General features: G+C 64.4%; 112 protein-coding genes and 3 pseudogenes (2 of these 115 running past the window's edge). 54 read left to right on the top strand and 61 right to left on the bottom strand.

Annotation, left to right across the window (positions count from 1 at the left end; all coding sequences use genetic code 11):
- Positions 1-172, bottom strand: partial view of a hypothetical protein gene (locus tag AB0M22_RS21365; RefSeq protein WP_364729280.1) — the beginning only. Its footprint begins 365 nt before the window's first position; the window shows 172 of its 537 coding nt (coding positions 1-172); its start codon is at positions 170-172; its stop codon lies beyond the left edge, outside the window.
- A gap of 639 nt (positions 173-811) precedes the next feature.
- Here AB0M22_RS21365 and AB0M22_RS21360 point away from each other — a divergent pair.
- Positions 812-1,987, top strand: coding sequence for an alpha/beta hydrolase (locus AB0M22_RS21360; protein ID WP_364729277.1), 1,176 nt, complete (start codon positions 812-814; stop codon positions 1,985-1,987).
- Between the two features lie 273 nt (positions 1,988-2,260).
- Here the strand turns inward: AB0M22_RS21360 and AB0M22_RS21355 are convergent, their stop codons facing one another.
- Complete coding sequence (locus AB0M22_RS21355) at positions 2,261-2,680, bottom strand: hypothetical protein (protein WP_364729274.1); 420 nt, start codon at positions 2,678-2,680, stop codon at positions 2,261-2,263.
- 246 nt (positions 2,681-2,926) lie between these two features.
- On the opposite strand from AB0M22_RS21355, the gene AB0M22_RS21350 reads away from it, so the two are divergent.
- The 3 genes from AB0M22_RS21350 (at position 2,927) to AB0M22_RS21340 (ending at position 6,650) form a co-directional block, all read left to right on the top strand.
- Complete coding sequence (locus AB0M22_RS21350; RefSeq protein WP_364729271.1) at positions 2,927-3,469, top strand: DUF4142 domain-containing protein; 543 nt, start codon at positions 2,927-2,929, stop codon at positions 3,467-3,469.
- Positions 3,470-3,798: 329 nt separating this feature from the next.
- Positions 3,799-4,896 carry a mechanosensitive ion channel domain-containing protein gene (locus AB0M22_RS21345; protein ID WP_364729267.1) on the top strand — a complete coding sequence of 366 codons (1,098 nt, stop codon included), beginning with the start codon at positions 3,799-3,801 and terminating at the stop codon, positions 4,894-4,896.
- Positions 4,897-5,129: 233 nt separating this feature from the next.
- Positions 5,130-6,650 (top strand): SulP family inorganic anion transporter, encoded by a 1,521-nt coding sequence (locus AB0M22_RS21340; RefSeq protein WP_364729264.1) that lies wholly within the window; start codon positions 5,130-5,132, stop codon positions 6,648-6,650.
- Between the two features lie 150 nt (positions 6,651-6,800).
- On the opposite strand, the gene AB0M22_RS21335 is transcribed toward AB0M22_RS21340, so the two are convergent.
- From AB0M22_RS21335 to AB0M22_RS21325, 3 genes are all read right to left on the bottom strand, one after another.
- Positions 6,801-7,325 carry a hypothetical protein gene (locus AB0M22_RS21335; protein WP_364729261.1) on the bottom strand — a complete coding sequence of 175 codons (525 nt, stop codon included), beginning with the start codon at positions 7,323-7,325 and terminating at the stop codon, positions 6,801-6,803.
- Between the two features lie 43 nt (positions 7,326-7,368).
- Entirely contained in the window at positions 7,369-7,737 is a 369-nt protein-coding gene (locus tag AB0M22_RS21330) for a lipopolysaccharide assembly protein LapA domain-containing protein (protein WP_364729258.1), read from the bottom strand.
- 175 nt (positions 7,738-7,912) lie between these two features.
- Complete coding sequence (locus tag AB0M22_RS21325) at positions 7,913-9,373, bottom strand: SulP family inorganic anion transporter (protein WP_364729256.1); 1,461 nt, start codon at positions 9,371-9,373, stop codon at positions 7,913-7,915.
- Positions 9,374-10,413: 1,040 nt separating this feature from the next.
- Between AB0M22_RS21325 and AB0M22_RS21320 the strand changes: the two genes are divergently transcribed.
- The 4 genes and pseudogenes from AB0M22_RS21320 to AB0M22_RS21305 all read left to right on the top strand — a co-directional run bounded on the left by AB0M22_RS21320 (position 10,414) and on the right by AB0M22_RS21305 (position 12,126).
- Positions 10,414-10,644 (top strand): hypothetical protein, encoded by a 231-nt coding sequence (locus AB0M22_RS21320; protein ID WP_364729253.1) that lies wholly within the window; start codon positions 10,414-10,416, stop codon positions 10,642-10,644.
- A complete protein-coding gene (locus tag AB0M22_RS21315) occupies positions 10,641-11,174 on the top strand; it encodes a DNA repair ATPase (protein ID WP_364729250.1) in 534 nt (177 codons plus the stop codon). The genes AB0M22_RS21320 and AB0M22_RS21315 overlap by 4 nt, the downstream gene beginning before the upstream one ends.
- Positions 11,080-11,837, top strand: a pseudogene (locus tag AB0M22_RS21310) (DNA repair ATPase). The gene AB0M22_RS21315 and the pseudogene AB0M22_RS21310 overlap by 95 nt, the downstream one beginning before the upstream one ends.
- A complete protein-coding gene (locus AB0M22_RS21305; RefSeq protein ID WP_364729247.1) occupies positions 11,827-12,126 on the top strand; it encodes a hypothetical protein in 300 nt (99 codons plus the stop codon). Before AB0M22_RS21310 ends, AB0M22_RS21305 begins: the two are co-directional and overlap by 11 nt.
- A 36-nt stretch (positions 12,127-12,162) precedes the next feature.
- Here AB0M22_RS21305 and AB0M22_RS21300 read toward each other — a convergent pair whose 3' ends face one another.
- Positions 12,163-12,417 (bottom strand): hypothetical protein, encoded by a 255-nt coding sequence (locus AB0M22_RS21300; protein WP_364729244.1) that lies wholly within the window; start codon positions 12,415-12,417, stop codon positions 12,163-12,165.
- 472 nt (positions 12,418-12,889) lie between these two features.
- Here AB0M22_RS21300 and AB0M22_RS21295 point away from each other — a divergent pair, with 472 nt between their 5' ends.
- From AB0M22_RS21295 to AB0M22_RS21280, 4 genes are all read left to right on the top strand, one after another.
- Positions 12,890-13,342 (top strand): CBS domain-containing protein, encoded by a 453-nt coding sequence (locus AB0M22_RS21295; RefSeq protein WP_364729241.1) that lies wholly within the window; start codon positions 12,890-12,892, stop codon positions 13,340-13,342.
- Positions 13,343-13,370: 28 nt separating this feature from the next.
- Positions 13,371-14,660, top strand: coding sequence for an ArsB/NhaD family transporter (locus AB0M22_RS21290; protein ID WP_364729238.1), 1,290 nt, complete (start codon positions 13,371-13,373; stop codon positions 14,658-14,660).
- A gap of 53 nt (positions 14,661-14,713) precedes the next feature.
- On the top strand, positions 14,714-16,828 hold the full coding sequence (locus tag AB0M22_RS21285; protein WP_364729235.1) for an acyltransferase family protein: 2,115 nt from the start codon (positions 14,714-14,716) through the stop codon (positions 16,826-16,828).
- Positions 16,829-16,898: 70 nt separating this feature from the next.
- Positions 16,899-17,450, top strand: a complete 552-nt coding sequence (locus AB0M22_RS21280) for a TerD family protein (protein ID WP_364729232.1) — start codon at positions 16,899-16,901, stop codon at positions 17,448-17,450.
- 5 nt (positions 17,451-17,455) lie between these two features.
- Here AB0M22_RS21280 and AB0M22_RS21275 read toward each other — a convergent pair whose 3' ends face one another.
- From AB0M22_RS21275 to AB0M22_RS21240, 8 genes are all read right to left on the bottom strand, one after another.
- On the bottom strand, positions 17,456-18,676 hold the full coding sequence (locus AB0M22_RS21275; RefSeq protein WP_364729229.1) for a cation:proton antiporter: 1,221 nt from the start codon (positions 18,674-18,676) through the stop codon (positions 17,456-17,458).
- Between the two features lie 349 nt (positions 18,677-19,025).
- Positions 19,026-19,694, bottom strand: coding sequence for an MspA family porin (locus AB0M22_RS21270; protein WP_364729226.1), 669 nt, complete (start codon positions 19,692-19,694; stop codon positions 19,026-19,028).
- Between the two features lie 64 nt (positions 19,695-19,758).
- Complete coding sequence (locus tag AB0M22_RS21265) at positions 19,759-20,433, bottom strand: MspA family porin (RefSeq protein WP_364729869.1); 675 nt, start codon at positions 20,431-20,433, stop codon at positions 19,759-19,761.
- 223 nt (positions 20,434-20,656) lie between these two features.
- On the bottom strand, positions 20,657-21,421 hold the full coding sequence (gene ehuA / locus AB0M22_RS21260; protein WP_364729866.1) for an ectoine/hydroxyectoine ABC transporter ATP-binding protein EhuA: 765 nt from the start codon (positions 21,419-21,421) through the stop codon (positions 20,657-20,659).
- Between the two features lie 43 nt (positions 21,422-21,464).
- Positions 21,465-22,142 carry an ectoine/hydroxyectoine ABC transporter permease subunit EhuD gene (gene ehuD, locus AB0M22_RS21255; RefSeq protein WP_364729223.1) on the bottom strand — a complete coding sequence of 226 codons (678 nt, stop codon included), beginning with the start codon at positions 22,140-22,142 and terminating at the stop codon, positions 21,465-21,467.
- Positions 22,142-22,861, bottom strand: coding sequence for an amino acid ABC transporter permease (locus AB0M22_RS21250; protein ID WP_364729220.1), 720 nt, complete (start codon positions 22,859-22,861; stop codon positions 22,142-22,144). Before AB0M22_RS21250 ends, ehuD begins: the two co-directional genes overlap by 1 nt.
- A 3-nt stretch (positions 22,862-22,864) precedes the next feature.
- On the bottom strand, positions 22,865-23,752 hold the full coding sequence (ehuB, locus tag AB0M22_RS21245) for an ectoine/hydroxyectoine ABC transporter substrate-binding protein EhuB (protein ID WP_364729217.1): 888 nt from the start codon (positions 23,750-23,752) through the stop codon (positions 22,865-22,867).
- 37 nt (positions 23,753-23,789) lie between these two features.
- Entirely contained in the window at positions 23,790-24,647 is an 858-nt protein-coding gene (locus AB0M22_RS21240; RefSeq protein ID WP_364729214.1) for a phytanoyl-CoA dioxygenase family protein, read from the bottom strand.
- 332 nt (positions 24,648-24,979) lie between these two features.
- Here AB0M22_RS21240 and AB0M22_RS21235 point away from each other — a divergent pair, with 332 nt between their 5' ends.
- The 6 genes from AB0M22_RS21235 (at position 24,980) to AB0M22_RS21210 (ending at position 30,954) form a co-directional block, all read left to right on the top strand.
- Positions 24,980-25,690 (top strand): response regulator transcription factor, encoded by a 711-nt coding sequence (locus AB0M22_RS21235; RefSeq protein WP_364729211.1) that lies wholly within the window; start codon positions 24,980-24,982, stop codon positions 25,688-25,690.
- Positions 25,677-27,083 carry a HAMP domain-containing sensor histidine kinase gene (locus AB0M22_RS21230; RefSeq protein WP_364729208.1) on the top strand — a complete coding sequence of 469 codons (1,407 nt, stop codon included), beginning with the start codon at positions 25,677-25,679 and terminating at the stop codon, positions 27,081-27,083. The genes AB0M22_RS21235 and AB0M22_RS21230 overlap by 14 nt, the downstream gene beginning before the upstream one ends.
- A 228-nt stretch (positions 27,084-27,311) precedes the next feature.
- Positions 27,312-27,506 (top strand): hypothetical protein, encoded by a 195-nt coding sequence (locus AB0M22_RS21225; protein WP_364729205.1) that lies wholly within the window; start codon positions 27,312-27,314, stop codon positions 27,504-27,506.
- A complete protein-coding gene (locus tag AB0M22_RS21220; RefSeq protein ID WP_364729202.1) occupies positions 27,503-28,063 on the top strand; it encodes a hypothetical protein in 561 nt (186 codons plus the stop codon). The genes AB0M22_RS21225 and AB0M22_RS21220 overlap by 4 nt, the downstream gene beginning before the upstream one ends.
- A gap of 73 nt (positions 28,064-28,136) precedes the next feature.
- Entirely contained in the window at positions 28,137-28,544 is a 408-nt protein-coding gene (locus AB0M22_RS21215) for a hypothetical protein (RefSeq protein WP_364729199.1), read from the top strand.
- Positions 28,545-28,710: 166 nt separating this feature from the next.
- Positions 28,711-30,954, top strand: coding sequence for a hypothetical protein (locus AB0M22_RS21210; protein ID WP_364729196.1), 2,244 nt, complete (start codon positions 28,711-28,713; stop codon positions 30,952-30,954).
- A 10-nt stretch (positions 30,955-30,964) separates the two neighbouring features.
- On the opposite strand, the gene AB0M22_RS21205 is transcribed toward AB0M22_RS21210, so the two are convergent.
- Positions 30,965-31,456: a MarR family transcriptional regulator gene (locus AB0M22_RS21205; RefSeq protein ID WP_364729193.1), complete on the bottom strand. Its 492-nt coding sequence runs from the start codon at positions 31,454-31,456 to the stop codon at positions 30,965-30,967.
- A gap of 89 nt (positions 31,457-31,545) precedes the next feature.
- On the opposite strand from AB0M22_RS21205, the gene AB0M22_RS21200 reads away from it, so the two are divergent.
- The 7 genes from AB0M22_RS21200 (at position 31,546) to AB0M22_RS21170 (ending at position 39,637) form a co-directional block, all read left to right on the top strand.
- Entirely contained in the window at positions 31,546-33,312 is a 1,767-nt protein-coding gene (locus tag AB0M22_RS21200; protein WP_364729190.1) for a chloride channel protein, read from the top strand.
- 154 nt (positions 33,313-33,466) lie between these two features.
- Complete coding sequence (locus AB0M22_RS21195) at positions 33,467-34,090, top strand: TetR family transcriptional regulator (protein WP_364729187.1); 624 nt, start codon at positions 33,467-33,469, stop codon at positions 34,088-34,090.
- Positions 34,053-34,802 carry an ABC transporter ATP-binding protein gene (locus tag AB0M22_RS21190; protein WP_364729184.1) on the top strand — a complete coding sequence of 250 codons (750 nt, stop codon included), beginning with the start codon at positions 34,053-34,055 and terminating at the stop codon, positions 34,800-34,802. The genes AB0M22_RS21195 and AB0M22_RS21190 overlap by 38 nt, the downstream gene beginning before the upstream one ends.
- The gene (locus AB0M22_RS21185; RefSeq protein ID WP_364729181.1) at positions 34,799-37,165 is read left to right on the top strand and encodes an FtsX-like permease family protein; all 2,367 of its coding nucleotides are present in this window, start codon (positions 34,799-34,801) and stop codon (positions 37,163-37,165) included. Before AB0M22_RS21190 ends, AB0M22_RS21185 begins: the two co-directional genes overlap by 4 nt.
- A gap of 43 nt (positions 37,166-37,208) precedes the next feature.
- Positions 37,209-37,697, top strand: a complete 489-nt coding sequence (locus tag AB0M22_RS21180; protein WP_364729176.1) for a nitroreductase family deazaflavin-dependent oxidoreductase — start codon at positions 37,209-37,211, stop codon at positions 37,695-37,697.
- 96 nt (positions 37,698-37,793) lie between these two features.
- A complete protein-coding gene (locus AB0M22_RS21175; RefSeq protein ID WP_364729173.1) occupies positions 37,794-38,660 on the top strand; it encodes a hypothetical protein in 867 nt (288 codons plus the stop codon).
- Positions 38,661-38,839: 179 nt separating this feature from the next.
- Positions 38,840-39,637 (top strand): SAM-dependent methyltransferase, encoded by a 798-nt coding sequence (locus AB0M22_RS21170; RefSeq protein ID WP_364729170.1) that lies wholly within the window; start codon positions 38,840-38,842, stop codon positions 39,635-39,637.
- Between the two features lie 64 nt (positions 39,638-39,701).
- On the opposite strand, the gene AB0M22_RS21165 is transcribed toward AB0M22_RS21170, so the two are convergent.
- Positions 39,702-40,253, bottom strand: a complete 552-nt coding sequence (locus tag AB0M22_RS21165; RefSeq protein WP_364729167.1) for a MarR family transcriptional regulator — start codon at positions 40,251-40,253, stop codon at positions 39,702-39,704.
- Here AB0M22_RS21165 and AB0M22_RS21160 point away from each other — a divergent pair.
- Together AB0M22_RS21160 and AB0M22_RS21155 are read left to right on the top strand one after the other, a co-directional pair.
- Positions 40,252-41,169 (top strand): ABC transporter ATP-binding protein, encoded by a 918-nt coding sequence (locus AB0M22_RS21160; RefSeq protein ID WP_364729164.1) that lies wholly within the window; start codon positions 40,252-40,254, stop codon positions 41,167-41,169. The two genes, AB0M22_RS21165 and AB0M22_RS21160, sit on opposite strands and share 2 nt — an antisense overlap.
- Positions 41,170-41,212: 43 nt before the next feature.
- Positions 41,213-42,001 carry an ABC transporter permease subunit gene (locus tag AB0M22_RS21155; protein WP_364729161.1) on the top strand — a complete coding sequence of 263 codons (789 nt, stop codon included), beginning with the start codon at positions 41,213-41,215 and terminating at the stop codon, positions 41,999-42,001.
- Positions 42,002-42,226: 225 nt separating this feature from the next.
- Here AB0M22_RS21155 and AB0M22_RS21150 read toward each other — a convergent pair whose 3' ends face one another.
- Positions 42,227-42,847 carry a disulfide bond formation protein DsbA gene (locus AB0M22_RS21150; RefSeq protein ID WP_364729158.1) on the bottom strand — a complete coding sequence of 207 codons (621 nt, stop codon included), beginning with the start codon at positions 42,845-42,847 and terminating at the stop codon, positions 42,227-42,229.
- Between the two features lie 84 nt (positions 42,848-42,931).
- Here AB0M22_RS21150 and AB0M22_RS21145 point away from each other — a divergent pair, with 84 nt between their 5' ends.
- The 5 genes from AB0M22_RS21145 to AB0M22_RS21125 all read left to right on the top strand — a co-directional run bounded on the left by AB0M22_RS21145 (position 42,932) and on the right by AB0M22_RS21125 (position 45,993).
- A complete protein-coding gene (locus tag AB0M22_RS21145; RefSeq protein WP_364729155.1) occupies positions 42,932-43,201 on the top strand; it encodes a metal-sensitive transcriptional regulator in 270 nt (89 codons plus the stop codon).
- 45 nt (positions 43,202-43,246) lie between these two features.
- Positions 43,247-43,654: a DUF302 domain-containing protein gene (locus AB0M22_RS21140; RefSeq protein ID WP_364729152.1), complete on the top strand. Its 408-nt coding sequence runs from the start codon at positions 43,247-43,249 to the stop codon at positions 43,652-43,654.
- Between the two features lie 535 nt (positions 43,655-44,189).
- Complete coding sequence (locus tag AB0M22_RS21135; protein WP_364729149.1) at positions 44,190-44,810, top strand: TetR/AcrR family transcriptional regulator; 621 nt, start codon at positions 44,190-44,192, stop codon at positions 44,808-44,810.
- A 203-nt stretch (positions 44,811-45,013) separates the two neighbouring features.
- Positions 45,014-45,256, top strand: a complete 243-nt coding sequence (locus AB0M22_RS21130) for a hypothetical protein (protein WP_364729146.1) — start codon at positions 45,014-45,016, stop codon at positions 45,254-45,256.
- A gap of 215 nt (positions 45,257-45,471) precedes the next feature.
- Entirely contained in the window at positions 45,472-45,993 is a 522-nt protein-coding gene (locus tag AB0M22_RS21125; RefSeq protein WP_364729143.1) for an acyl-CoA dehydrogenase family protein, read from the top strand.
- Between the two features lie 161 nt (positions 45,994-46,154).
- On the opposite strand, the gene AB0M22_RS21120 is transcribed toward AB0M22_RS21125, so the two are convergent.
- Positions 46,155-46,820 carry a TetR/AcrR family transcriptional regulator gene (locus tag AB0M22_RS21120; RefSeq protein ID WP_364729140.1) on the bottom strand — a complete coding sequence of 222 codons (666 nt, stop codon included), beginning with the start codon at positions 46,818-46,820 and terminating at the stop codon, positions 46,155-46,157.
- Positions 46,821-46,950: 130 nt separating this feature from the next.
- On the opposite strand from AB0M22_RS21120, the gene AB0M22_RS21115 reads away from it, so the two are divergent.
- Positions 46,951-47,820, top strand: a complete 870-nt coding sequence (locus tag AB0M22_RS21115; protein WP_364729137.1) for a 3-hydroxyacyl-CoA dehydrogenase — start codon at positions 46,951-46,953, stop codon at positions 47,818-47,820.
- Positions 47,821-47,824: 4 nt separating this feature from the next.
- Here AB0M22_RS21115 and AB0M22_RS21110 read toward each other — a convergent pair whose 3' ends face one another.
- From AB0M22_RS21110 to AB0M22_RS21070, 9 genes are read right to left on the bottom strand one after another with little or no spacing between them, the layout of a single operon-like run.
- Positions 47,825-48,448 carry a hypothetical protein gene (locus AB0M22_RS21110; protein ID WP_364729134.1) on the bottom strand — a complete coding sequence of 208 codons (624 nt, stop codon included), beginning with the start codon at positions 48,446-48,448 and terminating at the stop codon, positions 47,825-47,827.
- 41 nt (positions 48,449-48,489) lie between these two features.
- Complete coding sequence (locus tag AB0M22_RS21105) at positions 48,490-49,455, bottom strand: MlaD family protein (protein WP_364729131.1); 966 nt, start codon at positions 49,453-49,455, stop codon at positions 48,490-48,492.
- Positions 49,452-50,519 carry an MlaD family protein gene (locus tag AB0M22_RS21100; protein ID WP_364729128.1) on the bottom strand — a complete coding sequence of 356 codons (1,068 nt, stop codon included), beginning with the start codon at positions 50,517-50,519 and terminating at the stop codon, positions 49,452-49,454. Before AB0M22_RS21100 ends, AB0M22_RS21105 begins: the two co-directional genes overlap by 4 nt.
- The gene (locus AB0M22_RS21095) at positions 50,519-51,613 is read right to left on the bottom strand and encodes an MlaD family protein (protein ID WP_364729125.1); all 1,095 of its coding nucleotides are present in this window, start codon (positions 51,611-51,613) and stop codon (positions 50,519-50,521) included. Before AB0M22_RS21095 ends, AB0M22_RS21100 begins: the two co-directional genes overlap by 1 nt.
- Entirely contained in the window at positions 51,613-52,656 is a 1,044-nt protein-coding gene (locus AB0M22_RS21090; RefSeq protein ID WP_364729122.1) for an MlaD family protein, read from the bottom strand. Before AB0M22_RS21090 ends, AB0M22_RS21095 begins: the two co-directional genes overlap by 1 nt.
- Positions 52,641-53,660, bottom strand: a complete 1,020-nt coding sequence (locus tag AB0M22_RS21085) for an MlaD family protein (protein ID WP_364729119.1) — start codon at positions 53,658-53,660, stop codon at positions 52,641-52,643. Before AB0M22_RS21085 ends, AB0M22_RS21090 begins: the two co-directional genes overlap by 16 nt.
- The gene (locus tag AB0M22_RS21080) at positions 53,657-54,721 is read right to left on the bottom strand and encodes an MlaD family protein (RefSeq protein ID WP_364729116.1); all 1,065 of its coding nucleotides are present in this window, start codon (positions 54,719-54,721) and stop codon (positions 53,657-53,659) included. Before AB0M22_RS21080 ends, AB0M22_RS21085 begins: the two co-directional genes overlap by 4 nt.
- A 4-nt stretch (positions 54,722-54,725) precedes the next feature.
- On the bottom strand, positions 54,726-55,592 hold the full coding sequence (locus AB0M22_RS21075) for an ABC transporter permease (RefSeq protein ID WP_364729113.1): 867 nt from the start codon (positions 55,590-55,592) through the stop codon (positions 54,726-54,728).
- Positions 55,589-56,374, bottom strand: a complete 786-nt coding sequence (locus tag AB0M22_RS21070; RefSeq protein ID WP_364729110.1) for an ABC transporter permease — start codon at positions 56,372-56,374, stop codon at positions 55,589-55,591. The genes AB0M22_RS21075 and AB0M22_RS21070 overlap by 4 nt, the downstream gene beginning before the upstream one ends.
- Positions 56,375-56,665: 291 nt before the next feature.
- Between AB0M22_RS21070 and AB0M22_RS21065 the strand changes: the two genes are divergently transcribed.
- Positions 56,666-57,430, top strand: coding sequence for a winged helix-turn-helix domain-containing protein (locus AB0M22_RS21065; RefSeq protein ID WP_364729107.1), 765 nt, complete (start codon positions 56,666-56,668; stop codon positions 57,428-57,430).
- A gap of 126 nt (positions 57,431-57,556) precedes the next feature.
- On the opposite strand, the gene AB0M22_RS21060 is transcribed toward AB0M22_RS21065, so the two are convergent.
- From AB0M22_RS21060 to AB0M22_RS21015, 10 genes and pseudogenes are all read right to left on the bottom strand, one after another.
- Positions 57,557-58,399 (bottom strand): alpha/beta hydrolase, encoded by an 843-nt coding sequence (locus AB0M22_RS21060; RefSeq protein WP_364729104.1) that lies wholly within the window; start codon positions 58,397-58,399, stop codon positions 57,557-57,559.
- The gene (locus AB0M22_RS21055) at positions 58,396-59,310 is read right to left on the bottom strand and encodes an SDR family oxidoreductase (RefSeq protein WP_364729101.1); all 915 of its coding nucleotides are present in this window, start codon (positions 59,308-59,310) and stop codon (positions 58,396-58,398) included. The genes AB0M22_RS21060 and AB0M22_RS21055 overlap by 4 nt, the downstream gene beginning before the upstream one ends.
- A gap of 16 nt (positions 59,311-59,326) precedes the next feature.
- Complete coding sequence (locus AB0M22_RS21050; RefSeq protein ID WP_364729098.1) at positions 59,327-59,647, bottom strand: hypothetical protein; 321 nt, start codon at positions 59,645-59,647, stop codon at positions 59,327-59,329.
- A gap of 35 nt (positions 59,648-59,682) precedes the next feature.
- Positions 59,683-61,026 (bottom strand): AarF/ABC1/UbiB kinase family protein, encoded by a 1,344-nt coding sequence (locus AB0M22_RS21045; protein WP_364729095.1) that lies wholly within the window; start codon positions 61,024-61,026, stop codon positions 59,683-59,685.
- Between the two features lie 71 nt (positions 61,027-61,097).
- Positions 61,098-61,547 (bottom strand): SRPBCC family protein, encoded by a 450-nt coding sequence (locus AB0M22_RS21040; protein WP_364729092.1) that lies wholly within the window; start codon positions 61,545-61,547, stop codon positions 61,098-61,100.
- Positions 61,544-63,124 (bottom strand): NAD(P)/FAD-dependent oxidoreductase, encoded by a 1,581-nt coding sequence (locus AB0M22_RS21035; RefSeq protein WP_364729089.1) that lies wholly within the window; start codon positions 63,122-63,124, stop codon positions 61,544-61,546. Before AB0M22_RS21035 ends, AB0M22_RS21040 begins: the two co-directional genes overlap by 4 nt.
- A gap of 46 nt (positions 63,125-63,170) precedes the next feature.
- Positions 63,171-63,643: pseudogene (locus AB0M22_RS21030) on the bottom strand (hypothetical protein); the annotation flags it as partial.
- Positions 63,644-63,685: 42 nt separating this feature from the next.
- The gene (locus AB0M22_RS21025; protein ID WP_364729086.1) at positions 63,686-65,281 is read right to left on the bottom strand and encodes an NAD(P)/FAD-dependent oxidoreductase; all 1,596 of its coding nucleotides are present in this window, start codon (positions 65,279-65,281) and stop codon (positions 63,686-63,688) included.
- A gap of 17 nt (positions 65,282-65,298) precedes the next feature.
- Entirely contained in the window at positions 65,299-66,300 is a 1,002-nt protein-coding gene (locus AB0M22_RS21020) for an alpha/beta hydrolase (protein WP_364729083.1), read from the bottom strand.
- Complete coding sequence (locus AB0M22_RS21015; RefSeq protein ID WP_364729079.1) at positions 66,297-67,196, bottom strand: SDR family NAD(P)-dependent oxidoreductase; 900 nt, start codon at positions 67,194-67,196, stop codon at positions 66,297-66,299. The genes AB0M22_RS21020 and AB0M22_RS21015 overlap by 4 nt, the downstream gene beginning before the upstream one ends.
- Positions 67,197-67,610: 414 nt before the next feature.
- On the opposite strand from AB0M22_RS21015, the gene AB0M22_RS21010 reads away from it, so the two are divergent.
- From AB0M22_RS21010 to AB0M22_RS20990, 5 genes are all read left to right on the top strand, one after another.
- Positions 67,611-68,372: a methyltransferase domain-containing protein gene (locus tag AB0M22_RS21010; protein ID WP_364729076.1), complete on the top strand. Its 762-nt coding sequence runs from the start codon at positions 67,611-67,613 to the stop codon at positions 68,370-68,372.
- A 34-nt stretch (positions 68,373-68,406) separates the two neighbouring features.
- Positions 68,407-69,297 (top strand): winged helix-turn-helix domain-containing protein, encoded by an 891-nt coding sequence (locus tag AB0M22_RS21005; RefSeq protein WP_364729073.1) that lies wholly within the window; start codon positions 68,407-68,409, stop codon positions 69,295-69,297.
- 19 nt (positions 69,298-69,316) lie between these two features.
- A complete protein-coding gene (locus tag AB0M22_RS21000; RefSeq protein ID WP_364729070.1) occupies positions 69,317-70,300 on the top strand; it encodes an SDR family oxidoreductase in 984 nt (327 codons plus the stop codon).
- 44 nt (positions 70,301-70,344) lie between these two features.
- Complete coding sequence (locus tag AB0M22_RS20995) at positions 70,345-70,887, top strand: hypothetical protein (RefSeq protein ID WP_364729067.1); 543 nt, start codon at positions 70,345-70,347, stop codon at positions 70,885-70,887.
- Between the two features lie 66 nt (positions 70,888-70,953).
- Entirely contained in the window at positions 70,954-72,561 is a 1,608-nt protein-coding gene (locus tag AB0M22_RS20990) for an NAD(P)/FAD-dependent oxidoreductase (protein WP_364729064.1), read from the top strand.
- Between the two features lie 105 nt (positions 72,562-72,666).
- On the opposite strand, the gene AB0M22_RS20985 is transcribed toward AB0M22_RS20990, so the two are convergent.
- Positions 72,667-72,918: a hypothetical protein gene (locus AB0M22_RS20985; RefSeq protein ID WP_364729061.1), complete on the bottom strand. Its 252-nt coding sequence runs from the start codon at positions 72,916-72,918 to the stop codon at positions 72,667-72,669.
- A gap of 443 nt (positions 72,919-73,361) precedes the next feature.
- Here AB0M22_RS20985 and AB0M22_RS20980 point away from each other — a divergent pair, with 443 nt between their 5' ends.
- Positions 73,362-73,892, top strand: coding sequence for a hypothetical protein (locus tag AB0M22_RS20980; protein WP_364729058.1), 531 nt, complete (start codon positions 73,362-73,364; stop codon positions 73,890-73,892).
- A gap of 1,158 nt (positions 73,893-75,050) precedes the next feature.
- Here AB0M22_RS20980 and AB0M22_RS20975 read toward each other — a convergent pair.
- Positions 75,051-75,986: a LysR family transcriptional regulator gene (locus AB0M22_RS20975; protein ID WP_364729055.1), complete on the bottom strand. Its 936-nt coding sequence runs from the start codon at positions 75,984-75,986 to the stop codon at positions 75,051-75,053.
- Positions 75,987-76,819: 833 nt separating this feature from the next.
- On the opposite strand from AB0M22_RS20975, the gene AB0M22_RS20970 reads away from it, so the two are divergent.
- Entirely contained in the window at positions 76,820-77,479 is a 660-nt protein-coding gene (locus tag AB0M22_RS20970; protein WP_364729052.1) for a TetR/AcrR family transcriptional regulator, read from the top strand.
- A 159-nt stretch (positions 77,480-77,638) separates the two neighbouring features.
- Here AB0M22_RS20970 and AB0M22_RS20965 read toward each other — a convergent pair whose 3' ends face one another.
- From AB0M22_RS20965 to AB0M22_RS20905, 13 genes are all read right to left on the bottom strand, one after another.
- On the bottom strand, positions 77,639-78,478 hold the full coding sequence (locus AB0M22_RS20965) for an SDR family NAD(P)-dependent oxidoreductase (protein WP_364729049.1): 840 nt from the start codon (positions 78,476-78,478) through the stop codon (positions 77,639-77,641).
- A gap of 44 nt (positions 78,479-78,522) precedes the next feature.
- Positions 78,523-79,059: a hypothetical protein gene (locus AB0M22_RS20960; RefSeq protein WP_364729046.1), complete on the bottom strand. Its 537-nt coding sequence runs from the start codon at positions 79,057-79,059 to the stop codon at positions 78,523-78,525.
- A gap of 36 nt (positions 79,060-79,095) precedes the next feature.
- On the bottom strand, positions 79,096-80,070 hold the full coding sequence (locus tag AB0M22_RS20955; RefSeq protein ID WP_364729043.1) for an MlaD family protein: 975 nt from the start codon (positions 80,068-80,070) through the stop codon (positions 79,096-79,098).
- Positions 80,067-81,062 (bottom strand): MlaD family protein, encoded by a 996-nt coding sequence (locus tag AB0M22_RS20950; RefSeq protein ID WP_364729863.1) that lies wholly within the window; start codon positions 81,060-81,062, stop codon positions 80,067-80,069. Before AB0M22_RS20950 ends, AB0M22_RS20955 begins: the two co-directional genes overlap by 4 nt.
- Before the next feature lie 32 nt (positions 81,063-81,094).
- Positions 81,095-82,198, bottom strand: a complete 1,104-nt coding sequence (locus AB0M22_RS20945) for an MlaD family protein (RefSeq protein ID WP_364729040.1) — start codon at positions 82,196-82,198, stop codon at positions 81,095-81,097.
- A complete protein-coding gene (locus AB0M22_RS20940; protein WP_364729860.1) occupies positions 82,198-83,115 on the bottom strand; it encodes an MlaD family protein in 918 nt (305 codons plus the stop codon). Before AB0M22_RS20940 ends, AB0M22_RS20945 begins: the two co-directional genes overlap by 1 nt.
- 110 nt (positions 83,116-83,225) lie before the next feature.
- Complete coding sequence (locus AB0M22_RS20935; RefSeq protein WP_364729037.1) at positions 83,226-84,233, bottom strand: MlaD family protein; 1,008 nt, start codon at positions 84,231-84,233, stop codon at positions 83,226-83,228.
- A complete protein-coding gene (locus AB0M22_RS20930; RefSeq protein ID WP_364729034.1) occupies positions 84,230-85,288 on the bottom strand; it encodes an MlaD family protein in 1,059 nt (352 codons plus the stop codon). The genes AB0M22_RS20935 and AB0M22_RS20930 overlap by 4 nt, the downstream gene beginning before the upstream one ends.
- 3 nt (positions 85,289-85,291) lie before the next feature.
- A complete protein-coding gene (locus tag AB0M22_RS20925; RefSeq protein WP_364729031.1) occupies positions 85,292-86,158 on the bottom strand; it encodes an ABC transporter permease in 867 nt (288 codons plus the stop codon).
- Positions 86,158-86,931 (bottom strand): ABC transporter permease, encoded by a 774-nt coding sequence (locus tag AB0M22_RS20920; protein ID WP_364729857.1) that lies wholly within the window; start codon positions 86,929-86,931, stop codon positions 86,158-86,160. The genes AB0M22_RS20925 and AB0M22_RS20920 overlap by 1 nt, the downstream gene beginning before the upstream one ends.
- Before the next feature lie 75 nt (positions 86,932-87,006).
- The gene (locus tag AB0M22_RS20915; protein WP_364729028.1) at positions 87,007-87,531 is read right to left on the bottom strand and encodes an SRPBCC family protein; all 525 of its coding nucleotides are present in this window, start codon (positions 87,529-87,531) and stop codon (positions 87,007-87,009) included.
- 178 nt (positions 87,532-87,709) lie between these two features.
- Positions 87,710-88,351: a helix-turn-helix domain-containing protein gene (locus AB0M22_RS20910; protein WP_364729025.1), complete on the bottom strand. Its 642-nt coding sequence runs from the start codon at positions 88,349-88,351 to the stop codon at positions 87,710-87,712.
- Between the two features lie 119 nt (positions 88,352-88,470).
- Positions 88,471-89,400 carry an oxygenase MpaB family protein gene (locus AB0M22_RS20905; RefSeq protein WP_364729022.1) on the bottom strand — a complete coding sequence of 310 codons (930 nt, stop codon included), beginning with the start codon at positions 89,398-89,400 and terminating at the stop codon, positions 88,471-88,473.
- Positions 89,401-89,528: 128 nt separating this feature from the next.
- Between AB0M22_RS20905 and AB0M22_RS20900 the strand changes: the two genes are divergently transcribed.
- On the top strand, positions 89,529-90,509 hold the full coding sequence (locus AB0M22_RS20900) for an alpha/beta hydrolase (protein ID WP_364729019.1): 981 nt from the start codon (positions 89,529-89,531) through the stop codon (positions 90,507-90,509).
- 70 nt (positions 90,510-90,579) lie between these two features.
- On the top strand, positions 90,580-92,415 hold the full coding sequence (fadD11, locus tag AB0M22_RS20895; RefSeq protein WP_364729016.1) for a fatty acid--CoA ligase FadD11: 1,836 nt from the start codon (positions 90,580-90,582) through the stop codon (positions 92,413-92,415).
- A 212-nt stretch (positions 92,416-92,627) separates the two neighbouring features.
- Here fadD11 and AB0M22_RS20890 read toward each other — a convergent pair whose 3' ends face one another.
- Entirely contained in the window at positions 92,628-93,023 is a 396-nt protein-coding gene (locus AB0M22_RS20890; RefSeq protein WP_364729013.1) for a Rieske 2Fe-2S domain-containing protein, read from the bottom strand.
- Positions 93,024-93,178: 155 nt separating this feature from the next.
- Between AB0M22_RS20890 and AB0M22_RS20885 the strand changes: the two genes are divergently transcribed.
- From AB0M22_RS20885 to AB0M22_RS20875, 3 genes are all read left to right on the top strand, one after another.
- A complete protein-coding gene (locus AB0M22_RS20885; RefSeq protein WP_364729010.1) occupies positions 93,179-94,780 on the top strand; it encodes an NAD(P)/FAD-dependent oxidoreductase in 1,602 nt (533 codons plus the stop codon).
- A 72-nt stretch (positions 94,781-94,852) separates the two neighbouring features.
- The gene (locus tag AB0M22_RS20880) at positions 94,853-96,475 is read left to right on the top strand and encodes a GMC family oxidoreductase N-terminal domain-containing protein (protein WP_364729007.1); all 1,623 of its coding nucleotides are present in this window, start codon (positions 94,853-94,855) and stop codon (positions 96,473-96,475) included.
- A complete protein-coding gene (locus tag AB0M22_RS20875; protein WP_364729004.1) occupies positions 96,475-97,989 on the top strand; it encodes an aldehyde dehydrogenase family protein in 1,515 nt (504 codons plus the stop codon). The genes AB0M22_RS20880 and AB0M22_RS20875 overlap by 1 nt, the downstream gene beginning before the upstream one ends.
- Before the next feature lie 227 nt (positions 97,990-98,216).
- On the opposite strand, the gene AB0M22_RS20870 is transcribed toward AB0M22_RS20875, so the two are convergent.
- The 4 genes from AB0M22_RS20870 to AB0M22_RS20855 form a co-directional block, all read right to left on the bottom strand.
- Positions 98,217-98,738, bottom strand: coding sequence for a hypothetical protein (locus tag AB0M22_RS20870; RefSeq protein ID WP_364729001.1), 522 nt, complete (start codon positions 98,736-98,738; stop codon positions 98,217-98,219).
- 85 nt (positions 98,739-98,823) lie between these two features.
- Complete coding sequence (locus AB0M22_RS20865) at positions 98,824-100,989, bottom strand: CocE/NonD family hydrolase (RefSeq protein WP_364728998.1); 2,166 nt, start codon at positions 100,987-100,989, stop codon at positions 98,824-98,826.
- Positions 100,990-101,532: 543 nt separating this feature from the next.
- Entirely contained in the window at positions 101,533-102,192 is a 660-nt protein-coding gene (locus tag AB0M22_RS20860; RefSeq protein WP_364728995.1) for an SDR family NAD(P)-dependent oxidoreductase, read from the bottom strand.
- On the bottom strand, positions 102,189-103,895 hold the full coding sequence (locus AB0M22_RS20855; protein ID WP_364728992.1) for an FAD-dependent oxidoreductase: 1,707 nt from the start codon (positions 103,893-103,895) through the stop codon (positions 102,189-102,191). The genes AB0M22_RS20860 and AB0M22_RS20855 overlap by 4 nt, the downstream gene beginning before the upstream one ends.
- A gap of 104 nt (positions 103,896-103,999) precedes the next feature.
- Between AB0M22_RS20855 and AB0M22_RS20850 the strand changes: the two genes are divergently transcribed.
- The 6 genes from AB0M22_RS20850 (at position 104,000) to AB0M22_RS20825 (ending at position 109,616) form a co-directional block, all read left to right on the top strand.
- A complete protein-coding gene (locus AB0M22_RS20850; protein ID WP_364728989.1) occupies positions 104,000-104,641 on the top strand; it encodes a TetR family transcriptional regulator in 642 nt (213 codons plus the stop codon).
- Between the two features lie 1,098 nt (positions 104,642-105,739).
- Positions 105,740-105,928 (top strand): Scr1 family TA system antitoxin-like transcriptional regulator, encoded by a 189-nt coding sequence (locus AB0M22_RS20845; RefSeq protein ID WP_364728986.1) that lies wholly within the window; start codon positions 105,740-105,742, stop codon positions 105,926-105,928.
- 32 nt (positions 105,929-105,960) lie between these two features.
- Entirely contained in the window at positions 105,961-107,094 is a 1,134-nt protein-coding gene (locus AB0M22_RS20840; protein ID WP_364728983.1) for a hypothetical protein, read from the top strand.
- 37 nt (positions 107,095-107,131) lie between these two features.
- The gene (locus AB0M22_RS20835) at positions 107,132-107,863 is read left to right on the top strand and encodes a hypothetical protein (protein WP_364728980.1); all 732 of its coding nucleotides are present in this window, start codon (positions 107,132-107,134) and stop codon (positions 107,861-107,863) included.
- 541 nt (positions 107,864-108,404) lie between these two features.
- Positions 108,405-109,007, top strand: a complete 603-nt coding sequence (locus AB0M22_RS20830; RefSeq protein WP_364728977.1) for an RDD family protein — start codon at positions 108,405-108,407, stop codon at positions 109,005-109,007.
- A 222-nt stretch (positions 109,008-109,229) separates the two neighbouring features.
- Positions 109,230-109,616, top strand: coding sequence for a hypothetical protein (locus tag AB0M22_RS20825; RefSeq protein WP_364728974.1), 387 nt, complete (start codon positions 109,230-109,232; stop codon positions 109,614-109,616).
- A gap of 62 nt (positions 109,617-109,678) precedes the next feature.
- On the opposite strand, the gene AB0M22_RS20820 is transcribed toward AB0M22_RS20825, so the two are convergent.
- The 3 genes and pseudogenes from AB0M22_RS20820 to AB0M22_RS20810 form a co-directional block, all read right to left on the bottom strand.
- Positions 109,679-110,917, bottom strand: coding sequence for an MFS transporter (locus AB0M22_RS20820; protein WP_364728971.1), 1,239 nt, complete (start codon positions 110,915-110,917; stop codon positions 109,679-109,681).
- A 149-nt stretch (positions 110,918-111,066) separates the two neighbouring features.
- A pseudogene (locus tag AB0M22_RS20815) lies at positions 111,067-111,180 on the bottom strand (DUF899 family protein); the annotation flags it as partial.
- Between the two features lie 325 nt (positions 111,181-111,505).
- Positions 111,506-112,822, bottom strand: coding sequence for an alkane 1-monooxygenase (locus AB0M22_RS20810; protein ID WP_364729855.1), 1,317 nt, complete (start codon positions 112,820-112,822; stop codon positions 111,506-111,508).
- A gap of 334 nt (positions 112,823-113,156) precedes the next feature.
- Here AB0M22_RS20810 and AB0M22_RS20805 point away from each other — a divergent pair, with 334 nt between their 5' ends.
- The gene (locus AB0M22_RS20805) at positions 113,157-113,924 is read left to right on the top strand and encodes a MerR family transcriptional regulator (protein WP_364728968.1); all 768 of its coding nucleotides are present in this window, start codon (positions 113,157-113,159) and stop codon (positions 113,922-113,924) included.
- A 32-nt stretch (positions 113,925-113,956) separates the two neighbouring features.
- On the top strand, positions 113,957-114,157 hold the full coding sequence (locus tag AB0M22_RS20800; RefSeq protein WP_364728965.1) for a hypothetical protein: 201 nt from the start codon (positions 113,957-113,959) through the stop codon (positions 114,155-114,157).
- 61 nt (positions 114,158-114,218) lie between these two features.
- On the opposite strand, the gene AB0M22_RS20795 is transcribed toward AB0M22_RS20800, so the two are convergent.
- A protein-coding gene (locus AB0M22_RS20795; protein WP_364728962.1) for a TetR/AcrR family transcriptional regulator crosses the window boundary here: on the bottom strand, positions 114,219-114,260 show its 3' end. The gene runs 519 nt beyond the window's last position; the window shows 42 of its 561 coding nt (coding positions 520-561); the start codon falls outside the window, past its right edge; it ends in the stop codon at positions 114,219-114,221.

Genomic DNA, 114,260 nt, shown 5'->3' with positions numbered 1-114,260 from the left:
TCTCGTCGGGACCGTCGGTCCCGACGATCGACTCGCTCTGTTGCTGCACCCCGTTGACGGTGCAATTGGCCGTCGCGGCGTGCGCGGGAGCGGCCACCGCGACGATCACTCCGGCGAGCAGGATCATGACCGCCGCCCACTGTCCGCCGCGAACCCTGACACCAGAAACCATGACCGATCGGTCCTTTCATCAAAGTCATCGACACCACCCCACGGCAGATCAACTGGAATCGGCCTGGCGGCCGAAGGGTGTGTGAGAGAGCAGTTTCCAGCGCGCGGATCTTTCAGTGCTCGACCAGCACAATGCTCACCGGTCGGCGACTCGATGGCCGACTCCTCGTATAGATCACTCTTCGATCGAGAACTTCCCGATCAGCACCCACTTACTGTCGGCCAACCCGATGTAGACATGCGACAAACGCGGGCCCCGCGGCTAGTCCGCTGGTCCGCCGCTGTCGCACGGACGCTCATTCCATGTCCGATCATGTCCTGGAACGCGCATCATTCCGGTGCCGACCTCCGGAATGCCCTGTACCAGAAGCGGTTCCAGACGAGCGTGGTCGCTGAACCGCTCGACATGACGAAGGCTCGAGATCGCGGCGGCGACCGGAGCGGTGACAGCCGGGTCGCGTCCAATCGGCGGCAGTCCGCCACATCCAGAAGGGCGGAGGCGTCGTAGACGTGCTACCACGAAACCGAGAGTTCAATCCAGTGAACCGAAGAAGGAACGTCCCGGCGGCACGACAGTGTTTCTGCGCGACCGATCGCGGGCACTACATAAACAGAGTGTTCTCCCGACGAACGGACCACGGTGCGTCATCCATCCACGGTCGCGGACCATGACGAGCGTCGCCGCACAGCGCGCCTGCGCGAAACACGGCCGGGCCGCCAGTGGAAAACGTTGCGGCGCACCCGACTGCTGCTGCTGCGCCTGGCGCTGATTCCCACGGTCGTCGCGGTACTGTTCGCGCAATACTGGACGCACGACATCGTTCCCGAACAAGTCAGGCTGTCCCGCACCAGGCCAGCAGTGCTGCAGATAGCCGATCCAGCAACTCCGCAGCTCGCCGACACCGCCGTCTTCGACCTCACCGGACTTGGCACGCTCGATGCCAGCGACACCGCGCGGGCCTTACCCGCGCTCACCCACCTGGGCTCGGTCTGGGCGGTGCGCTACGACAACAGCGGTATCGACACCGAGGTGATCAGCGATCTGATCGTCGACGCGAGCACAGCGGCTGACATCGACAACATCGTGCTGGTCGGTCACAGCATGGGCGGTGTGATCGCACTCGAGATCGCCAAGCACATCTACACCGGCAGTCACAAGACACTGCGGGCCGTGATTCTCGATTGCACCCCGCTCGATCTGAACGCGGTCCGCCGCGAAAGCCGCGATCAGGCCGAAGAGTTGCTGCGGTGGGCAGGTTGGCTACCCGGCGCTCGGGAAAGCCGGACGCTGCGGCTGTCCGTCGAAATGTATGCGCGCCGTACCGAATTCATCGACTACAGCAGCGTGCCGCCCGGCATCCGGACCGCTCGCTTCTTCTCGGCGCTGGACTGGGTGCTACGCCGAAAGATCCTCAGCCCCGATGCCGCGAGCAACGATCTGATCGAAGCCCAATTCAAGACCATCGTTGCCGGCGGCGCGGCTTCCGATCTGCGGGCGCTTGCCAAACGTCGCCCCGGCACGACCCGCCCGGCAATCGTATTCATCCGCCCCCACAATCCGGCCCGCGACCCGGTCGTCGACGACACCTACAGCCATGACGTCCTCATCGACCTCGTCGGTGGTATCCACGGCACCCTGCTCGTCGTACTCACCCGCCACACCGGTCACGCCGACCCTCGTCGGCACCCTGCCGAATACAACGCGGTCATCGAGCAGCAGATCGTGCCGTTCATCCGCTTGGTCGGCCGCGAGGAGCGCGCGGAACTGGCCGCCGCAGTCCGGCAGCCGCCCAATGGTCGACCGCCTGCGAAATAGTGAATCACCCGCTGTGCGTGCTGAATCCCCGCCGGACCGCGATGTTTCATCGTCCGCTGCCGGTGGCAGGGCCGAAACTGCAACGGGTCGAGCAGACGGCCGCCAGTGCGGGCGTCGGCCGAGCCTGCGCGCGGGCCTTCGCCGCGCGGTGATCGGGTCGCCCTGTGCGCCCGCGGCGAGCAAGGGCTGCCCCATGCCTGCCGGAAATCACCGAACGCGTGTCCTTCGGGCCATTCGACGAGGTATGGCGGCAGATCCGCCGGACGCGCCGATTCACTTACGGTCTTGGCGGTGTCCGATTTCCTTGCTACGAGCGATGACGTCGGTCACCAGCTGGGGGGTCGGGCTGCAATCGTCGGTCGTGATGCGCTTCGCGCTGCCATCGCTGTAGCCGGCGGTCACGGTGTAAACGTAAGCGTCGGAGCAATCGCCGGGTCCGGTGTAGCTGTCTGCCAACGCCCGGAATGCCTCGCTGCCGACCGTGTCGAACAACTCGCTGCGGCGCTGAGGTTCGACCGTGCCATCGACGACGTACCGCACGTCAGCTCCGGCGAAGCCGCCGGTTTGGTACACCTCGATGCTGGTTGTCCTCGAAATGCCTGTCCCGGAACCGGTCTCGCCGATGTTGCGGCAGGCTGCGGACACGAGAGCCAACGCGCCGAACGCGGCAACGCACAGAACGAGCAGCCGCACGCGACCGAGGAGGTGGAGCCGACATTCGCCCATAGCTGGAGAGTATCGCCGCAAGCGCCAAGGGACAACGCTGCGGGAGCTTCCCCAGTTGATGGCGACGAACAATGAAACACATTGATGTAGAAGATTTTTCGATCTTGACACCGCGACCCCGATGCCGCACGACATCGATCGTCGCCAATTGTGGATAATCGGCCCGGAAGGGGGCATCTCGGCCATAGGTACGCCGAAATGAGGAGTAAGGCAATGCATTCAGTATGTCGAATCGTCTTGATCGCGGTCACCATCACCGCACTGGAGTTCAGCGCCGCGGCGCACGGATCTGCCGAACCGCCGGATCCAGTCGTCTCAGTACAGCCGTCCCCCCAGGACAGCACCTACCTGATCGTGTCGCATCAAGCGAACCTGGCCGAGATCATCTCCGGCACGCAGGCGGCCAGGGAGGGCACTTGCGCGCTGGTGCGTACGCTCGGCGTGCAGCTCGTAGCCGACCATACCCGCCTCGACGCCATGGGCGTCGCGGTCGCGATACCGAATCTCGTGCCACTTCCGTTGCGGCCCAATCCGGACCAGGCTCAGCAAATTTGGGACACCGGCCTCAGGATCGGTCGCGATTTCGATATGACGTGGTTGCGCATGCAGGAGGACTTCCACCGCCAGTCCTTGCAGGCCGGAGCCCGGCAACTCCGATTCGGCACCGTCGAGGCGGTCACCGCGCTCGCGCGTAACGCGGAGCCCACGATCGACCATCATCTGACGCTGGTCCGCGAGGCTCTCGAGCACTGCTGATCTTCCGTAACACACAGACGGCGTGTAAATCGTAACCAGCGACCCCAAGACCGCAGAAGAGCTGGTCCGCAAGAAGAAGCAGAGCCAGACTTCCCCTCACCGACCTGTCGGCGCTAGAAGTCGACCATCCCGATCTCGATCGGCGGCGGCTTGTTCTTGTGCTTCCGTCGCCGGCCGAAGTCTGACCCCTGCCGATCCTGCCGCACATTGTCATGCCTTGCCCGTGGGTGACGGTGCATCCGGCTCAGCACGCCGCCACACGTTCCGTTATCGAAATGTAGCCTGGCGCCAGACATCGAGCGGACCACAACGCGAGGGAGTTCCACACTGTGGAGGATGTACTACGCCCCCTGATCGTCCTCGGCGGTACCGTCGTCGCGACCGTTTTGGCCGGGTTGTTGATCGACCGCATCCTTCGATACAGCTCGGACAGACATCCGGCGACCCGGTTGCCGGGCCTGTTGCGACGGGTCCAACTGCCGCTGCAGGTGCTGCTGGGTTCCGCGGCGTTACACGGGACGTTTCCCTTGGCGGAGTTGGACTTCGAGCAGGATCGGGTGATCCGGAATCTGCTCGCGGCGGTGGCCATCATGTCCGCGGCCTGGCTGGCTATCCGGGCCGCGGACGCGATGGCCGAGAATACGCTGCAGAACTACGCCGACCGGGCCGCGGACATCGCCAGAGTTCGTCAGTTGAATACGCAACTGGCCCTTGTCCGCCGGATCGTGACCGCGATCCTGGCCTTGACCACAACCGCAGTGGCGATCTTGCTGCTCTTCCCTGATCTGCGCACCTTGGGTACGTCGCTGCTTGCCTCGGCCGGCGTCATCGGCGTCATCGCCGGTGTCGCCGCACAATCGACGCTGGGAAATCTGATGGCGGGCTTGCAGATCGCGTTCGGCGACTCGGTGAAGATCGGTGACACGGTTGTGGTCGAGGGCGAATGGGGCACCGTCGAGGAGATCACGCTGGCGTTCCTCACCGTTCGGATCTGGGACGATCGTCGACTGACCATGCCGGTTTCCTACTTCAACAGCAAGCCTTACGAGAACTGGTCCAAGGGCGGACCGCAGATCACCGGCACCGTATTCCTGCATCTCGACCACAGCACGCCGGTCTCGACGCTGCGCGAGCACCTGCGCGACTACCTGCGCGAATGCCCCGAATGGGATCATCGCAATTGGAATCTTCTGGTCACCGACAGCACTCCGACCAACATCGTCGTGCGTGCCTCGATGTCGGCTCGCAACGCCGACGACGTGTGGACCCTGCGCTGTGCGGTACGCGAGGAACTCGTCGATTGGCTCGGCCGCAATCATCCCTACGCGCTACCGAAGATCCCGACGGGCGCAGCACCGGGCGCCGAACTCCTGGTGCCGGCAATGTCCGCAGCGGCGGGCGGATATCGGCGTACCGGCGATACCTGACAGGCCTGTGAGATTTGGAACACCTGCCGATGCTCGCCCTTGCGAATCTACCCGTACGGGAGGGTAGGGTTTCCCTCGCTGAGCGTTAGCTGAAGTTCGTCGCTAGGCAGCGTGGCCGGTGACATCCCAGTGTCCGCTAGCCGCCTTCGACGGCCGCTCAGGTCCCTGAACTCACTCCTTGACGCGCTGTCGTGACTCGACAGCGTGGATAGGACCGATGATTGGAGCCGGCGATGGGCACATCTGCGCCTGTCTCAGCAAGTACCGAAGGGTCGGTACTGTCGGCGCTGCGGAGCCCGAAATTGCTGCGCACCGAGGTGCTCGCTGGTCTGGTGGTGGCGTTGGCGTTGATTCCGGAGGCGATTTCATTCTCCATCATCGCCGGCGTCGATCCACGGGTGGGTTTGTTCGCCTCCTTCACGATGGCGGTGACGATCGCGTTCACCGGTGGCCGCCGGGCGATGATTTCGGCGGCGACCGGAGCGGTCGCGTTGGTCATCGCTCCGCTGGTGCGCGAGCACGGGCTGGACTACTTGATCGCCACGGTCATCCTGGCCGGGGTGATCCAGATCACGCTCAGCCTGATCGGAGTGGCCAAGCTGATGCGGTTCGTGCCGCGCAGCGTGATGGTCGGGTTCGTCAACGCGCTGGCCATTCTGATCTTCAGCGCGCAGGTACCGCATCTGGTGGGCGTGCCGTGGCTGGTCTATCCGATGGTCGCGGTCGCGCTGCTGATCATCGTGCTGCTCCCCAAGCTCACCACCATGGTCCCGGCGCCGCTGGTGGCGATCGTGTTACTCACGGCCGTGACCGCGGCGTTCGTCCTGAAGGTGCCCGACGTCGGTGACGAGGGCGAGTTGCCGTCGAGCCTGCCGACTCTGCTGATCCCGCACGTGCCGTTCACGCTGCACACGCTCGGGATCATCGCTCCGTACGCGCTGGCGATGGCGCTGGTCGGGCTGCTGGAATCGTTGATGACCGCCAAGCTTGTCGACGACATCACCGACAGCCATTCCGACAAGACCCGCGAAGGCTGGGGCCAAGGTGTGGCCAACATTGTGACCGGATTCTTCGGCGGCATGGGTGGCTGCGCGATGATCGGCCAGACCATGATCAACGTCAAAGCCTCCGGCGCACGCACCCGGATCTCGACGTTCCTGGCCGGTGTGTTCCTGCTGATCCTGGTCGTCGGCCTCGGCGACGTGGTCGCCTTGATCCCGATGGCCGCCCTGGTCGCAGTCATGATCATGGTGTCGGTCGGCACCTTCGACTGGCACTCGATCTCGCCGAAGACATTGCGCCGCATGCCGATCGCCGAAACCACCGTCATGCTGGTAACGGTCGCGGTCACTGTCGCCACCCACAATCTCGCCTACGGGGTGATCATCGGCGTACTCACCGCGCTGGTGCTGTTCGCCCACCGAGTCGCCCACCTCACCGAAGTGGACAAAATCGGCGACGCCGATACCGACCGTGACGGCAATATCGACACCCGCGTGTATCAGGTGCGTGGCGAGCTGTTTTTCGCCTCGAGCAACGACCTGATCTACCAGTTCGACTACGCCGGAGATCCGGACACCGTGATCATCGACATGTCCGAGGCCCATATCTGGGATGCATCCACCGTTGCCACGTTGGATGCGATCACCAACAAGTACGCGGCCAAGGGCAAGCGGGTGGAGATTATCGGACTCAACGAAAACTCCGAAGAGCGCCACGGTCGGCTCAGCGGGCACCTCGTCGCTGCGCATTGATGACAAGCGTGCAAGAACCCCTCCGCCGACGGACCGAGCTGTCGATCAGACGATTCGGCATTGTGACGATGCCGGCCTGGACGCCCCCGTCGGCGTCAGCCATCACCGCATCGAGTTCGGTCGCATAGCCTGCTCGGAACGCGCCATTTCTCACCCTCTGGCGTGCTGTGCGATGTCCCAGGTGCGGCGCGCATCGATGTGCCCGAGGGTGGTCACGCCGACGACGGTCAGACCGATAACGATGTCGTTGACGGTGGCGGGGATGGCTTCCTCGGCGGTTCCGTAGTGGAACAGCAGCGGAGACACGACGATCCAAGTGCCGAGCAGCAGGCCGAGCGTGGTAGCGGTGTTTAGCCGGATGGGTCGGCTGAGCCGGACGAGGCCGAGCACTGCGATGGCGCCACCGACGAGAGCTTCGTTCCAACCTGCGGCAAACCAGCCCGCGCCGGCCGGGTGCGACCACAGCAGCGGGGTGATCGCGAGCCAGGTCCCGAAAAGCAGAGTGATCGTGGAGACCAGCCCGGGGATCTGGGGACCGGTGACGCGTTGGTGCCATCGGCTGTTCTGGTCGACGGTCTCGTCGGAGCCCAGTAGCAGGCGTTCGGCGATGCTGCGGTGGCCGCGGGCATCGATACGGGGCAGTTCGCCGGTAGGGTGACTTGCGGTGGTCATCATCGGTTCTCTCCGATTCATCTGCGGCTGGACCATGGCTCGTGGGCTATTCCGTTGCGCGCGTGGACTTTTCGCCCGCGCCCGCGCGCTGATGGCGTAGCTGCCAGATACGGGCGCCGCCCGCCGAGGCCATCACCAATACACCGCCGACGATGGCGAACAGCAACGCCACCCCCAGAGGCATGGTGAAACTCCATGGCAGGAACGCGATCTCGGTTGAGCCGGTGTTCTGCAGGATGAAGATCAGCAACACGATGACCAGGACCGCGCCGACGGCGATCTCCACCCACGCCCGCGCGGTCCATGCTTTCGCGCGCCCACGCCACGCCACCGACGTCTGTTTTGTGTCGAGATGCCCACGCCGGAAGGACTGTTTTCCCGGCGTACTCGATACCGGCGGATGGTCGGCGCTCATAGCGCCCTCCTCGATTGAGCCCCGTAACCAGTCGGCCGAGGCAAATAGCTGACCGACTCCACCCCAGGTGATCGGAGTGGCGAACGCGAATCAGCTCGATACTCGAAGGGTTCCCGCACAGGCCGACCCCAAACAATCGAAGTTCGGCGGGCCAACCGAACAGCCCTGTGGTCCGTTACCGCGATTCCACCGCGGCCACCAACCTGGCTTGCTGCTCCGCACTCGCGAGATCGGACAACCTGTTCTCGATGTGCGGTGGCAGGTCGGTGATGGTGAGCTCGACGCCGTCCCGGTCCGAATGATCAATGAATGTCAGCAGGGCCTTCGCTCCCGACATGTCCAGGTAGCTGACGTTGGCCAAAGACAGTGAAAGTTCAGGCTTGTCCGCACGAAGTGTCGTGAACACAGCGTCGGTGGACAGGAAGGACAGCGGGCCGTGAATCTGATAGGCGGTGTCGTCCTTGACGATCGAGGCCGTCCGGCGGCGGGACTGCACGAGGTGAACTGCAAAGGAGAGCAGCACCCCGACGGCGACCGCGACGGTCAGATCGATGACCACCGTGATGGCCATCGTCGCGAACAACACCACGACATCGCCTTTCGGGGAAACGTGCGCCTTCTTCATCGTGTCCCAGTCGAACATGCCGAACGCGGTGACGATCAGGATGCCCGACAGCACCGCGAGCGGAATGTATTGGACGACGACGCCGAGTCCGGCGACGAAAACCAACAGCACAACACTGTGGGTCGCAGCCGAAAACGCGGTGCGCCCACCGCTTTTGATGTTCACCACTGATCTGACGGTCGCTCCCGCGCTGGCCAGGCCACCGAACAAACCACTGGCGATGTTGCCGATGCCCTGGCCGACGAGTTCCCGGTTGCTGCGGTGTCGCGTTCCGGTGATGTTGTCCATCACGACCGAAGTCAGCAGTGAGTCGATTGAACCGAGCAGCGCGATACTCAACGCGGGCAGCAGCAAACCGAGAATCGACGAACCGCTGAGATCCGGAGTATTGATGGTCGGGACGGCCTCCGGAATCTTGCCGATGTAGTCGACCGCCGTGTTGAGCGGCACCGGGCCTACGGTGACATTCCCGAGCCAGTCCGCGGCGAGCGGCAGCAGCGCGGTGACGGCAACCAGCACGATCAGACTGGCGGGAACGGACCTGATCAGCCTTGTCGATACCAGCATCAGCACGATGGTGACCGCGACCAGCAGGAAGCTTTTCTGCGCTTGATCGAGTTCGCCGAGAATGATGATCAGCGCGATACCGCCCATGAAGCCGGACACCACCGGGTGCGGGATGTAGCGGATGAGCGACCCGAGCCTGCACAGCCCGAACAGGATCTGGAACCCGCCTGCCAGGATGAACGCGACGAACGCGGCTTCGAGTCCGTGCGCGGCGATCACGCCGGTGGCGACGACGGTGATCGGCCCGGTAGGGCCGGTCACCTGCCCCGGCGTACCACCGAACACCGCCGCGAAGAACCCGGCGAAGATGGCGCCGTACAAGCCGACCAACGCCCCCTCGGGCGTGCCGGTCGCCGTGATGCCGAACGCGATGGCCAACGGAAGCGCGACGATCGCCACGGTCAATCCGGACACTGCCTCTGCGGCGAATCGCTGCAGCCCCATTCAAGCACCTCATCCCACTGGCCGATCGAAAACCCGGCCCTGAGCGGGCCATGCTGCCGACCAGACTTCCCGGCGCTCCTCCTGTAAAGATGCCGTAAAGAATCAGCAAAGGCAACCCCATAGATACCCGTTGGGGACACGGGACGACCGCACCCGTCGCCGACTCGTGCGGCCCGGACGCACAGCGACGTTCACGCAAGTCGGTTGCCGCGCAAGCATTATCGGCATTTCGAGTTGCGGTGGACAAACATTTACGGCATCCTTACGAGTAGGAGCGCCGGGAAGTCTGGTCGGCAGCATTCGAGCCAAACGTGGTTCGAGTGTCGGTTTGGCGAGGGGATTCATGATGCTTCTACCGGGGTGTTTTCGCGGCGATGTCCGCAGGATCGAACAAACAGTCAACGCGGCGAACTTCGCACGCGCCCCGATCCCGGGGTGCGGGTAGCGACTTCGCTGCGGCATGGATGAATTCTTTGCCGCGACACTGACTTTTCCCACCGTACTTTTCACTTTCGCACTGCTCGTCGTCATCGGGTATTGGTTGCTCGTGCCCGTCGGCAGTGTCGGTCTTGATCTGCTCGGTGGTGAATTCGACGCCGAATCCGGAGTAATGCCAACGGGTTTCGACACGCTCGGGTTGAGCGGCGTGCCGGTGACCGTGGCCGTAACCGGTGTAGTTTCGTTATCTTGGTTCGCCAGTTCGGCGGGCACAGTGGCGATCGACGCCGCCGGTCTCGGCGGTGTCGCGGTAATTGTCACCGGAATTGCACTGCCGCCGGTCGCTATGATGCTCGCGATAGCTGGAACTCGGGCCGCGATCCGTTCGTTGCGCGCGCTATTTCGCGGTGCCGCGCAGCCGTCGCATTCGAGCTTCATCGGCCATATCTGCGTTATTCGCACCGGACGAGTCGATGCCGAATTCGGCCAGGCCGAACTCACGTCCGCCGACGGTTCGTCGGCGATCATCCAAGTCCGGGAGAGCGCGCAGTACGGCGCGACAACTCCCCTGACACAGGGGGATTCCGCAGAAAGCCAAGGCGATGGCGGCGCGCGACGCCACCCGTCTGCACGAGGAATACCGACTGCGGTTGGCGATGGAAAAGGAGGTGGAACTGGCCAAGATCGATGCACACCGGGCGGTCGCCGGGGCACAGGCGGACGTACTCGCCGCCGGGCTCGCGACGGCGAACATCGACATCGTTGGAGGGGAGTCGATGTTCCTGGACCGCCTGGTGGGCTCGATCGGCCTCGGCAAGGGACTGGCCAAATGACCACCGCGCCACAGCACCACCGGGAAATGACGGCCACCGTGGCCGCGCCCGTCCCGGCCACGGTGGCCGATCTCGACGACAGCACCTACGCGGTATTGCGAGCCCGCCTGCAGGCACGGGCCGACGAATTGGCCCGGCGCGGCGCACAACTCAACGACCGCCGCATCGAGGGGTTCGGCGGGATCGAGATGACGCTGCTCGGCACCGAGTACATCCGCACCGAACACAACTGTGTGCCCCGCGATGTAGTCGCGCTGGCTGATGGTCGAATGGTGTTCGGTTACAACGTGTTCCTCGGTCTCCAGCCGGAGACCGAGGTGGGCGATGTGTTCGCGGTGCAACCGATTCCATGGCACCGGTGCGGAATTCGGCTTCACGCAGGGCAATCCGGCGGGGCTGCTGAACAGCGATCAGTTCCGGCGCGACTTCGCCGAGTTGTATCGGTACTACCGCCGGACCCGGCTGCTGCGATTGCGGCGGGTGGACGGGCTGCTGCTCGCGGTGTTCCAGACTGGTCGGCGCACCGATGACATAAGATGTTGCGCTGGCGGACCGATGCGGAAGGCGGCGCCGGCTACCTGGACAACCGTGGTGAACGCGATCACCCGTTCCCGCCCGCGTACGAATTCGGTTGGACCGAAACGACCCGCGACGACCAGGTGCCCGGTCGTCACCCACACCTGTCCATCCTCGGCGAGGTGTTCGTGGAAACGCTCGCAGGCACGCTCACCATCAAGATCGAGAACAACACCGAAACCGGCGCCGGGATCTACCCGGAACCGGTCGATGAGCCGTTGCAAAGCCTCGCCAATGCCGACGTACACTACGCCCGGCTCGGTGCGCTGATCCTGTTGCGCATCCGCCCTTACAACGAAACCGCATGGCGTCACCCGGTTTTCAACGTCCGAACCAGAACAGTGGCGCGCCTGGACGGTATCGGAGCCGCCTGCCGCCTACTCCCCGACGATCAGGGCATCATCTTTCCCGGCGGGTACTACCTTGCGACCGGCGCACACAAGACCTTCGACACCCCGGTCGCCGATCTGGAGTACGAACGCACCATCCGGGCGGACAACGGCGAGGACGTGCTGTATGTCTTCCACGCCAGGGACCGAACCCCCGTTCCACCTCCAGGGTTCCTACCGCGACATGAACGGGCTGGCCCAGCGCATCGTCCCGGTCATGAACGATGACGAGGTGGCTGCCCTGATCGACGACCACTACATCGCCGATGCCCAAACTCTGGCCGCGGACGCTGAAGCGAACCTGCTCAAACTTGCCGAACTCCGCAACCGACTCACCCCCGCCCAGTCCACCCGCTGGACGGAGATCAAGGCCGCTTATTGCCGTACGCAAGCGCTCGGCGGCGCTGACGACGATCCGCTGACCCACGCGATCGGCGCCATCGGCCTGCTGGCCGACCGGATCGGCGCCATCGAAACCGCCATCCGCGCGGTCGAATCCGAGCCACGCGCGGGCTGACGTGCGACCAGTCCGCCGAGCTGCCCAGCCCGGTGATCACGGACTCGGTCGCGGCACGTTGACGTCGCAGTTGTCGACGGTCGGGTGCAAACCGAGGTAGTTCAGCGGCCCGGCGAAGATGGTCACCGCAATGGTTCCGGTGCTCGCGCAGTTGGTCGGTGCGCTCTCGTAGTAGTGCCGTTGCCAACCAGCTATCGCACCGATGATCAGCCACGCGAACGCCAGCACCATGACAACGCTGGTGAACCTCGAGCGGCCACCGATGCCCTCGATATAGATTCGCCTTCTCATGTCATCCCCATGTCGTCGAATACCGCCCCGCTCGTGGGTGTTTCGGGATGCGGACGTGTTGATTCTCCAAGTAGACGCCGCCCCGCCCACGAAGTAAACACCGCGGCCCGCATCGGATAGCCCGAGCGTTTTCTCGACAGCTGAGGCAACGGTGCGGTCACCATCGAGTGGCTGGTTCGCGCGGGTAGACACTGCGGACAATGGCCGGTCGGGGCCGCGTCGGCGATGAATGCCGACGTCGTTGCGCTGGGCGCGGGGTTTGCCCTGACGGATCTTTTACGGCATCTTTACGGGTGGTGTGCCGGGAAGTCTGGTCGGCAAACCCGGCTCGTGATCGCGGGTCGGGCGGCTGGTCATGGGAGATTTCTGTTGCTTACTTTTACGTGCAGCGCGACCATGTCCCACTTGCCGTCTGCCGATGACAGCAGGCGATCTGGGGTACGCCGCGTCTATCACGTCGTATCGTTCAAAGATGCAGGCAAGTCAGATAGCCGAGGACTACCCGTCGGTGCGGATGGATTCCGATGCGCTGGCCGCGGCGAAGCTGCTGGCCGAGCATCGGCTGCCGGGGATCGTCGTGACCGACGGGGATCAGGTACCTCGGGCCGTGCTGCCTGCCTCGCAGGTGGTGCGTTTCCTGGTACCGGGGTATATCCAAGACGATCCGTCGCTGGCCGGGGTGTTGTCGGAGTCGGTGGCCGACCGGGTCGCGGACGCGTTGCGCGGCAAGACTGTTGGTCAGCTGCTGCCGGACTCGGCAGCGAAACCGGTTGTACCGGTAGTTCGCGCCGACGACACGGTGATCGAGGTCGCCGCGCTGATGGCGCGGTGCCGTTCTCCGCTGGTCGCGGTGGTCGAGGGCAAGCGGATGGTCGGAGTGATCACCGCGTCGAGGTTGTTGCAGGTAACACTCGCCGGCACCTGAACGGCAACGGTCCCGCGGGTGGTCTGCGATGACCGCGATCGCGATCGTCGTGTTCGTGGCGGCGTATTCCCTGATCGCCACCGAACGCATCCATAAAACCAAGGCCGCGCTCGGCGGGGCCGCGATCGTACTCGCCGCGGGTGTGCTCGATTCCGGGGACGCGTTCTTCTCCCACGACACCGGCGTCGATTGGGACGTCATCCTGCTGTTGTTCGGGATGATGGTCATCGTCGGTGTGCTGCGCCAAACCGGCGCGTTCGAGTTCGCCGCGATCTGGGCGGCCAAGCGCGCCAAGGGATCTCCGGTGCGCGTCATGATCCTGCTCACCCTGATCACCGCGATTGCCTCGGCGTTCCTCGACAACGTCACCACCGTGCTGTTGATCGCCCCGGTCACCCTGCTGGTGTGCGACCGGCTCGATATCCGGCCCGCGCCGTTCCTGATCGCGGAGGTGCTAGCTTCCAACATCGGTGGCGCCGCCACCCTGATCGGTGATCCGCCCAACATCATCATCGGCAGCCGAAGCGGGTTGACGTTCAACAGCTTCCTGGTTCACATGGCGCCGATCGTGGTGATCGAGCTGGTCGTATTCACCCTCATCCTGCCGATCCTGTTCCGTGGGTCCTTCAATACCACTCCGGAACGCATCGCGGATGTGATGACCCTCGATGAGCGCGAAGCTATCCGGAATCCACGACTGCTGGCCAAATGCGGTGTCGTGCTGCTGGCGGTGTTCATCGGGTTCGTCGGTCATTCCTGGCTGCATGTCGATCCCGCGATCGTGGCGCTGCTGGGTGCGGGCGTGCTGGTGCTGATCTCGGGGACCGAGCCCGAGGATTACCTCTCCGGTGTCGAGTGGGAGACGTTGCTGTTCTTCGCCGGGTTATTCGTGATGGTCGGTGCGTTGGTGAAAACGGGTGTCGTGGAGACGATGGCGCGCTGGGCCGCCGACGCGACCGGCGGTAACGCTCTGGTAGCGGTCATGTTGATTCTCGGGGTGTCCGCGCTGTTGTCCGGAGTTATCGACAACATTCCGTACGTGGCCACGATGAGTCCCCTGGTCGCCGATCTCGCCGCAGGCATCGATAACCCGGTGCATTCGGACGCGTTGTGGTGGTCGCTGACCATGGGCTCGGACTTCGGCGGCAACCTGACCGCGGTCGGCGCGAGCGCCAACGTGGTCATGCTCGGCATCGCGGCCAAGGCGGGGGCGCCGATCTCGTTCTGGGAGTTCACTCGCAAGGGCGCGGTCGTCACCGCGATCACCATCGTGGTGGCGGCGCCGTATTTGTGGCTGCGTTACTTCGTCTTCGGCTGACCTCCGGAACTACCGCCCGGCCCGAACCTGTTGAATTGTGAGAGGAGCAGTCGGTGCAGATTTCGCCTGACACTGCCGCACTCGACACGGCCGAGGGCTCAGCTCAGCACTCGAGGAGAGCGATCGACCTGACTGCCCGCTCGACGGTGCCGGAATATCGGCACGACCTGGATGGACTGCGCGGCATCGCCATCGCGTTGGTGGTGCTGTTCCACGTGTGGATGGGCCGGGTCTCGGGCGGGGTGGATGTGTTCCTGGTGTTGTCCGGGTTCTTCTTCACCGGCATGCTGCTGCGCCGCGGCGATACGCTCGGCACAATCGGCGTCACGCGGATCATGCGGCGAACCGCACGCCGGCTGCTGCCCGCGTTGACGGTGGTGCTCGCGGCGGTTGTCGTCGCGACGGTGGTGCTGCGGCCGTATACCCAGTGGGGCGACATCGCTGATCAAACGCTGGCCTCGGCGCTGCACTACCAGAACTGGCAGCTCGCGTACGCCGGGCTGGACTACGCCGCACCCGATCCGACGGTGAGTCCGCTGCAACACCTCTGGTCGATGGCGGTACAGGGCCAGTTCTATCTCGTGATGACCGCGGTGCTCGGGATCTGGCTGTGGACGTTTTCGCGCACATCGCCGAACGGGTTGCGCCGCTTCGGTTTACTTGCCCTGTTGGGCGTGGTCGCGGCGATGTCGTTCTGGTACGCGATGAACGGTACAGCGCAGCACCAAGCCTGGACCTACTACGACAGCGCTGCCCGGGCGTGGGAGTTGCTCGCCGGGGCGGCGCTCGCGGTGGCCGCACCGTGGATCGCACTGCCCGGACGCCTGCGCACCGGGCTGGCGATCCTCGGCCTCGCCGGGGTGCTCTCCTGTGGACTGCTGATCGACGGAGGTTCCCGGTTCCCCGGTCCCGCGGCCCTGTTCCCCGTCGCCGCGGCGGCGGCGCTGATCGTGTCCGGCATGAACATCGCGCCCGCTCGGCGACCGCTGGTCAACAAGTTGCTCGGCACCTGGCCGCTCACCGAGCTCGGTAACCTGGGATACGCCCTGTACCTGTGGCATTGGCCGATACTGATCTTCTATCTCGCTGAATACGGCGAGACCGCCCCCGGCATCGGTGGCGGACTGCTGGTGATCGCCGCCTCGCTCGTGCTGGCCTCGGCGACGTACCTGCTGATCGAAACACCACTGCGGGCGCGTGCTACGCCGACGCCCGTCGCGCGGTGGCGTCGCCGCGGTACCGGATCGGTGGTGGCGGCGCTCGGCCTCGGCGTACTGATCGCGGTGTTCGGGTGGCAGGCCGTCCTGAAAGCCAATCCGGCCCGGCCGCCGTCGGCGCTGGATGCCACCGAATACCCCGGGGCAGCGGTACTGGCGGCCGCGAAGGGCAGCACGCCGGAGCGGATGCGGCCCACGGTATTCGAAGGCGCGAAAGACGCACCGCGACCGACCTTCGACGGCTGCATCACCCCGAATCGGGAGGTGCGCAGCTGCGTCTACGGCGACGAGTCCGCGTCCCGCACCATCGCGGTGGTAGGTGGATCCCATTCCGAGCACTGGTTGCCCGCGCTCGAAGTGCTTGCGGGCGAACAACATTTCCGTATCGCGACCTTCTTGAAGGAAGGCTGTCCACTCACCTTCTCCGACGAGCCGTCCTACGCTCGCGCACCGTTTCCCGAATGCCACGAATGGTCCGCGGAAGTGCTGGACCGGCTGGCCGACGAGCGACCGGATTGGGTTTTCGTCACCGCCACCCGCCCGCGTACCGACAGCGGGGACGACGTGCCGCCGGAGTATCTCGACGTCTGGTCGGCCCTGTCGGACCGCGGCCTGAACACCCTCGCCATCCGCGACACACCGTGGCTGCGTCGCGACGGAGTCGCCTACCGCGCCGTCGACTGTCTCGCCCACCGCGGCTCTGCCGACAGCTGCGGCATGGACCGTACCGACGCGCTCGAACCGGACAACCCGGCCGAACAGCTCGCCTCGGCGTACCCGCATATCTATCCGCTCGACCTGAGCGACGATGTCTGCCGAGCGGACCGGTGCCGCGTCGTCGAGGGCAACGTCCTGGTCTACCGCGACGAACACCATCTCACCGCCAGCTACGCCCGCACGCTCGCACCCGAACTCGGCCAGCAGATCGGCGCGGTGACGCAGTGGTGGTGAAGGTCGAGTCCAGCACGGTTCGGCGGGGCGGCAGCAGAGCCGCGGTCGCCAGAAAAGAGGGGGTTAACCCATGTTCATCACACTCCACGACGAGAGCGGCAGCGCGCTCGACTACGTCACCATGGCACTCGGCTGGGATCCGGTCCGCACCCGCCGCTGGTTCGGCGCGCACAGCAAAGACATCGATCTCAACGCCGCCGCACTGCTGTTCGCCGACGATCAGATCGTCGACGTCGTCTACCACGAGCAACTCATCTCCCGCGACGGCGCGATCCGCCACCTCGGCGACAGCACCACCGGACAAGGCAAGGGCGACAACGAGATCATCACCGTCGACCTGACCCGATTGACCCCGCACATCAACGCGGTGGTCTTCATCGTGACCTGTTACACGGGTCAAACCTTCGAACAGATCGAGAATGCGTTCTGCCGCTTGATCGACAGCGTGACCGGTGTCGAGATCGCCCGCTACGACCTCAGCGGCGGCGGATCGCACACCGGCCTGGTGATGGGCAAGGTATTCCGCACCGACGACGTCTGGCAGTTCCAGTCGATCGGCGACGCCATCAACGCACGACATCCCGCCGAAGCGGTAGCCCAGGTACGAGCCATGCTGGTCTGACCGAGTCAGGCAACGGTGTCCGGCGCAGCACCGTGCGCCGGCGCCTTACGTCCGGTCGGCAGATTGTCCGGTGGTTCCACCCGCAGCACCCGCGCAACCGGAACGTCGGTCGAGGAATGCAGCACGATCGACAACGCGATCGTCACGGCGACCAGATCGAACACGAGCTCGCTGTCGGCGATCTCGGATTGCAATGCCAGCAACCCGTAGACCACCGATGCGAAACCCTTGGGGCCGAACCACGCTGCCGCCGCCCGCTCCGGTCCGCTCAACGAGGTCCGCAGCAATGAGATCATCATCGCCGCGGGCCGGACCAGCACGATGGCGAGCACCGCCACCGCCCAGCCGCCGACACCGAGGTGGCCGAGGCGATCCGGCGTGATCAACGCACCGAATACCAGCAGCGCGGCGAATTTCGTGATTTCCGAAAGGAGTTCGCCGAACGGCTCGTAGTGCTCGGCCGCTACCCGATCCAGCGTTGCCAGTGTGGAACCCGCAGCGAACGCCGCCAGGTACGGATTGGCGTGCGTGAGATGGCACAACCCGTACAGGGTGACCGCAATGGCCAACGGCCCCAACGCTTGCAGCCGCGGCTCCGCGGTCAGAATCTTCGACCGCCAAGCGAACGCGACGACCGCGGGCACCGCGATGCCGAGCACCACACCGAGTACCAGCTCCACCGCGATGTGCCCGAGTCCGGACTCGTGATGGGCCGCGGTCGCGAGAAAGATCAACACGAACGGCAACGCCAGACCGTCGTTGAGCCCGGACTCCACATTGAGCAGTCGCCGCAGCCGCACCGGAATATCGCTGCGCCCCACGATCGCCGCGGCGAACACCGGATCGGTGGGCGACAAGATGGCGCCGAGCAGGAACGCGGTCGGCCAGTCCAAACCGGCGAGCCAGTGCGCGGGCAGCGCGATCAGGATCATGGTCAACGGCATCGCCAAGCCGAGCGCACGACCCGACAATCGCCAACCTTCGCGCAGCGCGGGCAGATTCGCCCGTTGGCCGTCGGTGAACAGCACGGTGAACAGCGCGACATCGGCCAGTACGACCACCAGTCCGTCGCGCGGCTCGATCGTGACGAACCCGAATCCACCCTGCCCGATCAGCGCTCCCGCCAGCAGGAAGAGCAGTGCCGTCGACAACACCGTCCTGGCGGCCACTCCGGACAGCGAAACGCTGACCAGCAACACCACTCCGAACGCAAGCACCAGCGCCATCTGTCCCCCTCGAGCCATTGAGCGCTGCCCGTCGTTTCGGGGTCACGCTGCCGACCAGACTTCCCGGCACACCACCTGTAAAGATGCCGTAAAGAGTGCCCGCAGGCAAATGCTGGACGTGGCGGGTCCTGAAGCGCCGAAGCGGGATTCGCAAACTCCTGCCGAACCGGACGCGGTCCGGGTACTCTGCCCACTCGCCCACAGAAGGGAGCCCGCCATGGCCGAAGTCGCCGCAGTAGCGCTTATCGGGCTATTCGTCGGTCTTGCCCTACTCATACGTCGCATGAATCGTTCGCGCGACTGAATGGGCCCGGCGTGTCCGCCGGGCCCATCTTGTCCCCCTACCGGATCAGCCGATGCTGAACGGCTGGCCCCACAGGGTCACGACGGACTTGACGTTCTCGGTCTCGACCTTCACCTTCACGAAGGCCCGAGCCTGCGCGTAACCGGCGCAGCCGTTCACGCCCAACGTCGAATCCGCCCAGGTCACACTGCCATTGGCGCCCTTGAACTTGTTGCGCTTCTGGTGCGACTCGTCGCCGTAGTCGTCGGCTTCCTCGAGATCGAGCAGGTACATCGCCTTGGACTGACCGGGACCGAGTGACAGGCTGCCGCCTGCTTTGCCGCCGACCTCGGGCTTCTTGCCTTCCCAATCGGTCTTGGCATCGACACCGCCGGTCGCGCCACCGCCGGCGATATTCACCTGGCAGCCGACGATGTAGCCGGGGTAGATCTTGCCGCCCTTGGCATTCGGGCCGGCCAGTTCGACCTGCGCGCTGCCCGAGACCCACGTGTTGCGGTGCAGCGGAGTCGAACCCATCGACGGGTTGATGTTGGCCGACTCGCCGACCAGTCGCACCGTCACCACGGTGCCGTCGGACAAGGTCCGAGAAATCTCCCCGCCCGGCAGCGCTACGAAGGTGTCTGCGTTCGCGGCGCCGGTGGAGAACAGGCCGAGCGCCACAGTGGCGGCCGCGCCGATCCCGGCGGCCCGCGCCATCGTCTTTCGGTTGAACATTACTCGATACCCTTCAGGGTTGAATTTGCCGGAGCGAAAAAAGGATTCAGTGAGATGGACCAGGTCAGCCGATGCTGAACGGCATGCCGTACAGGCTGGTCTTGGAGTAGTTGTCGCCGATGATCTCGACCACCGAGTAGGCGCGCGCCTGCGCGTAACCCGCACAGCCCTGGATCTCCATCTCCACGTCCTGATATTCGACCGAGTACGTCCCGGCCTTCTTGATGTCCTTGCCGTCGATCTCGACGAACTTCACCTGGCCGGGGCCGAGTTTCAGACCGAGCGATCCACCGGCGCTGGCGCCACTGAGGCTCACGCCGCCGGAGACACCGGCCGAGATCGCACTGTCGGAAATGCTGACCTGGCAACCGACGATGTATCCGGAACTCAGCCTGGACACACCGTGCGTCGAGGAGTTGTTGGTGCCGGGGGCGCCGGCCGCGCCATTGGTGGGCCCCGCCTTACCTTCCGGGGTGGCGGCGACATCCGCCATGACAGTCCCCGATACCCACACGGTCCGTCCCGCGCCGTTGGCCGACAGCGACGGCGAGATCAACGCGCTTTCGTGGGTGCGCGTGACCTTCACATCAGGTCCCAGCCGCTCGCCGTCCGGCAGCGGCACAAAGGTGTCGGCGTTCGCCGCACCAGTCGAGAACAGGCCCATGGCAACAGCGGCGGCCGCGCCGATACCCAGCGCGCGGGCGGTGCGGCGCGCACCGTTGGAGCGGTTCATGCTCATTCTTTCCCTCATCAGATCCCAGCGATCCGCCTCGGCGTTCGAGGCGGAAATGGCTTCAGCAGCCGAAGGAATCCTTATCGACCATTCGGACAAAAAGGTGAACAAGCGACGCCACACACATTGAACGGGTCGTAACGTACGTGTGTCCGTCATATTTCGACCGCATGACAGCGGTTTTGCGGCCGTGCGACATCCGCGGCCGGAACCGCGATGATCTTTCGTTTCAACGCGCGTCGAGCACGGCCCGTAGAAATTCCTTGGTGCGGTCGTGTTCGGGCGCGGTGAAAATCTGTTCGGGGCCCCCCTCCTCGAGCACCCGCCCCGAATCGAACATCAACACACGATCTGATACCTTGCGAGCGAACCGCATCTCGTGGGTCACACACAGGAACGTGATGTCGGTGCTGTCGGCGATATCGGCGAGCAGATGCAGTACTCCGGTCACCAACTCGGGGTCCAGCGCCGAAGTCACTTCATCGAGCAGCAAGACCGCCGGATCCATTGCCAGCGCACGGGCGATCGCCACCCGCTGCTGCTGGCCGCCGGACAATTGCCCGGGGCGGGCGTCGATCTTGTCGGTGAGCCCGACCAGCTCGAGCAATTCCAGTGCCCGCTGTTCGGCCGTGTCTTTCGACTTGCCGAGACCGCGCACCGGTCCTTCCGTGACGTTGCGCAGCACAGACATGTTCGGAAACAGGTTGAACTGCTGGAACACCATGCCGATCCGCTGGCGCATCCGGCGCAGGTGCGCCTCGTCCGCGGGTACCAGGCGATCGCCTCGGCGCATATGGCTCAGATATTCTCCGGCGACTTCGATAGTGCCCGAGTTTATCCGTTCCAATGTCATGATCAGCCGCAGAATTGTCGTCTTACCGGATCCGGAGGGTCCGATCAATGTGACGAATTCACCGGGCGTAACAGCGAAATTGAGCTGATTCAGGCACACCTTGTCGCCGTAACGCATTTCCACATCGGTGAACCGGATCATGTGCTCCGGCGAGCCTGCGCCGCTTTCCGGGACCAACGGCAACTCAGACCTTTTCGACACGTCTTTCCAACTTTCGTACCAGAATCGAGCTCGGATAGCTCAGCGCAAGGAAGGTCAGACCGACCGCGAACCACGCCTCGGGGCCCGCTCCCCCGGTGTCTGCCGCGTACACCGTCTTGACCTGGTAGACCATGTCGAGAATGACGATCGAGGACAACAGCGGAACTTCCTTGAACATCGCGATGGTGTAATTGCCCAACGCGGGCAGCACGCGCGGAATCGCCTGCGGCAGGATCACGTCGGTCCAGGTACGCAGCCGAGGCAGACTCAGCGCGGTAGCCGCCTCCCACTGGGCCGCGGGCACGGCTTCGATACCCGCCCGGAACACCTCCGAGGTGTAGCAGGCGTAATGCACCCCCAGAGCCGTCACACCGACCACGAGACGTTGGGTATCGATGGGCAACGCGCCGAGCAACTCCGGACGGACTACCCAGTAGAGCACGAAGACCTGCACGAGCAACGGTGTGCTGCGGACGAATTCGATGAAAGCCCACAGCAATTGGTCGACCATCGGGATCCGCATGCGCCGGATGACCGCGAATATCAAGCCGAGGACATAGGCGACGAGCGAACCGAGCACGGTGTACTCGATCGTCACGACCAGACCGTCCCAGATGAACGGGAAAGCGTCGAAGAAGCGGTCCCACCGCCACTTCTGCATCAGATCACCCCTGCGGATTTCGCGGCCCGGCGCGACGCGACCGGCCGGCCTGCCCGCCGAGCGGCCAGGCGTTCCAGGAACCGCATGATCACCGTGATGGCGATCGCGATGAGCAGATACACGACCAGCTGGATCGAATAGATGACGCCGAGCTCACGGGAGAACGCGGGCACAGCGCGCAGTTCATCCGCCTTCTTGAAGATCTCCGGCACCGCGATGAAGCTCAGCAGCGCGGTCGCCTTGACCAACTGGATGAACAGGTTGTTGAACGACGGGATCATCTCCACCACCGCCTGCGGCAGTACGACCCGCCACATCCGTTGCCACGGTGAGAGATTCACCGATATAGCCGCCTCAATTTGCGCGGCGGGCACAGAACGTATTGCGCCCCTGACAATCTCAGCCCCATAAGCACCGTGATTGAGCCCGAGCACGATGATTCCGATGAGCAGCAGTCCCTGCGCGGTCGCCCCGAGGGTGACCCCGAAGAAGATCGGGATCGCGACCGCGAAGAAGAACAACTGCACGACCTCCGACGTACCCCGGAATCCCTCGACGTACAGGCGGCTGACGAATCGGACGGATCGCGACGGTGACAACATCGCGATCCCGGCGAGGAAGGACAGCGCGACGGTCAGCGCGATTCCGCCGACCGTCGCCCAGACCGTGAACGGCAGGCCATCGAGGATGCGCTCCAGGTAGATGGAGAGGTTCGACACCGGTCAGGCCGTGCAGTATTGCTCGGCAGTCGCGGCCGGGTCGGGCTCGTTCGCCGCGGTAAGACCGAACGGCTTCGCCAGTTCGAGCCATTCACCGCTCTCGTGCAACGCGCGCAACTCCCGATTGAAGTCCGCGCGGAACTCGTCGTCGCCGATCCGGAAGTTGAACGTACCGACGTCGGGCCGGGTACCGAATCGGAACGATGGGCCGACCGCCAACTTGGCGTCCGGATTGGCCTTTACCAGCCAGGCGGCGGTGACATCGAGCATCGCGGCGCCGTAGACATCACCGTTGCGCACCGCGCGAAGGATGTCGTCCTGCTTCGCCATCGGCTCGATCAGCTGCCCGGGCACGCCGGCGGACTCGGCGTAACCGTTCTCGACCGCGCCACCGAGGGTGGCGATCCGCACGCCCTCCCTGGTGATGTCCTCGAACCGAGTGATGTTGCGCGGGTTGCCTTCCGGTACCAGAAACGCTGAACCCACCTGGTAATCCGGGACAGCGAAGGCCGAACTCTCGCATCGCTTCGGATTGATGAACATGCCCGCCGCGACGAAAGCGTAGTTCTTCGCCCTGACCCCGTCGATGAGTCCGTCGAAATCGGTGACTACGCCTTCGATCTCGTTGATACCGAGTCGTTTCAGCACTGCGCGCGCCACGGTCGGCGCGTAGCCGGTCAGCTGCCCGTCTGCGCCGAGGAACGACCACGGCGCCTCATTGGCGAAGCCGACCTTGATCTTGCCCGAGGACTTGGCGTCTTCGTAGGTCACCGCGGCCGCGTCGTTTCCGCCGATACCGCAGCCGGACAACACGCCCACGGCTGTGATCGCGACGAATGCGGCCATGCAGCGGCGAAACCGTCCGCGTGGCCGGTTGAATCCGATCTTCATGATCAGACCGTTCCCTTCTCTCTGCAATGCCGGCCGCTCAGCGCGCCGGCCCGAAGACCGAGTCCGCGGAGTCCGAATCGACCGGCCGGTTCTCCTCGCTGTTGAACACGAGGACCAAGCTCGAGCGCGGGAACGGAGTGATGTTGTTCGACGAGCCGTACATCAGGTTCGAGTCGAACAGCAGCGCCGCGCCCGCCCTGCCGGTGAACTGGGTGATCCCGTGCTTGTGCGCCAGTTCCGCGATATCCGCTGCGGCCGGAACGCCGATCTGCTGCTCCCGCAACGATTCCCGGGAATGCTTGGCCGGTGACCCGGGCGGGCACGGCACGAATGTGCGGTGCGAGCCGGGCATCAGCATGGGACTGCCATTGTGCGGAGTGTGATCGGACAGCGCGATGACGAGACTGACCGCGCGCGGTGTCGGCATGCTGTCCTCGGCGTGCCACATCTCGAAATCCGAATGCCAGTAGCAGCCTGAGCCATGGAATCCAGGAAAGAAGTCCGCCCGGCTCTGGTGGAGATAGGCCACCGATCCGAGTATGTGCCCGACGAGTTCGAGGATTCGTGACTCCCGCGCCACCTCGGTGACCAGCGGGCTGAGCCGATGGATGCCGAAGACCGAATGCGCCTCGTCGGAGCCGCTGCCGATCGTCGATCGGCCGTCGTCGTCCCACGCCGGATCGTCGGCCAGCCTGCCGATCTCGGCGCGCAAGTCGACGACCGCGCCCGGATCGAGCAACTCCTCGAAGACGAGGAAACCCTCGGACTCGAACGCGGCCAAGCCATCCGATTCCATCGGTCCCCACACGGCGGGGTCGGTCCGTTCGAACGGTGCTGCCCGAGTGGTCGTTCTGGTCCGGTACCGATCGGTCCCGGCGTTGTCGGGCAACGACATTCAGTTGACTCCTTGACTCTGCACGATCGATTCAGGCTGGCGTACAAACTTTGCGATGGTGCGGTCGAACGCTTTACGCTCAGATGACGAAATAGGCCGAACTCTCGGGTCAGCCGACCCTGGCGAGGTTCGCACCGTTGGCACCCGGCACCAATGCCCCGATACCCGGCGTGCCCGAACCGTGAGCGACGCCTCGCGGATGGTTTGACCTGGCCTCAGCGTGGGTAACCTCCTTCCTGTTCGCCGCGACTGGCACGCCCTCGCCAACATCGACGTTTCCGATGTGATTTCATGGCCCTGCGGATGGCCCACACGTGTGCAAGGGAAGTTCTATGGCTGCCAACCTCCTGATCGTGGAGGACGATGACCGGGTCAGAACCGCGTTGCGGATGGCGATGGAGGATGAGGGATACGATGTCGCCGAAGCCGAACAGGCCGAGATCGCGCTCGACCATGTGCGTGACCACGGCGCTCCGGACGTGATGATCATCGACCTGATGCTCGGCGGGATGGACGGTTTCACCTGTATCCGGGAAGTTCGGCGCGACCACGATGTCCCGATCATCGTCGTCAGCGCCCGGGACGACACTCATGACGTGGTTGCCGCGTTGGAGGCAGGTGCCGACGACTTCGTGACCAAGCCGTTCGAAGTCAAGGAGATCACCGCGCGTATGCGCGCGTTGCGGAGGCGGGCGGGGCTGGTCACCGAGCGCGACATTTCCGACGATGTGGTGCTCGACGCCGACCCGCGCGGACGCCTGGTGCTCTCACCCAGCCGAGGCACCGTGCACAAAGGCGACGAGGAAGTGCACCTCACCCTGACCGAGTTCCGGTTGCTCTGCGAGTTGGCCGAGGCCGTCGGCCGCGTGCTGAGCCGAGCGGTACTACTTGAACGCGTCTGGGACCGCGGCTTTTTCGGCGATGAGCGGATCGTCGACGTGCACATGCGCAGGCTGCGCACCAAGATCGAGCGTGACCCCTCCGATCCGCAGATCGTGGTCACCGTGCGCGGGCTCGGATATCGACTCAATGCCCAACGCTGAACCGCTTCCCCGGCGGAAGTGGCTGGGCGAGATACGCAGCGTGCGCGGGCGCGTCGTGCTGGCCTTCGCCTTGAGCGCCAGCCTGGTCTCACTGGTCCTGGTGATCTCGGTGTTCATCATCGGCCGTGGCTATATGGAGTCCCAGCGCGAACGCACCGTCGAGCGGGTAGCCGGGGCGCACGCGGAACTGCTACACGCCCGTTTGGCCGCCCCGGGTGCCTCCGCATCGGCGGCGCTGGCCACGCTCACTCCACCGCCCGACACCGTCCTGGCGTTGCGGTGGCATTCGGACTGGTTTGTCTCCGACCCGGGTCTCGCCCCGGATCTGCTCGCCGATGTTCGGACATCGGGCACCGATCCGCTTCCGGCACAACGCCTCTCGTTGCGTGGCCATCCATATCTGCGGGCCGGCGCGCAGCTGGACACCACCGGCGCCATCCTGTACGAGTTCGCGCCGCTCACCGAGTTGGAGGCCACGCTGCGTGCGCTGCGCACGTTGCTCATCCTCTGCGCTCTGGTAGCCGCCACCGTCGGTGCGGCGCTCGGCGTCTGGGCGAGCCATCGCGCACTGAAACCGCTGCACCAGGTCGCGGGCGCAGCGGCGCGCATCGCTTCGGGCGAACTCGAACTGCGGCTGCCACACACGCACGATCGTGACCTCGCGACCACGGTCGATGCTTTCAACGCCATGGTGGATTCGTTGCAGCAGCGGATTGATCGGGAGCGACGTCTGGTCGCCGATATCGGCCACGAACTGCGCACCCCGCTGACCACCCTGACCACCAGCGTGGGCGTCATGGCGCGGCATCAGGACGAGCTGCCGGAACGGCCGCGCAAGGCATTCGGCCTGATCAGTGCGGAACTCGAGCATCTGCGTCGGCTGCTCGACGATCTGCTGGCGCTCGCCAGAGCCGAGGCGGGTATTCATCGTTCAGAGCTCGAACCGCTACCGCTGCGCGAATTGGTGACCTACACGCTGGCCGGACGGAAGTTCCCGCCCGAACTGCTCACCGTGGCCGATGCGGTCTCGGTCGACGGGCGCAAGATCGAACTCGAGCGTGCCCTGGCCAACCTGCTCGAGAACGCCGACCGGCACGGCGGCGGGGTTGTCGCGGTGACCGTCGTCCACGACGGCAACGACGCAGTGATCCAGGTCGATGACGCAGGTCCCGGGGTGCCCGCTGCCGACCGCGACCGGATCTTCGAGCGTTTCGTCACCGCCAAAATCGGACGACGGGCCGGCACCGGCACCGGCATCGGGCTTGCCCTCGTGGCCGAAACAGTTGCCGCGCACGGCGGTTCGGTCACGTGCGCAGACCGCCCGGGCGGTGGCGCCCGTTTCGTTGTCCGGTTGCCCATCTCGCGCAGCGGTCGTCATGCGATCGCAAAGTAATCGATCGGGTACCGCAAGATCGATTTGGGAAAATCGACTCGTGAGACGGACCCGATCGATGCATCGCGTCCATGCTCCACGAAACCCGTGGAAATCGGCACGGCCCATCACTACGGCGGGCACCCGGCTCGATTTCGACAACGATGTCACCGTCGAGTCGGTGCCCGAACGATGGACTTACTCGGTGGCCACGATCTCATGCCAGGTGGAAGCGGAGTACTTGCCCGCATGAGCGAATCCTCGAACGAAGTCCGTGTACGGTTGCGCTACCCCGAGGGCGGAGCGGTGCTGGATTACCGCGTTTCGCGGGCGATCGCGGATCGCCTGGTTCGCGAATTGGGCAGGCACGGTGTGCATGTCACGGTGGACGACGACACGCACGACAAGCTGGCCAGCTTTCCCCATATCGAGATGTGGGGATGAGCACCCCGCGCGATCGAGTACTGGCCATGCGCCCCTGGAATCCCAACCCACTGATGCGCCGATCGGATCGAATCGAATCCTGGATCCGGATCGTCGTCGCTGCGGTCTGCCTGGCCACGGCCCCTATCGCAGGGTCGGTCGGCATTGCCGTCTATACCACGGCCGTCCAGCAGATTCGAGTCGCCAATGCGGCCAAGATCGAAGTTGTCGCGACCGTCGTCGACGATCCCGAAGCTTTCGGCCGCACTCGCCCGGCGTTCGCGACGGTGCGGTGGCGACGCGCGGGAGTTTCGGGCACCGCGATCGCGCCGGTGCCCAGCATCGCGAACCGCGGCGATCGGATTCGGATCTGGCTCGACGCCGACGAACGCCCGACTACACCGCCCATCGGGCCGGCCAAGGCAACTACCGCGGCCATCCGCGCTGCCGCGGTGGTGTTGCTCGGCGCGTGCGGTGTGGCAGTGGTGGTCACCGAATCGGCCCGTTGGTGCGCGATTCGCTATCAAAGCTTCCGCTGGGACCAACGGTGGCGCCGCTTCGATCGGCCCGTCGAGTGACGAACCGGCTCGTTCGCGGGCACCACCGACCTCTACGTTCTGACACACCGCGTTTCGCGGGGAAAGGAAAGGCGTGTTGCCAGCGTCCGGAACCGTCAGTAGTACTGACCCGCAGACCTTGATTCCGTCGACTCCGCTCAGGCTCCCGGACGCCGGCAACGCCTCCGGCATCACCCCGGTCTCCACCGGGCTGCGGATAGAGGCCCCCGGCACCTATCGGCTCAGCTACACCGTGAAGATCGTCCCGTCCGACCCGGCTGTTCCGCCGACAGCCAGACTGTTCCTCACGCTGAACACTCCGGACAGTGCGATCAACGGCACCACGGTCAGCGTCCACCACCCGACCGGACAAGTCGAAGTCGCTTCCGAGGTTGCCATGGTTACCCTGGCGCACGGCAACCTGATCCAAATCGTGCCGCTCGAGGTCATCGGGCAACTCTGCGTCGCCGCTGCCACGTTGACCGTCGAGCAGCTGCCCTGAGCTCGCGCGGCCCGGCGAAAACGTCGCCACCCGTCGCGGAACACAATGCACGCCAATGGCATCCGTCTGGCGACGGCGCCAGCGCAGGTCCGGCCCCGCATATCCGGTCGCATTATGCATATGGCAACTGTTGCAGAATGCTGCTATCGGGTAGGGTCTGGCACTCGTGGTGGCAACTGCGACGACGGAATCGCGCAACGAGGCGTATCGGTGGGGAGCGGTCACCGCACTCGGTGTGGTCGTCGGTTACGCGGCAGTACTGCTGGCGAACGCGCGGCATTTCTACACCGATGACACCGAATCCCAGTACGCCGCACTGTGGGTGATGCTGGGGCGGCACCTGCGCGACGGCCATTTTCCGGCGCTGGCGCCGTGGGAGTGGATGTCGGGCAACTATGCGATGGAAGAAGCGGGTTTGTACAACCCGCCGCAGTTGCTCATCGATCTGATCGCGCCGTCGGTGGATGATCTCGCGGTCTACGCGACCGTCGTGAAGCTGGTGTTCTCGATCATCGCCGCGCTCGGCGTGTTCCGGATCTGCGGTGAGTACGGCGCACGGGCGCCCTGGGCCGCGGTGGCCGGGATCGGGTTCACGCTCAGCGGATGGTTCCTGTTCTTCGATGAGGCGAGCTGGGCGACCTCGCTGACCGGTACCGCGTGGCTGGTCCATGCCTGGGCGTCGGGGGTCCGCTACGCGAGGGGACGCAGCGGGCCGATCCCGGCATTCGTGTTCTTGTACCTGGCGATCTCGGTCCAATACATCTTTCCCGCAGTGGAATCGGCGCTGATGATCGCCGCGGTGGCGGTCGGTGAAGTGGTCTATCAGCGCCGCTGGGCGCCATCAGTACGCCTAGTGCTGGCCGCGGGGTGTGCGGGGCTGGCCGGGTTGGAGACCTATCTGCCCGGGATGCTGTCCTCGGCGGCGACCTGGCGCGGTAACGAGCGGGTCCTCAATGATCCGTTTCTGACGGTGCCGTGGTCGGAGTCGCTCAACGCGAGCCTGCCGAGCACGGTGCCCGCGTTCACCGGATGGTGGGGATACGTCCAGCCACTGCCCATGGTGTACATCGCCTGGTTCTTGATTCCGGCGCTGGCGTTCATCGACTGGCGTGCGGCGGCGCGGTCGGCCAGGGAGCTCAGCGGAGTCGGACTGTTCGCGGCGGCGGCGCTGATGTGGACCGCGGGTCCCGGACGGATCGGGCCGTTGCGCTGGCCTGCCAGGGTGTTGCCGATGGTCGCGCTCGCACTGCTGGTGTTGGTGTGCGTATTGCTCAGTCGCCATGGGACTTTCACGCGGACGCGGAGCCGGGGTGTGGCCGCCACAGTGTTGATCGCGCTGTTGTTCGTGCGTTCGTTCTCGGCCGATCCGCATCACTTGATCCGGCATTTCGTCGCGGCCGTAGCCGTTCTCGTACTCGGCACGGTCGCGATGTGGCTCGGTCGCACCCGCGGAACCGCGGCTTTGTGCCTGCTGACCATCGGGGCCATGTTCCCGATTGCCTACCTCCAGGTGTCCACCGCGCCATCGACCCCACTGTCTTACAACTTCCCGGAACGGCGCTCGGAGATGAAGGCCGCGTTCCCCCATTTCGACGGCGTCACACTGCAATTGGCCGACCGTGGCCTGCTGCGGCCCGGCGACATGAACCTCGCGGGCGCCTACAGCTCGCTCGCGTTCGGCAACTACGCCAAGAATCTGGGGCTGGACTATGTCAACGCGTACACCCCCATCGGCCACGCCGCCTTCAGCGCGATGCTGTGTATGGGCTGGGACGGCAGCACCTGCCCGGACGCGTTCCGGCGCGCCTTCGCAACCGAATCATCCACGGGGCGAACGATTGTCGATCTGATGAAGGTCGACCGGGTCGTTCTGCAACGAGCACAGTTCCCCGACGTGCGGAACCAGCCCGCGCCGCCGGGCTGGCGATGGGTCGACTACCCCGGCCACGAACGCTACATCTGGGTGCTCGAACGAGTCGACGGACCGATCTCGACCCGCAACGGCCTGATCGCCGATTCCCCAGGGGTGACAGCGATCTCGACCTCGAGGCAGGACCTCACGAGCAGGGTGCGGGTCAGCTCTACCGAGGGCGGGCGAGTCGTCTTCGCCCGGCTCGCGTGGCCGGGATACCGAGTCAGCCTGCGGGGCAACGACATACCGGTGACCACGGTGGCGGGGACGTTCGTCGCCGTCGACGTACCAGCGGGCACCAACGATGCCGAACTGGTCCTGACCTGGCGGCCGCCCGGCTGGAAGATCGGGATCGGGACAGCACTGGGCGGCCTGGCCGGAATCGCCCTGCTGCAGTGGGCTTATGTTCGATATCGCCGCCGCGACACCGATGCATGCACCGATACCTCGACCTCCGAGCAAGAACCCGAGCGCGCGCTCGCGACTATCGGCTCGTGAAAACTGCCCGCTACAGCGGATAGGCCTGACTGCCTTCGGTCGCTGCGAACTCCCCACCCGCGGCGGTGAAGGCGTTGAGCGCGTCCACCAATCCGTGCCGCTGCGCCGCAGGCATGTTCTGTACCACTTGGGCGATTTCACGCCGGCGGCTCGCGGTGACCTCTGCGACGACCTCGCGCCCGTGGGGTGTCAGATCGATGATCAATTCACGGCGGGTCTGCGGATTCGGCTGCCGGGTGATCAGCTCGGCGGACAGCAATCGCTCGACCATGCGGGTCGCGGTCGAGGGCTGCACGTCCAATTGCTGAGCCAGCGTGGCCAGTTTCACCGGACCCTGCGTCGAAAGGATCACCAGCGTACGGAACTGCGGCAGGGTGATCGTGTCGTCGACGTGCGCGATCGACCGCGCCGAAATCGCGACCAGCAGGCGCGATGCGGTGAGCAACGCATCGGTCACCGCATCGACCGAGTCCCGGGTGACCGAGCGGGCTGGCGGCACCATCGTCCTCCTCAGTGGGTGTGATCCCTCGCATTTTACCGCCCACCAAGAATTGGCTATAACAACTGTTGCATACTGCCACTATGATTGGTGTGGACGCGGACAGACGAAGCTGGGCGGCGATTCCGCTGCCCCGTCGCGAATCAGCGGGGCGGTGGTTGCGGGAAAGCTCTTCGGCCGTAGTGCCGTTGGCCATCTTCGTCGGTATCGTGACCGGATTCGGCGCGGTGGGGTTCCGCTACTTGATCACCGAATTCACCTGGCTGGCGACCGGCCGCGATGAGTACGCGGGACTCGGACGAGTGTCGAGCCTGCATTTTCCGTGGCTCGGTCCATGGTTCCTGCTGCTCGCGCCGGTGCTGGCCGGGGCGATATACGGTCCGATCGTCTACCGGTTCGCGCCCGAAGCGCGCGGCCACGGCGTCCCCGAGGTGATGTATGCCGTGTCCGAGCACGGTGGCCGGATCGCTCCGCGAGTGACGCTGGTCAAGGCCTTCGCGTCGGCGTTGTGCATCGGTGGCGGCGGCTCGGTGGGACGCGAAGGCCCGATCGTTCAGATCGGCTCGGCGGCCGGATCCACACTCGCGCAAGTGTTTCGGTTCGACGCACCACGCATGAGACTCCTGGTCGCCTGCGGTGCGGCCGGCGGTATCGCAGCCACCTTCAACGCCCCGCTCGCGGGCCCGTTCTTCGCGATGGAATTGATTCTGCGGAATTTCGCCGCCGAATCGTTCGGCGCGGTCGTGCTGTCGAGCGTGACCGCCAGCGTCATCGGACGCGCGATGCTCGGCGATGAGCCATTCCTGACACTGCCTCAATTCGCGGTGCGCAGCCCGGTCGAGTACCTGCTGTATTTGGTCTTGGGTATTGTCGCGGGCGTTGTCGGGGTGTGCTTTTCCAAAGTGCTGTACCTGATCCACGATCTGTGTGATCGCGTGTGGCGTGGGCCGGAGTGGGCGCGGCCCGCCGTGGGCGGGCTGGTTCTCGGGGCGCTGCTGCTCGCGCTCCCGCAAATGTACGGCGTGGGATATCCAGTGTTGGAGAACGCTGTCGAAGGCCGCTATCTCATCGGCATGGTGTTGTTGCTGATGGTGGCGAAGATGCTGGCTACGAGCCTGACCATCGGCATCGGCGGATCCGGCGGGGTGTTCGCGCCGACGCTGTTCATCGGCGCGATGGCGGGCGTCGCGTTCGGCGATATCGCCCACCAAGGGCTGCCCGGCCTCACCGAGTCCGCGGGCGCGTACGGGCTGATCGGCATGGGTGCTGCGCTCGGCGGCGCGACTCGGGCGCCGATCACCGCCGTGATCATCCTGTTCGAGCTGACCGGGGAGTACACGATCATCCTGCCGTTGATGGCTGCTGTCGCGATGGCCGATCTGAGCTCCAGGCTGCTGTCGAAGGACACCATCTACACGCGAAAGCTGTTGCGCCGTGGCGTGGATATCGAGCGCCACCAGCCGGCCCGCCCCGAATTGCTGGCCCGTGATGTCGCACGCGAAGTGCCGAGCCCGCTCGACGAGGACACCGACGTGCGCGCCGCCGCGGACGCGCTGGCCCGATCAACGACGACGATGCTGCCGGTTGTCGGCGCGGACGGCTACTACCACGGCTGTGTCACCGCACGCGACATCGCCGAAGCCCTCGATGATCCGGAGGCCGCCGATACCGTGCGCACCTTGCTCACATTGCCACCGACGCTCGCCGTCGATGCCACGCTGCCCGAGATGCTGACCGCGCTCGTCGGTCACGACGGCACCGGCTTACCGGTGGTCGACCGCGCGCGCGGCGAGTTGACCGGGTGGATCGACTACGACGATGTGCTCATCGCGCTGCGTTCCACCGAACGACCGCACTGACCCCGACGGGCGCGTTGCCACGACCTGACCCAGCAGCGTCAGCACCCACGGCCGCCAAGCAAATTGCCTATAGCAACTGTTGCATACTGCCATTACCATGGGATTGGGTGAACGCCCAAGGCGATCGACCAATACCGGTCGGGCAGGAGGATCCGTGGTCACGGCGGCCGAGCAGGGTGAGGAAACGCGTGCCAGGTTGATGGCGGCGGCGGTCGAGTTGATCGCCGAGCACGGCTGGGGTGCGGTGACCACCCGGATGGTCGCCGAGCGCGCAGCCGTCCGCCCGGGACTGGTCCATTACCACTTCTCCTCGGTGACCGACTTGCTCATCGACGCCTCGTTGCAGATGGCTCGCATCGAGTACGACAGTGTGATGGCGGGCGTGCTCGCGCTGTCGGGTCCGGCCGCGATGACCCAGATGCTCACCGCGATCGGCTCCTACACCGGGACCGACACCGCGACGGTGGCGATGAGCGAGATGATGCTGGCCGCCACTCGGCACTCGCGACTGCGAACAGAGCTGGGCCACTTCGTCGCTCGCGCCCGCGCCGCGATGACCGCGTGGTTCCGCGAGCAAGGCGCCGCCGACCCCGAGGCCACCGCGGCGGTGGTGCTCGCGCTCATCGACGGCCTGATCCTGCACCGGATGATCGATCCCGGCTTGGGCGCGGTGGAGGTGACCGGCCCGCTGCTGCGCGCGGCGGGGCTGACCGAAAGTCCCTACAGCGAAGGACATTCCAGTGATCGAACACAGCAAGGCGAACGCTCCGGCGAATGACCGGCCGCGCGGCGGCATCCGCCTGCACGGCGTCGGCAAGACCTATGGCGAGGGCGAGGCCGCGGTGCACGCCCTCACCGGGGTCGACCTCGACATCGCGCCGGGCGAACTGGTCGCGATACTCGGCGCGAGCGGGTCGGGTAAGACCACGCTGCTCAACATCATCGGTGGCATCGAACCCGCCGACACCGGTTCGATAATCGTTGCGGGTCAAGATATCTCGGCCACGAAGCCGACCGCGCTCGGCGCGTTCCGGCGCGACCACGTCGGTTTCGTCTTTCAGTTCTTCAATCTCATACCGAGCCTGACCGCACGGGAAAACGTCGAGGTAATCATAGAATTGACCGGTCGCGGCGACCGGCGGCGAGTGTCCGAGTTGCTGGCTGCGGTCGGCCTGGCCGATCGGGCCGATCACTTCCCCGCCCAGCTGTCGGGCGGGCAACAGCAGCGCGTGTCGATCGCGCGCGCACTGGCGACCGACCCGGATCTGCTGCTTGCCGACGAACCAACCGGCGCACTGGATGTCGCCACCGGCCGCAGTGTGCTGGAGCTACTGCAACGCACCAGCCGGGCCGGGCGCGGCGTGGTGATGGTGACCCACAACGAGGCCGCGGCCGAGATCGCCGACCGTGTCATCCGAATGCGCGACGGCCGCGTCGTCTCCGCGGAGATCAACGCCGATCCCGTCGACGCCGCGACCATCCGGTGGTGATCGCCGTGTTCATGGTGTCGAATCACGTGCTGTCCAAGAAGATTCTGCGCGACCTGCGCAGGCGCACCGCGCAGGTCGCCGCGATCGCCGCAACCGTGCTACTCGGTGTGCTGCTGTTCGTCGCCAGCTATGACTCGTTCCGTAACCTCGAGACCTCCTACCAGCGCACCTACGATCGACTGCACCTGGCCGACTTCGCCGCTACCGGAGGCGATCCCGCGACCATCGCGGCAGCGGTGGGCGGCGCGGACGGCGTCGCGCAGGTAGCCACCCGCACTCAGGCGGACGTCCCGTTCTCGATCGGGGAGACCAAGCTACTCGGACGAGTGGTCGGGTTGCCGCGGCCTGGCACATCGAATGTCAACGAAATCCAGCTGACCGCAGGGCAATTACCGGATCCAGCACATCCGGATCAGGTCGTCGTCGAGCAGCACGCCGCCGACACCTTCCACCTCCAAACCGGTGACCGACTGCAGATCTTCGACGGCACCCGCTGGCACACCGTCACCATCTCCGGTGTCGCCCGATCCGCGGAATACCTGTGGCCCGCTCGCAACCGCCAAGAAGCCCTCGGCGATCCACACGCCTTCGCCGTCGCCTTCGCACCACAACCCGAGGCACTACAACTCACCGGAGCACCGCGGCCCAATCAAACGCTGGTCGAAATGTCGCACACCGCAACGCAAGCCGAGCGCGACAAGGTAGCGGTGTTACTGCGCTCAGCCGGCGCACTGGATATCGCAACGCAGGCCGAGCAGCCCTCGAACGCCATCCTGCACGAAGACCTCAACGGCTTCGCCGAACTCGCGATCGGATTCCCTGCTCTGTTCCTGGCCGCTGCGGCCATCGCCGAATATGTGCTGATCACACGTCTGGTGCAGTCCGAACGCCCGATCATCGGCACCCTGCTGGCGATGGGTGCCCGGCGACGCCGCGTGGTCGGGCACTACGTCAACTATGGCGTCGGCATCGCCGCCGTCGGCGCGATACTCGGGGTCCTCGGCGGTTTCGTCGCCACCTCCGTGATCACCTCCGCCTATACCTCTGCACTCGGCATTCCCGACACCGTCGTCGACCACCGAATCCCCACCGCCCTCATCGGATTCGCACTCGGCCTGCTCACCGGGCTCATCGCCGGTCTGGCGCCGGCCGTTGCTGCGGCCCGGCTCGCACCCGCCGAGGCGATGCGTGGCGACGCCGCCCGCCCTGCCAAGACGGGCCTACTCACCCGCTGGTCCGCACGGTGGCATCGCCTGCCGGTGACAGCGAGAATGGCGTTGCGGTCGCTGACCCGAGGCCGCCGCCGCACGATCGCGACCATGGTCGGCACCGTGCTCTCGCTGACCCTGATCCTCGCCTCGGTCGGCATGCTCAACAGCATGCGCAGCGTTCTCGACATCCAGTTCCATCAGATCGAACGCGAAGACGCCACCGTGTACCTCTCCCCCGGCGCCGAAGATCTGGCCACCCGGCTGCGCGCGCTGCCCGGCGTTACCGCTGTCGAGCAGGCGACCTCGACCCCGGTCACGGTCAGTGCGGGTGATCGGTCCTACTCGACGACGCTCAACGGACTCGTCGCGGACACCACGATGCATGGCTTCCGCACTCCGGACAGCGAGACCCGGGCGCTGCCCGCCGACGGTATTCTCGCCGGTGCGCCGCTGGCCGACCGGCTCGGCATCGCGGTGGGCGACACCGTCACCGTCACCCCGGCGTTCGGCAGCCCGGTTCAGCAGCGAGTGGCCGGCTTCGTCGACGAGCCACTCGGTACCTTCCTTTACGCCACCGACACCACCGTGAACCGCCTCAGCGGGCTGGGGCTGCACGGCGATCTGGTCCGGTTCGCCACCGGCGCCGACCACGACGCCCTGCGCGCGAGCATCACTTCGCTGCCCGGCGTTGTCGCCTACACCGACACTCACGCACTGGAAGATCAGGCAGGCCAATTCCTCGGCCTGTTCTGGGTTTTCATCCTCGTGATGCTGATCCTCGGCGCGACGCTCGCGTTCACCGTCATCTACGTGACGATGACCGTCAATCTCGCCGAACGCACCACCGAACTGGCGACACTGCGCGCGGCGGGCGTGCCGGTTCGCCGGCTCACCGCCGCGCTGGCCATCGAGAACCTCGCCGCGACACTGCTCGCCGTGCCACTCGGACTGGCCGCGGGAATCGCGGCGGCATGGGCGTTTCTCCGCTCGTTCGACAGCGACATGTTCAGCCTTCATCTGTCGCTCGGCGTGGTACCGCCGCTGCTCGCCGTCGCCGCGGTACTGGCGGCCGCCGCACTTTCGCAACTACCGGCGGTGCGCCTCGTCGAACGCATCGATATCGCGCGCGTTGTCCGGGAGCGAGCCCAATGACCGCGCGGGACCGACCCGATCAACCCATTGAAGGAGAGAAGAAATGCCAACAAGAAATTTGACGACCAAGCTCGGTGCCCGTGCATTGCGCACTCGATGGCTGGTTCGCGCGCCGATCTGGTTGTATCGGGCTGGGCTCGGTTTCCTCTTCGGTTCGCGCATGTTGATGCTGCGACACATCGGGCGAAAGTCGGGTAACGCCAGGTATGTGGTGCTCGAGGTGGTCGACCGGCCTACCCCCGACCAGTACGTCATCGTGTCCGGGTTCGGCACGAAAGCCCAGTGGTACCGCAACATTCAAACGAATCCACAAGTCCAGATCTCCACTGGCACGACACGGCACCGGCCCGCGATCGCGACGCCGATGACCGGCGACGAATCCGCGACCGCGCTCGCGCACTACATCCGCGACCATCCGATCGCCTGGGAAAAGTTGCGGGCCACCATCGAGCAAGCGACCGGCAAGCCCGTCGACGCGCTACCGATGGTGCGCTTGCAGGTGCGAGTCCCACATCACAACTCGGCACCCTGACGCTGAAAGTCAGGCGTACACCTGCGAAAATAATCACCCTCCGTGCGTCTTGGCCTTCATCTCGGCGCACAACGACACAGGCAGGGAAGAGTCGCGATGGGCCCGATCGGCCGCACGGTTCGCAATACAGCGGTGGCCGTGCTGCTGATTGTGGCGGCCTGCGGGACCGACGACCATCCCGAACAAACTCCGTCCGCAACGGCGAGCACCGTGCCGCTGACCGTGGTCCCCGCGGCCGACTACACCTTCCCGACGCAGTGGGCCGGCGACTACACCTTCCGCTGGAGTGCCGCGGACGGCCTCGATCTGACCACCCCGGACGCACAGGTGGTCCGGGCCTTCGCCGAAAGCAAGCGCCTGGCGATGTCGGTCGGCAACAGATTGGCCTACCCCGGGTACGCCACAGCGGTGTCCGCGGTCGACTGGTTGACCGCTCCCGACGGTGGCGCCTATCCCCCCGGCGCCGAGCAAGGCACGTGGAATCTGCGGTGGGACGGCACCTTCCTTGCCCGAATCATGCGGCTCCAGACCACCGGCCGTGGATTCACCGCCGCCTACTGCTTGGACTACACCAATGTCGCGGACTCGATCGACGGTGGCACGCACTACCGCTGGAACAGACCCGGCGCCCGGGGCGAGCCGCGGCGTGGCTGGTTGATCGGATTCACCGCGGAAACCCTCCCCGACGGCCGCCACCGGCGATCCGCGACCTTCCCGCTTGCTTCGGGGCAGCCACCGCATCGCGCGCCGCGCTACAACGTGTTCAGCGGCGTGGCCATCACCGAGGTCTGGGGGCCGACGCCACACGATGCCGACACCATGTCCTTGGTCGACGAGTGCACGGCATGGACTCGCGCCAACCCGCAGACGAACCCGGTCGGCATCGACAGCGCCGAGCGTCGGATTCCCGCCGATCCGCCGCCCACCCCGGACGATCCGTTTCCCGGCTGGCCGGAATCGTAAAGGCGAACATAAACGCCTATACAACCCTATCTATATCATGAATTACATTGCGCAACAGCCTATAACAACCGCCGTGGCGCGGTCATCGTCAATCATCGCAATCGTGCGCGAAATACCGACGGCGTGACTACCCTTGCCCCGGAACGATTCCGGCACATAGACCAGGCAGAGGATGAGTAATGACGGGTCCTGATTCCACGGAGATCGATCAGAGCAAGCCGAGCATCTCCCGCGTCTACGACGCCCTGCTCGGCGGACAGGACAACTTTCCTATCGATCGCGATGTCGTGGAACACTTGCGGCAAACCATGCCTCAGGTCGACGATATCGCCAGACTGAACCGCGCAGCGCTCGGTCGCGGCGTGCGCTACCTCGCGGGCGAAGCCGGGCTCCGGCAGTTTCTCGACCTCGGCGCGGGCTTGCCGACCATGGAGAACACCCATCAGGTCGCCCAAGCGCTGCAGCCCGACGCCCGAGTCGTCTACGTCGACAAGGATCCGATGGTCCGCTCGCATGGGCAGGCACTACTGAAGGACCACGACCAGGCTCGAGTGATCACCGCCGACCTGCGAACCCCTGAGGACGTTCTCACTCACCCGGATGTACAGCAGGTGATCGACTTCGGCGAGCCGGTCGCCGTCATGCTCGTCGGCGTACTGCATCACATGCACGACGACGAAGACCCCGAGGGCATCGTCGACGCCTACATGAACGCGGTGCCCGCAGGCAGCTATCTGTTCATCACCCACTTCATCGACACCGGCGCCGAAGCGCGGGAACTCGAGAAGTCGTTCCTGGACTTCCTCGGCACCGGCCGATTCCGGACCCACGACGAAATCCTGCGCCTGTTCCGGGGTTTCGAGCTGATCGAGCCCGGACTGACGCCACTGCCGCAATGGCGACCCGACGGCGCCACACCCAGCGAACTGACACTGATCGAACAACTGATCGTCGGCGCAATCGCCCGCAAACCCTGATCGATGACGGCAACGACATCGCCGCCGGCCTCCGTGACGTAGCTCGGAGGCCGGCGGCGGTCGATCAGCCGAGGTGGTTCACCTTGTATTGCTGCCGCCATTTCTCGATGAGCGGCAACACTTCTCGTTCCATATACCGGTAGAAATCCTGCATCTCGTGCAGGCGGCCGGCGGTGACCGACCCGTCCCGCACCGCATCGAGCCCGTCCTGAGCCGCCGCGCGCATCACCGCGTACATCGTGTTCTGCTGCGACATCAGCGTTGCCCAGGCACCATTCACGAACCGGAAGTGATCACGGCGACTCCCCGGCGCCGGCACTCGCTCGATCAGCCCGTTCTGGATCAGCTGTTTGAGCGCGGTCGAGGCCGCGCCGGTGCTGATAGTCAGCTGCTCGCACAGATCCGCGGCGGTCATCGTTTCCTGCTCGGTATAGAGCAGTGCGGTCATCACCCGGGCGGTTGCCTTCTGCATGCCGCCCTGCGCCAGGATCAAGGCCAGCTTCTCGGCCGCATCGCGGAGTTGCTGCGTGGAGTCCATGTAGCCAGACATTACCCGATGACTTCCAATACTTTGAATCTTCACAAATCTCTGAAACTTCGATAGATTCTGAGTCATGCAGAACGCTATCGAGATCCGCGACCTCACCAAGACCTACGGCACCAGGCGCGGATTGGACGGCCTGGTTCTCGACGTCCGCGCCGGCGAAGTGTTCGGCTATCTGGGCCCCAACGGGGCGGGTAAGTCGACAACCATCCGGCTATTACTGGACCTGATCCGTCCCACCCGCGGTACAGCCAGCGTGCTCGGACTCGAGCCGCGGCACGACGGGACCGAGTTGCGGCGGCGCGTGGGATATCTGGCCGGGGACTTCGTCGTCGATGGACGCCAGCAAGTCCGGGAATGCCTGCGCTACCTGGCCGCACTGCGCGGCGGAGTGCCCTGGCCACGCATCGACGAGCTCACCGACCGGCTCGGACTCGAGCCTAACTCGACCATCAAGAGCCTCTCGAAAGGCAACCGGCAGAAAGTCGGCTTGGTGCAGGCATTCATGCACACCCCCGAGCTGCTGATCCTCGACGAACCCAGCTCCGGGCTCGACCCGCTGCTGCAGCAGACCTTTCTCGACCTGGTGCGCGAGGCCGCCGAGAACGGCCAGACCGTGTTCATGTCCAGCCACATCATGGACGAGGTCGAAGCCGTCGCCGACCGCATCGCCATCCTGCGCGACGGCAGGCTCGTCGCCCTCGACGCCGTCGCCGATCTGCGCGCGTCGGCGGTGCGCCGCATCGAGATCGAGTTCGCCGACCCGGTGACCATCGAACAATTCCGCGCGCTGCCCGGCATCACCGAACCGACCCTGGACGACACTCGAACCATCCTGCGCGCCAAGGTGATCGGCACACCCGACGCGATCATCAAGGCCGCCGCACACCACCGGGTCACCTCGCTGCGGACCCGCGAACCCCACCTCGACGAGATCTTCCACGCGCAATACACCGGAGACGAAGCCCCCGCGCTACCCGTCGCGTGAACCCGCGACCTACCGACCACACCACGACAAGGAATCGATCGAGATGACCCTCACCATCCTGACCAAAACCCTGCGCGACAGCCGCCGCGCACTGATCGGCTGGACCGCGGGAATCACCGTGGCCGCCGTCATGTACGCGAGCTTCTACCCGCAAATGGCGAAAACCGGTGGGCAACAAGTACAGAACGTCCCCGAAGGACTGCGCGAGGCACTGCGCATGGACGATATCGCCTCGGCCCCCGGCTATTTGGGATCGACGGTATTCGGCTTGATCGTGCCGCTGCTCGCCATGTTCTTCGGCGCGGCCACCGGCGCCCGTGCCACCGCCGCAGACGAGGAATCGGGCACCCTGGACTTGCTGATGTCCTACCCGATCACCCGAACTTCCCTGATATTGCAGCGTTTCGGCGCATTGGTCGCCGCCGCCACCGGGATCACCGTATTCCTCTGGCTGGGCATGCTCGCCATCCGCGGCAGCGCCGAACTCACCACGATCAGCCCCGCCGAGTTCGCCGCACAATGCCTCAACGTCGCACTGCTCGCGGTGGTTTTCGGTGCACTCGCCGTCGGGCTGGGCGCGGCGTTCGGCCGCCGCGCCATCGTATTCGCGGCCACCGCGGTCGTCGGCGTACTCGCCTACGCCGCCCACACCTTCGCCGGGCAGCTCGGCCTGGACTGGATCGCCTACTTATCCCCGTTCCACTACTACCTCGACGGCGAACCGCTGCGTTACGGTTTCCAGTCGGTGAATATTGTTGTACTCCTGGTTGTTTCGGCGATTCTCGTCGCCGCGGGAACCTACCGGTTCAACCACCGAGATCTCGGCGCCTGACCGCAGGCCGACGCCTGGCGAGCAGAACTATGCGTGCCACTCCGAACATTGATTGCCGGCATGGTCATTTCTTTCGGGGACGCCACCACGGCGCGCGCGAGTCGGGTGCCGCATGGCCTGGGCACCATTGTCCAGGTGCGACGGTGGCCCGGACGCGGTCGATGTGGGCGCCGCAACCGGACCAGGTGGTTTTGCCGCAGGTGCGGCATCGGACGGGTGCGCACATCAGTGTGCTGCCTCGGTGGTGCGCTCGATGTTCGGGGAACCGTGGTAGGGGCGTTGCAGGGCGGCGAATCCGGGCGTGGTCGCGGCGGTGACGATCGCCTCGAGCAGCGCCGTACCGTGGTGCGCGCCAGGGTTTTCGGTCAGGACAGGGCCATTGAAGCCGTGCCCGTCGACGACGATGATCGGGCTGCCGCCGCTCCCACCTAGAGCATCCTGGCCGGCTCGGTGCGCTGCCGTCACCGCGGCGTCGAGCCCGGCATCGTCCAGACTGTGCGACAGTGCCGGGTCCAGCCCGGCTGCGACGAGTGATGCGGTGAGGGCGTCGGTGTCGAAGCCGCCACGGTGTACGTGCAATCTCGTCCCGACCTCGTCGTACAGGCGATTGAACGCGCCCTGACCGGCGGTGTCCGCGGACGCGGCAAACACTCTGCCGAGTCGGCGTGACCGGTCGATCATCGGCCGGTGGTCGGCGTCGACGTCGCGGCCTTCGTTGAGCACGGCCAGGCTCATCTGCCGCAGCCGTACCTTGTGCGGTCCGCCTTCGGCTGCGGCGAGCAGCCACCGGGAGGTCACCCACGCGAACGGGCAAACCGGATCGAGGTACAGGTCGATTTCGGCCATCAACGGACTCCTTGTCGTAGCGGGGGTTCCCGCCAATAATACCCCGGGGGGTATATTGGGCGGAGATTCGAGAAAGGCACATCGATGATCGGCGACGACGACGCAATCGCCCAGATACTCCACCGGCTGCGACGCGCACAAGGCCAGCTCACCGGAGTCATCTCCATGATCGAGGACGGCCGTGACTGCAAGGACGTCGTCACCCAACTGGCGGCCGTCTCCAAGGCCCTCGACCGCGCCGGATTCAAAATCGTCGCCACCGGGCTGCGCCAATGTCTCACCGACACCCCCGAGGGTGAGCGCGCACCCATGACCATCGACGAACTGGAAAAACTCTTCCTCTCCCTGGCCTGACCCAACACGCCGCCGGACCGTCAACCTCCCGGATCGGAACACACCGTGGACCTAGCCCTGTCGACCACCCTGCACACCACCTTCGACGACGCGATCGAACGCACCCGCACCGCGTTGGCCGACCAAGGATTCGGCATCCTCACCGACATCGACATGCGCGCCACCCTCAAAGCCAAACTCGGCCACGACATGGAGGACTACCGCATCCTTGGCGCCTGCAACCCGCCCTTGGCCCACCGCGCCGTCGACATCAACCGCCAGATCGGACTCCTGCTGCCCTGCAATGTCGTGGTCCGCCGCGACCCCACCGATCCCGACACCATCATCGTCGAAGCTATGAATCCCCAACTCATGGTCCAGGTCACCGACCAACCCGCGCTCAACCCGGTCGCCGACGATGCCGCCGCCCGCCTACGCGCCACCCTGGCCGCACTTGACTCGACCCGAACCTGACCGCGCTACGGGTACTGACCACCCCCAACCACAAGGCGACCACACAACCTGACAACACACCCTATTCGGCAAGATCTCGCATTGAGAAGCGCGGCCAGCCAGCCAATTTGGACACGCGACAAACGTGGGCTACGCGGCAGAGGCGGACGTTGAGCGGGTGGCGAGACCGGCACTGCCGAGAAGGTGACCTACCCGACACCTCCTCGGCAGCTCGTATCCGAACTGGCACACGCCGTGATCGCGGGCACTGCGCGCACCACAACGATATTCGCTACCGGCGGCTGCACGGATGGGTCAGGCTGGCTTGCCGGCTCGACAACCGCCCGAACTCGACCTTCAAGCCGTGCACAGCAGCTGCCGCGCTGTATGTGTCCGTGCAGCTCACGCCGCACAGAGTCACCAACGGCCGCAGCAGAATCTTCCGCATCGACGAATCCACTCCTCTGTGGCGAATCGCACTTTCGGGTCGAGTGACCCGAAACATAGTGACGGAAGTTACAGGTCGACCGACCCGTTTGTCTATAGTCGGGAGATCATGCCGCACTCAGCCACGCCGCGCTGCACCCAACTGCAACGGCGCGAAACCACTCGAAACGCCCTGATCCAAGCCGTGTTCACCGTGATCAAGGACGAGGGGTATGCCGCAGCCAGCACCCGTCGGATAGCCGCCGTCGCGGGGTCGTCGCTGGGCGCGATGAACTACCACTTCTCGACCAGGCACGAACTGATCGCCGAGGCGTTCGATGAGATCTTCGGGCGAGCTACAGCCGAGTTCCAGGAGTCGGTGCGACAGCTCGAGGCCGAGGGAGAAGGCGGAATCGGCGCGATACTCGACTCCTTGTGGGCACTGTGGCGCACCGACATCTTCGCGGTGTGGGCGCACCTGTGGGTCGCCGCGACCGGTGACCCCGAGCTCTACGACGTGCTCACCCCAGTCGAAAGCCGCCTGACAAAATCCATCGGTACCCACCTGGCCACCTTCGCGCCAGCGGGCATCGACCCGAAAATTTGGATTCGCCGGAGCTCGCTGGCGGTCGACGCGATGCGCGGGCTGGCGTTCATCCAGCACTTCGAACCCACCGGCGGCACCCGCCGCCGCGACCGGTGGCCCGACACCCGAGCCGAACTCATCGAACTGCTCAACAGGCCTAACTAACGACACTCCAGACGTGCAGACACGGGTGTCGGGTCATCAAGCATCATTTCCGACGGGCAGGCACTTGCACCAACTGTTGCTGGTCGACCGATCAGGGGAACCGGTGCTGGCGTTTCGCGAGAGGCCAGTTACATCGATTCCCTCTGACCGCTTGTCCAGCAATGCATCTCGGGAGTTGAAAGCCAAACGTACGCACGCGGCCGATGGTGATGCCTTCGAAATCCTTTCCGCTACTCGGCCTGGACTGCAATAATCGTTGCGGGGGAGCCGATCTGATGAGCGAAGGTGTTCCGATGGGTAATGATCCAGCCGACGACGAGAACGAACCGGTCACTGGCGCCGAACCTGAAGAAGATGCTCAGGAACCCGAGCAGCGGACGCCGCCGCCCCGCGTAGGCGCGATTCCCGACTCGGTGGTGTTCGTTCAGCCACCTCCTGTCACCTAGGCCGAACAGAGCCAGGCAGCTCGAGGAACTGAATTTCGCTGTCCGGAATCTTTCCGATACCTCAGTGTCGAGGCCGGGGTTCGCAGATTACCGGGATGGACTGTTGATGTGGGGAACCATCCATGCCATGTGGGGCAACAAAGTGGCGGGTACACCCTCCTGACACGGGCGAACAACCACCCGATAATCGATGAGCCCTTGACGCTTCCAGGCAGGTGTTGTTGCCGAATGGAAGCGCCAAGGGCTCAGTTGAATTACGGCACTTTCAGAAGTCTTCGAGCGATTTGACGCCGACGACGGTTTGGACTCCAAGCGGTGGGATTGTCGCGGCCCGACTTCCGCTGCAGGTGGAGTTGGTGTACACATACAGCTGGCCGGTGCCGAGGTTGGTCACCAAGTCGGAATCGCCCGACCCGATCGACGTGATGCGCAACCAATGCCGCGCGGCGGCAGCCGAATTCGACAGCATCATGACTACCCCCGACCCAGCCGACGCCTTCCTCGAGATCGGCACACTTCGCTCTGCCCTCGCCGCCAAACTCTACTGCGGCCAAGCCGGGTGGCAGACCGCCACCATCGGCTCGGAGAAGTTCGGCGGACTCGGCCACACCCATGACCACCCCATCGGAAAACTCGTACGCGACATACGTTACGTGAACATCGTCGAAGGCGGCGAGGATGTCATCCGCGACCTCATGTACAACCGCTTCGCCGCTCCACCGATGCGACGACGATGAACGATATCGAACGACTGTTCACTCTCGATCTCGTTGCCGATCTCCCGTTTCTGTCGGTGACGTGGGGTCGGGTGCAGAGCAATGAGGCGCACGCACGGCTGGAGTGAACGGCGAGACCGCCCGCTATGTCGAAGCCGAACGCGGGGTCGAAGGCAATAAACTCAACTAGCCGGCAGTTTGTGCCGCAGGCCGTCGAGGAGTAGGTCGAGTCCGAATTCGAATTGGGCTGGACCGCCTGCGGTCGAACGCATTTCGGGCTCCAGCTCGGTCAGGGTGGGATAGCGGGATCGCGGTAGAACGTCGAACATGCTGGGCTGACCGGGATCTGGGTGATGGGCGGCCCACTGGGTTTCCCAACTGGTCGCGCCGAGGACGTGCGTGAGCAGGGTGACGTGGGCGCGGGTGGTGGTTTCCCGATCGAACCCGGCATCGCGCAGCGCGCGCAGGATCAGCTCGGCCGAGTCCGCGGTTTCCCGGCCCGACAGTGGGCGGGTCAGCATCAGCGTGATCAGGAACGGGTGCTGCAGCATTTGCGCACGCAGGCGGTGGGCGATGGCGCGGATCTGGTCTTCCCAACCGCCTGTTGTCGTGGGTGGTGTCAGCTCGAGCAGTTGGTCGCGGACCGCGTCGAACAGCTCGTCTTTGCTGCGGAAGTGGGTGTAGAGCGCCATCGGCCGGACGTCGAGCCGGGCGGCCAGCGACCGCATGCTGAACGCCTCGAGGCCCTGGTCGCTGAGCAGAGCAAGGGTCGCGGTCACGATCACGGCCGGGTTCAGGCTGTTGCGGGAAGCGCGGCGCCGGGGTTCCTCGGCGGGCTGCTGTTGCATTCGCCACTCTCTCCTTCTACATCTATAACGTACACCGTACTGTACGGGTGATCGCCGCATGGCGCTGGATCATCGGCAAGCTTGCCAGGGCGCTACCCGATCAGCACGCCTGGTCGACAAGGAGAAACGCATGACCATCAACATCCGCAAGGTGACCGTGCTCGGCACCGGCGTGCTCGGCTCGCAGATCGCCTACCAAACTGCGTTCAGCGGATTCGACGTGACCGCCTACGACATCACCGAAAGCGCCCTGGCCGCCGCCCGCGACCGTTTCACCGGGCTAGCGACCATCTACCGGGACGAAGCGCCGGGAGCACACGACGGAAAGGCCGAAAAGACCGCGGCGGCAATTACTTTGACGACACATCTGGGCGCGGCCGTGCGCGACGCCGACCTGGTGATCGAGGCCGTACCGGAGATTCTCACGATCAAACAGCACACCTACGAATTGCTGAGTGCGATCGCGCCCGAACGGACCATCTTCGCCACTAATTCCTCCACCCTGCTGCCCAGCGCGATCGCCGGCTTCACCGGGCGGCCGGAGAAGTTCCTCGCGCTGCACTTCGCCAACGAGATCTGGAAGCGCAATATCGCCGAGGTCATGGGCACCACCGACACTGACCCCGCGGTATTCCGGGCGGTCGTCGATTTCGCCGCCACCATCGGAATGGTCCCGGTCGAGATCCACAAGGAAAAGGCGGGCTACATCCTCAACTCGCTGCTCGGGCCCTTTCTGATGGGCGCGATCGAACTCGTCGGCGACGGCTACGCCGACGCGGCGACGGTCGACGCGACCTGGAAGATAGTCACGGATATGCCTGCGGGCCCATGCCAGATGCTCGACATCGTCGGCCTGAACACCCCCTACAACATCCTCGCCAACGGCACCGATCACCAGCGAAACCTCGCGAAGTGGTTGAAAGACAACTACATCGACCAAGGCAAACACGGTGTCGCCACCGGCGAAGGGTTCTACCGGTATCCCGCAAGCGCCGAATAACCGCCTACTTCAACGGCAACGCACCGCCCACGCCGCCGACATCGGTGATCTGCCAACCCGAGTTCTTATCGAGGGTCACGTTGTAGGTCACCGTAGTCTGCGCACCATCTGGGCTCTGCGCGTTCGTGGAGCTCACGTTGACGAACACATTCACCTTGTAGATGCCGTTTTCCGTCGATGCCACCTTGGCTGTGATCGGCGAGGCGGTCGAGGTCCACTTCAGCGATACCAGGATCTGTTGCAGCTTCGGCGCTGTCGCATCGAACTTGGTCGCCAACTGCGGGCTGGTGTCGGCTTTGAGCTTGCCGACCCAGGTGTTGATGTCCTGGTAGTTGACCGTGGCCGCGCCTACCGCGTAGTCCGTGGCGACCTGCTCGGCCTTCGCATCGGCTGCGGCCCTGTCATTGTGGTCGGCGAGATCGCTGCGGGCCGACCAGAGGAATCCGGACAGCACGCAGACGGCCACCACCAGCACCGCGATCGTCACGCCTTGGAGCAGCGCGGCGACGCTGATCGAAACCGCTCCCCCGCCTTTGGTTTCCGGCTGCGTCGCCACTTTCCGTGCGGCCGACTCCGCCGGTGCCTCCTCATCTATTTCGGGAACCGCGACATCGGGTTCTTCGGCCATGTTCACTCCAAGTACGGCGCTGTGCTCAGCGGGATTTCGGGTCATTTCAAGTTGATCTGGAGTCGCAGCGCACCGTCCGGGCTGACCGCATTCAGCGCCTGGCTGATCAGTGCGGAGAGATCGATGCCGCCAAAGCTGTTGCCGCCGCGCGCTATCAGCGGCGCGAGCAGGGGGTACACCTGCTGTAGATCCGGGCCGATCTTGCCCATGTAGTCGATCAATTCGTCCAGGAAGGGAAGCACACCGGTTCCGGTGGTGTACGCCTCCGGCACCGGCCTGGCGTTGAGCAGCGACTCGATCGAGGCGACCACGTCGGTGACCTTGACACCGAACTCTCCCCATTTCGGTCCGGCCTCCGCCATGTCCGCACCGGCTTTGGCCACGTCGGGTCCGGGGACCTGGGCGTTGGCCAGGATGGCACTCAGTTGCGGAGAGCGGCTGAGCAGCGTGGCAGCCAGCAGATCCGAGGCCCTGGCAAGTTCGGGAACCAGGACGTCGGTGCCGTCGAACGTTTTCGAGAAGGTCTGGATCAGCGATCTGACCGCCTGCGGATCGAACTGCTGCAGCAGTGAGGTGACGGTGCGGGCCATCTCCGGGATCGACACCGGCATCTGGGTCACGTCAGCCCGCACCCGCTGACCATCCTGCAGATACGGCCCGCCGACATGCTTCGGCCGGAACTCGAGGTAGGGCTCGCCGAGCGCGGACAGGTGCTCGATGGTGACGGTGCTGTCGACCGGAATCCGATAGTCGCGGTCGATCCGCAGGTCGATCCGCACCCCGTTCGGCGCGTTGGAGACGGCGGTCACCTGCCCCACCCGAATACCGGAGAACAGCACCGGCGACCGCGTCACCAGGTTGGCGGCGTCGGCGACCTCCATCGACACGGTCGTATATTTCTCGAACCAATCCACCTTGGCGACCTGGAACGTCAAATACGTGGTACCGATCAGGAAGATCGCCGCGATCGCGCCGAGCGAAAGTACTGAACTAAGGCGCACTTTCATCGAACCAATCCGATCATCCGCAGGGTTTCGATCATCTTGTCGACCTGCTCGTCAGCGGGAATCGCTGGGCCCGAGGGACCCTCGATCTCCACACCACGCAGATCGATCTTGGGCCCGCGTTCGAAAAACGGAATCAGCTTGTTGTGCAACACATCGACCAGCCGATTCAGGTTGGACGGCGCACTCAGGTTCAGCGGGCGGCCGTTGGCGAGCGCCAAGGGCAAGAAAGCCTGTGCGGCGGCGTCACCCGCACGTGCCAGCGGCGCGATCCAGACCAGGGCGTGTGCGACGCCGCCGAGGCCGCCGACAACACCCACCACACGGATGAGCGACTCCGCGATCCGGGTTATAGCGTCCGCCCCCTCGGGGCTGAGCAATTCGCCGAGTGCAACCTTATTGTCCTGCACGGCACTGACATTCGCCGAGATCGAAGCCAGGAACGCGTCCGCCTGGTCCAGATGCGCCGACACGTCGATCAGGTCATCCTTGAGTACCGACACCACCCGCGCGGTCTCGGCCTGATCCTTCGGCAGCGCGGCATTGACCTGGTCGACGATGTCCTGGGCCGACCGCAACGCACCACCGGAGACGAAGGTCGCCAGCCCGGCGATCACGTCCTCGATCTGCAACGCGGGCTCGGTCTGTCCGACCGGAATCGTCGCGCCGGCCCGGAGAATACTGCCGTCCCCCGCGCCGACGGTGTCCAGTGAGATGTAGATGTCGCCGAGTATCGTGTCCTGCCGTAGCTGGACTTTGGTGTCGGCGGGCAGCGTAATCGCTTGCTGGATAGCGATATCCGCGGTCGCGTAACCCGGCCCGGTGGCCGTCGGATCGCTGATGGTGAGCCGATCGAGCCGACCGACACTGGCGCCGTTGGCGACTACTTTGGCCCGTGACGGCAGATTCAACGCATTGCTGAATTGAATGTGGATCGGATAGGTCGGGCCGGTGACACCCGCTCCCGGCAAGGTCAGCCGGGCCGGGTCCACGGCGCAACCGGCCACCCCTAGCAACGCCGCCTGCCCGATCGCCACCGTCGCGAGCACTAGCCGCCAGCGGTCCATCACATACCCCCCATTGTCAGAACGAACGGCACCAAGTCGACCTTCGCCAGGCCTGCCGCATCCGTGCAACGGCCAGGAGCGACCGCGTTGATCGCGGCGCACACCTGGTCGGCATCCGGTTGTGCGAGTGCCACTTTCGGCGGCGCGTAGCTGACGGCAACCCGCTGCGTCGCCGGATCGGTAACCGTACGGAACAATTCGGCGATCGCCGGGACCATGTCGATGAGCTGCTGCGCGCTGCCCACGTTGGCGCCGATCAATTGGATATAGGGCACCGAGTCATCGAGCAACCGCAAGATGGGGCTGCCGTATTTGGTGGTGACGTCGTTGACCCACGGCACGATCGTCACGATCGCGTTGATGATCTCGACGACCTGACCCCACACGTCGTTCACGGTCTGCAGGATCGGCGCGAAGCCGTCGAGCATCTGCCGCAGCTTGCCCCATCCGTTCGCCACGCTGGCCGACAGCTCGTTGATCTTGTCGATCAGCGAGCCGATATGGCTGATCGCGGCGTCGGGCTGGCGCAGCGCGGCGGCCAGTTCCTGGATGATGTCGTTGAATTTCGGCCCATCGCCCGCGGTCGCCTTGTCGAATTGGGTGACTGCCTGCTTGATCCGGTCTCGCTGGGCGGGATCATCCCCGCCCTGGAGCTCGTCTGCCACCTTGGACAACGCAGTGAAGGTCGCGGTGAGACTCTTCGGCGTGACGGTCTTGGTGACGCACGCGTTCGGATTCCAGTCCGCACCCCCTTTGGTGCCGAGCACGGCCAGATTGCGGTCGGCGACGATGGTGTCGGAGACCGTCGTCGCACTTGCCGTGCCGCGCAACGGATGTGCCGCGTCGACCGCGAAATCGACACGCACACCGAGACCTTCGGGTCGGATGCCGGTCACCGTGCCGACCTTCATGCCGCGCATCGTGACGTCGTTGCCGGTGTAGAGGCCGACGGCGTCCGGCATGATCGCGCAGTAGCCGATGACCTTCTTCATCGGCTCGAGCATGACGAACGCCACCCCTGCGGCGACAACCGCGACGAGTACACCGCCGAGGATCGACACGAACCCACGGGACGCAAGGAACTTTCGCAACATCAGCAACCCCTGCCCGGCACCGGCACACACACCGACTGCATCGAAATCGCCTGCCCGGACTGATCGATGACGAGACCCCCTGGCGAGCCCGCCAAACCCTGTAGGCGCGTGCCGATCTCGTGGATCGAGGACGCCACCGTGCCGAGCCGTTCGCCGAGTCGCTGCAAATCCGGATACGACTCGACGAGCTTGTCCGCCAACGGCTCCAGGTGGGTGCGCCAGGCCGGTTCGATCGCCGCGATCCGTGACAACAACTCGGTGACCACGCGCAGCGCCTCCAGTACTTCATCGCGGCGGCCGAGCACTGTCGTCTCCATCAGACCGATCTTGGTCAGCATCGCCCCGATCACCTGCCGAGACTGCCCGAGCATGCTCAGGTACTCGTCGGCGACGTCCAATGCGCGATTCACATCCCGGTTCTGCCGGTTCACCACATCGACGAACGAGGCAATGCCATCGGTCAGCTGCTCGATCGAGCCGGGGCTCTTCTCCATCGCAGCCGTGAGAGCGGCGAGGTTGCGGCGCAACGTATCTCCGTCGATCGCTGCGAGCGGGCGATCGGAATCCTGCACGGCCTTGGTCAGGCTGTAGGGCAGTCGGACCCGGTCCGCCGGGATCGTCGTGGTGCCGAGGGGTTTTGTGCCCGCGGAGAATACGGCGACATAGTGTCCGCCGATCGCGGTGAGCATCCGGATGTCGAGTGTGCTCTGGTCACCGAGAAAGACACCCTGATCGACGGTGAAGGTCATCCGGACCGAATCGTCGCGCAGTTCCAGCGATCGCACCGATCCCACCGAGATACCGGCGATGCGGACGTCGTCGCCTGCCTTGATCGAACCTGCCTCGGCCAAATCAGCGGTGTAGGTGGACTTTCCGATGGGCAGGACATAGATGATCGCACTCACCGCCAGCAAGAGCGCGACGGCGACCAGGCCGCCGATGCCGAGTATCAGCTGCCTGCGCCGTGCCGCGCCCTCGTGCCGGTCGTTGCCGAGCAGGAGGTCGATCGCCCTGCGCAGCTCGGTTTTCAGCCGTTGTTGCATATCGAGATCCTTTGTCCTCGAATCAGAACGGCTACCGCCGCTGGCACTTCGGCCTGGCCGTGTGTGCAGGTCAGGTCCACGCCGTCGGCTCGAGCCGGGATGAGTGCGGCCAATGCTTGCAGCAGGCCGGGCAGCTTGCCCAACGTGTCGAGCGCGACCTGTGGGTCGGGAAACAGCAGGCGCAGATCGTTGTTCAAGTCCGGGTTGGTGGGATGAGTGAAGCCGAGCGTGGCCAGCAGACCGTTGATCGCGCCGAGCACTGGTGGCGCGACGTCGACGGCATCCATCAGGCCGTCGAACTGCTGCTGCAGGTTTACGAACACCTTCGAGATCCCCTGGATCAGGATGGTGGCTTCCGGTGAGTGGCCGCCGATCTGATCGGCGACCTGCTCGAAGTTGCGCAGCAGCACGGATATGACGGCCTGCCGATCCGTGGCATAGGCGCTCAATGTTCCGATCGCCTGCAGGGTCGCGCCGATTCGGCTGCCGTCGCCTTCGAATACCGCGAGTGCGTTGACCGACAGCTGGTTCACCGCTTCGGGCGAGAACTCCTTCAGTATCGGTTCCATGCCGTTGAACAGGCCGGTGATGTCGAAAGACCCGGTGGTGTGGTCGGTTCCGATGGTTGTGCCCGCCGCGACCAGCTTGCCCGCCCTATCTGGTTGTTTGATGTCGATGTAGCGCTGACCGGTCAGGTTCTGATAGCGGATGGCCAGTCGGCTGGTGTCGTACACCGGCCGGTCACTGTGCACGCTGAACCGGACCCTGGCCTGCTTGCCGTCGAGCGAAATCGCGGTCACCTTGCCGACCGCCACCCCGAACATCCGCACGTCATCACCGGTCTTCAGTCCGCTGGCGTCGGTGAACAGCGAGGTGAAGGTGGTGCTGTCGCCGGCGACCGGTCGCTGGATCGCCTGCACGACACCCACCAGCAGTGCGATCATGGCGGCGCCGAACACCGTTAAGCGCCAAGCGATCCCACGAATAGACGACTTGTCTTTCATCGCGGACCTCCCGCTGGGTCGGTGGTCGGCGTACTCGGCAACGCGTGGCCGCCGAACAGCGGCACCGCCAGGCCCGGCATCCCGCGCAGGGTGACCGCTACCCCGAGTTCAGGCCCCGCCGAGGTGTCCTGGAAGGCCAGGTTCAACCGGTTCAGCAGTTCGGTGATGTCCGCGCTGCTCTGCGCCGGGTTCGGGACCATCTGTGCCATCTGGTTCAGCACGGGGGTGAACGCGTCGGCGTAGCCGCCGAGTTGGTCCTTCGCGGTCCAGCCGAGCTTCGAGATCGACGGGAACAGGTCATCCACCACCAGCCCGACGCCGACATCGAAACGTGCACGGTCATTGCGCAATACGTTGATGTTGTAGATATCGTAGACCAGCCGGACGGTGCCGTCGGCGAACTTGGACACCCCGTTGAAGAACGACGCGTACTGCTCGATCAGGAACGACGGCGGGTAACGCTGGGTATCGGCCACCGCGCGACTGACATTCACCACCGCCTGGATCATCGGCGTGAACGCGACGAGGTCGGCCGAGGCCCGATTGAGCATTTCGGTCAGCTCTGGGGTGAGCACATCGTTGGCGTTGACAGCCAACGAGCGCAACAGGTTTCCCATCGTGACGTCGTTGACCCGGCCTACAGCGGTGAGGTCGACCAGCGCGTTGTTACGCAACGCCGTGCCACCGCCGCGACGCTTCAGGGTGATCTCGCTGATGCCGAACAGGTTCGACGGCGCGTAGTCGACATCGAAGCTGTCGGTGAGCCCGAACAGCTGGGATGGGTTCAGCGACACCACGATCAGCTGCTGACCGCCGGGCTCGGCCGTGATGTCGGTAACGCTGCCCACCTTGATCCCGTTCAGCCGGACCTCCGCGCCGTCTACGACGCCGTCACCGATCCTGTTGGTGCGTAACTGAATTCGTAGGTCTTGCGCTGGGTGCGTGGCACTACCGATGCGCCAGCCGATTCCCGCGACCAGTGCCAGCACCACCACGACCACACCCAAGACTCGGGCGCCACGTCGACTGGTGCTGACACCGGGCATTCCATAGGCAGGCATGGCGCTACCCCGTGAACGTGATCGACGAGTTGATGCCCCACAACACGACGGTCAGCACCATGTCGGCGGTAATGATGGCAATGAAACTCGCGCGCACCGCACGACCGGAGGCGATCCCAACACCTTCAGGTCCGCCGGTCGCGAAAAAGCCTTGATAGCAATGGATCAGGATGACCAGCACGCTGAATACCAGTATCTTGATCACCGCCGCGATCAGGTCCCAGCCGTTGACGAACTGGAAGAAGTAGTGGTTGTACACCCCGATCGACTGGCCATGCAGGATCAAAACCACCGATGAGCAGGACACATAACTCAACAGCAGCGCGACCAGAAAAGTCGGCACCACCGTGACCGCGCCCGCGATGAGCCGGGTGGTGACCACGAACGGCACCGACTTCAACCCGAGCGCCTCGATCGCGTCTATTTCCTCCGCGATGCGCATGGCCCCGATCTCGGCGGTCATCCGGCAACCGGCCTGAGCCGCGAACCCGACCGCAGCGGCGATCGGCGCCAGCTCACGGGTGTTAGCGAAGGCGGAGATGACCCCGGTCATCGGCCCCATACCGACCAGGTTCAGCGCTGCGAACGACTGGATACCGACCCCGGTACCCATGGCCACACCGAGCACCACCAGCACGGGCACGGTGCCACCGCCAACGATCAATGAGCCTCTACCCCAGGTCATGTCGGTGATCTTGCGCATCGTCTCGGCCCGATACCTGCACATCGTCAACGGGATCGACGACACCACCTGCCACACGAAACTCACGATGAAACCGATGGACTCGAACGGCGCGAACGGCAGATTCCGCCGATGAACCAGGCGGCCCGCCCATCGCAATCCCGGCGGCATGTACGGCGCCGCCATCACGCGATCCTGGTCGGCAGGAACATCGTCACCAATTGCGTGATCGCCACATTCACCACGGCGATCGCCAGGATCGACAGCACCACCGCCGCATTCACCCCATCGGCCACTCCGCGCGGCCCACCCTTGGCCTCCAACCCGCGCTGGCACGCCACGATCACCACGATGAACCCGAACAACGCCGACTTGGCCATCGAGATCCAGACATCGGTGACGTTGGCGAACGAACCGAACGTGGCCCAATAACTACCGGGCGTGACGCCTTGTACGCCGGTCGCCACCGCGTAACCCGACAACACGCCCGCGAAAATGATCAGCACGTTGAGCAGCGGTGCGACCAGCAACATCGCGGCCATGCGCGGGATCACCAGCCGATGCAATGGGTTGATGCCCATCGTGTCGAGCGCGTCGATCTCCTCCCGGATCCGCCGGGCACCCAGATCGGCGGCGATCGTCGCGGTGCCCGCACCACCGAGCAGCAGGCCGGTGGCCATCGGCGCGCCCTGCTGGATCACCCCGAGCCCGCCCGCGGCGCCGAGCAGCGAATCGGCACCGACCTGGTGGATCAGATTGCCCACCTGCACCGAGACCACCACGCCGAACGGCACCGCCATCAGCACCGCTGGAATCGCAGTGACGGTGACGAGATACCAAGCCTGGCGCAGCATTTCGTGCCATTGGAAGCGACCGGCGACCACGTCGGCGACCACGCCGACGATGGATTCGATGGCCATCGCGACCACCCGCCCGAACGTGCGCAAGCTGGATAGGACCGTCTCCGACACGTTGTCTCCGACGACCCGCAAAAGTGGGTCCGGCCGCACCGTCGGGGCCGTGGTTTTGTTCAAGATTGTCGCCGTCCTCGGTTCCGATACATACGCAGTCCTACAGGCGTCCCAGACAACCTACCTGTGTTAGACGCCGTGTACAACACCTCTTAACACTGCTGTTAGCCGCTGTGCCGCGCCGTCAGCGATGCGCACCTTGATCAGCCCCGACGACCGGCCAGCGGTGCCTGGTCTCGAACGATGACGACGCGACCTGGAAGAATCGCCCCCGTGGCACAACCGACCGTGGTGGACGACATCACCGAGCAACTCGCTTACCGCATCGCGGCGGGCGTCTATCAGCCCGGCGACCTGCTCCCCTCAGTTCGTCAGGTCGCGACCGACTTCAACACGAGCACACCCACCGCCAACAGCGCGCTCGGCAGGCTGGCCGCGCTCGGTTTCGTCGAAACCCGTCGCGGCCTCGGCTATCTCGTCCGCGACCTCAATCTGTACGGCGGAATCGACACGTGGCGTTACATTTTCCGGTTCGCCCATCGCGTTCCCGATCGCGCCGCCAAACTGTTCAGCGACCTCATCGACATCGAGGTCCAACTGCTCCTGCAAGCCATACACATCTTTGCCGTCGCCCCTCGTCGGTACGACCTGTCGCGCGCGATTCATGCCGCGGACCGTTTCGAGCTGCTGGCAACCAACGAAAAGGCCGACCGCACTGACGTTTTGACCGCTGAGCTGCACGTGCTCCGCTGCTGCTTCGCGGCCCTCGGCAAGCCCGGATTTCTCAGTCTCTTCAACACCGCAGGCGAAATCTTCATCTCCACACCCGAAGTCAGCCGAGCCTTCTATGAACCTCTGGACCCCGAGGGCCACCTGCTGCTCATGCGCAAACTCCAGGAGCTCTCCAAGACCGAAGGCCCCATCGAAATCCTCGACATCGACCTCGTCGAATTGATGATCCGCGAGTACCACAATCAAGTCGTACAAACCTTCGCCGAACTCGTCGGCGCCAAGCCCACAGCTACCGCCGCCGTCCCCGAAGCCAACACCCGCTGAGGTCATCGGCTCCGCCGCCAGAGCGAACGTCACACCTGGTCGATCGGCACCCCGGCCGCAGGCGGCGGCTGAGCATGACCGAGGATCCGACATATCTACTGCCGCAAGATGAAACGGCGTAGGTCCTTATCCCATCGCGAACTGGGTTTCCAGCCAGACGCTTTCGAGGAAGTCGGCCATAGTCGCGGCGAGGGCGGTTGGGTACAGGCGCAACGTGGCAAGTGATGGCGTGCGGCGCAGCGTGGCGCCGGGGATCTCGGCGACTACAGAGCGGGCGTCGGATATTGGATGTACCGGGTCACCTCGCATGCCGATTACCAGGGCCGGTCCGGTAACGGACTTGCGGACCTGGGGTGGTGGGCCGAATCGGCCGAAGGCGACGCCGCGGAGAAGGGCGGTTGTGCGCGCGGGGTCGGCGACCAGTATGTCGCGAACCATGCCGACCAGCGGTCCGGCATCGACCGGTAGCGTCCGTGCGGCCACACCGATCAGCCGAACCAGTGGCCGGCCCACGGTGAACAGGATCAAGCCGGCGCTCAGCAGGTAGCCGACAAACGCGGAACCCTTTTCCAGACAAGATGCTTCGAGGATGAGGCCCACCACCCGATCGGGGTGCTGGGCGGCGGCTTCGAGGCACACGTTGGCGCCGAGCGATGTTCCGGCCAATGTCGCGCGCTCGATGCCGAGCGCATCCAGGACGCCGATCAGCTCGGAGCCCAGCGCATCGCAGCTGTAGCGGCTGATCGGCAGGGGGCGTCCGTCGGCGGTTGTGCCGAGCATGTCGACGGTGATGACGCGGTAGCCGTGGCCGGCGAGTGCGCACCCCCAGTTCTGTTGCATCCGTTGCGACATCAGGAGCGCGGGGGTGATCACGACGACTCGATCACCGCTGCCGTATTCGGTGTAACCGAGCGTATGCCCGTCGACGGTGGCGGTCGCGATCACCGGATCTGCTGTGTGGATGCTCATTTCGCCTCGATGGGCGCGAGGTCCTCGCGATCACCGGCGTCACGCTGCTCCCATCGCTCGGCAATGGAGGGGCGGGCCACCTTCGCGACGCGGGAAAACGCCGTACCGAGCGCCACCAGCGCGGTCGGCGCCAAGCGTTGCAGCCACCACAGTGGCCGCATGTAGCCGGGCAGGAGCACAAATGCCCTGTCGCGCAATGCCGCTCGCAGTACTTTGCGGCCGAGCACTTCCGGACTCGCGATGATGAACTCGGGAATGAGATGCAGGTAGGGCTGGACCCGGTCGTATGCCGTCACCGCGATGTCGGCCTCGGTCGTCGCACCGATGGCGTCTTTGACATTCCGGACGATGTTGGTGTTGACCGGCCCCGGGCACACACAGGTGACCTTGATCCCGTGCGCGGCGGCTTCACCGCGCAGCGACAGCGTGAGCCCGACGACCGCGTGCTTGGCCATGTCGTAGGGCCCCATGAACGCGAACGGCACCAGACCGGCCGAGGACGCCGTGTTGACGATGTGGCCGTAGCCCTGCTCGACCATGATCTTGTAGGCGGGTTGCACGCCGTGCACCACGCCCATGATCATGACCTCGTTTGCCTTGCGCCAGTGCGCGACCGTCAACTCTTCGACGGCGCCGAGGACGCCCATTCCGGCATTGTTGAAGATCATGTCCAATCGGCCGTGCTCGTCTTTGACTCGATGCACCGCAGCGGCTACCGCGTCGACATCGGTGACGTCGACCCGCAAGGCCTCGGCCTTACCCGGGCCCATCGCATTGAGCTCTGCGGCAACATGTTCGGCACCGGGTCCGTTGATATCGGTGACGAGAACGTAGAAGCCCTTTTCGACCAGGGCGAGCGCGTAGCCCCTGCCGATGCCGGATGCCGCACCGGTCACTATTGCTGTTTTCATCTGAGAATCTCCATCATTATCGCTGATGATCGGTCATGACAACACCGTCGACGAGAACACCGGAATGTTCGGTGTGCACTGGTTGTGAATTGGCAGCCAGGATCACCATCGAGTCGGCGATGTCGTCCAGGGTGTTCTCCAACTGCTCGAGACGCTGCGACAGGCCGCGGACCTGGCGGAGGATGCGGTCGACGTTGTCGGCGGTCGGGAGGTTCAGGAAATCGAGCGCCGCGTCCTGCCCGAGCAGCGCGGAATCCCGGGCCTGGGTGGCGAGCGTGATCGCGCTCTTGGTAAGCGGCGAGTTGAGGACCTCGTTGACGATCCGGAAGAGGGACACGGTAATGCTCCTGGTATTCAGTGGAATTCGGGGAATTACCGCGCGGCGACCCGGGTACCGGCGGTGCCGGGGCGCCACCCCGAGGCCGCCTCCGCGCGACCGAGCTCGGTACGCGGCGCTTCGCCGTACTGCCATTCCCGCGCGATGTGGTGCCAGTTGTTGGTGGCCCCGAGCTGACCGAGCACCGCCATGACCATCGCCACCGTGCGAATGGTCACCAGCTGCTCGCGCGGGACAGTCTGGCGCCGAAGCAGATCGAAGTTCTCCCCCGACAGGAACGACTGCATCATCACCTCATTCGTCATTTCAGGGGTGATCCGCAGCACCTCGTCGGTGGTGAGCCAACCGAGCAGGGTGTGCACGATCGGCACCGCCTCATCGCTGGTGACCGCCGCGGGATCGGGCAGGAATCCGGCGTCGGCCAGTGCGCGGAGCAGTCCGGCCGGATCGTCTTCGGCCATCGCGCGCTGAATGGCGAGTTGATGTTCGACATGTTCGGCGCTGATGAGTTTGTAGAGTCCGAAATCCAGGAACGCCACTCGCCCGTCCGGACCGACCAGGAAGTTGCCGGGATGCGGATCACCGGAGAACTGCCGATCGCGCAACATGCCGCTGCCGAAGAAACGGAAGATGATCTCCCCCACCCGATCCCGGGTCGCCTGGTCGGCCTGTTTCACCTCTTCGAAGCCGATGCCGTCGAAGTAATCAGTAACCAGGACATGCTGCCCGGACAGCTCGGTGATCACATTCGGCACGACGATGAACGGATGCCCCCGATAGAGCCGCGCGGCTTTACGCTGGCTCTGGGCCTCCAGCTCATAGTCGAGCTCTTCCTCGACCCGCTCCGTTATCTCGGCGGCAACGGCTTTGATATCCACGGCAGGCGCGAGGCCCTGCATGGCCCGCAGCAACAGCGCCAGGTTCTTCATATCGGCCCGCACCGCTTTGTCGATGCCAGGGTATTGCACCTTCACCACGACAGCGCGACCGTCGTGCAGCCGCGCGCGGTACACCTGACCGATCGACGCGGCTGCGATGGGGATCTGCTCGAACTCGCTGAAATGCAAGCTCAATCGGCCGCCGAGCTCGGATTCGATGACGGCGCGCATTTTGTCGAAGGGCACCGTCGGTGCGGAATCACGCAGCTTGGCCAACCCGCGCTGGAACTCCTGCCGCGACTCGGGCGGCAGTATCCCGAGATCCATGATCGACAATGCCTGCCCGATCTTCATCGCCGCACCGCGCATGGTGCCGAGGCTGGTGACCAGTGCCGTGATCAGGTCGGCCTGGCGGCGATCCAGCATCGCCCGCTTCTTCTCCTCGCTCCGGCCGACCATCGCGACCTTGGTACCGGCGTGCCGCAAGGCCTGGCCTGCCACGACACGTCCTAGAGAGGCCGATCTCGCGGCACGAGAGATCGGCAGCTGCTGCTCCTTCGAGCGATCGCCCATCAGACCGATACCTTCGCCGCGCGAACCGCCTGACGACGGGCACCGGATACCAGCAGCGAAGTAAACAGCCGCAGCCCGAGGACCAGTAGCGGGCGTGGCATCGGCACGCTGGGTGTGGAGTCCATCGTGTAGAGGACTCGGGTGCCGTTCGGGTGATCGGAAAACAGGATGGTGCCGAAGTGATGGTCGACCGGCAGGCCTTTGGTCACCAATTCGTAGTCGATGAGTTCGCCGGCTATCAGATCGGTGATCCGCTCCTTGATGCCGATCGGACCGAGTCTTAGGAAATGGATCGCGCCGATGCCTTGTCGCTCGGTCGATCCTGCCTGTTGCAAACGGGTTTGGATCGGCAGGAATTCACCGTATCGTTCGCGATCGGCGAAAACGCCGTACACGATCTCTCGCGGCGCGGGGATTACGGTGTCGACGGTGTAGCTGCCGGTTGTCATGCACTGACCTCTGTTGCCACGTCGGCTGTCGCCGATCCGTTGGATGTTGCGGGGCCGAGTGTGTCGAAGTGGTAGTCGTTGAGCGGGAAGCGTTGGTTGCCGCGGCGGGCTTCGAAGAAGCCGGAGGGGCGGATGTAGGTGGTGTCGCCTTGGGAGTTGCGGTAGTAGGTCGGCACGTGGCCGTTGAGGTCTGCCAGATAGAACCGCAGCGCGGCGGCCTTGCGGTAGACCTTCGCGTGGTAGGCGTCGGCAGGCTTCTTGCGGATCTCGACGAAGGTGGCGTTGCGGTCGGCGGCGGCCTTGATGGCGCGTACGGCGTGATCCGCGGTCATCTCGACGAAAGCATGCCAGCCGCTGCCGGTCCACGAGTACGGCCCGACCAGGGTCCAGCGGTTGGGCAGCTTGGGCACCGACACGCTCTGGTAGGCCTGCAGGCCCTGCTCGTTGTAGAACGTGCCGAGGTCGAATCCGTCCCGGCCGACCACGGTTCCTTCTCGATAGGTCTCCGGGTCGGAGAACACCTCGTAGCCGGTGGCCAGCACGAGCACGTCGACATTGTGCTGGACGCCGTCGCGGGTCTTGATACCTCTGGCGGTGATCTTCTCGATCGGCTCGGTGATCAGCTCGACATTGTCCCGGTTGAACGTAACCGTGTACCGAGACATAGTGGGCCGCTTGGCGATCGGGCCATAGTTCGGGGTGAGCCTGCGCGCGGTGTCCGGATCCTCGACCACCCACCGCAGATAGCGACCATAGGCCGCGATCGCGGCGCGGTCGAAGGTCCGCAGCACCGGCTTCGCCACCGCGATCGGCGCGGCGATCGCGCCACGCAGCACCAGGTCGACAGCGACCAGTACCGCGCCATGGGCCAACGCCACCAGTCCCGGCACCGCGAGCACCCGCTGGACGAACGGCGCGACGGCGACATCCGGCTTGGGCAGGCACCAGACCGGCGTGCGCTGAAATACTTGCAGCGCACCGACTTTCGCCGCGATGGCCGGGACGATCTGCACCGCGCTGGCACCGGTGCCGATCACCGCGACCGTCTTGCCGGTGAGGTCGTAGTCGTGGTCCCAGGAGGTCGGCCGCTGCACCTTGCCCCGGAAGGACTTGTAGCCCTTGATTCCCGCGTCTTCCTTCGGGCGGACGAACGCGCCTACCGCGCTGATCACGAAACGCGCGGTGACCAGGCCACCGTCCGCCGTATGCAGCTTCCAGAAATGACCGGCCGCATCCCACTCTTCCCGCACGATGTCGGTGTTGAACCGTGCCCGCGGATATAGCCCGAACCGCCGGGCCACCGCGACGTGGTAACGCTTGACCTCGGCACCGAAGGGAAACACGCGGCTCCAGTACGGGTTTCGGGCAAACGAGAACTGGTAGGCCACGGCCGGAATATCAACCGCTATTCCCGGGTAATGGTTCTCGTGCCAGGACCCACCGAAATCATCGGCCCGCTCGAGGATGACGAAGTCGGCGAGACCTGCTTGCGTCAACTTCACCCCGGCGGCGATGCCGCCCGGTCCGGCGCCGATGATCGCGACCTGATAGTCGGGCCGCACAGCCGAATTGGACATTGAGTACTCCTCGATAAGTCTGCTGAATCAACGCCGGACCGAAGACTCACGCACCGGCTTGGGCACGTATCCCGGTGCGCGGCGCGGCGATCGGCTCGAGCTGGGCATAGTCGTAGTCATCCAGAGAGAAGGTCTTGCTCGCCTTGGTTGCCTGATACGCCGTGGTCGGCCGCAGGTCGCCGTGGTGATCGATACGTACGGCCCGAAAACCATGAACGTGTTGGGCAATCCCGGCATGCTGATGCCCTCGTAGCCCTTGACTCGTTCCTTCTCGTAGAAATCGGCCAGATCGAACCCGTCCCGCCCGGTGACGGGACGTTCGCGAAACACCTTGGGGCTCTGCGACATCTCGAATCCCGTCGCCAATACCAGCACGTCGATCTCGCGATGGACACCGGTGCGGTCGACGATGCCGGTGGACGTGATCTCGGCGATCCCGTCGATGATCAACTCGACGTTCGGCCGGGTGAACGTCTTGTAGTAGGCATTCGACACGCTGGGACGTTTGCAGCCGAAGCCGACCGGTTACCTGGTGGCCGTTGATTGTATCCAGTGTTCTCATCACTGTGCCCGCGGCTCGGTGTGCGCAGTTGACATCGTGCGCACCGGCGGTGCCATGTCGATCCGTCGCGCGGCGGTCTCGAACCGGTAAGCGCTGAAGGGGAAGTGCCGATTCTGCCACCACATCGTGGCCTGTGATTCCGGCCGGACCATGGCGACGTCGCCCTGATAGTTGATGTAGTAGGTGTTGGAGCCCGCGCACATGTCGACGTACTCCATCCGGTCGATTCGCGCCCGCATCTTCGCGGTGTAGCGGTCGTGTGCCTCCTGGCGAACCTCGCACACGGTGGCACCGCGGCGGCGGGCCTCCGCGATCGCGCGGGCAGCGTGCGCGGCGGTCGCTTCGACGAAGGAGTGGTAGGAGCTCGGGGCGAATCCGTAAGGGCCGACAATGCAGAAGGCATTGGGGAAATTGGGGACGGAAACGCCCTGAAACGAGGAGTATCGGTTCTCGTGCCAAAACTTCCCGAGTTCCACACCGTTGCGACCGAACACCTGGAACGGCGGTGTGGTGCCCTTACCCATCACCTCGAACCCCGTTGCGCAGACAATCACGTCGAACTCGCGCGCGGTCCCCGCTGCCGTCACGATTCCGGTCTCGGTGCCGCGCGCGATCGGCTCGGTGACCAGTTCTACGTCGGGACGCATGAACGTCTTCAGATAGACGTTCGACAACGACGGCCGCTTGCAGCCGAAAGTGTAGTTCGGGGTCAGCTTCTCGCGTAGCTCCCGATCAGGAACTTGGGTACGCATCCACAGTTTCAACCCGGCTTCCACGACTTTGAGGACAGGGAGGACGGGTTTGCCGACGACGAAGGCCCCGCCGGTGCCCGCCGAGACCGCTACGCCGACCGCGGCGCGCACGGGTGCCCGGAAAAGTGCCCGGTCCAACAGGTATCGGGTGACAGGGCCGGCCTTCCAGTCAGGTTTGGGTGCTATCCAGATCGCCCGGCGCTGAAACACCGTGAGGTGCTCGACGGTATCGGCGATCGTGGGAATCAGTTGCAGCGCTGAGGCTCCGGTGCCGATCACCGCGACACGCTTGCCGCTCAGGTCGTAGTCGTGGTCCCAGTTGGCGGTGTGCATGGTTTTGCCGCCGAAGGCTTCGATACCTTCGATATCGGGCAACTTCGGTATCTCCAGCCCGCCGACTGCGGGAACGACGAACCGGGCCGTGTAGACGGCACCACCTTCGGTCTGGACGCGCCAATAGTGTTGCTGCTCATCCCATTCCGCGCCGGTCACCAGAGTGTTGAGACGCAGCTTGGGCCGCAAACCGTGCCGGTCGACGACACCCTCCGCGTAACGCTGCAAATCCTTGCCCGGCGCGAATACCCGTGACCAGTCCGAGCGCTGGTCGAAGGAGAAGCTGTACACCATCGACGGAATGTCGACCTGCACACCGGGATAGGTGTTGGCATACCAGGTTCCGCCGACGCCGCCCCACTTGTCGAGGATTACGAAGTCGGTCACACCCACCTGCTGCAAGGCCACCGCCGCGGCGATACCGCCGAACCCCGCACCGACGATCAGCACCTCGTGATCCGGCGTCGCGTCGGTGGACGGCGATGCCTCGTTGACAACCGCGTCAGACATGACAACCTCCTGATACTTCATGAAACCTTCTCGGTCGCAGCGGAATCCCGATCGATGAGACCGCGCACGAAGTCGGCGATCCCGGCGATGGCCGCGCGCCCTTCCGGGAGGATGTCGGCACCCGCCTGGAAAACATGCACCTGCCCCGGCCAAATCTGCAGCCGTACCGGTACGCCCGCACCGATGAGTCGCTCGGCCATCAGCACGGCATTGGCGCGCAGTACCTCGGTGGAGCTGACCTGAATCAAAGCCGGTGGCAGCCCGGTCAATTCGCCGTTCACCGGCGACCAGGACGGATCGATCGGGCCCAGTCGCGCCATACCGACCTCTATGATCGTTCGCACCGAGTGCGCACTCAGCAGAGAGTCTGTTCGGTCGTTGGCGTGCCCGAGCAACGCGGTGTAATCCAGATTCAACAGCGGGCTCAGTCCTACCGTCCCGGCGGGCAATGGCAGACCTCGGCGTCGAGCCATCGGAGCGACGGAAAAGGCGAGTAGCCCGCCCGCCGAATCTCCCGCAACCACAATGCCCGCAGGGTCGAAGCCGTGCTCTAGCAAGTACTGATACGCGTCGATGGCATCGGCGATCGAGTCACCGACGGTGTGTCTCGGCAACTGGCGGTAGGCCACATTGAACACCGGGACCTTTGCCGCAGCAGAAATCTGCGCCACCAGCCTGCGGTGTGAGCGGTAGCCGCCCGCCAGGAAACCGCCGCCATGGAAATACAGGATCGCCTTGCCGCCTGCGGCAGGCAGCGGTGCGGTCGCGGCGCTCACCCATTCCGCGCGATGCCCGTCGAGCCGCACAATGTTTCGACGGGTGCCGCGCGGCACGGGTATGACGGCTGCCAGGTAGTCCAGCACGCTGGGCAGGCCGATGTTCCAGGGGCGCGCGATCGACGCAACAATGTCCAGTCCCGGCCTGGCCGTCCACCGCATGGCTCGCGCCACCCACCGCGCCTGCCACGACGGGCCGCCGCGATACTCCGCGTAATCCTCGAACTCGATCGCTCCGCTCACTGCCGCCGCTCCGCTCCCGTGAGCGCCAACCGAGCCCGGTCCACCGTCGACAGGAGCGACTCTCCTAGTTCGAGGCCGCCCAAACCCAGTGCGTACCTGGTCAGTCCGGGCGCGAGGCGCCGGGCGGCGGCGATGAAGTACGCCTCCGGATTCACCGGGACAACGGCCAAGTTGTAGGTGACCGCTCGTTCGACCGCGCGCGCCACGGCCCGTGGTCCGGCGTAGGAGAACCGCTGCTGCGCGGCGGCGAAATTGTCCCGGAACCTGATCGCTTCCTCGTCGCTGACCCCGGCTCTGGTGCCGTGCGCCATCAGGTTCGTCCGAATAACACCCGGGCAGATCGCGGAGACACGAATATTGCTGCGAGACAGGTCGATACGCATCGACTCGCTCAGCATCAACACCGCGGCCTTCGATACCACGTACGACCCGGCCACCCGATTCGGTACCCACGCTCCCGCGGAAGCGATGTTCACGATGTGACCACCTCGGCCGCGCTGCACCATGGCCTCCCCGACGATCCGGCTGCCATAGAAGACGCCGTCGAGGTTCACCGCCATCAGCCGGTCCCAATCCGCGACGGACTGTTCCAAGAACGAACCCGTCACCAAGATCCCGGCATTGTTGACCAGCACATCCGGCACGCCGTGCGTGCCGGCGATCTCGTCGGACAGCTCCTGCCAACCGGTCGCGTCGGTGACGTCCTGCCGGTACCAGGCGCCGCGGCCGCCGACCGCGTTGACCAGCTCGATCGTTTCCTTGGCCGCCGTTTCGTCGATGTCGGTGACCAGCACCATGTCACCGCGCTGAGCGAAGCGCAGCGCGGTTGCCCGGCCGATGCCGCTGCCACCGCCGGTGATCAGCACCAGTCGCGTGGACTGTTCGTCGTTCGTCATGATTTGTTCCTCATCGTTGAAGACCGGCAGGCGGCGCGACGCGCCAGGCGGGATCCCGCGCCGTGCGCTGGGCGGCGAGGTGAGCTCCGCTCGACCGGAAGAGCAGTCATAGCAATATTGTCTGAGACGATATACGCCAGAATGAGTGCCCGACAGACGTCGGGCTGGACGGCCTCGGAAGTCGGGCACACAACAGTGGCATCCTGTCGGTACACGCTACTTGCACAACATGTTTCGTGAATCTATGCGCGGCTGCGCGGCCGCTCGCGCCGGTCACGCCCGTCAGTGAGTTCTCGAACTCCGACATCCGAACCTCAGTTCCATCGAGCACTTCCTCGTGTTAACGTCCCAGACAGATTACACTGTCTAACACAGCGCGTACAACAGCGCAACGTAGCAGCCGAGGAGACACCGATGTCGACCGAGCCGTCAGCCCCGAGTGTGACGACCGAAGATCCGCGCCAGGACAGCCGCATCCGGCATTCATCGCCTGATGCCATCCCCCGAACTGGTGCCGCAGCGTTGCCGCCGAGCGGCGCGGGCACTCGGCGCGGGTTCAATCGCGGTGTCGCGGCATTCTTCGATGTGGCGGCGCGCGCCTACGATCTAGGCAGCCTGCAGCGCGTGGTGTATCAACCGCCACAGGACGAGATGATCGAGTTCCTGCGTGCCAACGGCGCTCGCCGCATCGTCGACATCGGTTGCGGCACCGGCATACTCACCGCTCGCATCGCCCGCGAGCTCCGACCCGATGCCGTGTACGGGATCGACATGTCGCCGGGCATGCTCGCGCAGGCGCACCGACGCAGCACGGACGTGCAGTGGCGCAACGAACCTGCCGAGCAGTTGGGACTGGCTGCCGAATCCGTGGACGCCGTGGTAACCACGACCGCCTTCCACTTCTTCAACCAACCCGTCGCGCTCGCCGAGTTCCATCGCGTGCTGATACCCGGTGGGCTGCTGACCATTTCGGCGCTGAACCTGCGGTCCCGCTGGTCCGCGCCGGTGCAGCGGCTGAGCGGTACCCGGCTCAGCCCGGCCGCGACCCCGTCGCCGCAACAGATGCGGGATCTCATTGCCGCCGCCGGTTTCCAGCTCATCGAGCAGCGTTCGGTCCGCCGGCCTTGGTACAGCCGGACCGTGCCGGACGTGATCACGATGGCCCAACGTCGATGACCCGCGATCCACGATCGATACGCAGGGACCCGGTATGACAGATGCCGCGCTACCCCGACCCGATTCGGGCAGGTCCGCGCGCCTGTACGAGCTGGCCAGTGCCCGGACTACCGAACCTCGAGCCAACGGCTCGGAGAATCCCGTCGAAAAGCAGCACACGGTGGTAGACGACATCACCGAACAGCTCGCCTACCGAATCGCTGCCGGCCTGCACCAGCCCGGTGAGCTGCTGCCGTCGGTGCGTCAAGTCGCGGCCGAATTCGGTACCAGCACACCGACGGCCAACAGCGCGCTGGGCAGGCTGGCCGCGCTCGGTTTCGTCGAACCCCGCCGCGGTCTCGGCTACCTCGTACGCGACATCCAACTCTACGGCGGAATCGACACGTGGCGCTTCCTCTTTCGTTTCGCACGTCAGCTACCCGACCGGGCCGCAATGCTCTTCGCCGACGTCATCGACGTCGATCACATGCTGGTCATGGAGGCGTTCCAGACCTTTATCGCCGACCCGCGACGTTACGACCTGAGCGTCGCCGTACAGGCCTTGGACCGATTCGAGCTGCTGGTCGGCGACGAGAACACCTCCCGCACCGACCTCATGGCCGCCGAATTGCACATGCTGCGCTGCGTTTTCGCCGCCGTCGGCAAGCCAGGAAAGCTGAGCCTGTTCAATACCGTCGGCGAGGTGCTCATCATGATTCCGGAGGTCGGTGAAGCGTTTTACGGTCCGGTCGAACCCGCGGGTCATTTGTTTCTCGGCCGCATGCTCCAACAGATCTGGCAGTCGGACACCGAACTCGATCTTCCTGAGCTCGGCGTGCTCGAGACGATCATGCGCAACTACCACGACCAGGTGGTGGAGACCTTCCGCACACTCATCGGTGCGAATGCCGAGCCGAGCAGCGCCTCGGTTCCCAACCAACCATAAGGCTACAGAGGAGTTTTCGATGAAAACAGCAGTGGTAACGGGTGCCGCGTCCGGTATCGGCATGGGTTACGCGCTCGCGCTGGTGGAGCAGGGCTACCACGTCCTGGTTACCGATATCGACATGGTCGGCGCCGAGCGGGTGACAGCCGAACTGAACGGGATAGGCCCCGGCACGGCGGAGGCTCGTTATCTCGATGTCGCCGATGCCGACGCGGTCGCCACGCTCGTACAGCAGGTCAAAAACGAACACGGCCGATTGGACATGATCTTCAACAATGCCGGACTGGCGATCGGCGGTCCCGTCCACGACTTGACCTTGGCGCACTGGCAAAGGGCGGCCGACGTCAATGTGATGGGTGTCGTGCACGGGGTGGATGCCGCATACAAGATCATGGTCGAACAGGGATACGGACACATCGTCAACACCGCCTCGATCGCCGGTTTGGTGCCAGCTGCTTTTATGGGTCCCTACAACATGTCCAAACACGCAGTCGTCGGACTGACCCTGTCCTTACGCGGCGAAGCGGCCGCCCATGGTGTCAAAGTTGTCTGTGTTTGCCCTATAGCGGTACACACCGATCTCCCCCGCCGCCTCAACGACGGACTCGAGAAACTTCCGGAAACCGAGATCGCCGCATCGCTCTATGACCGGTTCGACTCACTGTTTCGGGCGCTGCCCGAATTTGTCATTGCGAGCCCAGAAGGTCACGGCCGCAAGGTATTACGAGCAGTCGAACGGAACCGCGCGTTCGTGATCGAGCCTTGGTTCGGCCGTCCGGTCTGGTGGCTGCAACGACTGTTCCCCACGCTGCCGGTGACGCTGAGTGTCGCAGCCACACTGGCGTGGAAAGCCGCGCAACCATACCTCGACCGGGTCGCGCAGCGCCTGACCCGCACCGATCCGCCCGCGCTCGCGCCGACCGCACTCGGGACGGCACAACCCGCCGGTTCCCCGCAGACATTTCCAACCGAACCGGCCGATTCGTCTGTCAGCGTCGAATGACTCGGCTCGACCTGTCCGCTTCATCACCAAAGTCAGGAACCACCATGCCATTTCGTCCCGCGGCGGTCGACGCGTCGTCCGACCTCTACACCCGAGCGCCGATCGTGCTGACCGGCCGCGCCGAGTTCGACGTATCAACCGAGACGCTGTGGGGCCCGGTCGAAAGTTTCGACTGGATGCCGCTCGTCAGCGCGACCTGGGACACCGCCGCACCGCACGGCCCGGGTTCACGACGGCGCTTGCTCCTAGGTCCGCTGCTGCTGAGCACGGAATTCATCACCCGCATCGACCCCGGCCGAGAGCTCGCGTTCTACATCGAAGAGGTCCCGCTTCCTGGCATCCGGGCTATCGCAGAGAAGCTCACCCTCACCGACCTCGGCCGCGATCGCAGCGCACTCACCTACACGATCGCGATCGCGCCGAAGCTCTTCCCCAACGTCCATCTGCGCCCGTTGGCCGCACTCGCCCGCCCGATCTTCTCCGCCCTGGTCTCGGTCGGCTGGAACTACGGACTGCGGAAGTTTCCGAAGGGCGAGTCGGCACCCGCGGCGCCTGCACCCGCGTCTCGGATTCGGCACCGTAGCTGACGCGGGTTCGCCCGGCGCGGAAAGCCCTATCCGTCCACGACAGAACGACTGCTCAAAGGAGTCACGGTGACCCGAACGACAACGAACGACGCAAAGAACAAGCAATCCAGAAACGGCAACGTGTCCGCGTTCGGTGGCCGCCCCGAGCACGAAGTCGTGATCATCGGCGCCGGTGCCTGCGGCATCGCCGTCGGTATCAAACTGCGGCAGGCCGGGGTCGAGGACTTCGTGATCCTCGACCGCGCTGAAACACCTGGCGGGACCTGGCGAGATCACCGCTACCCCGGGGTCGGCGTCGACGTGCCCATCCTCATGTACGAGTTCTCCTTCGCCCGCAACAAGGAATGGACTCGGCTTTTCCCCAAGGGGCCCGAGATCAACGCCTACCACAATCGGATCGCCCGCGAGTTCGGCCTCGATCCGCACTTCCGGTTCAAAACTGAAGTCGTACGACAAGTTTGGGACGATGCCAACCATATGTGGCTCGTGCACACCGCAGACGGCAGAGTAATCACCACCCGCTTCCTGATCACTGCGGTAGGTCAGTTCCCGCAAACCAAACTCCCCGACATCCCAGGAGTCACCGACTTCCAAGGCAAGACACAGATGTCGGCACACTGGGACTGGTCCTTCGACCACACCGGGCTGCGGGTAGCCATCATCGGAACCGGGGCGAGCGCGGTCCAGATTGTGCCGACCGTGGCACCGCAGGTCGGCAACCTCGAAGTATTTCAGCGCACGCCCATCTACGTCGGACCGAGGCCGGATTTCCCGATCCCCTCCTGGCTCGGGTCACTGCTGGCCTCACGTGCGGTTGGCCGCGCCACCCATCTCGGGGTGACCGCAGCGGGCGACCTCGCGGTCAGGGCCGTCACCAGTACACCCCCACAGGTAGTCAGGCCGGTGATGCGCGCGTTGGACTACGTTGTCCGCCAAGCCTTCCGGGGATGGATCCGCGTCACCGTCCGCGACCGCGAGGTCCGAGCGGCACTGCTGCCCGGACATGGCGTGGTCGGCAAACGGCCAACGGTCTCCAACAGCTACCTGCAGGCGTTCAACCGGGACAACGTGCGGCTGATCACCACACCGATCGAACGCGTCACCGCGAACGGCATCCTGACCAACGACGGTGTCGAGCACGCGATCGATATGCTCGTCCTGGCAACCGGTCACGAACTGTTCACCGATCCCGAGTACTATCGACCCGGAACTATCCTCGGCCGCAACGGATTCGACCTCGGCGCCTTCTACGCCGAACACGGCGTGCAGGCCTACGAGAGCATGGCCGTGCCGGGGCTGCCGAACCGGTGGATGCTCTCCGGGCCGTACTCGTGGTCGGTCAGCCTGCACTCGATGGCGGAACTCCTCGCGACCACCGTGGTCCGGGTAATCACGGCCGCGCACAAGCGTGGCGACACCCTCGTCGAGGTCGAACCCGCAATCCATCGGGCGTATCACGAGAAGCAGCTCGAGCGGGCGCGAAATGTGGAGTGGTACTTCCACACTCTCAACAAGGGGCTGAAAACCTACTACATCAACTCGCAGGGCCGGATGGCGGCGCTCCGCTACTCCAGCTGGGCCACAACGATGTTGAAGAATCGCCGGTCCCCCTTGGCCGCCTACACCTGCGAACGCCTCGAAGCACAGCGCCCCGCCGGCGCGCGCGTCGGGTAACCAGGCTCGATCCAGGCGGGTTCCTGGTCGCACCCGAAATTCTCGATCGGCGGCCGCGCCGTTCAGCCGCGACCAGTAACCCGGCTCCGAGCAGAACCGCGAACCTCAGCTGCCGACAATCCAGACCTTCTCCGCAGCAACATAACTCAGTTCTCGTTGCCCTCCACTAGCGACATCGGTCGTGCGAACCACGACCTTCGCAGCACTATGTTTGCCGGGCTTGACGGTGTTGACATCGTCGACCCGCAGCCGCTTCCCGTCATCGGTGACAATGACATCCCCGACGCTCAACTCCCCCGCCGAAGTCACGACGGGTGGCTTCTCGGCGTCCGACGATCCGTCCGATACCTCGGTCACGGATCCTCCCTTCCAAACCCAGGTGGTGCCTCGAATCAGCGCTGCATCAAAGGTTACCGGGCGTGCCGATCGGCATGCCGCATCACCTGGATACCGACACGCCAAACGCGACTCGAACCCCAATCCACAACCGCTGATCGATGACGCCATCAGCCTTCGCTACGGCCGGTGAACGCGCAGCCGTCGATCGATGACGGCGGTGGCCAGTTCGCTCCAGCGGATTCGACGATTCAGATGTCGGCCACTCCGGCCAGGTCCAGCCGGTGACAGCGGGGTCGTCTTCGCTGTGCTGACGGGTGTAGGCGCGCCCGATTCGCTAGAACAAATTTCTGCAGGCCGAGCGTGACTCCGTGATCGAATGCGCCTTCATCGTTCGCGCACCGGCGGTGCGGCTGACCGCACCCTGGGCCGTGCGGTCGAGTGCCTCATCCCGGAGGTACAACTTGGCCCACCCCGTCACACCACAACACCAGCACACACCCACAACCGAACCAGAACACCACATTCCACCGCAGCGCCACCACCGCAAGAAGGCGCGCGCCGTACTGATCCCACCAGCCATCCCACCCCTGACACCGATAAACGAACTGATCGAAAGCCTGCGCACCACACCACCACCGGTCCCGGCACCGATCGACCGCAACATCGTCTACGGCATGTGCACCGTCGGTGATGCCGGACGCATCCACGACAAACACCTACTCGCCACATTGCATTGGACCGCCGGCACCCGACTCGACATCAGCTGCTGTCCTGATGGTGCCGTGCTCGTCCACCCCCCCAGCGAGTACGGCGAAACGCAGGTCAGCGCGAACCACCATTTCCGGGTTCCATTCCGGCAACGCCGCATCGCCGACCTCAACGTCGGCGACAAAGTCCTGCTCGTCGCCCACCCCACCGACCAACAACTCGCGATCTACCCACCACCAGCACTACACGCCGTTTTCGTCCAACTGCGGATCCAGGCGTTATAGGAGATGCAGCACTAGCCCTGCGCGGCATGAGGAGGAAAGCCCGGCCCGAGACCCCGGATCCCGCAACGGCGCCAATGCCGACGACAGGGCCCGACCCAGCATCTGTGGACCCGGCACCGCGTCAAAGCCCGCTTCGGGCATCGCGACCGACAGCGCTGGATCTCCGGCTCGATCCCCACCCAACGCCGCTTCTCCAGCGCCACGACATCCCATCGCGATGAACCTGCAGTTTCTGCCGATATCAAGGCAATGACAGCGTCCAGCGTGCCCAGATCCGTCACCGTGATAGCCGAGGACACCGCGGTGCTGGTGACCTACCTCAGCGATTGGGTCCGCATCATCCTGCGCGAGGACATCATGCGGCTGCGTCGGCTGGTCATCGGCGCGGTCGATCGGTTTCGGCGGCTCGCGGAGTTGTGGGGGACGGATCAACGGCGAGATGAACGATTTGCCACTGCTGGCCGCGTTCGCCGAACTCCGATCGCCACGGAGTGCTCACCGTGCCCGGCCCCGTTCTTGCGGCACGTCAGCTCATCGCCATGACGATCGTTGCGCCGCAACAAATCCGAATGTTTCGGCCGAACGAACCGTTGGGTGGCTTGGACGCCATCGTGCGTTCCGGTGTCGGGGTGTTCTGCTCGCACTACGGACGCGGTCGAGTCGCCTCGAGCGCGGTTCGGCGCCCGTTGCGAACGCGACCTCCGGCCGAAGAGTCTGACCAGGGGGAACGCGCCGAGGCGGCCGCCTTGACCAGTCGCTGTGCGAGCTAGGTGCCGGTCATCGTGAGGTGGGTGATTCCGCGCCTATACGTCGGCTGCCCGTGTAAACGGTCGGGTTGGTGGCGGATGCTCCGGTGGAGGTGCTGGTCAAATGCCAAATGCGGCGGATTATGGGGTCGGCCGAGGGCATCCTCGGCGTGGCGGTAAACCGGACTGTGAAGGCGCCGAAACCATCCACATCAACGATCGCTCCCCCACCACGCTGAACCATGAGCGGTGCGAACGCGCCGGTCGATCCCAAGGGCGCGTCTTGGCGGGGGATGTGGTATCAGGTGCTGGCCTCGACTGCGGCGTCGTTGTCCATGTTGACCTGAGCGCGCACCGAGCCGGACACCCAGGATCCGACGGGTACCGGACTGCCCGCCACGCGGAGCGCGACTTATGGTGCGTGCCGCCGGATCTCGGGCATGGTTGCGGCCTCGAACTTTCCGACCGGGTCGGTGTCGGTGAGAACCTCGAGGAACTTCTCGACCTGCACAGACTTGTCTCGTGCCTGCACTGTCAATTCCCGGCGAATCGGATGGGACAGCTCGATGATGGACAGCCGCCGGGCGGGTCCGTGTAGTGCCATCTTCGGCACCAATGCGACACCGATGCCGTATTCGACCAGGCTCAGTGCGGTCACGACGTCGGGTACGCGGACGGTGAAACGGACACGTACACCCGCCCGGCCCGCTTCACGCGACACGATCTCGGTGAGATCAGAATTCGCGCCACTGCGAATCCACGGCGCCTCGGCCAGCTGTGCCCACGAACCGTCGAAGCCGCTGCGCTGACTGGGATGGCAGATAACGACGAGTTCCTCCGTACCCAAGTAGTGCACTACCCGCGAGCTGAACTGGTCGAGTGGTCCGAGGGCGACATCGAGGGCGCCCTCTTCCAAGGTCGCGTTGATCTCGCGGAGATCGGTGAACGCCCTGACCTCGATGCTGTCGATGTGTTGTTCGTGGCGCATCCGGTAGATGAGCGGCGCCAGCAGCTTCTGGGCGATGGTCGGCGTCGTGCCGACTGTCATCACACCCTCGCCGAATGTCTGGCCCAGGGCGATTGCCTGACCGGCGGACTCGACGACCAGCAAGGCCTTGGCGAAGAACTCCCGACCGAACTTGGTCAGCCTCGACCTACGGGAGCGCGGATCGAAGACCTTCTGGCCGAGGGTGGACTCCAACGTGTCGATCTGCTGCGACATCGCCGACGGCGTTATGCCGAACCGCCTCGCGGCCGCCGAAAGCGAACCGAGTTGCACTGCGCTGACGAAGTAATCGAATTGGCGCAGCGTGATCGGGCTGGAACTCGGTAGAAGGCATTCAGACATCTGCAACCTCTGTCTAGAGCCGTCGGCTCATCCGCAGCACATTCGGTCCAGTCATGCGATAGAGCGGCACTGCGCTGGACGCGGTTCAGATCAAGGGCTGGGTGCGTCCGGCGTCGGTTCCCAGGGATGAGCGGCGGTTGGACCTACGAGCTTGTGACACAACCCGTTTCGACGGTGTAAGCGCCACCGCTGAGCTTGCTGGTGTCATCGATGGAGGTAACAGATGCGACGGCGGACAGCGTTACCCGGATGCTGTGGACGGATTTGATAGTGCGGCAGATGTCGTAGCGGGTGGTCTCCTCGGACCCGACCTGGGCCGCACCTTTTCGGCTGCAGGCGTGTCCGGCTGTGAAGATCTGACCGCCGCTGCAGGTCCAGGTGATGTCTGGATCTAGGGCGCGCAGTGAACCCAGCAGCGCGCCTCAGGCCAACCACGAACTCGGTGAGCGCTGAGGCCGGTGAGCGCGACGCCGAACCCCGCACCACCGATGCAGCCCATAGTCCCATCAGCATCAGCGTCGAACCCAGACCAGAGTTACCGAATTCTCGACGCTGAGAGCCCCGAGCCGTCACCGCTGTCACCGAACCTTCCGCGTGGTCTTTGACACTTGTGCCCATCGTTGCGCCTCATGGGCGCGCCAAAGCCTGAGCTCCAGCCCTTGTCTCGCCAGCCCAAGCCAATCTCAGGATTGCGCTGATCACACCGACCAGACGCAACGGAAACATCGTCGTACCTAAACCACGGGCGACTTTAGCGGCCCGCACATCAGGACGCAATAGGAGCCCGGCCACCCGCTACAGTCGACGGCCCGACCTCGGATACGCTGCTTGCGATGACTACGCCCAACGCTGGCTCGGCCACCCGGCTACCCCCGGGACGGCACAAGCTGGCGCGCGACACCGTCACCACATCCCAGATACAACGACTGCACCGCGCCGCGTTCGAGCAGATCGCCGCGCACGGCTACCACGGCACCTCCGTCGCCGCGATCGTCGCCGCCGCAGGCGTGTCGCGGCGCACCTTCTACGAGTTCTTCACCAACAAGCAAGACTGCTTCCGCGCCGCCTGTGACTACTTCGTCGCCGCATTCGACACCGACCTGCGCGAGCGCGCAACCGCACTCGACACCCGCCACTGGCGCACCCTGATCCACGACTCCCTCGAGTTGTACTTGGCCGCACTGGCCGACAACCCGGCCGCCGCCCAGGCACTGCACGTCGAAACACTCGTCGCCGGAAGAGAACTCGCCGAACAACGAACCCAAGTCCAAGCGATCCTCGCCGACCGGATGCACCGAGCACACCGCCTGGCCCGCCAGCAAGACCCCGCACTCCCGCCGCGATCCGAGGAAGTCTTCGACTTCATCATCGGCGGCATCGACGACCGCGTGCGCCACTGCCTGCAAACCCGCGGCCCCACGCAACTGCTGACCCTGCTCCCGCTACTCAACGCGGCCACTCTCGACCTATTCGGCGCCACCGAACACCCGTGAACCCGGTGGATGCCGGTGATCGACTTCGCCGCAGCTCAGCCCGGCCGAGACATCAGACAGGTGACCGCGGTTGGGATCTACACGAACCGCGCTCTGAGGTGATTGTGTGATCCCACTATCAGCTGGGTTCGGACGAGGGTGTGGCCGATCGGAGCTGGTTCAGCGCACGACTCGCTCGACGATCCCGAGAACACGGGTGTAAGGGCCCGGCATGAGGCGCTTGGCCCTCCATACGAGCTTGGCGTCGATCTGGGGCAACACATGCAGCTGTCGGCGGTCGTGTCCATCCAAGGTTGTGCGGGCCACCGTATCCGGTGACATACCAACCCATTTCATCAAAGTGGACGCCAGCTCGGCAGCGCCAGGGTCGATGGCGTCGGTGCTGGCGATGTTCGTTTTGACCAGTGTTGGGCACAGCACGGTGACCGCGATCCCGGTGCCGCTGAGTTCGGCAGCCAGCGTTTCGGACAGCGCGAGCACGCCTGCCTTGCTGACGTTGTATGCCGCCATGCGAGGGCCGGCCGCGAAGCTGGCGGCCGAGGCGACGTTGATGATGCCGCCGCGGCCGTGTTCGCGCAGCCGTGGGACGAAGACTTGGCAGCCGTGGATGACGCCCCACAGATTTACATCGAGGGTGTGATGCCAGTCCTGCAGCGGGGTTTCGCCTATCGGTGTCCCTCCGGTGCCGATGCCGGCGTTGTTGATGATCAGTGTCGCGGGGTTGCCGAACCACTGTTCGGAGGTTTCGGCGAGCACCTCGACTTGGGTGAAGTCGGAAACGTCGCACGCCACGGCAAGGGACCGACCGCCGCTGTCGGCAATCGCCTCGGCGGTTTCTCGTGCCTTCGCGGCGTCGATATCGGCGCATACCACTCGCGATCCACGTTGGGCGAGGTTACGGGCGAACGACCGTCCGATACCGCTTCCCGCACCGGTCACGACCGCGGCGGCGTTGTAGGTTCGGCGGCTGGACCGCGACCGTGATGACAGCAGATTCATCTATTCCTCAACAGGGTTTGGCCGTATTGGCGAGGGCGGCCCGACTATCGAGTGGGAAGCGCACCGTCCATCCCGCCCACGTCGGTTACGTGCCATTGGGAGTTCTTGTCGACGGTGACGTTGTAGACGACCGTTGTCTGCGCGCTCTGCGGTGTCTGGGCGCTGGTGGAGGTGACGGTGAGGAAGACGTTCACCTTGTAGATCCCAGCGGCTTCGGATGCCACGGTGGCGTCGATCGGGGTGCCGTTCGATGTCCATTTGAGCGGCACCAGCAGTTCCTGCAATTTCGGTGCGGTGGCATCGAATTTGGTGCCCAGCTGCGGCGAGGTGTTGGCTTTGAGTTTCGTCAGCCACGGGCTGACGTCTTGGTAGTTGATGTTCGAGGCGCCGACGGCGTAGTCGATAGCGACTTGTCTGGCGCGGGTATCGTCGGCGGCCCGAGCATCACGGGCAGTGCGTTCATTGGTGGACGACCACAGCAAACCACCCAAGATCACCGCGGTCACTGTCAACGCGGTGATGACCGCACCCACGATGGCCGTCGACGTGCGGATCGACACGGTCTTGTCTTGCTTGATCATGATGGCTCCAACCGAGTTGTGCTGTGACAGTGGTGATTACTTGACGCCGATCTGGAGGTGGACCGCACCGTCGGCGGAGGTCGCGTTCAAGGCCTGGGCGACGAGGTCGCTGATATCAATGGCCGGTATCGCCGCTGTCGCGGCCGCGGCCATCGGCTGGATGACCGGCGCCAATTGCTGTATATCCGGCCCGATCTCATTGATGTAGGCGGTGAGCTTCTGCAGGAAGGGGATCACGCCGTTACCGGTGATGTAGTCGTCGGGGACGTTGCCGATGACCGCGAATTTTGCGATGGCGTCGACGACCTCGCTGACCCGGACACCGAACTTTCCCCATAGCGGCCCTGCGGACTCCATCGCTGGCCCGGTCCACGCCATATCGGAGCCGATGGCTTGCAGGTCGATGAGCAGCTGGCGGATCGCGGGTGTGCGGCTCAGGATGGTCGCGGCCAGCAGATTGGTTGATCGGGACAGAGTGGGCACGACGTCTTGTAGGCCGGCTAGTCCGGTGTTGACCGTGTCGATCAGCGATCTGATGGCTTCGGGGTGGAGCTGATCCATCAGATCGGTGACGGTGCGGGCGACATCTGGAATCGACAGCGGCATTTGGACGGTGCGTGTGTCGATCTGTTGTCCATCGCGCAAGAAGGGCCCGTGTGATGTGGTGGGCCGGAAGTGAACATATGGCTCACCGAGCGCGGACAGATTCTCGATCGTCACGGTGCTTGCCGTCGGAATCCGATACGCGGTATCGATGCGCAACCGCACCTCGACGCCGTCGGCGATGTTGGTGATCGAGGTGACCTCACCGACCTCGACTCCGGTGAGTAACACCGGCGAGTGCTCTGCCAAGCCGCCGGAATTGGTCAGCGTCATGGTCGTATGGGTGTAGTCGGTGAACCAATCGACACGCGCCACACCGAAGGTGAGGTATCCGATTCCGACAGCGAGCAGGGCAACGATCGAGGTCACCGACAGAACCGAAATCGGCTTGGGCGCACGCAATCTCATCGGACGGCTCCGATCATCCTCAGGGTGGCGATGATCTGCTCGATCTGGTCGTCTTTGGACGTACCGAGATCGATATCGACCACGTTCACCTTCGGGCCGTATTCGGCGAAGGGAATGATCTTGTCGCGCAGTAGCGCAACCAGTGCGTTGAGATTCGAGGGGGCGTTCAGATCGAGTGGTCGGCTGGTGAACGCGAGTGGCACGAAGGCTTTGGCGGCGGCATCTCCGGCCGACACCAAGGGGGTCAACCACGCTAGTGAGTGTGCGACGTTTCCGAGTGCTCCGAACATGCCCAGGGTCGCGACGAGGGAGTTCGTCGAGTTGATGGCCTGGGTCGTGCCGGCGTCGGTCAGCAGCGCGCTCGAGGCTGGGCCGTTGTCGACCGTGGCATCGGTGACAGCTTCCATCCCGTCGAGAAATGCCTCGACCTGATCCAAGTGCGCGGCTACGTCGGAAAAGTCCGTGCCGAAGACGGTCGAGATACGGGCAGTGTCCTCGGGTTTCTGTGGCAGGCCCGCGTTGACCCGATTGATGATGTCTTGGGCCTGGTTCACCGCACCGCCACCGACGAAGGTGGCGATGCTGGCCATCGTGTCTTCGATCTGTGGCGCCGGCCGTGTCCGTTGTAAAGGAACGGTGTCTTCGGCGGTCATCGCACCAGTGGCTGCCCCTGGCGGGGTGAGCAATGCGATGTAGGTGTCGCCCAAGACCGTCGCTTGGCGTAGTTGCGCGGAAGTGGTGGTGGGAAGCCGAACTGCCTTTTGAATGTCTATATCGGCAATGACATAGGACTCGCGGGTACTGGTCGGCCCGATGAGTTTCAGTGCGTGCAGTGTTCCGACCTGCACCCCGTTGGAGGCCACTTTGGCTCGTGCGGGCAGGTTCAGCACGTTGGCGAACTCGATGTGGATCCGGTAGGTCGGACCCGAGACCGTAGCGCCAGGTAGCTGCACCGCGGACGGATCGAATGCGCACCCGCCAGCGGCCAGCATCACCGCGGTTGCGACCGCTGCGAACGTATATCTCATCGTGCACCTGCGATTCCGAGTACCAGGGGTATGAGCGCGACATCGGTGAGTCCGTTGGCGGCCGTCGCACATCCCCCCGGCAGCACGGCATTCACCGCCGCGCAGGCTGTGTCGGCATCCGGTTGCGAGACCGCCACTTTCGGCGCAGCGTAGGTGACGGCGAGCCTGCCGGTTTCCGGGTCGATGGCGTGCCCGAAGGCACCGACGACCGCGGGCACCAAGTCGATCATCTGCTGCAAGGTGCCGACGTTGGCGGCGATAAGGCGCAGAACCGGCACCGTGGCATCGAGTACCTGCAGGATCGGTTCGCCGAACGTGGTCGTGATGTCATTGACCAGCGGAATGATCACCCGCAGCGAGTCGATGATCTCGGTGATCGGTACCCACATCTTTTCGTTGACGAACTCGAGTGTGCTCGCGAACGGCGTGAGCAAGGTCTTGATGTCGCTCCATCCACCGGCGGCGCTGGCCGACAATGAACTCAACGCATCAATGAGAGCACCGATGTGCCCGATCGCGGCGTCTGGCGAATTGAGCGCTACACCAAGCTTTTTGATGAGTTCGTTGATCCGGGGGCCGGTGCCCGCGGTGGCTTTGTCGAGCGCGGCGACACCGTTGCTGATGCTTTCTCGGTCGACCGGGTTGTCGGCGCCGTTGAGTTCGTCGGCGAGTTTGCCGAGCGCGGTGATGGTCTGGGTCATGCTCTTCGGTGTCAGGGTGTGCGTGATGCAGACCCCGGGTTGCCATTCAGGGCCGTCGGGCTCGGCGAAGACCGCGAGGTCGCGATCGGCGACGAGGGTGGCCGAGACGGTGGTCGCAGATGCGCGACCGCGCAGGGGATGTGTTGCGTCGACGTCGAAGTCGACGCGTACCTTCTCACCTTGCGGTTCGATCGCGGTGACCGTGCCGATCGTGACACCGTGCAGGGTGACATGGTTCCCGGTGTAGAGGCCAACCGAATCCGGCATCAGCGCGCAATATCCGCGCATACTACGGCCGGTGTCGAACGCGATGCTGTACCCGGCGAATACGAGCGCACACAGGATCACGACGCCGATGGTCGACATGAAGCCTCGCGAGGCCAGGAACCGGTGCACCATCAGCACCCCTTCCCCGGGACGGGAATGCATACCTCAGGGGCATCGACGGTCGCAGCGGGCTGGTCGACAGTCACCTCGCCGCCAGGTGTCACCAAACGTCTTAAGCGGGAGAGCATTTCGTGCACGTCTGCGGCGGTCTCGCCGAGCCGGCCGCCGAGCCGCTGGAATTCGGGAATCGCGTCCGCCAGCTTCTGTGCCATAGGTTTGAGCGTGGTGTTCCAGGCCGGCCCCAGCCCGGCCAGGCGGGCCAGCGCTTCGCTGGTGACCCTCAGCGCCTCGCCGATCTCGGCGCGTTTGTCGATGACCACCGTCTGCAGCAGATTCAGTTTGGTGACAAGCTGCCCGATCAGAGACTTGGAGGTGTTGATCGCGGCGAGGTACTCGTCGGCGACGGTCAATGCGCGCGAGACATGGCCGTTCTGCTCGACAAGGATCCCGACGATCGAATCGAGCGCGGTTCCAGCGCGACGGAGGCTGTCGGGGCTGGTGTCGATCGAGGTGTGCAATGCGGCGAGGTTGCGCCGCAGGGTATCGCCGTCGACTGCACGGATCGGCGCTATCGCGTCCTGGAACGCCTGGGCGAGGCTGTAGGGCAGGCGCACCCGATCGGCGGGAATCGCTGTGCCCCCCAACGCGGAACTGCCGGCGGAGGTCAGGGCGACGTAATGTCCGCCGACGATGGTCAGCATCTTCACTTCGAGTGTCGTCTGATCACCGATGAATACGTCGTCGCGCACGGTGAACCGCATCCGCACGCGGTTATCGTGTTGTAGGTCGATGGTTGTGACTTTGCCGACGGGAATCCCGGCGACGCGGATGTCGTCGCCGGCTTGCACCGAGCCCGCCTCGATCAATTCGGCTGCGTAGGTCGATTTTCCGAGCGGTAGCGCATAGAACGCCGCGCTGGCGACCAGCATCAGCACAACACAGGCTGATCCGATCAGCCCCAATCGGAGGTCGGCGCGGGCGGCTTGGTCGTCGGTCGGAATTGGTTTCGCGCGGCCGTGCCACAATCGCCGGACGAGCTTCACGGTCTGCATATCGAGATCCTTTGCCCGTGTAGCAGTACTTGCAGGGGTGCCGGTGGGGTGGCCGTGCCGTGTGTGCAGGTGAGGCTCACGCCGGGGCCGGTTTCGGGGATGAGGGCGTTGAGCGATTGGAGCAGGCCGGGCAGTCGGCCGAGGACCTCGATGGCTTCGTCGGGGTCGGGGAACATCAGATGAATGATGTTGTCGAGGTCGGGATTGGTTTTCGGGGTGAGTCCCAGCGTGGTGAGCAGGCTGTTGATCGGGGCCAGCACCGGCGGGGCGGTCAGTGCGAAATCAACGACACCGTCGAACTTTGCCTGCAAGGTGGTGAATACCGTGGTGAGTCCATCGATCAGGGTGACCAGGTGCGGTGAGCGGCCACCGAGTTGCTGGGAGATGTGGTCGAGGTTGGCGATCAGGGTGGAGATGACGGTTTGGCGGTCGGTGACGTAGTCGCTGAGTTTCTGGACTGCGTCCAGTGCGGGCCCGATGCCGGTGCCGTTGCCCTCGATCACCGCCAGCATGCTTTCGGCGAACTGATTCAACGCGCTCGGTGAGAAGTCGGCCAGCACTGGTTGCAGACCGTTGAACAGAGCGGTGATATCGAAAGACGGCATCGTGTGGTCGGTTCCGATGGTGGCGCCGGGGGTCAGCGGCAGTCCGGGCCGGGGTGGTTGTTGGATGTCGACATAGCGTTGACCGGTGAGGTTCTGATAGCGAATGGCCAGGGTGCTGGTGTCGTAGAGGTCGTGTCGACGTTGGACGGTCACGCCGACTCGGGCGAGGTTCTTCTCCAAGTTGATGGTGGCGACCTTGCCGACCTGGACGCCGTTCATCCGGACGTCGTCACCGGTTTTCAGCCCGTTGGCGTCGGTGAAAAATGTTGTGTAGCTGTCGGTGTCACCGGAGACGGGTCGTTTTATCGCCTGGACGACAAAGGCCAACAACAGCGCCATCACCACGGTGAACAAACTCAGGCGCCAGATCACGGCGAGTACCGATTTCATCGGCCACCGCCGTCGGTCGGGGTCAGCTGGGGCGAGTTTCCCAGTAGTGGAACCGAGACCGCTGGCACCCCGCGCAGCGTCAGCGCGAGGTTGAGCATCGGGCCGCCGGGAGCATCGGTGAAGGAATTGTCCAAGCGTGCGAGGAGTTCTCGCAACTGCGCGCTCGTCAGCTGCGGCGTCGGAACCAACTGCGCGGAGCGTGCGAAAACCGGAGTCAGCATGCCCGCATATCCGTCGGCGTATCGCTGTGCGGTGAACAGTAGGTCCGCCAGGACCGGAAATAACTGCTCGACAGCGGTTTTGATCGTGACATCGAAAAGCGGCCGTTGTGTTTTCAGAATGTCGATGTTGGTCAAGGTGTCGAGAATCTGGACGGTGCCTGTGATCATCGGTGCGGCACCGGCAAGAGTGGACCCGTACTGGCCCAACAGAAACGACGCCGGGTAGACCTGGGTGTCGGCGATGATCTGCCCGGTGGTGATCATTGCCTCGAGCAGCGGGGTGAACGCTTCGAGGTCGGCGGCCAGGGTGGTCAAGGTTTCGGTCAGCTGCGGAGTCAGCACGTGTGTGGTGGTTCGTGACAGTGAGCGGATGAGGTTGCCCATCGTGACGTCTTGCACGCCTGCGGCGCGGTCGCCGCTGAGGTCGATGAGTTGTCCGCTGTGCAGCGGTGCGCCTCCGGCTCTGCGTTTCAGTGCGATCTCGCTGATTCCGAACAGGTTCGTCGGCGCATAGTTGACTGCGACGTTGTCGGTGACTCCGGGTAAGCGGGAACTGTTGAGCCGTAACGTGATCTGCTGGGCTCCCCACCGGCTGATGTCGATTCTCTCGACTTGCCCGACCGCTACCCCGTCCAACCTGACCTGGGTTCCGGTGACGATACCGTCGCCGACTTCTTCGGTCCGGAGCACGAGAATCAGCCCGTCATCGCTACCCGCTCGTGTGGCCACCGTCCAGGTCAGCGCAATCGTGGTGATGACTGCGATGACCAGCAGACCTCTGATCCGGGCCCGTCGCTTGGTTATCGAGACTCCGGGAATTCCGTACGTCGGCATGGCCTACCCCGTGAAACTGATCGCTGAATGGAATCCCCACAACGCGATGCTCAGCACCATGTCGAGAGCGATGATGGCGACAAAGCTGGCACGGACCGCGCGTCCGGACGCGATACCGACTCCTTCGGGTCCGCCGGTCGCGAAAAACCCTTGGTAGCAATGGATCAGGATGACAGCGACGCCGAACACCAAGACCTTCACCACCGCCGCGGCGATGTCCGCGCCGTTGACGAACTGATAGAAGTAGTGGTTATAGACGCCGTCGGCTTGACCGTGCAGCGCCACGACGACGGCACCGCAGGCCAGATAGCTCAGGATCAGTGCGATCAGGAACGTCGGCACCAACGCCACCGCACCCGCGATCACCCGGGTGGTGACGACGAACGGGATCGACCGCAGGCCCAGTGATTCCAGCGCATCGATCTCCTCGGAGATCCGCATCGACCCGATCTCGGCCGTCATTCGACAACCGGCCTGGGCAGCGAACCCGATACCCGCGGCGATCGGAGCCAGCTCACGGGTGTTGGCGAACGCGGACACCACACCGGTGACCGGCCCCAGTCCGAGCAGGTCGAGCGTCGCGAAAGACTCGACACCGACCGATGCCCCGATGACGATTCCCAGCACGGCAAGCATCGGAACAGTGCCGCCGCCGACAATGATCGAACCCCGGCCCCACGTCATATCGGTAACTGCCCGCATCGTCTCGTCGCGGTACTTTCCCAGCGTCAACGGAATCGCCGACAACGACTGCCAGGTGAAACTCAATATGAATCCGGCGGTCTCGATCGGCGCCCACACCGCGCCGCGGGCGCGCATGATCCGGAAGGCCCAGCCCAATCCTTTGGGCGCGTACCTGCTCGCTGTCATCACGCCAACCTCGTCGGCAGGAACATGGTGGCGAGCTGAGTGATGAACAGGTTCACCACGACAACGGCCACGACCGACAACACGACCGCGGCGTTGACCCCGTCGGCCACCCCGCGTGGACCGCCCTTGGCTTCCAAGCCGCGCTGGCAGGAGATCACCACGACCAGGAAACCGAAGATCACCGACTTGGCCAGCGAAACCCAGACGTCGGCGACCATCGTGAAGGACCCGAAGGTCGCCCAGTAGCTGCCCGGTGTCACGCCCTGCGCCGCGACCGCGACGGCGTAGCCGGCGATCACGCCGACGAAGATGATCAGGATATTCAGTAGTGGCGCAACGACTGTCATCGCCACCATCCGCGGAATGACCAGACGGTGGATCGGATTGATTCCCATCACCCGCAAGGCGTCGATCTCTTCGCGAATCGTGCGCGCCCCCAGGTCCGCCGCGATAGCCGCCGCACCGGCACCGCCGAGCAGCAGACCAGTGGCCATCGGCGCCCCCTGTTTGATGACGCCGAGGCCACCCGCGGCCCCGAGCAGCGAGTCCGCACCCAGTTGGTGGATCAGGTTGCCGACCTGCAGGGACACGATGACGCCGAATGGTATGGCCATCAATATCGCGGGGATCGCCGTGACCGTGACCAGGTACCAGCACTGGTGAAGCATTTCTCGCCACGGGAACCGTAACCGGACGATGTCGATGGCCGCGCCGCCCAGTGCTTGCCTGCCGACGCGTACTGCACGCCCGAAGGTGCGCAGGCTCGACACCATCGTGTCGGCGAAGTTCTTCCGGACGATCTGCAACGCCGGTGCGGCCCTGCGCTCGACATCTGATCCTGTGACCACTCAGCCGGCTCCCTTCTGATTACCGTTGGGGGCGATCGCCTTCGCGCACGACGAACACAATTTCTCGGTGGTATGCCGAGCGGCCATCGCCAGCAGCGGTTCGAGGCCGCGCGCGATAGCCCGGGCGGCGATACCCCCGGAAGTTCCATACACGAGATCGAGTTCGATGGCTGTCCGCGTGGCGCTTTCGTCGCGCATCCGCAGCGTCGCGGTGAATTCGAAGCCCGCCAACGACTCGAGTGCGATGAGCCTGTCCTGTTCCCATCCGCAGATACGTGCTGTCGAGCTGAGCGTTTTTGGCCCGAGGTCGACCGAACCCTCATAGACCGCACTGAGCCCGTAGTCGAGAGCACTCACCGCGCGAACACCGGTAATGCCGAAAACCCATTCGGTGAGGCGCCGATAGTCGGCAATGTACTCGAACACCTGCGCTGCGGGGCGTTCGATGACTCTGGCCGTTCGTAGTCGTACCAACTTTGGATTCTTTCTGCTGCTTGCGCCGCAATAGCTTGCGACCCCCGGCATGCTGTCAACCTAGGCTCCTTCAGGGTGCGTGTCAACAATACAATTTCGTCTCTTTGTCTCGCATAGAGCAGACGTGGGGGCCGCGAAACGTTCCGATCGCAGGGTGAATAGAACGAGGTGATCAGTGAAAGTTATTGCCGCCGTAGCCTATTGGTCAGGTAAGACGGGTCTACTGAGGTCAGGATTCGACGGATTGAGCCATCTTGCCGGTGACGATCGGTACGAAGAACTGACGTGCGAAGTCCGCTACCGCGGTGTCGTCACGGTAAGGGATGACCCCGTCCGGAATGAGTAACTGAGTAGCAGCCAGCCGTACCATTATCTCGGCCGCCTTCTCTAGATGCGCGTCATCTGGCAGGTCTGGAGCCGCCAGAGTCCCGAGGTGCTGCACGAGGAACACACGGGCCACTGCCAACGCAGCGCCGCCGCTGGTGGCGGCATAGCTGTAAACTTCTTCGGGTTCAGTCGCCAGCAATTTGTTGAGCAGCCGATTCTCGCGCAGCTCGCGAGCACTGACGACAGCGAGTTGAACGACTGCGTCAGCGGCATTTTCGGAGTTGGCGAGCGCCGCATCGACCCTGCCGAACACTGCCATCATTTCTCGGCCGCCGATAGCCTCCACCAAATTTTCCTTACCAGGAAAATGCCGATAGACCGTCGCACGGCCCAACCGGGCCCGCTTGGCGATATCACTCATACTGCTGCGCCGGATCCCGACGAGCTCGAATTCCTCTTGTGCGGCAGCGAGAATGCGGTCGACGACCTGCTCGGAGGACTCCGCGGAAGGAGCCGACCGACCAGCGCTGCCTTTACCGGGCACCGTGCACACCGCCTTACTCGTCGCTATGGACGGTCGACCTCCGCCCCTGCACATAGGGTAGTTCCGAGACAATACTGTATCTCTGTATCGGTGGAGGTTCAGGCGTCGCCGAGGGTCGATCAGTTCGCGACCCACAGGCGCTCGCGATCGGCCGAGTTCCGCTGGGGGCGATCGTAATCGCCGGTACGAGCCGCGATCCGAGCCCGCCGGACCAGGGCGCGCAGTGGCGAGCTCACACTGAGTGGAATGGCGTCGCGCACACCGGGCGTGGCGGCAAGTGCGGTGAACAGGGGGCGGTGGGCGATACGAATAGCCGCTTTCAGCGTCGCGGGATAGGGGTTTTCGCCGAGCAGGCGCATGGCGTAATCGGGTATCAGCGCGATGCCCGCCGAGGCCGCCACCTGGAGCGGCAGCGCTGCCGGGTGCGGGATCAATCCAGCGACACGAGGCGGGAAAACGAGATCGGCGACGCCACGAGCCGCCTCGGTCATCGCCAGGTTCGCCCGCTCACCTTCGAGGTAGGTGTCCGCGTCGGCCTGACTCTTGGGCATCATGCTGGCGGGAATCCGGTTCAATTCCCCCACGATGGCGCTTTCCTCGCGCCAGTAGCGATCCCGCTCCTCCACGGTGAGGCGGCGCGGACCGTAGGCGTCGTAGGCGTCCAAGGCGGATTGACCGTAAGGAATCAACAGCCACAACAGATTTCGGGGCTCCGATGCGGAGTGGACCCGGTCGCCGGTGGGCCCCCAGGTACCGGTGACGTGGTCGTGAATCGTGTTCACCACCTGCGCCGCGTGCTGTGCGGTGGCTTGGTCGCCGAAGTACATCGCGAACATGTACTCCGCGGTGAGCACCACGCGTTTGAGCGGGTCGGTGCGGCCGGTGGTGTTCTGGATTCCGATGGTGGCGTTCCACGGATTCAGGAAGAAGTACGCGCCGGTGCAGATGACCGCGGGAACGATCGTCGGACCACTGATGCGCCAGGAAATGGAGTCGGGGCCGAAGAATCCTTCGTCCTCGCAACGAACCGGTTCTCTGATCATTGGCATGCCGCCAATGTATGCCCGATCCACCCCTCGAGTCAACGAGACAAATTTGTCCGTTAGTCTCGACATCGAGGTCACGCGGTGTTAACTTCGGTCCATCCGCACACCAGCGCCGAGGAACGGAGGCCCGCGTGGCCGACAACGCGTCCGGCGTTACGAAATACCGCAGGCTCAGTCGACGGTCTTGGGTTATCGAGCAGGGCTTCCGCTACACGATTCGCCCTGTCCTGCGGCGCATTCCGATCACCGCCTGGTCGATACGAGTCGCTGGTGCGATCGATGCGGCAACGGTCATCCCGCGACCCGCCGGAGTCACCCTGCATCCGGTGTCGTTGGCCGGCTTCGACGCCGAACTTGTTCAGCCTGTGGGATATTCGACGCAGCTACGCGAGGGCGCGGTCCTTTACTTACACGGCGGGGCCTTTGTGCTCGGCGGTCTCAATACTCATCGCCGTGTCGTCGCTGCTTTGGCGCGCCGCAGCGGGCTACCGGTCCTGCATGTCGCCTACCGGCAGTTGCCCGACACGACAATTCGCGGCTCGGTCAACGACGCGGTGACCGCCTACCAGTGGTTGCTGCGTAACGGTGCCGACCCCGGACGGGTGATCTTCGCGGGTGATTCCGCAGGCGGATTCCTGGTCTTCGCCGCAGCTCTTACCGCCCAGCAGACGGGCATCCCCGCACCCGCGGGATTGATCGGTATCTCGCCCTGGCTCGACCTGGACTGCACGACCAAAATCGCGCACCCCAACAATCACACCGACGCGTACTTACCCGCAACCCTTTTGGCCGCGATCAGCGAGCTCGGCACCGAGACCGATCATGCTGTGGAGCAAACACTTTCGCCGGTCTCCAGCGCCCTCGCCGGTCTGCCGCCGGTGTTGCTGATCGCGGTGACTTCCGAGGTCCTGCGCGTGGACGCCGAACTCATGCACCGCCGGCTCACCGCCGCGGGCGTGCCCAGCCGGCTTCAGCTGTGGGACGGACAGGTGCACGCCTTCACCACCGTGTTCCCGTCACTGCCCGAGAGCCGAGCCGCACTCGACGATTGCGCCCAGTTCATCAGAGCACAGCTCAATCTTCAGCCGAGCCTCGACCACACCGGTTCATAGCAACAGAACCCAACTCCCCTATCACTGTTCACCGATACCGCGCCGCGCTTGCGGCATGTCAGGAGCACCGATGTCCGACCGCCCAGCCACCCTGTGCGCAGCGTTCCAACACACCGCGACCCTCGATCCGGACGCCACCGCGTTACGCAATCCCGGCGGTACCGCCTCGATGACCTGGCGCCAGTACTCCACACGAGTGCGAGAAGTCGCGGCAGGTATGGCGGCACTGGGGATCGGCCGCGGCGACACCGTCGCACTGATGATGGCCAACCGAATCGAGTTCTATCCGGTGGAGGTCGGCGCCCAGCATGTCGGTGCTACCTCGTTCTCGGTGTACAACACACTCGCGCCGGCGCAACTGGGCTACGTCTTCAGCAACGCCGGGAACAGGATGGTCATCTGCGAGGCGCAGTATGTCGAGCGCCTACGCGCTTGCGGGGTGCCGATCGAATTCCTCGTCGTCATCGACGACGACGTCGAGGGCACGCTCACCCTCGACGCGCTGATCGCCGGGGGCAAAGCCGACTACGATTTCGAATCCGGCTGGCGCGCAGTGCAGCCCGGTGACGTCGCCACCTTGATCTATACCTCCGGCACCACTGGAAATCCCAAAGGCGTCGAGTCGACGCACACGAACCTCCTCGCCGAGGCCTATGCATTCAGCTGGGTCTTCGACATCGAATTCGGTGACCGGATCACCTCGTTCATGCCATCGGCCCACATTGCCGATCGCTTCACCGCGCTCTACCTGCAGGAGATCTTCGGCGTCCAGATCACGGCGGTCTCCGACGCCAAGCAGATCGCGGCCGCACTGACCGACGTGCGTCCGACGATCTGGGGCGCGGTTCCCCGGGTATGGGAAAAGCTCAAAGCCGCCATCGAATCGAGCGTCGCAGCCGAGCCCGACCCCGAGGTGAAAAGAGCGCTGGGATGGGCGCTGCTAGTGGCGGGGCAGCGAGCCGCGGTCGAATTGGCCGGCGGCACGATGACCCCGCAATTGCAGCGGGAGTGGGCGGCAGCCGATGCGGCGGTGTTGTCGAAGCTTCGAGCCAAGCTCGGACTCGACCAGCTACGGTGGGCACTGTCGGGTGCGGCGCCGATCCCGCCCGAGACGTTGGGATTCTTTGCGGGACTGGGTATTCCCATCGCCGAAATCTGGGGGATGTCCGAGTTGAGCTGTGTCGCCAGCGCCACGCACCCCCGCGAAACGAAGCTGGGTACCGTGGGGCGGATGCTTCCCGGCATGGAGTACCGGATCGCTGCTGACGGCGAACTGCTGGTACGCGGGCCGTTGGTGATGAAGGGTTATCGCAACGACCCCGTGAAAACCGCCGAGGCGGTCGATCCGGAAGGATGGCTGCACACCGGCGACATCGCCACGGTCGATGCGGACGGGTTCTTGCGGATGGTCGACCGCAAGAAGGAACTGATCATCAATTCCGCCGGAAAGAACATGTCCCCAGCCAATATCGAGAACACCATCAAGGCTGCTACCCCGCTGATCGGCGCCATGGCGGTGATCGGCGACGCGCGTCTCTACAACACCGCGCTCATCGTTCTCGACGCGGAGAACGCATCGGCGATCGCCGCTCAGCACGGCATCGCCGACTCGAGCGCGGCCGCGCTGGCCGATGACTCCGGGGTGATCGCCGCGATCAGTGCCGGTGTGGCACTGGGTAATCAGCGCTTGGCACGCGTCGAGCAGATCAAACGGTTCATCGTGTTGCCCACGTTCTGGGAGCCCGGTGGTGACGAGGTGACGTTGACGATGAAGCTTCGCCGCAGAGTTGTCGAAATCAAATATGTCACCGAGATCGCGGAACTTTACCTCGACACTCCCCGACCCCATGTGCACACACCAACGGCTGACACCGAGACGATTCCCAGCGGTGTCACGCAGCGTTGAGACCGCCAGTGGGCCCTACCCGCGGCTCAGCGGCGAGATGGCCAGGTACTCGGCAATCGTGTCGCGATACTGCGCTGCCGACCAGTGGCAGCCACCCAGCCATCAGCCCGAAAGGTAGTTGCCATCGCGGACGGTGAAACCACGCTGCCGCCGTGTGCGGCGCGGCAGCAGCGGGCTCGATTCGAACTTGGACGAATCCTGCAATGCCGCAGTCACCTCCGTTTGCGCCGTTTGTCGATAGGTGCGGTGGTCAGTGCGGAGCAGAGGTCAGCCGACAGGCACACTGTGCCGAGCGGATCGGTGGCCGGGCCGTGGAGCACCGCACCGTCGATCGAGAAACGTGCGCCGTGGCGCGGACAGTCCCAGCTCTGCCCCTCGGGGTTGAAGTCGAGTTCCCAATCGATGTGGGTGCATCGCGCGAGAACCGCATGTAGTTCACCCGCGGAGTCACAGAAGACCCCGACTCGGTTCTTGCCCTGCCCGACGATCGCCGACTCACCCGGCTGTAGCACTGGGACGGTTTTGCCGATTGCGCTGTCCTCGAACTGTTTCCGGAGCAACGCAGCGCCTTCAGCGACGACGCGGGCCGCGATTCTGGCAAGGGTCATCGTCGCGCTCCCAGGTCCGGGCAAGTGATCACCGACATGCCGGAAGCCTAGGGGGCGGATACTTCACGAGTCAACGAGACTATTTCATCCAATTGTCTCGACAATGATGGCGTTCCGGTCTAGCCTCATCCCTACACAGCGAGGACGGAGCGTGCGTGACCAGGAAGAACGCGACTCATTCACCCGAACAGCCGGATCATCACATTGCGATCATCGGCGCAGGAATCAGCGGCATCGGGATGGCAATCGCACTGCGGCGCGCCGGAATCGACGATGTGGCGATCTTCGAACGCGCCCAGGACATCGGCGGGACATGGCGGGACAACACCTACCCCGGAGTCGGGGTGGATGTTCCTGCCCAGGGCTACCAGTTCTCGTTCGAACTCAAGCCGGATTGGTCACGGGTGTTCGCCAAGGGCGCCGAGGTCAAGTCCTACATCGACCATTGCGCCGACCGCTACGACGTCCGCCGTTTGGTGCGGCTGAACAGCGAAGTCACCAGTCGTGAGTGGGACGAGGACTGGCATCTGTGGCGGTTGACCGTTGCCGGGCAATCACGAACAGCGCGCTATGTAATCAACGCGGTCGGCCCCTTCGTCGAACCTAGACCGCCGAACATCCCTGGGCTCAACGACTTTCATGGCACCGTGCTGCAATCGACCGCTTGGGACCACCGCGTCGAACTTGCCGGTCAGCGTGTCGCGATCATCGGCACCGGCGCCAGCGCGGTACAGATCGTCCCGGAGATCGCGCCCGAGGTGGCACACCTCGATGTGTACCAACGCACGCCGATCTGGGTCGCCCCCAAACCCGACTTCGCGACCCCCGCTCCGATCGTCAACGCCTTCCGGCGAATACCTGCCGTCCAGCGGCTCGTTCGCAACGGTGCCGCCGGTGCGATGGAGATCTTCTTGATGGGCCTGGCTTTGAATCATGAACAGCTGCAATCGGTCAACCGGGCCGGGACACGTGCTCTGCGCGAGATTTGGTACCGCATTCAAGTCGCGAACCCGGAAACGCGACGAAAACTCACTCCGGACTACGACTTCGGCTGTAAACGACCGGCGACCTCGAATGCCTATCTGCGAACCTTCAACCGCCGCAATGTCGAGCTCGTGACCGACCCCATCCGGCGGGTGACCGAAACCGGCATCGAGACAGCGGCCGGTGACCATCGCGCGATCGATATTCTCGTACTGGCCACCGGATTCCGCCTGGCCACCGACCCCGAAAGCTATCGCCGTACCCCGGTCCGTGGCCGCGACGGGTTCGACCTCGCCTCATTCCTGACAGAGCACCGGGCCCGCTCCTATGAGAGCGTCTCCATGCCCGGACTGCCCAATTACTTCTCGATCTTCGGGCCCTACGGCTGGGTCGGCGGGACGTGGCACGACCTCGTCGAAACCGCCTCCCACCACATCACCCGAGTCATTCGGGAAAGCGCCCACCGCGGTGCGACGGCAGTCGAAGTACGCGAACATGCGGCCGATCGGTGGACCTCGTGGGCGGTCGAACGTATGTCACATTCGTTGTGGGCACAGGGCAATTGCGGCTCGGCCAACAGTTACTACTACGACCACCATGGCGATACGACATTCATCCGTCCGATGTCTGCTCGCGAAACTTGGCGGGCAGCACGCACTTTCGATCTGGACGACTACGACTTCAGGTGTACGGAAGTCGATCTGGTGCGATCTGAGCCGGGCTGCAATACCACCGCACTCGACGCCTATGAACCCGCGACCCCGGACCGCTGACACTCATCGTCCTGTGCAGCAACAACATACAAGGTGGCATCGCCACTATATCGACGAAGCAGGGAGCGGAAAATGTCGAGCACTTTCGACTACATCGTGGTGGGTGCAGGCTCGGGCGGTTGTGCGGTTGCGGCGCGGCTGTGCGAAGACCGCTCGGCCAGAGTGCTGCTGATCGAGGCGGGCGGCACCAATCGCAAACTGGAAGTCAAAGCCCCGGTCGCGTTCGCGAAACAGTTCCACTCGAAACTCGACTGGGACTACTGGACCGAGCCCGAGCCGCACCTCAACGGGCGACGGATCTTCTCCCCCAGGGCCAAGATGCTCGGCGGATGCAGCTCGATGAACGCGATGATCTACATCCGCGGCAACCGGCTCGACTACGACGATTGGGCGGCCGCCGGCGCTGATGGCTGGTCCTACACCGATGTACTGCCCTTCTTCAAACGTGCCGAGAACAACGACCACCTGCATGATGAGTTCCATGGCAGCGCAGGCCCGCTGAATGTCACCAGAATCACGGCCGACCCGGTAAGCCTGGCACTCGTCGACGCTGCCGCTCAGGCATGGAAGGTGCCGCACAATCCGGACTTCAACGGGGCCGAACAAGACGGAGTCGGTCAGTTCGACGTCACCCAACGCAACGGCATGCGCTTCAGCACCGCCGAGGCGTACCTGCGCTCAGGACGTAAGCCCAACCTGACCATCCGCACCAGATTGCAGGTCACCCGTGTCCTGATCAGGAAAGGCGCGGCTGTCGGTGTCGAAGTGACAGACAGCCGGGGTCGACTCGAAACCATCACCGCGACAAGCGAAGTCGTCCTCGCCGCCGGCTCGTTCAACACCCCTGCCCTACTCCAGCATTCAGGTATCGGGCCGGCCGGTCACCTGCGAGCGATGGGAGTGGAACCGATTGTGGACAACCCCGCAGTCGGTGAGCACTTGATGGAGCATCCGCTCGTCTATCTCACCTACGAACTCGCCGGCAACCACACCGGTCTCTTCGACGCCGAAGACACCCGCCACCTCAAGAACTGGCTGCTGCATCGCCGCGGCAAGCTGGCGAGCAACGTGGCCGAGTGCGGTGCCCACCTCCGCACCGACCCAGTCATGGCCGCACCGAACATCCAGGCCCTCCTCGCCCCGGCATTCTTCTACAACCACGGCGCGATGTCCTGGGACCGCCCAGCCGCCACGGTCGGCTTGTCCTACATCGCACCCCGCAGCCGCGGAACTGTGCGAATCCGCAGCAACGACCCCACCCGTAAGCCCGCCGTCACATACAACATGCTCTCCACCCAATCGGAAATGGACGAGATGATCGACGCCATCGAACTTGCCCGAACGATCACCACCGCAGCGCCCGCGCAGGGGCTGCTCGGCGCGGAGATCACCCCCGGCGCCGAAGTGCGCAGCCGCGACGAGCTCGCCGCGTGGATACGCACGACAGCCCAGCACACCTACCACCCGAGTTGTTCGGCTCGAATCGGCGCACCCGGCGACGGGGTACTGGACACCCGCCTGCGGGTACACGGTGTCGAAGGACTGCGCGTCGCGGACGCATCGGCGATGCCCACCATCACCCGCGGCAACACCAACGCCGCGGCCATCATGATCGGCGAACGGTGTGCCGAATTCATTCGCGCCGACCATTCATACGAGCAGATCTCACCCACCACCTCGGAGGCGACCGCCTGATGAGCACTTCCACAGACAACGCGGACCCGGTTGCCACCACCATCGACGTCGAGAACCCGGCAACAGGCGACATCATCGGCACGGTGGAAAACATGAGTGCCGAGCAAGTCGTCGGCTTGGTCGCCGCCGCGCGAGCGGCCCAACCAGCCTGGGAAGCGATCGGTTTCGCGGGCCGTGGCAGGCTGGTTCGGGCCCTGCGGTCCTGGTTCGTCGCCGAGCGCGACCAGATCATTGATCTCGTCGTCGCCGAGAACGGTAAGACTCGCGAGGACGCTCTGCTGGCAGAGCTCTATTACGTCGCCGATTCGATGGGTTTCTGGGCTCGAAATGCCGCGAAGTATCTCGCCGACGAGAGCCCGCGTAAACATTCCCCGTTGATGCTCGGTAAGCAGGTCGTGGTCCGGCACCGCCCACTCGGTGTCGTCGGTGTCATCGCACCATGGAACTACCCGCTGACGCTGAGCATCGGAGATGCACTACCGGCATTGATGGCGGGTAACACCGTAATCGTGAAACCCAGCGAGATCACCCCGCTAGCAGTCCAATTCGTCGTTCGCGCGGCGCGGGAAGTCGGGTTTCCCGAGGGGGTCCTGCAAATAGCTACCGGTGCAGGCGAAACCGGCGCCGCGCTGGTCGATGCCGTAGACATGATCCAATTCACCGGATCGACCAACACCGGCCGGCGGATCGCCGCGCGTTGTGGCGAGCGATTGATTCCATGCTCGGTCGAACTCGGCGGCAAGGACCCGATGATCGTCCTCGCCGACGCCAACATCGAACGCGCCGTCAACGTCGCCGTCGAGTGGGCACTGCGCAATTCCGGACAGATCTGCATGTCGGTCGAACGCCTCTACGTCGAAGAGCCGATCTACGACGAATTCGTCGCGAAAGTCTGCGAGAAGGTCTCCACGCTCCGCCAGGGCGCGCCCGGCCCCTACGGTTCGGTCGATATCGGCGCCATCACCTCCGCACCGCAACTCGACATCATCGAACGGCACGTAGCCGACGCCATCGCCAAGGGAGCACGCGTGCTCATGGGCGGGCACCGGAAACCCGGCCCAGGCCGGTTCTTCGAACCCACGGTACTCGTCGATGTCGACCACACCATGGCCTGCATGACCGAGGAAACCTTCGGCCCGTTGCTGCCGATCATGAAGGTGCCCAACGAATCCGAGGCGATACGCCTCGCCAACGAAACCCCCTACGGGCTCGGCTCCAGCATCTTCTCTCGCGACATCGCCAAAGCCAAGCAACTGGCCCGCCGCCTCACCGCGGGCAACACCTGGATCAACGACGCGGTCATGAGCTACCTCGTCCAGGAAGCTCCGTTCGCCGGCGCGGGCGACTCAGGGCTCGGCGGACGTCACGGCGAACAAGGCATCCGCAAATACTGCGACACCCACACCATCCTCCTCACCCGCCTCGCTCTGGACCACGAACCAACCATGTTCCCCAACTCCGCCGGTCGAACCCAATTCTTCGACCGCCTGGTGGCGCTGATGTTCGGACGTTGAGCGTGTTCCCGTCGCCACACCGGTCGTGCACGTGCTCGGGATAGCGCTGTCATTCCAGCCTGGAGTAGTGCAATCAGATCACCCCTCGGGCAGTACCTCAACTATGCCCCTCGCGGAATACGGCCCGACAGCGCCGAGACCGACAACAACCATCGGGCTTCTGCTCAGATCTGCCGACTTTCATCTGCAAACCGAGTCCGGCACCGAGTAGCACCACTACCAGCTGATTAGCTGGTAGCGGAAGTTCCGATCCTGCGCACCCCGAACCGCGCGATAGGCGGCATGTCCGGGCGTTTTGGGGCCTGCGCAACTTCGTCTACGCCGAGCGGTTGCAGACGATCACCTAGGTAGGGTGCAAGTGGTGCGCCGCCCTCTAGTCTGCCTTGGCCAGGCAGCGAGAAACGATCCACTCGTGAATTCCACAGTGCCCGTAGCAATGCGGCGGTGTCTTCGTCGATGCCGGCACACCGCCCCTCAGGTTTTCCTGGCTCGGCGTCGGCGATATCCTTGACGATCTCGTTGATCGAGGCTTCCATGAAAGCAACAGACAGAAGTACGGCATTCGTCGCCGCAGCCTGCAGTTCAATGCTCGGCCGATGCGTACCCGCCAGCCTTGCCTCGATATCTTTGGCCTCGCGCGCGGCCCGCAGCGCTGACCACAGATGCAATGTCGCCCTATAGCTTCGGACCAGAACCTCGGCCTGACCTGCGGCTGCAGTCGCCTTCGCTGGGGTGGCGCGGACCGTCACAGCAGAAGGGACGTGCAACCGGTAGTGGTCGGACTTCGGCCTGGTGTTGTCTGTAGTGCCGTCTGCGCTGCGCCCACTATCTGGTCTATTGCGCTGGGGTGAGGGGCAGTTGGATGGACGAGCCTGTGGTGCCGCCGGTTTCGACGGTGTAGATGCCGCCTTGCATTTTCGGGACGTCGCCGAGGGGCGGCAGCAGGTGGGGTGTGTCGGCGGTGGTGAGGGTTACGCGGATGCTGTGTCCGGGGGCGATTGTGGTGTAGGTCGGGTAGATGTCGATGTCGTAGCGGGTGCTTTCGCCGGGGACGACGGGTGCGGCAGTGTTGCGGCTGTAGGTATGTCCGGCTTTGAAGATTTGGCCTTCGTTACTGGTCCAGGTGGTTTCGGGATCGATCGCGCGGAGGGAACCGAGCAGGGCGCCTTGGGTCAGCGCGGTGACGGTGCCGTCGGGGGCGATGTCGTCGACGCGGGCGACCCATGCGGTCTGGGTGGTGGTTGCTTTGGCGTACACGGTCGCGGTGATGGGACCGGCAAGTGTTTGTGCTCGGGGTAGCGGTGCGGTGGTGTAAACGAGGTGATTCGGTCCGGCTGGGGTGGGGAGTTCGGTGTTGACGCAGGGAACCTTCGAGGCGAGGTATCCGGTCATCCAGCTGGGGATGCCGCCGCTCCATTGATCGGTGGACGACGCGCACGGGTTGCTGGTCGGCGTCCAGTGCAGGGTGTCCGAGGCTGGTTCGGCCGAAGTCGTGGTGAGCGCTCCCCCGTTGAAGTAATACCGCGTCGGGGTGGCTTCGGGGAACGGGTAGACTGCGTGCTGATGGTAGGTCCCGGTGCCGAGATCGCTGTAGTGCAAAGGTGTTCGGGTCTCGGCCATCCCGGTGTCTTTATCCTTGAGCCAGGTATCGAACCAGCGCAGCATCAGCGGGTCGAAGTCTTGCAAGCTGGCCGTCCCGGCGTGCGCGTACGGTCCCATGAGTAGCTGGTAGCGACCGGTCACCTGTTGCCCGGATTCCATGGGTGCGTCGACGGGTCGCCCGACGTAGGCATTCTGTAACCCGGAGTACAGCAGGGGCTGGCCGCGTTGGAACAGGTCGTATTGACTGCCGACGATGTAGGCGGGGATCTCGCTGGCGACGATGTTGGACAACGTCTTTCGTGGGCCGCGGCCTTGCCAGTAGCCGTCGTTGAACAACAGCTCCGGGTCACTGGCCAGAGCTCGGCGCAGGAAATCGATGTTGAATCCCTGGACCGAGGCGAGGTGTTGCAGCAGGATATCGCGGTCGGCGGCGAGGTTGCTCGGATCGAGTAACGCGCTCAGCACCGGCCCTTCCAGGTTCAATGCCCCGGTGGCACCGAGGAATATCGCATCGAATTCGAGGTCGAGCAGCCCGCCCATCGTGACGGTGTCTTTGTACAGATCCAACGCCGGGACGACGGGGAAGATCGCTTTGAGCGGGCTTCCTTTGGGGGCCGCACCGGCGGTGATCAATTGCATGATGCCCATTGCCGAGGCGCCGTAGAGGCCGACCTTGCCGTTGGCGCCGGGCAGTGTCGCTGCCCAATTCACCAGGGCCACACCGTCGGTGGCCTGGATCGGTTCGAACATGCCGAAGGTGCCCTGGGAATGGCCGGTGCCGCGTACATCGGCGACGACGCTGATGTATCCGCGTTGTACCAGGTAATCGTTGGGTCCGACCGTGCCCAATGCCAGGTTGCTCGAGTTACCCAGCGGTGTCGCGACGCCAGTGTCGGTCGATAACCCGGCTTGTCCGGACAGGCTGTTGACCAACCCCAGGTTGGACTTCCCGTAGGGCGTTTGCATCAACACCACCGGGAAATCGCCGCGAGCCTGGTTACCGTCGGCATCGGTCGGGAAGTACACATCTGCACGCAATACGGTGCCGTCGCTCATGCTGACCGGCACATCGAGGGTTTTGCCGACACTGAACGACGCAGGTTCGGGCGTCCATTCGTGTCCGGGTGCGGCGCTGGCCGCCATCACGTCGTCGGGCAGCGCGAAGTCGGTGATCGGTAGCGCGGGCGAACCTGAAGAGGAGCCCGACAGTACCGAGGTCACCAGCAAACCAACCAGAGCCGCTGTCGAGCCGACCTGAGCGACGCGTCGACGTGAAGATCTCGCGTCGACGACTCGACGAGACTTTATTACGCCTGCGTGTGTGCCGGACCGCATCGTCGCGTACTCCACTTCCGCTGGAATACGGCTCCAGCAAACACACCCGTCATGCGCAAACATGCAGGTCTTTTAGGATCGAACCTGGCAATCCCATTGCGTGACGCAAGGGTAAACACTGACGTACCTAAACGATCGAAAGGACTGTAGCGCCGATCACAGACGTGCGCAACAAAGCTCGGTCACAAGCATGAATTGCGATTGCAGGGTCGGATACGTTGCGTTGTGATGACCCCGAAAAGGTGCGGCCCACGACTGCCTCCGGGCCGACACAAACTCGCCCGCGATACCGTCGTTACGTCCCAGCGCGAGCGGGATCCACCGTGCAGCGTCCGAGCAGATCGCCGCCCACCCCACCACGGCGCCTCGCAACCTCATGCGCGACTCCCTCGACTGGTATTTGGCCGCACTTTTCGACCGCCCCGCCACCGCTCGAGCGCAGCACGTCAAAACCCTCGTCGTCGGCCGCGAACTCGCCGAACAGCGAGCCCAGGTCCAAGCGTCGTCGCTGAGCGGATGCGTCGAGCCGACGACGTCCTCGACTTCCTCATCGGTGGCATCGACGACCGTGTCCGGCACCTCCCGCAAACCCGCGGCCCCACCGGCCTACCCACCTTGCTGGCCCTTGCGCACTCCTCGACACTCGACCTCTTCGGCGCACCCGAAACGTGACCCGCGACCGGGTAGCGCGGGGTGGACGCGGTCAGGGCATACCGCTGAAACCTGTATCCCATGGGCGGACAGTTCGATTCGCATCAGCTCGGTGAGGGTGAGCACCGTGCTTGTTGCGGCGTCTCGCGTTGTGGTGTGCTGATCAGGTAGCCATGCGCTGGTTGCGGCGACGTTGAGTATGCGACCGGTTCCATAGTGTTCGGCCATGATCTCGCCCACGATGCGACTGCCGCCGAGCACGCCGTCGAATTCTTCGACCGTGCCGCGTCGGTGATTCGCCGAGGATGTGAGTGGTGCACTGGCGGAAGGTATTTCAGCACAATTGAGCAGGGTGTCCGGGACGCCGCACTCGGCGTTGATCCTGGCGGTCAGGCTCCGCCAGCTCTCGAGGTCGGCGACGTCGTGGCAGTATCTTGCCGCGCGGCCGTCGGCCTGATCGATCAAGGCGAGGGTTGTTTTCACCGCGGGTTCATTGATGTCGGTGACTACGACCATGTCGCCGTGGTCGGCGAAGGCCAGTGCTACTGCGCGACCGATTCCGTTGCCCGCACCGGTAACCCAGACGACAGGGCGCGCCCACTCGTCGTGTGTCACCTGGCTGGCGCCGATGTCGATCGGCCAGGCCGGGTGGGGACGACGTCGAATCGGTTGGGTAGCCCGCGCTTGTATCGGCGGTCGTCGTCGTTCCACAGCGCTCGCAGCCAGGCCGGTGGTGTCCATGTCTCGATCTCGACCGGGGGTGCGTGAATCCCCGAGGCCGCCAGCACCTCTGCGGCCGCGCGGCGACCCGATTCGTTGGCGCCGGCCAGCTGATCTCCGGCGGCGAAGTTGCGGGTGTAAGCACCGGCCAGGAAGAAGTTGCCGATCTGCGTGCGGGCCGATGGGCGCAGGTTCGAGGCAGAGGGTGAGGCCGAGACCAGCGGTTCATCGATGGTGAGGCCGCCGTCGGCACGGACCGGTGTGGCGGGGCCCAGGCGGATCGAGTGGATTGCCGAAGCGGCGAAGATCTGTTCGCCTCCGGGCAGGTAATAGCGCATCTGAGCGAGCACCTCGGCGATAATTTCCTCGCCAGTGCAGTCCTTGGCGGGTTTGCCGTAGAGCATTCCGGGCCGCGACCACCAGGTCGCGTCGCTGAGCTGGACCGAGACGCATTCGCGGACCGTGCCGTCGCCGTAGTCGGACAGATTCAACGTCCAGTGGTTCGAGAGCACCTCGTTGCCCATTTCCCAGGGCGAGTCGAAGCTCATGAACAGCACGCCGAGCTCGGTGACCCGGTGCCGTAGGTAGATCTGCAGATTCAGCCCGTGCAACAGCGGTGTGTCCGCGATCGCGGCGAGTGCGGGGTCGGCGCCGAGTAAGTCCTCGTCGATGAGGGTGGCCGCTTTGTCGGAGGGGACGGCCAGCACGTACCAGTCGGCGTCGACGGTCATCGGTGATCCGGATCCGTCCTGTGCGGTCGCGGTGGCGATGACGCCGTCGCGGAGCGAGAATCCGGTGACGGTGTGGCCGAGATGAATACGCACACCCAGGCCGTTCAGATGCCGTGCCCACGCGTCGAACCAGACGGTGGTTTCCGGACCGTCGAGCATCGAAGCGATATGTGGCAGACCGTCTTTGCGCCGACCGAACACTCCCGATGCGGCGACGGCGAAGGTCTGCGCCACCGAGCGCGCGCTGGCTCCGGCGTCGTTCGCGAGCCAGGCGTAACAGGGCAGCTGTGCCAGCTTCCGGGCTTCCGCCGACAGCCGGTCGACCCCGAAGTAGTCCTCGATGGTCTGGTGTTCGAGTTGTCCCCATTGCCGCTGCTCGCCGCTGGTGATCAGGGCGGCGAACTTCCGGCCCAGCACCGTGAGGTCCGTCTTGGTGAGGACCAGACGCAGATCGAGCAACTCCCGGCCCATCCGCAGCACCGCGACGGGATACCGCCACCGGCGAGTGGTCGTCAAAGTCGGCGCCGTCACATACGGTGCCGCGGCCCCCCACGCTAGACGGCCCGCGATCGGCGCGGTGCTCAGCCGGTCCAGGACAGTCCCGCCGCCCGAGATCGGAATCCGGTGCAGCGTGTCACCGAGATTGGGCATATCGCCCATAAAGAAGTGGCCACCCGTGCTGCCAGGAAGGTCCGGGCGGCCGTCGGTACCGGTACCCGGGTATCCGAAACTGCGGGCCTTGCCACCCAGCATCTGGTGACGCTCATAGAGATCGACATCGAAACCGCGTTCGGCGAGTTCGTGAGCGGCCGTCATCCCAGCCGTCCCACCCCCGAAAATAGCTACGCGCCTGCGAGATTCGGACATCTCGATCACCTCATCGGGTCGGTTGGTCCGCCGAGCGTATTTCACAAGTCGCCGACTTTGCAAGTCGGCAACTTGCGAATCTGACGCTCCAGTATGGTGAGCGCGTGGCCCCGACGACGAAAAGAGCCCAACGCAGCAGGGCCGAGCAGCGGGAAAGTACGCGGGCCGCGATCATCGACACTGCCGTCGCGAGCTTGATCGAGGAGGGTCCCGCGGCAACGACAGTCCGCGGTGTCGCCGAGCGTGCCGGCCTGAGTCAGGGTGCGGTGCAGCACTATTACCCCACGCGCGCCGCACTGCTGGATGCCGCCATCCGGCACATGACCGACGAGACGGCCCGCTCCGCGATCGAGCAGTTTCCGATGTTCGACGGCGACGAACGAGAACGCTTGGCCGCTCTGCTCGATGTCGCGTTCACCATCGCTCAGACACCGACGATCCGGGCGAGCCTGGACATCCACACCGCGTCGCGCACCGACCCCGACCTCGCGGCCACCGTCGAGCATCTCACCGAATATGCCGAAACCGCAGTCCTTCTCGTTGCCCGGACCATCCTCGGCGATCTGGTCGATCACCCCGGCGCCCAGGACTGGATGCGGCTGAACCTCGCCACGGTCTACGGCGCGCTACTGCTGTCGTCAGCACCCGCGACCGCGACTCTGGCCCCGAGTTGGTCAGCGATCCGAGACCACATTCTTGCCAGCTTCGACACCGTACGGGCACAACACAACCCGCCGTCCCCCTGATCCGCCGCGACCTCCCGACCCTCGACATCACACGCAGCTGCACAAGGCCACACCGACTCCTCGCGCCGACCCGCGGCGGCACAGGCCCACCGCATCGGCAATACAGACCTTCGTAGCGACGACCAAGGCCCGTTTTGCCCACGTCAACTCGGATTGCCACGCGGTTGCTGAGCGTCTAAGTTCGTCCGCGCGTTCGGCGTGTCGACACGCCGCTCCGGTCCGGGTTCGACCGAGAGTCGCCGGACCGGGGTCGACCTGCTTGCCGCATCGGGGTACCGCGTCTGTGAAGGGCACGGTTGATGCTGCTGGCGGGGATGCCGGTGAGATTGCTGCACGCGACTAGCGAGTGACCGTCGAGGTAGAACTGTTCAGCGCGATCGATGTCGGCTTCGGTCATAGGCTGATAGCGCCGCGGCACGCCACGTTTGGTCAGCGCAGCGAGGATGGCGGTCTTGGATACGCGATAGCGTGCGGCGAGTTGTGCTGTCGACGCCCCGTCCTGGTATGCCTGGATCAGCTCGTCGACCGCAGACTGCGATATCCGACGTTCGAGGCGCTGAGGGATTCGACGTTTCGACTTAGCTCGCGACGCTCGCTTGGGTCGGCGCCGCACCGCTGACGCGCCATCCACCTCGACTTCGGCACGAGCCGTCTCGAGTTCCCGCTGGTCAGCACGGTTTGAATAACGTCCCGCCAGGTCCACAGATCCGCTCGTAGGTGGACTGTGCTCATGGAGCACATTTGCCTGGCTCGTTTCACTCGAGTTTTGTGGGGGTGCAACCCCCGCACCCCGCCCGGCGGGCTTCGCCCCCGGACCCCCTCCCCGGTACGCCAACCTCAAAGCCGCGACCCTCCCGGGTACGCCAGCCTCGAAGCCGCGGCCAGGCTCCTCCCCCGGTGCGCCAAACCCGAAAGGCGTACCTCGTCGCCTTGGCCTGGCGCGAGAACTCGTCGGTATACCACTGCGGCCGAATAGGTGACCCGTCTTCGCGAACGGCGACCAGGTGTTCGTCCGACCACGATGCGTCAGGTGCCAGTAGCCGCCCTTCCCGGCGGACGTGCAGGGCGCCGTCTTCGCTGCGAGACCATCTCATTCCCATGGCTTTTCGAGCGCCGCTGCACCGCTTCCACATCGTGATCGGCGAGGCCGGGCTACACCGGACCGTCAGCGACAGCGCGGTGATGGCGGCGCAGCTCGTGCACTTGTTCAGCGACCTCGACAGGCCCAATCTCCGGCTCGGCGTGATCCCGCTTTACTGCTGCCACGACGCAGATGGGGCATGCTAGCGTCGAATGCGAACACTCGAAGGGGGGATTCAGTGGTCGATTTCACGGTCGATTCGTCCAAGCTCGCAGGCTTCAAGCTTGATTGTCAGGACGTCAGTGCCACCTTCACGTCCAATGCCGGCCGGCTGCTACCGAGAGTGGCGCTACCGACTGCGACAAGCGGGCTGTTGGCCGAGCTGGCGACAGCGGTCCAGAAGCTGCAAAGCACCTTGACCAGCGCACACCAGCGCGATGTCGGCGTACTCGACACCCTCGCCACCAACTTGAGTACGGCTGCGAATCAATTCCACAACAGTGATGACCAGCGTGCTACCGCACTCGCACAGGCAACGGTCGCTATCGACGGACAACCTGCCGCCCCGGCTGATACGGCTACTGGTGTCACCCGGTACAGCGGACTACAGCTACCGGTCCTGCAAGACATCGAGGACGCCACATGCACGGTCCGGCAGGTCGTCACCGCGAGCATTGACATCTTGACCCCGTACGACGAACCCCTCGGTCGAGCTATCGGAATCAGGCCGGCCGCCGACTATCTGACACCGCTCGTGGCAGATTGGGAACGGGTGCAAGAGATCGGCAAGCGGATCGCTGTGCTCGGGCTCAACGATTTCGTCACAGCACAAGACATCTCTGGTGGGACGAACTGGCTGCGGACCAGCTGGTCCGGCGAGGCCTCGACCACATTTGGCACTACCGCTACCGGCCTCGCCAATGCAATCAACCAACGCAGCGAGGACCTCGACATAGTCGGCAAGATTGTCGAAAACGGCGGACTGCTCCTAGAACGACTCGTCTATAACCAGTCGATGGACCTACTCGGCGCGGTCACACAGTCCATGAACTTCTTGAACTTCACTCTACCTTTGGGTGTGTGGGCACTCTTAGGCGATAGCGACATGCAGGGCTCGATGAGATCCCAAGTCTTCTCCTCCGTCGACTCACTGAAGCGGAGCGCCACGGCCCGGCAAGATGCGATTAAAACCGTCATCGAACGGATTTCAAGAACCCTCAACTATGAACCTGGGCAAGCAGCACCATCCTATAACCCCAGCGAATTCGAGCTGCCCATCAAAATCACAGCAGACCAAGGCACTAAAAGATACGGCTATGGAGATAACGTCTGGTGGCAAGACACCCCCGCTCCGACTGACTCGCGTGTCTGATCCGGCCGCCTTCGATACCGACGAATGAATAGAGACCGTGGCACCGATTCCTGACCCACTTCCGCACCCACCTGACGACGCAGGGCAGGCTGCTTGGCGTTCCCAACCCATCTACAGTCGCGGCGACGACATCCTCTTCGCCAAGGTTGCCGCCGCAGCCGTTGTCGCCGCGGACGCGAAGGGTTGGACACACGCATCCCGACACCTGAATCACTACCTGGAAAATAAGGGCACTGGCATCGACCCCAAGGTTGACGAACTGCTTCGGGACGTGCCCGAGGCAGATCGAGCCGCGAACAAGCTAGCGGAGAGTGAAATCCGGCGGATAGCCACTGAAGCGGTGTCGACCAATAACTACGACAACCCAGTTCAATTTCAGGCGGCATGGCTGCGGCAGGGATTTTATATCGGCCCGGAGCTGAGCGAGGATTGGTATTACGCGATGGGTGGCATCCAGATGTGCGTCACGGGTGTGACAACCGTACACAAACCAGCCGATGGCGCGGAGCCGAGCGTCACCGTGGAATACAAAGTATGGGTGCACGACCGATACAACTGGGACGGGAAGAAAAGCGTCGAAATCGCGGGAGTTACCGTAACCGACAAGCAGATGGGCGCGCTACACACGGCAGGCTTGGCCCGCGAGTACGACATGGACGGCGCCAGCGGAGTCCGACGATACGGGGGAACGATTCCGAAAACCGCGGGTATCAACCTGCCCGGAGCAAACGATAGCCGAGACGGCCAAAGGAGCGATCCGACCCGATGAGGAACCCCATTGATCGAGTCCGGACAGAAGTACTAGTCAGCCTGGTTGCCGGACTAATAGCAATCACGGTAGGTGTCACCGGCTGCGGTACCGACCAACGGGGCACTGACTCACGGTCAACCGGAACTTCGACTACATCGGTTACTGAAATCACCGAGGCAGCTGTCGAGTTCGGTGGGGTCGTCATCCCTGACAGCGTCACCGTCCTGGCTGCCCACACCGACAGTGGACTGGACACGAGGTACCAACTCGCGCTACGCACTGATCAACAAGGGCTCACACAACTACTGACGGCCTCCAACTTCGCGACGCCGCTGACCAAGACTTATTCGGTCACGGAGAGAACCATCGCAGGACCACCGTTGGAAACCTCCCCCTCGCTCCTAGAGACCGGGGACCGTATCCAGCGCCCAGGCGGAAAATACGTAAGCCGATCCGTCACTGTCGACGAACGAGACGCAACAACGCGCTACGTCCACATTCAGCTCTACACGACGTGATTTGCGGCGCTCGATACGCCGATCAGTCAAGGATGTACTCGATGCCGAACTCGTCCCACCCGCCCCAGAACCCCAACCAGTCGATGCCGGCAGCAGCGAACTTGAAGCCCCCCAATGAGTTTCACCAGGATCCCGAAGACGCCTTTCGCCAAAGGTGGTCCGCCGCCGGGCCGGCTCCCAAGCCAATTCCGCACGGTGCCAAGAATGATCCGCGCTATCCATCGCCGCGTAGACTCCGTCGAGCGCTCGCGTTTGTGGTCGACTTGTCCTTGCACGTCGGAGCAGCGGCCGCGGTGATCGTCGCGGGCAACGGACGTGTACCAGCGCTCGGCGTCGTTGCCGTATTGGCCTGGCTCACAGCGTCTTTCCTCAACCGAGTAATCATCCAGGCCGTGGTTCACACCACCGTCGGGAAAGCACTGTTCGACCTGCGTGCGATCACTCCGGATGAGGGCCGATTCCCGACGTTCGGCAGGCTGGCGAAAAACTCGCTCCTGAACCTGTTCCTCGTCGTTTTCGCCACACTGTCCTTCCAGGGCGACGGGGCGTGGCTCGCCGACGCCGACAACGAATTCCTCCGCGCTGTGCGCCGACGCGACATCGAGCGGAACGCGCACCGGCCGAACTCAGCCACCCCGACGTAGGGACAGCCTCATATTCGGTACTGCAATACAGGCTCGATCCGATCGGCGGCGATGAATCCGAGTTCATCAGCGCGACCCCGCCGCACCCGCCCCAGGTCATCCGATCAGCCGACTGTGCTGAGGTCGATCGGCTGCAATACTTTCCAAGGCGCCGGAATTCCTCTGCGATCACCCGATTTCGGCAGCGATGCAGAGTCGGAGCGCCTCTTGAAAGGAACTTTTATGAAATTGTCACTCCGTGCGATATTCACAGCAACTGTACTTCTGTTCGTGTTGGTGTTTGCCACTCTAGGGGTCGCCAACGCAACCACGTACAGCGAAAAAAGCTCGGGTAGCGACTCCATCACGACATCGACCACGTTGAAGTTCGAAAAGCCGCATGGCAACTTCAAGCTCCGGGTCTGGGTGACAAAGAACGCGGGGGCTTTGAATTGGTCCGTCAGCGACAAGTACTCCATCAGGATGTACGACAACAGCAACCGCCTTCTCTGGAGTGCCGGAGACCAAGGAGACCGGACCTACGATATCGGCGGCAATGTGACGAGGATCGAGCTCAATCGCAACCAAGCCGCCGCACAACAGGCAACCACCAATTGGCAACGCCAATAGTCGATCGCAGGTGATGATCGGAGCGAGCGTGGACGAGCGGTCCACGCCCGCTCCGGTCGCCTTCACGGACAAGGAGAATGAGGCCCACCTTCGCCGCCTTCTGGAACGTCCGGCACCGATGCCGGTTCGGCAGGGCTGCCCGTGGAACCGGACAGGACGAGCAGAAAAACGAACGGCAAGGCCAAAGCCGCCAGGCCGAGCAGCACCGGCCGCGGACCGGCAAGATCTATCAGCGCGCCGGCGACGGCCAAGGCGAGCATGCGGACCGTGGCAGTCGCGGCGATGTTCGCGGTGATCACTCGCCCGCGTAAGGCGTCCGGGGTGATGCGCTGGCGGATCGTCGCGACGACGATGAAACCCAGTGCCGAGGCGCCGTCGACGACCAACACTGTCGCCGCGAGCCACAGCGGTGCGTCGAACACCGTGAGCACGCCGACCGCAGCGCCGTTGACCGCTAGCACCACTGCCAGCAGCAGCGGCCATTCGGCGGTATCGCAGAACCGGGCGAGGCCAACGCTGCTGATGAGACCGCCGATGCCCGAGGCCGACACGATGAGCCCCGTCGTGAGTGGTGTCAGGTGCAGTTCTTCATCGGCACGGACCAAGAGCGGCAGGAACGCCGCCGCGGCCAGGAGGTTCAGGTAGCACGCGGTCGCCAGCAGCACAGTCTGTGCGCGGTCTCGCCGCACCAGCCGCAGCCCGGCCAGCACCGACTCGTCGCTGCCGGACTCTCCAGGTGCTGGAGTGTTTTTCGGCAAACGAGCCAGCAGCAGCGCCGAGATCACGAAGCTCGCCGCGTTGGCCACGAAAGCCACCAGCGGCCCTAACGATTGCAGCAGCCAGCCGCCGACAGCCGGGCCGGTCAGCGTCGCTGCGGCGTCGGAGCCTTCTACTAAACCGTTGGCGCGCATGAGATCCCGGTCTCCGACGAGGCTGGGCAGGTAGCTGCTCGCAGCGGTGTGAAACACGGCGTCGCCGACGCCGGCGATCAGCGCGAGCAGCACCAGCGGCACCAACCGGGCCCCGCCGAGCAGCACCTCCGCGCCGATCGCGACATACACGACTGCGCGAACGATGTCGGCGGTCACCATCAAACTCTTGCGTTCGCGACGATCCACCAAGGCACCGACGTGCAGCGCCGCCAAGACCTGTGGCAGTTGGGTCGCCGCACCGGCAACGCCTGCCGTGACCGCGGACCCGGAGGCCGCGAGCACAGCCAGTGGCAGCACGATGTCGGTGACGCGGTCGCCGAGGATGCTCAACGCTCTGGCGGCGAGGAAATATGGCAGCGGTCTACGCATCGACGTCATTGTCGCAGGCGTGGGAACGCTGCTCAGGCCGGCGATTCAGCACGTAGTCGCAGTGGCGTCCGCGTGTTCGGTGACTTCTGCAGGCGAGTCACGCCAGGCCCTGGGTCGGTTCAAGTGGGACGGTCCATCCCTCGCGATGGTCAGAGCCTGCGCAGCCCGTCGAACAGATCCAACAGCGTGGACGTACCACTAGGTCCTGCGAAGTCGTATCCCTTGTCCAGCTTGATCATCGGCAGCGTGCGCCGCTGGACGTCGACAGCCGTCTTGTACTGGGCGCACTTATCTCATCGGCTAGTAACCCTGACGATCGATCAACCATTCCCCACGGGAGACAACCTGCGCCAGGCACGTCGCGCCGGCCGGATGGAAACCTTCGGGCACCGATGCGGTCGCGTCGAGACTGTGCCCGGCTCGCGGCAAGAATCACCAGCAGCCCGACCGCGGCGATCGCCAGTCCCTTCCCGATGTATCCGACGTGCCCTGCCGCCGCACCATGTCGTTGGTTCTGCTCTCGAGGAAGTTCCGGCAGCCCCTTCGCAGACGTGGTATCCGCCGATCACGATGACTACGTCTACCTACCTACCTCGCTCCGGTCCGCGCCGATGCGCTGTTCCGCCAGCGCAAACTGCTCGAACGCCCCGCCGGAATCACTTCACGGTCAACGGCCGGCGCGGCTGACTCCACCGGAATGTAGGTCGGCTGAAACTGCTGATTCACCGGGTTCGACGATGCCTCCTTCAGTTCGCTGCACCCATGGGCCGCAAGGATTTTGGCTCGTTTTCCGGGTTGGATGTTGGCCTTGGTGATATCACCGTCATAGTGCGCGAGCACCCGCGGATCCATCACGCGCCGCCAGAGCGGCGGAATCGCCGCGCACAACACCATCGTGATGTATCCGGCCGGAAGTCGTGGCGCCTCTTCGGAATTGCGCAGAGTCTGATATCGGCGTCCGGTATTGATGTGGTGGTCGCTGTGGCGCTGTACGTTGAAGATGAAGACGTTGGTGACCAGCCAATCGCAGTCCCAGCTGTCTTTGGGCGAGAAGCGAGCCCATGCTCCGTTGGGTTTCCGCTCGCGGAGCAGCCCGTAGTGTTCGATGTAGCCGATCGTTTTGAGTAGCCCCATGCCCAGCACTGCCTGCAGTAGCAGGTACGGCAAGATGGACCAGCCGAATGCGGCGAGCAGTCCGCCGAACAGCACCGCGGTGATCGACCAGGTTTGCAGGATTTGGTTGTGAATACTCCACCACCCCAGCCCCTTTCGGCGTAACCGCGCCCCCTCCAACTCGATCGCGGCGCGGAATCCGCTCACCAGATAGCGCGGCAGGAACTCCCAGAGCGATTCGCCGTACCGCGCACTCGAGTGATCGCCGGGCGTGGCCACCCAAACGTGATGTCCGCGATTGTGTTCGACGGTGAAATGGCCGTAACCCGACTGTGCCAGAGCGATTTTCGACAGCCACCGCTCCAGTTTCTCGACCCGATGCCCCAATTCATGGGCGGCGTTGATACCGATGAAGCTCACGAAGCCCACCGTCACCGCCAGGCCCAGTTTGTCCACCACGCTCAACTCGTGACCGGACCACATGGCGCACGCGACGACCAGGCCGATCAGCTGGACCGGCAGGAACAGGAACGTGCACCACCGGTAGTACCGGTCGTTCGCCAGCTCCTCGTAATCCTCGTCGCGCAGGTTGTTGCCGTCCTCCCCCACCACCCGATCCAACACGGGGATAACGACGAACACGATGATCGGACCGCTCCACCAAAACACCGGAGAACCGGTGCGCAACACCAATTGGGAGGGCAGCAACGCGGTCGCCGGTGCGACGAAACCTAAAACCCACAGGTGACGCTTGGGATCGAGTGACACCAAACGTTTGCCCAATATTCGCATGTCTGCCCTTGGATGCGACTCGAAGCTACATTTCGGATGCGCGAAGCATAGGACGAGACTGGAAATGGTGCCGCCCAAGACCTTTCAGTTAAGCGCCACCTTCAAACGATCCTGGGAATACACAGCAGTGTGTCCACCGTGGCTTACATCGACATCAGGCAGCTCACTGAGGATTCCGGAGATTTGAAACCTCTTTTGTGCGACGCCTGGGGGTTAGCTGGACGACCGTTGAATATTCGTGCTGTTCCTACAGCGCGGCTTTCTCTGACTATCAGGATCGCCGCCGCCCGGCAGGACTTGCACCTCACGTGGCGTGAGGATGCATGGTGGTGCAATGACCGACTCAGCAGGATGGAAGGTGGGTCTGCTCGCGGAGACGAGCGGAGTAACTGTGCGGACGTTGCACCACTGGGACGAGATCGGCCTGCTCAGACCCTCGCGGCGAACGGCGGGCGGCCACCGCGAGTACACCGAAGCGGATCTCGTTCGCCTGTATCAGGTGCTGGCGCTGCGCAGCCTGGGATTGAGCCTGCAGACGATCGCTACCTGCCTGGAGGTCGGGGTCGATCCGGCGCGGGTCGTGCGAGACCATCTGCGTGGTGTCGAAGCATCCCTCGCCGCGCTCGATGCGGTGCGGCAGCGGCTGGTACGGCTCGGTGACGAGCTCACCACCGAGGACGGTCCGGCGCCCGCGACGTTGCTGGACGCGCTGCAAGCGATCGGTGGCGCAGGGCCGGATGGCGAACAGGTGCTGCGGCGGCATTTGGACTCAGCGCAGGTTCACCAACTCGGCGCGCGGGCGGCAGCACTGGGGCCTGCCGGGCACTACCTGCTCGAGATCGAATGGCCGGAGCTGTACCGCAGAGCCGACCGATTTCGCCGCAGCGGCGTCGGCCCCGCAGATGGGCGAGTTCAGCGGCTGGTGCGCCGGATGGATGAATTGAGCGCGACCTTTACCGGTGGCGATGCCGATATCTCGGCCGGCGTGCGCGATGCCTGGCGAGACGATCCGGCTGCTTTGTCCGGAGACCCCGCCGCGTCGACCGACCAGTGGCGCGAGCTGGCCGAATTCCTCGACCGCGCACGCGACAGCCTCACTTGATTCGCTGTGTCTGCCCCTGAAGGAGAAGTTTCGTGAATCAACGAACTCGACGGCATATCGCCGTCGCCGCGACGCTGCCGACAGCACTGGCCGTCGTTCTTTACTGCGTCCTCGCCGCCGCCGGGATTGCGCCCGGAGATCTGCTGCCGTCCTTGGCGGTTGCGGTGGTGGCGTTGGGAGCGTTCACCTATTTCCGCCTGCGCAAGGCGAATTCGGACTCCCATCCCGAATAGCGATCAGAACGTGCCCAACCGACGCACTCGGCAACCGTTCAAGAGCCGGGTCGGCGAATGGTCAGATCGGCAGGAAGACCGCGGCCACCTCGTCGGAGAGCGC

Source organism: Nocardia sp. NPDC051756, assembly GCF_040681495.1.
Classification (GTDB): domain Bacteria; phylum Actinomycetota; class Actinomycetes; order Mycobacteriales; family Mycobacteriaceae; genus Nocardia.
The sequence above is the reverse complement of the archived record's forward strand: the minus strand, read 5'-3'. Positions and strand labels throughout refer to the sequence as shown.

Bases quoted from the DNA above. Each gene is read 5' to 3' on its own strand.
- AB0M22_RS21350 (WP_364729271.1), top strand. From the start codon at position 2,927: ATGCATTCAGTATGTCGAATCGTCTTGATCGCGGTCACCATCACCGCA.
- AB0M22_RS21340 (WP_364729264.1), top strand. From the start codon at position 5,130: ATGGGCACATCTGCGCCTGTCTCAGCAAGTACCGAAGGGTCGGTACTG.
- AB0M22_RS21335 (WP_364729261.1), bottom strand. From the start codon at position 7,325: ATGATGACCACCGCAAGTCACCCTACCGGCGAACTGCCCCGTATCGAT.
- AB0M22_RS21330 (WP_364729258.1), bottom strand. From the start codon at position 7,737: ATGAGCGCCGACCATCCGCCGGTATCGAGTACGCCGGGAAAACAGTCC.
- AB0M22_RS21325 (WP_364729256.1), bottom strand. From the start codon at position 9,373: ATGGGGCTGCAGCGATTCGCCGCAGAGGCAGTGTCCGGATTGACCGTG.
- AB0M22_RS21320 (WP_364729253.1), top strand. From the start codon at position 10,414: ATGGCGGCGCGCGACGCCACCCGTCTGCACGAGGAATACCGACTGCGG.
- AB0M22_RS21315 (WP_364729250.1), top strand. From the start codon at position 10,641: ATGACCACCGCGCCACAGCACCACCGGGAAATGACGGCCACCGTGGCC.
- AB0M22_RS21305 (WP_364729247.1), top strand. From the start codon at position 11,827: ATGAACGATGACGAGGTGGCTGCCCTGATCGACGACCACTACATCGCC.
- AB0M22_RS21300 (WP_364729244.1), bottom strand. From the start codon at position 12,417: ATGAGAAGGCGAATCTATATCGAGGGCATCGGTGGCCGCTCGAGGTTC.
- AB0M22_RS21295 (WP_364729241.1), top strand. From the start codon at position 12,890: ATGCAGGCAAGTCAGATAGCCGAGGACTACCCGTCGGTGCGGATGGAT.
- AB0M22_RS21290 (WP_364729238.1), top strand. From the start codon at position 13,371: ATGACCGCGATCGCGATCGTCGTGTTCGTGGCGGCGTATTCCCTGATC.
- AB0M22_RS21280 (WP_364729232.1), top strand. From the start codon at position 16,899: ATGTTCATCACACTCCACGACGAGAGCGGCAGCGCGCTCGACTACGTC.
- AB0M22_RS21275 (WP_364729229.1), bottom strand. From the start codon at position 18,676: ATGGCGCTGGTGCTTGCGTTCGGAGTGGTGTTGCTGGTCAGCGTTTCG.
- AB0M22_RS21270 (WP_364729226.1), bottom strand. From the start codon at position 19,694: ATGTTCAACCGAAAGACGATGGCGCGGGCCGCCGGGATCGGCGCGGCC.
- AB0M22_RS21265 (WP_364729869.1), bottom strand. From the start codon at position 20,433: ATGAGCATGAACCGCTCCAACGGTGCGCGCCGCACCGCCCGCGCGCTG.
- ehuA (WP_364729866.1), bottom strand. From the start codon at position 21,421: ATGATCCGGTTCACCGATGTGGAAATGCGTTACGGCGACAAGGTGTGC.
- ehuD (WP_364729223.1), bottom strand. From the start codon at position 22,142: ATGCAGAAGTGGCGGTGGGACCGCTTCTTCGACGCTTTCCCGTTCATC.
- ehuB (WP_364729217.1), bottom strand. From the start codon at position 23,752: ATGAAGATCGGATTCAACCGGCCACGCGGACGGTTTCGCCGCTGCATG.
- AB0M22_RS21240 (WP_364729214.1), bottom strand. From the start codon at position 24,647: ATGTCGTTGCCCGACAACGCCGGGACCGATCGGTACCGGACCAGAACG.
- AB0M22_RS21235 (WP_364729211.1), top strand. From the start codon at position 24,980: ATGGCTGCCAACCTCCTGATCGTGGAGGACGATGACCGGGTCAGAACC.
- AB0M22_RS21230 (WP_364729208.1), top strand. From the start codon at position 25,677: ATGCCCAACGCTGAACCGCTTCCCCGGCGGAAGTGGCTGGGCGAGATA.
- AB0M22_RS21225 (WP_364729205.1), top strand. From the start codon at position 27,312: ATGAGCGAATCCTCGAACGAAGTCCGTGTACGGTTGCGCTACCCCGAG.
- AB0M22_RS21220 (WP_364729202.1), top strand. From the start codon at position 27,503: ATGAGCACCCCGCGCGATCGAGTACTGGCCATGCGCCCCTGGAATCCC.
- AB0M22_RS21205 (WP_364729193.1), bottom strand. From the start codon at position 31,456: ATGGTGCCGCCAGCCCGCTCGGTCACCCGGGACTCGGTCGATGCGGTG.
- AB0M22_RS21180 (WP_364729176.1), top strand. From the start codon at position 37,209: ATGCCAACAAGAAATTTGACGACCAAGCTCGGTGCCCGTGCATTGCGC.
- AB0M22_RS21175 (WP_364729173.1), top strand. From the start codon at position 37,794: ATGGGCCCGATCGGCCGCACGGTTCGCAATACAGCGGTGGCCGTGCTG.
- AB0M22_RS21170 (WP_364729170.1), top strand. From the start codon at position 38,840: ATGACGGGTCCTGATTCCACGGAGATCGATCAGAGCAAGCCGAGCATC.
- AB0M22_RS21160 (WP_364729164.1), top strand. From the start codon at position 40,252: ATGCAGAACGCTATCGAGATCCGCGACCTCACCAAGACCTACGGCACC.
- AB0M22_RS21165 (WP_364729167.1), bottom strand. From the start codon at position 40,253: ATGACTCAGAATCTATCGAAGTTTCAGAGATTTGTGAAGATTCAAAGT.
- AB0M22_RS21155 (WP_364729161.1), top strand. From the start codon at position 41,213: ATGACCCTCACCATCCTGACCAAAACCCTGCGCGACAGCCGCCGCGCA.
- AB0M22_RS21150 (WP_364729158.1), bottom strand. From the start codon at position 42,847: ATGGCCGAAATCGACCTGTACCTCGATCCGGTTTGCCCGTTCGCGTGG.
- AB0M22_RS21145 (WP_364729155.1), top strand. From the start codon at position 42,932: ATGATCGGCGACGACGACGCAATCGCCCAGATACTCCACCGGCTGCGA.
- AB0M22_RS21135 (WP_364729149.1), top strand. From the start codon at position 44,190: ATGCCGCACTCAGCCACGCCGCGCTGCACCCAACTGCAACGGCGCGAA.
- AB0M22_RS21130 (WP_364729146.1), top strand. From the start codon at position 45,014: ATGGTGATGCCTTCGAAATCCTTTCCGCTACTCGGCCTGGACTGCAAT.
- AB0M22_RS21120 (WP_364729140.1), bottom strand. From the start codon at position 46,820: ATGCAACAGCAGCCCGCCGAGGAACCCCGGCGCCGCGCTTCCCGCAAC.
- AB0M22_RS21115 (WP_364729137.1), top strand. From the start codon at position 46,951: ATGACCATCAACATCCGCAAGGTGACCGTGCTCGGCACCGGCGTGCTC.
- AB0M22_RS21110 (WP_364729134.1), bottom strand. From the start codon at position 48,448: ATGGCCGAAGAACCCGATGTCGCGGTTCCCGAAATAGATGAGGAGGCA.
- AB0M22_RS21105 (WP_364729131.1), bottom strand. From the start codon at position 49,455: ATGAAAGTGCGCCTTAGTTCAGTACTTTCGCTCGGCGCGATCGCGGCG.
- AB0M22_RS21100 (WP_364729128.1), bottom strand. From the start codon at position 50,519: ATGGACCGCTGGCGGCTAGTGCTCGCGACGGTGGCGATCGGGCAGGCG.
- AB0M22_RS21095 (WP_364729125.1), bottom strand. From the start codon at position 51,613: ATGTTGCGAAAGTTCCTTGCGTCCCGTGGGTTCGTGTCGATCCTCGGC.
- AB0M22_RS21090 (WP_364729122.1), bottom strand. From the start codon at position 52,656: ATGCAACAACGGCTGAAAACCGAGCTGCGCAGGGCGATCGACCTCCTG.
- AB0M22_RS21085 (WP_364729119.1), bottom strand. From the start codon at position 53,660: ATGAAAGACAAGTCGTCTATTCGTGGGATCGCTTGGCGCTTAACGGTG.
- AB0M22_RS21080 (WP_364729116.1), bottom strand. From the start codon at position 54,721: ATGCCTGCCTATGGAATGCCCGGTGTCAGCACCAGTCGACGTGGCGCC.
- AB0M22_RS21060 (WP_364729104.1), bottom strand. From the start codon at position 58,399: ATGAGCATCCACACAGCAGATCCGGTGATCGCGACCGCCACCGTCGAC.
- AB0M22_RS21055 (WP_364729101.1), bottom strand. From the start codon at position 59,310: ATGAAAACAGCAATAGTGACCGGTGCGGCATCCGGCATCGGCAGGGGC.
- AB0M22_RS21040 (WP_364729092.1), bottom strand. From the start codon at position 61,547: ATGACAACCGGCAGCTACACCGTCGACACCGTAATCCCCGCGCCGCGA.
- AB0M22_RS21035 (WP_364729089.1), bottom strand. From the start codon at position 63,124: ATGTCCAATTCGGCTGTGCGGCCCGACTATCAGGTCGCGATCATCGGC.
- AB0M22_RS21025 (WP_364729086.1), bottom strand. From the start codon at position 65,281: ATGTCTGACGCGGTTGTCAACGAGGCATCGCCGTCCACCGACGCGACG.
- AB0M22_RS21015 (WP_364729079.1), bottom strand. From the start codon at position 67,196: ATGACGAACGACGAACAGTCCACGCGACTGGTGCTGATCACCGGCGGT.
- AB0M22_RS21010 (WP_364729076.1), top strand. From the start codon at position 67,611: ATGTCGACCGAGCCGTCAGCCCCGAGTGTGACGACCGAAGATCCGCGC.
- AB0M22_RS21005 (WP_364729073.1), top strand. From the start codon at position 68,407: ATGACAGATGCCGCGCTACCCCGACCCGATTCGGGCAGGTCCGCGCGC.
- AB0M22_RS21000 (WP_364729070.1), top strand. From the start codon at position 69,317: ATGAAAACAGCAGTGGTAACGGGTGCCGCGTCCGGTATCGGCATGGGT.
- AB0M22_RS20995 (WP_364729067.1), top strand. From the start codon at position 70,345: ATGCCATTTCGTCCCGCGGCGGTCGACGCGTCGTCCGACCTCTACACC.
- AB0M22_RS20975 (WP_364729055.1), bottom strand. From the start codon at position 75,986: ATGTCTGAATGCCTTCTACCGAGTTCCAGCCCGATCACGCTGCGCCAA.
- AB0M22_RS20970 (WP_364729052.1), top strand. From the start codon at position 76,820: ATGACTACGCCCAACGCTGGCTCGGCCACCCGGCTACCCCCGGGACGG.
- AB0M22_RS20965 (WP_364729049.1), bottom strand. From the start codon at position 78,478: ATGAATCTGCTGTCATCACGGTCGCGGTCCAGCCGCCGAACCTACAAC.
- AB0M22_RS20960 (WP_364729046.1), bottom strand. From the start codon at position 79,059: ATGATCAAGCAAGACAAGACCGTGTCGATCCGCACGTCGACGGCCATC.
- AB0M22_RS20955 (WP_364729043.1), bottom strand. From the start codon at position 80,070: ATGAGATTGCGTGCGCCCAAGCCGATTTCGGTTCTGTCGGTGACCTCG.
- AB0M22_RS20950 (WP_364729863.1), bottom strand. From the start codon at position 81,062: ATGCTGGCCGCTGGCGGGTGCGCATTCGATCCGTCCGCGGTGCAGCTA.
- AB0M22_RS20945 (WP_364729040.1), bottom strand. From the start codon at position 82,198: ATGGTGCACCGGTTCCTGGCCTCGCGAGGCTTCATGTCGACCATCGGC.
- AB0M22_RS20940 (WP_364729860.1), bottom strand. From the start codon at position 83,115: ATGCTGGTCGCCAGCGCGGCGTTCTATGCGCTACCGCTCGGAAAATCG.
- AB0M22_RS20935 (WP_364729037.1), bottom strand. From the start codon at position 84,233: ATGAAATCGGTACTCGCCGTGATCTGGCGCCTGAGTTTGTTCACCGTG.
- AB0M22_RS20930 (WP_364729034.1), bottom strand. From the start codon at position 85,288: ATGCCGACGTACGGAATTCCCGGAGTCTCGATAACCAAGCGACGGGCC.
- AB0M22_RS20925 (WP_364729031.1), bottom strand. From the start codon at position 86,158: ATGACAGCGAGCAGGTACGCGCCCAAAGGATTGGGCTGGGCCTTCCGG.
- AB0M22_RS20920 (WP_364729857.1), bottom strand. From the start codon at position 86,931: ATGGTGTCGAGCCTGCGCACCTTCGGGCGTGCAGTACGCGTCGGCAGG.
- AB0M22_RS20915 (WP_364729028.1), bottom strand. From the start codon at position 87,531: ATGCCGGGGGTCGCAAGCTATTGCGGCGCAAGCAGCAGAAAGAATCCA.
- AB0M22_RS20905 (WP_364729022.1), bottom strand. From the start codon at position 89,400: ATGCCAATGATCAGAGAACCGGTTCGTTGCGAGGACGAAGGATTCTTC.
- fadD11 (WP_364729016.1), top strand. From the start codon at position 90,580: ATGTCCGACCGCCCAGCCACCCTGTGCGCAGCGTTCCAACACACCGCG.
- AB0M22_RS20890 (WP_364729013.1), bottom strand. From the start codon at position 93,023: ATGACCCTTGCCAGAATCGCGGCCCGCGTCGTCGCTGAAGGCGCTGCG.
- AB0M22_RS20880 (WP_364729007.1), top strand. From the start codon at position 94,853: ATGTCGAGCACTTTCGACTACATCGTGGTGGGTGCAGGCTCGGGCGGT.
- AB0M22_RS20875 (WP_364729004.1), top strand. From the start codon at position 96,475: ATGAGCACTTCCACAGACAACGCGGACCCGGTTGCCACCACCATCGAC.
- AB0M22_RS20865 (WP_364728998.1), bottom strand. From the start codon at position 100,989: ATGTTTGCGCATGACGGGTGTGTTTGCTGGAGCCGTATTCCAGCGGAA.
- AB0M22_RS20855 (WP_364728992.1), bottom strand. From the start codon at position 103,895: ATGTCCGAATCTCGCAGGCGCGTAGCTATTTTCGGGGGTGGGACGGCT.
- AB0M22_RS20845 (WP_364728986.1), top strand. From the start codon at position 105,740: ATGGCTTTTCGAGCGCCGCTGCACCGCTTCCACATCGTGATCGGCGAG.
- AB0M22_RS20830 (WP_364728977.1), top strand. From the start codon at position 108,405: ATGCCGAACTCGTCCCACCCGCCCCAGAACCCCAACCAGTCGATGCCG.
- AB0M22_RS20825 (WP_364728974.1), top strand. From the start codon at position 109,230: ATGAAATTGTCACTCCGTGCGATATTCACAGCAACTGTACTTCTGTTC.
- AB0M22_RS20820 (WP_364728971.1), bottom strand. From the start codon at position 110,917: ATGCGTAGACCGCTGCCATATTTCCTCGCCGCCAGAGCGTTGAGCATC.
- AB0M22_RS20810 (WP_364729855.1), bottom strand. From the start codon at position 112,822: ATGCGAATATTGGGCAAACGTTTGGTGTCACTCGATCCCAAGCGTCAC.
- AB0M22_RS20805 (WP_364728968.1), top strand. From the start codon at position 113,157: ATGACCGACTCAGCAGGATGGAAGGTGGGTCTGCTCGCGGAGACGAGC.